The 113,027-nt window shown below is 57.8% G+C and carries 106 protein-coding genes, 2 tRNA genes, 6 other RNA genes and 1 other annotated feature (2 of these 115 running past the window's edge); of the genes, 68 read left to right on the forward strand and 46 right to left on the reverse strand.

Features of this window, described 5'->3' with window-relative positions:
* The 7 genes from nasR to KB890_RS24725 form a co-directional block, all read left to right on the forward strand.
* Positions 1–1,079 carry the 3' portion of a nitrate regulatory protein NasR gene (gene nasR / locus KB890_RS24695; RefSeq protein ID WP_004180386.1) on the forward strand. 103 nt of this gene lie to the left of the window's left edge, so the window shows 1,079 of its 1,182 coding nt (coding positions 104–1,182); the start codon falls outside the window, past its left edge; it ends in the stop codon at positions 1,077–1,079.
* A gap of 242 nt (positions 1,080–1,321) precedes the next feature.
* On the forward strand, positions 1,322–2,578 hold the full coding sequence (locus KB890_RS24700) for a CmpA/NrtA family ABC transporter substrate-binding protein (RefSeq protein WP_004175561.1): 1,257 nt from the start codon (positions 1,322–1,324) through the stop codon (positions 2,576–2,578).
* Between the two features lies 1 nt (position 2,579).
* On the forward strand, positions 2,580–3,464 hold the full coding sequence (gene ntrB / locus KB890_RS24705; RefSeq protein WP_004152255.1) for a nitrate ABC transporter permease: 885 nt from the start codon (positions 2,580–2,582) through the stop codon (positions 3,462–3,464).
* A gap of 9 nt (positions 3,465–3,473) precedes the next feature.
* Entirely contained in the window at positions 3,474–4,262 is a 789-nt protein-coding gene (locus KB890_RS24710) for an ABC transporter ATP-binding protein (RefSeq protein WP_004145418.1), read from the forward strand.
* A gap of 10 nt (positions 4,263–4,272) precedes the next feature.
* On the forward strand, positions 4,273–8,340 hold the full coding sequence (nirB, locus tag KB890_RS24715) for a nitrite reductase large subunit NirB (protein ID WP_094932896.1): 4,068 nt from the start codon (positions 4,273–4,275) through the stop codon (positions 8,338–8,340).
* Complete coding sequence (locus KB890_RS24720) at positions 8,340–10,940, forward strand: nitrate reductase (RefSeq protein WP_004180384.1); 2,601 nt, start codon at positions 8,340–8,342, stop codon at positions 10,938–10,940. Before nirB ends, KB890_RS24720 begins: the two co-directional genes overlap by 1 nt.
* A 151-nt stretch (positions 10,941–11,091) precedes the next feature.
* Complete coding sequence (locus KB890_RS24725) at positions 11,092–12,474, forward strand: YchO/YchP family invasin (RefSeq protein ID WP_004180383.1); 1,383 nt, start codon at positions 11,092–11,094, stop codon at positions 12,472–12,474.
* Here the strand turns inward: KB890_RS24725 and narL are convergent.
* Positions 12,471–13,121 carry a two-component system response regulator NarL gene (gene narL, locus KB890_RS24730; protein WP_002910198.1) on the reverse strand — a complete coding sequence of 217 codons (651 nt, stop codon included), beginning with the start codon at positions 13,119–13,121 and terminating at the stop codon, positions 12,471–12,473. The genes KB890_RS24725 and narL overlap by 4 nt on opposite strands.
* Before the next feature lie 10 nt (positions 13,122–13,131).
* Entirely contained in the window at positions 13,132–14,910 is a 1,779-nt protein-coding gene (gene narX, locus KB890_RS24735; protein WP_004175566.1) for a nitrate/nitrite two-component system sensor histidine kinase NarX, read from the reverse strand.
* A gap of 311 nt (positions 14,911–15,221) precedes the next feature.
* On the opposite strand from narX, the gene KB890_RS24740 reads away from it, so the two are divergent.
* The 6 genes from KB890_RS24740 to narI all read left to right on the forward strand — a co-directional run bounded on the left by KB890_RS24740 (position 15,222) and on the right by narI (position 23,675).
* Positions 15,222–16,610 (forward strand): NarK family nitrate/nitrite MFS transporter, encoded by a 1,389-nt coding sequence (locus KB890_RS24740; protein WP_004175568.1) that lies wholly within the window; start codon positions 15,222–15,224, stop codon positions 16,608–16,610.
* 125 nt (positions 16,611–16,735) lie between these two features.
* Positions 16,736–16,849, forward strand: coding sequence for a hypothetical protein (locus tag KB890_RS24745; protein WP_004148764.1), 114 nt, complete (start codon positions 16,736–16,738; stop codon positions 16,847–16,849).
* Between the two features lie 166 nt (positions 16,850–17,015).
* Positions 17,016–20,759, forward strand: coding sequence for a nitrate reductase subunit alpha (locus tag KB890_RS24750; protein ID WP_004180382.1), 3,744 nt, complete (start codon positions 17,016–17,018; stop codon positions 20,757–20,759).
* Positions 20,756–22,291 (forward strand): nitrate reductase subunit beta, encoded by a 1,536-nt coding sequence (gene narH, locus KB890_RS24755; protein WP_002910193.1) that lies wholly within the window; start codon positions 20,756–20,758, stop codon positions 22,289–22,291. The genes KB890_RS24750 and narH overlap by 4 nt, the downstream gene beginning before the upstream one ends.
* Positions 22,288–22,998 (forward strand): nitrate reductase molybdenum cofactor assembly chaperone, encoded by a 711-nt coding sequence (gene narJ, locus KB890_RS24760; RefSeq protein WP_002910191.1) that lies wholly within the window; start codon positions 22,288–22,290, stop codon positions 22,996–22,998. The genes narH and narJ overlap by 4 nt, the downstream gene beginning before the upstream one ends.
* Positions 22,998–23,675 (forward strand): respiratory nitrate reductase subunit gamma, encoded by a 678-nt coding sequence (gene narI / locus KB890_RS24765; protein WP_002910189.1) that lies wholly within the window; start codon positions 22,998–23,000, stop codon positions 23,673–23,675. The genes narJ and narI overlap by 1 nt, the downstream gene beginning before the upstream one ends.
* Here the strand turns inward: narI and KB890_RS24770 are convergent.
* Positions 23,672–24,568: a DMT family transporter gene (locus tag KB890_RS24770; RefSeq protein ID WP_004180381.1), complete on the reverse strand. Its 897-nt coding sequence runs from the start codon at positions 24,566–24,568 to the stop codon at positions 23,672–23,674. The two genes, narI and KB890_RS24770, sit on opposite strands and share 4 nt — an antisense overlap.
* Positions 24,569–24,675: 107 nt before the next feature.
* Between KB890_RS24770 and KB890_RS24775 the strand changes: the two genes are divergently transcribed.
* Positions 24,676–25,119 (forward strand): Lrp/AsnC family transcriptional regulator, encoded by a 444-nt coding sequence (locus tag KB890_RS24775; protein WP_004180380.1) that lies wholly within the window; start codon positions 24,676–24,678, stop codon positions 25,117–25,119.
* Positions 25,120–25,234: 115 nt separating this feature from the next.
* Here KB890_RS24775 and KB890_RS24780 read toward each other — a convergent pair.
* The 9 genes from KB890_RS24780 to KB890_RS24820 all read right to left on the reverse strand — a co-directional run bounded on the left by KB890_RS24780 (position 25,235) and on the right by KB890_RS24820 (position 27,823).
* Positions 25,235–25,365, reverse strand: a non-coding RNA gene (locus KB890_RS24780) — RtT sRNA.
* Positions 25,366–25,408: 43 nt separating this feature from the next.
* Positions 25,409–25,540: non-coding RNA, RtT sRNA (locus KB890_RS24785), on the reverse strand.
* Between the two features lie 43 nt (positions 25,541–25,583).
* A non-coding RNA gene (locus tag KB890_RS24790) (RtT sRNA) lies at positions 25,584–25,715 on the reverse strand.
* A 44-nt stretch (positions 25,716–25,759) separates the two neighbouring features.
* A non-coding RNA gene (locus KB890_RS24795) (RtT sRNA) lies at positions 25,760–25,891 on the reverse strand.
* A 44-nt stretch (positions 25,892–25,935) separates the two neighbouring features.
* Positions 25,936–26,020, reverse strand: a tRNA-Tyr gene (locus tag KB890_RS24800).
* A gap of 39 nt (positions 26,021–26,059) precedes the next feature.
* A non-coding RNA gene (locus tag KB890_RS24805) (RtT sRNA) lies at positions 26,060–26,192 on the reverse strand.
* Positions 26,193–26,235: 43 nt separating this feature from the next.
* Positions 26,236–26,320, reverse strand: a tRNA-Tyr gene (locus tag KB890_RS24810).
* A 159-nt stretch (positions 26,321–26,479) separates the two neighbouring features.
* Positions 26,480–27,322, reverse strand: coding sequence for a formyltetrahydrofolate deformylase (gene purU / locus KB890_RS24815; RefSeq protein ID WP_004151854.1), 843 nt, complete (start codon positions 27,320–27,322; stop codon positions 26,480–26,482).
* 42 nt (positions 27,323–27,364) lie between these two features.
* On the reverse strand, positions 27,365–27,823 hold the full coding sequence (locus KB890_RS24820) for a YchJ family protein (protein WP_002910109.1): 459 nt from the start codon (positions 27,821–27,823) through the stop codon (positions 27,365–27,367).
* Between the two features lie 112 nt (positions 27,824–27,935).
* Here KB890_RS24820 and rssA point away from each other — a divergent pair, with 112 nt between their 5' ends.
* The 3 genes from rssA (at position 27,936) to galU (ending at position 31,041) form a co-directional block, all read left to right on the forward strand.
* Positions 27,936–28,838 (forward strand): patatin-like phospholipase RssA, encoded by a 903-nt coding sequence (rssA, locus tag KB890_RS24825; protein WP_004180379.1) that lies wholly within the window; start codon positions 27,936–27,938, stop codon positions 28,836–28,838.
* A gap of 89 nt (positions 28,839–28,927) precedes the next feature.
* The gene (rssB, locus tag KB890_RS24830) at positions 28,928–29,941 is read left to right on the forward strand and encodes a two-component system response regulator RssB (protein WP_002910107.1); all 1,014 of its coding nucleotides are present in this window, start codon (positions 28,928–28,930) and stop codon (positions 29,939–29,941) included.
* Between the two features lie 197 nt (positions 29,942–30,138).
* Positions 30,139–31,041, forward strand: a complete 903-nt coding sequence (gene galU / locus KB890_RS24835; RefSeq protein WP_002910105.1) for a UTP--glucose-1-phosphate uridylyltransferase GalU — start codon at positions 30,139–30,141, stop codon at positions 31,039–31,041.
* 121 nt (positions 31,042–31,162) lie between these two features.
* On the opposite strand, the gene hns is transcribed toward galU, so the two are convergent.
* The gene (gene hns / locus KB890_RS24840) at positions 31,163–31,570 is read right to left on the reverse strand and encodes a histone-like nucleoid-structuring protein H-NS (protein WP_002910103.1); all 408 of its coding nucleotides are present in this window, start codon (positions 31,568–31,570) and stop codon (positions 31,163–31,165) included.
* A gap of 422 nt (positions 31,571–31,992) precedes the next feature.
* On the reverse strand, positions 31,993–32,124 hold the full coding sequence (locus KB890_RS24845) for a hypothetical protein (protein ID WP_004145401.1): 132 nt from the start codon (positions 32,122–32,124) through the stop codon (positions 31,993–31,995).
* Positions 32,125–32,131: 7 nt separating this feature from the next.
* Here KB890_RS24845 and tdk point away from each other — a divergent pair, with 7 nt between their 5' ends.
* The gene (tdk, locus tag KB890_RS24850) at positions 32,132–32,749 is read left to right on the forward strand and encodes a thymidine kinase (protein ID WP_002910100.1); all 618 of its coding nucleotides are present in this window, start codon (positions 32,132–32,134) and stop codon (positions 32,747–32,749) included.
* Positions 32,750–32,896: 147 nt separating this feature from the next.
* Here the strand turns inward: tdk and adhE are convergent, their stop codons facing one another.
* Positions 32,897–35,572 (reverse strand): bifunctional acetaldehyde-CoA/alcohol dehydrogenase, encoded by a 2,676-nt coding sequence (gene adhE / locus KB890_RS24855; RefSeq protein ID WP_004180377.1) that lies wholly within the window; start codon positions 35,570–35,572, stop codon positions 32,897–32,899.
* A 77-nt stretch (positions 35,573–35,649) separates the two neighbouring features.
* Here adhE and KB890_RS24860 point away from each other — a divergent pair, with 77 nt between their 5' ends.
* From KB890_RS24860 to KB890_RS24895, 8 genes are all read left to right on the forward strand, one after another.
* Positions 35,650–35,865, forward strand: a complete 216-nt coding sequence (locus KB890_RS24860) for a hypothetical protein (protein ID WP_004145398.1) — start codon at positions 35,650–35,652, stop codon at positions 35,863–35,865.
* 183 nt (positions 35,866–36,048) lie between these two features.
* Positions 36,049–36,696 carry a YchE family NAAT transporter gene (locus KB890_RS24865; RefSeq protein ID WP_002910095.1) on the forward strand — a complete coding sequence of 216 codons (648 nt, stop codon included), beginning with the start codon at positions 36,049–36,051 and terminating at the stop codon, positions 36,694–36,696.
* 737 nt (positions 36,697–37,433) lie between these two features.
* Positions 37,434–39,068: an oligopeptide ABC transporter substrate-binding protein OppA gene (gene oppA, locus KB890_RS24870; protein ID WP_004148754.1), complete on the forward strand. Its 1,635-nt coding sequence runs from the start codon at positions 37,434–37,436 to the stop codon at positions 39,066–39,068.
* A gap of 85 nt (positions 39,069–39,153) precedes the next feature.
* Positions 39,154–40,074: an oligopeptide ABC transporter permease OppB gene (gene oppB / locus KB890_RS24875; protein ID WP_002910089.1), complete on the forward strand. Its 921-nt coding sequence runs from the start codon at positions 39,154–39,156 to the stop codon at positions 40,072–40,074.
* 14 nt (positions 40,075–40,088) lie between these two features.
* Entirely contained in the window at positions 40,089–40,997 is a 909-nt protein-coding gene (gene oppC, locus KB890_RS24880; RefSeq protein ID WP_004145396.1) for an oligopeptide ABC transporter permease OppC, read from the forward strand.
* An 11-nt stretch (positions 40,998–41,008) separates the two neighbouring features.
* Positions 41,009–42,022 (forward strand): ABC transporter ATP-binding protein, encoded by a 1,014-nt coding sequence (locus KB890_RS24885; RefSeq protein ID WP_004151853.1) that lies wholly within the window; start codon positions 41,009–41,011, stop codon positions 42,020–42,022.
* On the forward strand, positions 42,019–43,023 hold the full coding sequence (gene oppF / locus KB890_RS24890; protein WP_002910083.1) for a murein tripeptide/oligopeptide ABC transporter ATP-binding protein OppF: 1,005 nt from the start codon (positions 42,019–42,021) through the stop codon (positions 43,021–43,023). Before KB890_RS24885 ends, oppF begins: the two co-directional genes overlap by 4 nt.
* 53 nt (positions 43,024–43,076) lie before the next feature.
* On the forward strand, positions 43,077–43,904 hold the full coding sequence (locus KB890_RS24895; RefSeq protein WP_002910080.1) for an ion transporter: 828 nt from the start codon (positions 43,077–43,079) through the stop codon (positions 43,902–43,904).
* A 63-nt stretch (positions 43,905–43,967) separates the two neighbouring features.
* Here KB890_RS24895 and KB890_RS24900 read toward each other — a convergent pair whose 3' ends face one another.
* Positions 43,968–44,297 (reverse strand): HI1450 family dsDNA-mimic protein, encoded by a 330-nt coding sequence (locus tag KB890_RS24900; protein WP_002910079.1) that lies wholly within the window; start codon positions 44,295–44,297, stop codon positions 43,968–43,970.
* Positions 44,298–44,331: 34 nt separating this feature from the next.
* Entirely contained in the window at positions 44,332–45,792 is a 1,461-nt protein-coding gene (gene cls, locus KB890_RS24905) for a cardiolipin synthase (protein WP_002910077.1), read from the reverse strand.
* 143 nt (positions 45,793–45,935) lie between these two features.
* On the opposite strand from cls, the gene KB890_RS24910 reads away from it, so the two are divergent.
* Entirely contained in the window at positions 45,936–46,109 is a 174-nt protein-coding gene (locus tag KB890_RS24910) for a YciY family protein (RefSeq protein ID WP_004194006.1), read from the forward strand.
* 485 nt (positions 46,110–46,594) lie between these two features.
* On the opposite strand, the gene KB890_RS24915 is transcribed toward KB890_RS24910, so the two are convergent.
* The 3 genes from KB890_RS24915 to KB890_RS24925 form a co-directional block, all read right to left on the reverse strand.
* The gene (locus tag KB890_RS24915) at positions 46,595–47,242 is read right to left on the reverse strand and encodes a YceI family protein (protein ID WP_004148751.1); all 648 of its coding nucleotides are present in this window, start codon (positions 47,240–47,242) and stop codon (positions 46,595–46,597) included.
* Between the two features lie 428 nt (positions 47,243–47,670).
* A complete protein-coding gene (locus KB890_RS24920; RefSeq protein WP_009485717.1) occupies positions 47,671–47,811 on the reverse strand; it encodes a hypothetical protein in 141 nt (46 codons plus the stop codon).
* Positions 47,812–47,923: 112 nt separating this feature from the next.
* Positions 47,924–48,220 (reverse strand): YciI family protein, encoded by a 297-nt coding sequence (locus KB890_RS24925; RefSeq protein ID WP_002910042.1) that lies wholly within the window; start codon positions 48,218–48,220, stop codon positions 47,924–47,926.
* 210 nt (positions 48,221–48,430) lie between these two features.
* Between KB890_RS24925 and tonB the strand changes: the two genes are divergently transcribed.
* The gene (gene tonB, locus KB890_RS24930; protein WP_016831240.1) at positions 48,431–49,177 is read left to right on the forward strand and encodes a TonB system transport protein TonB; all 747 of its coding nucleotides are present in this window, start codon (positions 48,431–48,433) and stop codon (positions 49,175–49,177) included.
* Between the two features lie 43 nt (positions 49,178–49,220).
* On the opposite strand, the gene KB890_RS24935 is transcribed toward tonB, so the two are convergent.
* The 3 genes from KB890_RS24935 to pfkB form a co-directional block, all read right to left on the reverse strand.
* Positions 49,221–50,093: a fructosamine kinase family protein gene (locus KB890_RS24935; RefSeq protein ID WP_002910036.1), complete on the reverse strand. Its 873-nt coding sequence runs from the start codon at positions 50,091–50,093 to the stop codon at positions 49,221–49,223.
* A 105-nt stretch (positions 50,094–50,198) separates the two neighbouring features.
* Positions 50,199–50,483: a type V toxin-antitoxin system endoribonuclease antitoxin GhoS gene (ghoS, locus tag KB890_RS24940; protein ID WP_004180375.1), complete on the reverse strand. Its 285-nt coding sequence runs from the start codon at positions 50,481–50,483 to the stop codon at positions 50,199–50,201.
* 94 nt (positions 50,484–50,577) lie between these two features.
* Complete coding sequence (gene pfkB, locus KB890_RS24945) at positions 50,578–51,510, reverse strand: 6-phosphofructokinase II (protein WP_004145382.1); 933 nt, start codon at positions 51,508–51,510, stop codon at positions 50,578–50,580.
* A 356-nt stretch (positions 51,511–51,866) separates the two neighbouring features.
* Between pfkB and KB890_RS24950 the strand changes: the two genes are divergently transcribed.
* The 10 genes from KB890_RS24950 (at position 51,867) to ihfA (ending at position 60,731) form a co-directional block, all read left to right on the forward strand.
* Positions 51,867–52,625, forward strand: a complete 759-nt coding sequence (locus tag KB890_RS24950; RefSeq protein ID WP_002910030.1) for a DUF481 domain-containing protein — start codon at positions 51,867–51,869, stop codon at positions 52,623–52,625.
* A gap of 271 nt (positions 52,626–52,896) precedes the next feature.
* On the forward strand, positions 52,897–53,130 hold the full coding sequence (locus KB890_RS24955; protein WP_002910028.1) for a YdgH/BhsA/McbA family protein: 234 nt from the start codon (positions 52,897–52,899) through the stop codon (positions 53,128–53,130).
* A 432-nt stretch (positions 53,131–53,562) separates the two neighbouring features.
* Positions 53,563–55,491, forward strand: coding sequence for a threonine--tRNA ligase (gene thrS, locus KB890_RS24960; protein ID WP_002910026.1), 1,929 nt, complete (start codon positions 53,563–53,565; stop codon positions 55,489–55,491).
* Positions 55,492–55,494: 3 nt separating this feature from the next.
* On the forward strand, positions 55,495–56,037 hold the full coding sequence (gene infC / locus KB890_RS24965) for a translation initiation factor IF-3 (protein ID WP_004189469.1): 543 nt from the start codon (positions 55,495–55,497) through the stop codon (positions 56,035–56,037).
* A gap of 92 nt (positions 56,038–56,129) precedes the next feature.
* Positions 56,130–56,327, forward strand: coding sequence for a 50S ribosomal protein L35 (rpmI, locus tag KB890_RS24970; protein WP_001124225.1), 198 nt, complete (start codon positions 56,130–56,132; stop codon positions 56,325–56,327).
* Positions 56,328–56,377: 50 nt separating this feature from the next.
* The gene (gene rplT / locus KB890_RS24975) at positions 56,378–56,734 is read left to right on the forward strand and encodes a 50S ribosomal protein L20 (RefSeq protein ID WP_000124850.1); all 357 of its coding nucleotides are present in this window, start codon (positions 56,378–56,380) and stop codon (positions 56,732–56,734) included.
* 118 nt (positions 56,735–56,852) lie between these two features.
* Positions 56,853–56,977, forward strand: a sequence feature (Phe leader region).
* Positions 56,858–56,902 (forward strand): pheST operon leader peptide PheM, encoded by a 45-nt coding sequence (gene pheM / locus KB890_RS24980; protein WP_001386830.1) that lies wholly within the window; start codon positions 56,858–56,860, stop codon positions 56,900–56,902. (Overlaps the previous feature by 45 nt.)
* Before the next feature lie 63 nt (positions 56,978–57,040).
* Entirely contained in the window at positions 57,041–58,024 is a 984-nt protein-coding gene (pheS, locus tag KB890_RS24985; protein ID WP_002909105.1) for a phenylalanine--tRNA ligase subunit alpha, read from the forward strand.
* A gap of 15 nt (positions 58,025–58,039) precedes the next feature.
* Positions 58,040–60,427 carry a phenylalanine--tRNA ligase subunit beta gene (gene pheT / locus KB890_RS24990; protein WP_004180374.1) on the forward strand — a complete coding sequence of 796 codons (2,388 nt, stop codon included), beginning with the start codon at positions 58,040–58,042 and terminating at the stop codon, positions 60,425–60,427.
* 4 nt (positions 60,428–60,431) lie between these two features.
* Positions 60,432–60,731, forward strand: coding sequence for an integration host factor subunit alpha (gene ihfA, locus KB890_RS24995; RefSeq protein WP_002909098.1), 300 nt, complete (start codon positions 60,432–60,434; stop codon positions 60,729–60,731).
* A gap of 52 nt (positions 60,732–60,783) precedes the next feature.
* On the opposite strand, the gene KB890_RS25000 is transcribed toward ihfA, so the two are convergent.
* Genes KB890_RS25000 through KB890_RS25010 form a run of 3 tightly spaced genes read right to left on the reverse strand, consistent with a single transcriptional unit; the run spans position 60,784 to position 63,351 of the window.
* Complete coding sequence (locus tag KB890_RS25000) at positions 60,784–61,137, reverse strand: RidA family protein (protein WP_002909094.1); 354 nt, start codon at positions 61,135–61,137, stop codon at positions 60,784–60,786.
* Positions 61,134–62,399 carry a D-amino acid dehydrogenase gene (locus KB890_RS25005; RefSeq protein WP_322887922.1) on the reverse strand — a complete coding sequence of 422 codons (1,266 nt, stop codon included), beginning with the start codon at positions 62,397–62,399 and terminating at the stop codon, positions 61,134–61,136. The genes KB890_RS25000 and KB890_RS25005 overlap by 4 nt, the downstream gene beginning before the upstream one ends.
* A gap of 37 nt (positions 62,400–62,436) precedes the next feature.
* Entirely contained in the window at positions 62,437–63,351 is a 915-nt protein-coding gene (locus KB890_RS25010; protein ID WP_002909089.1) for an HTH-type transcriptional regulator AdmX, read from the reverse strand.
* 280 nt (positions 63,352–63,631) lie between these two features.
* Between KB890_RS25010 and KB890_RS25015 the strand changes: the two genes are divergently transcribed.
* Complete coding sequence (locus tag KB890_RS25015) at positions 63,632–65,065, forward strand: gluconate:proton symporter (RefSeq protein ID WP_004180372.1); 1,434 nt, start codon at positions 63,632–63,634, stop codon at positions 65,063–65,065.
* A gap of 121 nt (positions 65,066–65,186) precedes the next feature.
* Positions 65,187–66,173 carry a vitamin B12 ABC transporter permease BtuC gene (gene btuC / locus KB890_RS25020; RefSeq protein ID WP_004151850.1) on the forward strand — a complete coding sequence of 329 codons (987 nt, stop codon included), beginning with the start codon at positions 65,187–65,189 and terminating at the stop codon, positions 66,171–66,173.
* Between the two features lie 36 nt (positions 66,174–66,209).
* Here btuC and KB890_RS25025 read toward each other — a convergent pair whose 3' ends face one another.
* Complete coding sequence (locus tag KB890_RS25025) at positions 66,210–67,010, reverse strand: MetQ/NlpA family ABC transporter substrate-binding protein (protein WP_002909085.1); 801 nt, start codon at positions 67,008–67,010, stop codon at positions 66,210–66,212.
* A gap of 236 nt (positions 67,011–67,246) precedes the next feature.
* On the opposite strand from KB890_RS25025, the gene KB890_RS25030 reads away from it, so the two are divergent.
* The 4 genes from KB890_RS25030 (at position 67,247) to selO (ending at position 70,649) form a co-directional block, all read left to right on the forward strand.
* Positions 67,247–67,798: a glutathione peroxidase gene (locus KB890_RS25030; protein ID WP_004180371.1), complete on the forward strand. Its 552-nt coding sequence runs from the start codon at positions 67,247–67,249 to the stop codon at positions 67,796–67,798.
* Positions 67,798–68,547 (forward strand): vitamin B12 ABC transporter ATP-binding protein BtuD, encoded by a 750-nt coding sequence (gene btuD / locus KB890_RS25035; protein ID WP_002909083.1) that lies wholly within the window; start codon positions 67,798–67,800, stop codon positions 68,545–68,547. Before KB890_RS25030 ends, btuD begins: the two co-directional genes overlap by 1 nt.
* Positions 68,548–68,628: 81 nt before the next feature.
* Positions 68,629–69,093, forward strand: a complete 465-nt coding sequence (locus KB890_RS25040) for an NlpC/P60 family protein (protein WP_002909082.1) — start codon at positions 68,629–68,631, stop codon at positions 69,091–69,093.
* Between the two features lie 113 nt (positions 69,094–69,206).
* On the forward strand, positions 69,207–70,649 hold the full coding sequence (gene selO / locus KB890_RS25045; protein WP_004180370.1) for a protein adenylyltransferase SelO: 1,443 nt from the start codon (positions 69,207–69,209) through the stop codon (positions 70,647–70,649).
* Between the two features lie 29 nt (positions 70,650–70,678).
* Here selO and hemP read toward each other — a convergent pair whose 3' ends face one another.
* The 4 genes from hemP to KB890_RS25065 all read right to left on the reverse strand — a co-directional run bounded on the left by hemP (position 70,679) and on the right by KB890_RS25065 (position 73,312).
* The gene (gene hemP / locus KB890_RS25050) at positions 70,679–70,858 is read right to left on the reverse strand and encodes a hemin uptake protein HemP (RefSeq protein ID WP_014343179.1); all 180 of its coding nucleotides are present in this window, start codon (positions 70,856–70,858) and stop codon (positions 70,679–70,681) included.
* Between the two features lie 155 nt (positions 70,859–71,013).
* A complete protein-coding gene (gene aroH, locus KB890_RS25055; protein ID WP_004180369.1) occupies positions 71,014–72,060 on the reverse strand; it encodes a 3-deoxy-7-phosphoheptulonate synthase AroH in 1,047 nt (348 codons plus the stop codon).
* Between the two features lie 154 nt (positions 72,061–72,214).
* Complete coding sequence (locus tag KB890_RS25060) at positions 72,215–73,048, reverse strand: posphoenolpyruvate synthetase regulatory kinase/phosphorylase PpsR (RefSeq protein WP_002909061.1); 834 nt, start codon at positions 73,046–73,048, stop codon at positions 72,215–72,217.
* Between the two features lie 144 nt (positions 73,049–73,192).
* Positions 73,193–73,312: a hypothetical protein gene (locus tag KB890_RS25065; protein ID WP_020324853.1), complete on the reverse strand. Its 120-nt coding sequence runs from the start codon at positions 73,310–73,312 to the stop codon at positions 73,193–73,195.
* A 75-nt stretch (positions 73,313–73,387) separates the two neighbouring features.
* Between KB890_RS25065 and ppsA the strand changes: the two genes are divergently transcribed.
* Positions 73,388–75,766 (forward strand): phosphoenolpyruvate synthase, encoded by a 2,379-nt coding sequence (gene ppsA, locus KB890_RS25070; protein WP_002909055.1) that lies wholly within the window; start codon positions 73,388–73,390, stop codon positions 75,764–75,766.
* 86 nt (positions 75,767–75,852) lie between these two features.
* Here the strand turns inward: ppsA and rprA are convergent.
* Positions 75,853–75,960: antisense sRNA RprA (rprA, locus tag KB890_RS25075), an RNA gene on the reverse strand.
* Between the two features lie 188 nt (positions 75,961–76,148).
* Complete coding sequence (ydiK, locus tag KB890_RS25080; protein WP_004148729.1) at positions 76,149–77,261, reverse strand: AI-2E family transporter YdiK; 1,113 nt, start codon at positions 77,259–77,261, stop codon at positions 76,149–76,151.
* Positions 77,262–77,479: 218 nt separating this feature from the next.
* Between ydiK and KB890_RS25085 the strand changes: the two genes are divergently transcribed.
* The 3 genes from KB890_RS25085 (at position 77,480) to KB890_RS25095 (ending at position 81,396) form a co-directional block, all read left to right on the forward strand.
* Positions 77,480–80,536: a D-2-hydroxyglutarate dehydrogenase YdiJ gene (locus KB890_RS25085; protein WP_022631360.1), complete on the forward strand. Its 3,057-nt coding sequence runs from the start codon at positions 77,480–77,482 to the stop codon at positions 80,534–80,536.
* Positions 80,533–80,943, forward strand: coding sequence for a 1,4-dihydroxy-2-naphthoyl-CoA hydrolase (gene menI, locus KB890_RS25090; RefSeq protein ID WP_002909015.1), 411 nt, complete (start codon positions 80,533–80,535; stop codon positions 80,941–80,943). The genes KB890_RS25085 and menI overlap by 4 nt, the downstream gene beginning before the upstream one ends.
* A 204-nt stretch (positions 80,944–81,147) precedes the next feature.
* Complete coding sequence (locus tag KB890_RS25095; RefSeq protein WP_002909014.1) at positions 81,148–81,396, forward strand: GlsB/YeaQ/YmgE family stress response membrane protein; 249 nt, start codon at positions 81,148–81,150, stop codon at positions 81,394–81,396.
* A gap of 97 nt (positions 81,397–81,493) precedes the next feature.
* Here KB890_RS25095 and KB890_RS25100 read toward each other — a convergent pair whose 3' ends face one another.
* Complete coding sequence (locus KB890_RS25100; RefSeq protein WP_004180367.1) at positions 81,494–81,814, reverse strand: hypothetical protein; 321 nt, start codon at positions 81,812–81,814, stop codon at positions 81,494–81,496.
* A gap of 569 nt (positions 81,815–82,383) precedes the next feature.
* Between KB890_RS25100 and KB890_RS25105 the strand changes: the two genes are divergently transcribed.
* Together KB890_RS25105 and KB890_RS25110 are read left to right on the forward strand one after the other, a co-directional pair.
* Positions 82,384–83,364, forward strand: a complete 981-nt coding sequence (locus KB890_RS25105; RefSeq protein ID WP_002909008.1) for a DUF1852 domain-containing protein — start codon at positions 82,384–82,386, stop codon at positions 83,362–83,364.
* 23 nt (positions 83,365–83,387) lie between these two features.
* Complete coding sequence (locus tag KB890_RS25110) at positions 83,388–84,419, forward strand: methionine synthase (protein WP_002909005.1); 1,032 nt, start codon at positions 83,388–83,390, stop codon at positions 84,417–84,419.
* An 82-nt stretch (positions 84,420–84,501) separates the two neighbouring features.
* Here KB890_RS25110 and KB890_RS25115 read toward each other — a convergent pair whose 3' ends face one another.
* From KB890_RS25115 to KB890_RS25135, 5 genes are all read right to left on the reverse strand, one after another.
* On the reverse strand, positions 84,502–85,689 hold the full coding sequence (locus KB890_RS25115; protein WP_004225487.1) for an MFS transporter EitD: 1,188 nt from the start codon (positions 85,687–85,689) through the stop codon (positions 84,502–84,504).
* A 56-nt stretch (positions 85,690–85,745) separates the two neighbouring features.
* A complete protein-coding gene (locus KB890_RS25120; RefSeq protein ID WP_002909000.1) occupies positions 85,746–86,507 on the reverse strand; it encodes a siderophore ABC transporter ATP-binding protein EitC in 762 nt (253 codons plus the stop codon).
* Complete coding sequence (locus KB890_RS25125; RefSeq protein ID WP_001545318.1) at positions 86,507–87,544, reverse strand: FecCD family ABC transporter permease; 1,038 nt, start codon at positions 87,542–87,544, stop codon at positions 86,507–86,509. The genes KB890_RS25120 and KB890_RS25125 overlap by 1 nt, the downstream gene beginning before the upstream one ends.
* On the reverse strand, positions 87,544–88,542 hold the full coding sequence (locus KB890_RS25130; RefSeq protein WP_004180366.1) for a siderophore ABC transporter substrate-binding protein EitA: 999 nt from the start codon (positions 88,540–88,542) through the stop codon (positions 87,544–87,546). Before KB890_RS25130 ends, KB890_RS25125 begins: the two co-directional genes overlap by 1 nt.
* Before the next feature lie 158 nt (positions 88,543–88,700).
* Positions 88,701–89,612: a LysR family transcriptional regulator gene (locus tag KB890_RS25135; protein WP_004180365.1), complete on the reverse strand. Its 912-nt coding sequence runs from the start codon at positions 89,610–89,612 to the stop codon at positions 88,701–88,703.
* A gap of 96 nt (positions 89,613–89,708) precedes the next feature.
* On the opposite strand from KB890_RS25135, the gene KB890_RS25140 reads away from it, so the two are divergent.
* The 4 genes from KB890_RS25140 (at position 89,709) to KB890_RS25155 (ending at position 95,687) form a co-directional block, all read left to right on the forward strand.
* Positions 89,709–90,704 carry an NAD-dependent epimerase/dehydratase family protein gene (locus tag KB890_RS25140; protein WP_004180364.1) on the forward strand — a complete coding sequence of 332 codons (996 nt, stop codon included), beginning with the start codon at positions 89,709–89,711 and terminating at the stop codon, positions 90,702–90,704.
* 95 nt (positions 90,705–90,799) lie between these two features.
* Positions 90,800–91,414: a TetR/AcrR family transcriptional regulator gene (locus KB890_RS25145; protein ID WP_002908963.1), complete on the forward strand. Its 615-nt coding sequence runs from the start codon at positions 90,800–90,802 to the stop codon at positions 91,412–91,414.
* A gap of 74 nt (positions 91,415–91,488) precedes the next feature.
* Positions 91,489–92,598, forward strand: a complete 1,110-nt coding sequence (locus KB890_RS25150; RefSeq protein WP_015958591.1) for an efflux RND transporter periplasmic adaptor subunit — start codon at positions 91,489–91,491, stop codon at positions 92,596–92,598.
* Entirely contained in the window at positions 92,595–95,687 is a 3,093-nt protein-coding gene (locus KB890_RS25155) for an efflux RND transporter permease subunit (protein WP_004180361.1), read from the forward strand. Before KB890_RS25150 ends, KB890_RS25155 begins: the two co-directional genes overlap by 4 nt.
* A 55-nt stretch (positions 95,688–95,742) precedes the next feature.
* Here KB890_RS25155 and lldD read toward each other — a convergent pair whose 3' ends face one another.
* The 4 genes from lldD to KB890_RS25175 form a co-directional block, all read right to left on the reverse strand.
* Positions 95,743–96,927 (reverse strand): FMN-dependent L-lactate dehydrogenase LldD, encoded by a 1,185-nt coding sequence (gene lldD, locus KB890_RS25160; protein WP_004180360.1) that lies wholly within the window; start codon positions 96,925–96,927, stop codon positions 95,743–95,745.
* Positions 96,928–97,181: 254 nt separating this feature from the next.
* On the reverse strand, positions 97,182–97,814 hold the full coding sequence (locus tag KB890_RS25165) for a TetR/AcrR family transcriptional regulator (protein WP_002908882.1): 633 nt from the start codon (positions 97,812–97,814) through the stop codon (positions 97,182–97,184).
* A complete protein-coding gene (locus KB890_RS25170; RefSeq protein WP_004143228.1) occupies positions 97,811–98,206 on the reverse strand; it encodes a DoxX family protein in 396 nt (131 codons plus the stop codon). Before KB890_RS25170 ends, KB890_RS25165 begins: the two co-directional genes overlap by 4 nt.
* A 100-nt stretch (positions 98,207–98,306) precedes the next feature.
* Complete coding sequence (locus KB890_RS25175; RefSeq protein ID WP_014343173.1) at positions 98,307–98,444, reverse strand: hypothetical protein; 138 nt, start codon at positions 98,442–98,444, stop codon at positions 98,307–98,309.
* Here KB890_RS25175 and KB890_RS25180 point away from each other — a divergent pair.
* The 8 genes from KB890_RS25180 (at position 98,443) to ldtE (ending at position 105,733) form a co-directional block, all read left to right on the forward strand.
* Positions 98,443–98,640: a hypothetical protein gene (locus KB890_RS25180; RefSeq protein WP_002908880.1), complete on the forward strand. Its 198-nt coding sequence runs from the start codon at positions 98,443–98,445 to the stop codon at positions 98,638–98,640. The two genes, KB890_RS25175 and KB890_RS25180, sit on opposite strands and share 2 nt — an antisense overlap.
* A gap of 482 nt (positions 98,641–99,122) precedes the next feature.
* Positions 99,123–99,500, forward strand: a complete 378-nt coding sequence (gene sufA / locus KB890_RS25185) for a Fe-S cluster assembly scaffold SufA (RefSeq protein WP_004143232.1) — start codon at positions 99,123–99,125, stop codon at positions 99,498–99,500.
* A gap of 2 nt (positions 99,501–99,502) precedes the next feature.
* Positions 99,503–100,990 carry a Fe-S cluster assembly protein SufB gene (gene sufB / locus KB890_RS25190; protein ID WP_002908877.1) on the forward strand — a complete coding sequence of 496 codons (1,488 nt, stop codon included), beginning with the start codon at positions 99,503–99,505 and terminating at the stop codon, positions 100,988–100,990.
* 16 nt (positions 100,991–101,006) lie between these two features.
* Positions 101,007–101,753: a Fe-S cluster assembly ATPase SufC gene (gene sufC, locus KB890_RS25195; protein WP_002908876.1), complete on the forward strand. Its 747-nt coding sequence runs from the start codon at positions 101,007–101,009 to the stop codon at positions 101,751–101,753.
* Positions 101,728–103,002 (forward strand): Fe-S cluster assembly protein SufD, encoded by a 1,275-nt coding sequence (gene sufD / locus KB890_RS25200; RefSeq protein ID WP_004180359.1) that lies wholly within the window; start codon positions 101,728–101,730, stop codon positions 103,000–103,002. The genes sufC and sufD overlap by 26 nt, the downstream gene beginning before the upstream one ends.
* The gene (sufS, locus tag KB890_RS25205; RefSeq protein ID WP_002908867.1) at positions 102,999–104,219 is read left to right on the forward strand and encodes a cysteine desulfurase SufS; all 1,221 of its coding nucleotides are present in this window, start codon (positions 102,999–103,001) and stop codon (positions 104,217–104,219) included. The genes sufD and sufS overlap by 4 nt, the downstream gene beginning before the upstream one ends.
* Before the next feature lie 11 nt (positions 104,220–104,230).
* The gene (sufE, locus tag KB890_RS25210) at positions 104,231–104,647 is read left to right on the forward strand and encodes a cysteine desulfuration protein SufE (protein ID WP_002908865.1); all 417 of its coding nucleotides are present in this window, start codon (positions 104,231–104,233) and stop codon (positions 104,645–104,647) included.
* Between the two features lie 99 nt (positions 104,648–104,746).
* Positions 104,747–105,733, forward strand: coding sequence for a L,D-transpeptidase LdtE (gene ldtE, locus KB890_RS25215; RefSeq protein WP_004180358.1), 987 nt, complete (start codon positions 104,747–104,749; stop codon positions 105,731–105,733).
* A 61-nt stretch (positions 105,734–105,794) separates the two neighbouring features.
* Here ldtE and KB890_RS25220 read toward each other — a convergent pair whose 3' ends face one another.
* Together KB890_RS25220 and pykF are read right to left on the reverse strand one after the other, a co-directional pair.
* Positions 105,795–106,031 carry a major outer membrane lipoprotein gene (locus tag KB890_RS25220; RefSeq protein WP_002908860.1) on the reverse strand — a complete coding sequence of 79 codons (237 nt, stop codon included), beginning with the start codon at positions 106,029–106,031 and terminating at the stop codon, positions 105,795–105,797.
* Positions 106,032–106,343: 312 nt separating this feature from the next.
* Positions 106,344–107,756 carry a pyruvate kinase PykF gene (gene pykF, locus KB890_RS25225; RefSeq protein WP_002908859.1) on the reverse strand — a complete coding sequence of 471 codons (1,413 nt, stop codon included), beginning with the start codon at positions 107,754–107,756 and terminating at the stop codon, positions 106,344–106,346.
* A 137-nt stretch (positions 107,757–107,893) separates the two neighbouring features.
* Between pykF and KB890_RS25230 the strand changes: the two genes are divergently transcribed.
* The 3 genes from KB890_RS25230 (at position 107,894) to fumD (ending at position 108,474) form a co-directional block, all read left to right on the forward strand.
* Positions 107,894–108,025: a hypothetical protein gene (locus tag KB890_RS25230; RefSeq protein WP_004217210.1), complete on the forward strand. Its 132-nt coding sequence runs from the start codon at positions 107,894–107,896 to the stop codon at positions 108,023–108,025.
* 88 nt (positions 108,026–108,113) lie between these two features.
* The gene (locus KB890_RS25235) at positions 108,114–108,272 is read left to right on the forward strand and encodes a hypothetical protein (protein WP_020324850.1); all 159 of its coding nucleotides are present in this window, start codon (positions 108,114–108,116) and stop codon (positions 108,270–108,272) included.
* On the forward strand, positions 108,262–108,474 hold the full coding sequence (gene fumD, locus KB890_RS25240; protein WP_004180357.1) for a fumarate hydratase FumD: 213 nt from the start codon (positions 108,262–108,264) through the stop codon (positions 108,472–108,474). Before KB890_RS25235 ends, fumD begins: the two co-directional genes overlap by 11 nt.
* A 17-nt stretch (positions 108,475–108,491) precedes the next feature.
* Here fumD and KB890_RS25245 read toward each other — a convergent pair whose 3' ends face one another.
* The gene (locus KB890_RS25245) at positions 108,492–109,130 is read right to left on the reverse strand and encodes a TetR/AcrR family transcriptional regulator (protein ID WP_002908844.1); all 639 of its coding nucleotides are present in this window, start codon (positions 109,128–109,130) and stop codon (positions 108,492–108,494) included.
* Between the two features lie 126 nt (positions 109,131–109,256).
* On the opposite strand from KB890_RS25245, the gene KB890_RS25250 reads away from it, so the two are divergent.
* From KB890_RS25250 to KB890_RS25260, 3 genes are all read left to right on the forward strand, one after another.
* Entirely contained in the window at positions 109,257–111,110 is a 1,854-nt protein-coding gene (locus KB890_RS25250; protein WP_004148702.1) for a bifunctional sugar phosphate isomerase/epimerase/4-hydroxyphenylpyruvate dioxygenase family protein, read from the forward strand.
* A gap of 71 nt (positions 111,111–111,181) precedes the next feature.
* Positions 111,182–112,504: an MFS transporter gene (locus tag KB890_RS25255; protein ID WP_004180355.1), complete on the forward strand. Its 1,323-nt coding sequence runs from the start codon at positions 111,182–111,184 to the stop codon at positions 112,502–112,504.
* A gap of 15 nt (positions 112,505–112,519) precedes the next feature.
* Positions 112,520–113,027, forward strand: the 5' portion of a protein-coding gene (locus KB890_RS25260) for a shikimate dehydrogenase family protein (protein WP_004175664.1). The gene runs 329 nt beyond the window's last position; only the first 508 of its 837 coding nucleotides appear in the window; it begins with the start codon at positions 112,520–112,522; the stop codon falls past the right edge of the window.

Here is a 113,027-nt window from a genome sequence, read left to right on the forward strand (position 1 = left end):
TGGCCAGCCAGCTCAGCGCGCTGGTGCATATGCTGCAGTGTGAGCGCGGGGCGTCGAATATCTATCTTTGCTCGGGCGGCTTGCTGTATACAGCGGAGTGTCGGGCGGGAGGGGCGCTGGTTGACGAGCGGCTAGCCCTGTTTTATGCCAGCCTCGAACGGGCGCGCGCGGTAGCCGGCAGCGCGCTGTGCTGGCGTATCGCCAGAGCGGTTGACGAGCTGGCGCAGCTCCCGGCGCTACGCGCGCAGATCGGCCGCCGGCAAATTGCCGCTGAAGCCGCGACGGAGCAGTTCAGCCGCGTCATCCGCCATCTGCTGAACATCGCCCCGCAGCTCAATGACAGCATTGACGATCCGCCGGTGGCTGGTCGGTTGGTCGCCCTGTACAGCTTTATGCAGGGAAAAGAGCTGGTGGGCCAGGAGCGCGCGCTGGGAGCATTGGGCTTTACCCGCGGCGAGTTCAGCGACAGCCTGCGCCAGCAGCTGGTGGACCGTATTGACGGTCAGCAGCCCTGCTTCGACAGCTTTCAGGCGCTGGGCAGCCCGGCGACCGTCCAGTTGTTCAGAACCCAGTGCCACGCCGGTCTGGATATTGAACAGCTGCGGCGGATCGCCTGTACCCGCCAGCCGGCTGCCGACGGCGGGGAAACGGCGCTGCGCTGGTTTGGCCTGCAAACCCAACGGCTTGAGCAACTGCGCGAAGTGGAAGAGCAACTGATCGACGATCTGCTGGATGCCACCGACGCGCTGTTAGCAGACGACGCGCCTGGCTGGCAGGCCGGAGAGGAAGACGATAGCGTGACGCCACGGCTCGATAAACAGCTACTGCCGCTGGTGCGCCAGCAGGCCTATGAGCTGCAGCAGCTCTCCAGCCAGCTGGCCTCGCTGAAAGACGTGCTCGAAGAGCGCAAGCTGATCGAAAAAGCGAAAAGTCTGCTGATGACGCACCAGGGAATGCAGGAGGAGCAGGCCTGGCAGACGCTGCGCAAGATGGCCATGGACAAAAACCAGCGTATGGTTGAGATAGCCCGCGCGCTGCTGATGGTGAAGGCGATTTGGCCGCTAACACCAAAGGAGTAGATGCACAATCGATGGGCATTCTTTGCCTGCCGGCGGTGCATTTTTAGGTGAAAAACCGGCCAGCGTTGGGAAAAAGCCCGCCAGCGCGCTATTGCCAAAGCTGGCATCCCGTTTGCATTACTTATTAAGTGAATAAAAGTCCGGGCAACGAACCAATGGCGGTTCGGGGGCCCGTGGATAAAGGCGTCCTGCAGTGCGTATGCACTGTCGGGCGCTTTTTTTTTGCGCATGGTGGAGCGGATATGGGCGACAAATTTTCAATTTCCCGGCGGCGCTTGCTGCAGGCAGGGGCCGCGCTGGGCGGCGCGATGCTGCTGCCGGGCGTGATGCAGGCCGCCTGGGCCGGCGGCTCGGACAAACCGGAGCAAACCCGCGTGCGGGTCGGATTTATTCCGCTGACCGATTGCGCGCCGCTGGCCATCGCCGCGGCGAAGGGGTTTGACCAAAAATATGGCATCACCCTGGTGGCGAGTAAGGAAGCCAGCTGGGCGGCGGTGCGCGACAAGCTGGTGGCCGGCGAGCTCGACGCGGCGCATATTCTCTATGGCCTGCTGTACGGCCTCGAACTGGGGATCGCCAGCAAGCCGCAGGCGATGGCCAATTTGATGACCCTCAACCGCAATGGGCAGGCGATTACCCTCTCCAGCGAGCTGCAGGAGAAAGGGGTGACCGACCTCGGCGGGCTGAAGCGGCTGATCGACCGCAGCGCGCCGGGCAGTTACACCTTCGCCCATACCTTTCCTACCGGCACCCATGCCATGTGGCTTTACTACTGGCTGGCGAGCGCCGGCATCGATCCCTTCAACGATGTGCGCACCGTCGTGGTGCCGCCGCCGCAGATGGTGATGAACATGCGCATCGGCAATATGAGCGGCTTTTGCGTCGGCGAGCCGTGGAACGCCCGCGCTATTAACGACCGTATCGGCTTCACCGCGGCCACTTCCCAGGATATCTGGCCCGAGCATCCGGAAAAGGTGCTGGGCACCCGTCGCGACTGGGTGGAACGCAACCCGAACACCGCCCGCGCGCTGGTGGCGGCCCTGATGGAGGCGCAGCGCTGGATCGCCGCCTCGCCGGAGAACACCCGGGAGACGGCCCGCCTGCTCGCCAGACGCGGCTGGCTCAATACCAAGGAGCAATACCTCACCGGCCGGATGCTTGGAGAGTATGACAACGGCCTTGGCCGCCGCTGGCAGGATGCCCATCCGATGCGCTTCTGGGCCGGGGGCGAGGTGAGTTTCCCGTGGCTGTCGGACGGGATGTGGTTCCTCACCCAGTTCCGCCGCTGGGGGTTGCTGAAGCAGGCTCCGGATTACCTCGCGGTGGCGTCGCGCATTAACCGCATCGATGTCTGGCAGGCTGCCGCCCAGGCGGTAGGAGGGATCAGCGCGCCGGCAGCCAGGATGCGCAGCAGCACACTAATGGACGGGACGGTCTGGAACGGGTCCGACCCGGAAGGCTACGCCCGCCATTTCTCTATTCAACGTAAGGGGGCATGAGATGAAGCAGGCACAACGTAAGCAACCGGTCGTCAGCGTGGACAACGCGCCTGGCGAAGTGATTATCCTGCCGCCGGTGCAGGTCCGGCGCACCACGCCGACCGTCACGCGCTGGCTGCGTGAGCTCACCCAGCGCCTGCTGCCCCCGCTGTTGGGGCTGGGTGTGCTGCTGCTGGCCTGGCAGCTGGCGGCGATGCATAGCAAAGGCTTTCCCACGCCGCTGAGCACGCTGGACTCGGCGCTGACCCTGTTTGCCGATCCGTTCTATCAGGACGGGCCCAATGACATGGGCATCGGCTGGAACGTGCTGGCCTCCCTGCAGCGCGTGGCGGTGGGCTTCGGCCTGGCGGCGCTGGCGGGCATTCCGCTGGGGTTTTTGATCGGCCGTTCGCTGTTCTTCGCCCGCATGTTTAATCCGCTGATTGCTCTGCTGCGCCCGGTCAGCCCGCTGGCCTGGCTGCCGATTGGCCTGCTGCTGTTCCAGAAGGCGGAGCCGGCTTCCAGCTGGACCATTTTTATCTGCTCCATCTGGCCGATGGTGATCAACACCGCGGAGGGTGTGCGGCGGATCCCGCAGGACTATCTCAACGTCGCCCGCGTCCTCCAGCTCTCGGAGTGGACGGTGATGCGCAAAATCCTCTTTCCAGCGGTGCTGCCGGCGGTGCTTACCGGCGTGCGCCTCTCCATCGGCATCGCCTGGCTGGTGATCGTGGCGGCGGAAATGCTTACCGGCGGGCTGGGGATCGGCTTCTGGATCTGGAACGAGTGGAACAACCTCAATGTGGAAAACATCATCATCGCCATCGTCATTATCGGCGTCGTCGGCCTGCTGCTGGAGCAGGGCCTGATGCTGCTCGCTCGCCGCTTTAGCTGGCAGGAAAAATAAGGAGCCAACATGAAACCATTAATTCAGGTGCAGGCCGTCAGCCAACGCTTCAACACCGCCAGCGGCGAGTTCCTGGCGCTGCAGAATGTCTCCTTCGATATCGTCGAAGGGGAGACCATTAGCCTGATCGGCCACTCGGGTTGCGGAAAATCGACCCTGCTGAACCTGATCGCCGGGATCACCACCCCTACCGAGGGCGGACTACTGTGTGATAACCGGGAAATCGCCGGTCCCGGGCCGGAGCGGGCGGTGGTTTTCCAGAACCACTCGCTGCTGCCGTGGCTGAGCTGTTTCGACAATGTGGCGCTGGCGGTGGATCAGGTGTTCCGTCGCACCATGAGCAAGAGTGAGCGCCGGGAGTGGATCGAACACAACCTGGCGCGCGTACAGATGGGTCATGCGCTGCACAAACGTCCCGGGGAGATCTCCGGCGGCATGAAGCAGCGGGTGGGTATCGCCCGGGCGCTGGCGATGAAGCCGAAAGTGCTGCTGCTTGATGAGCCCTTCGGCGCCCTGGATGCGCTGACCCGCGCCCACCTCCAGGACACGGTGATGCATATCCAGCAGGAGCTCAATACCACCATCGTCATGATCACCCACGACGTTGATGAAGCGGTGCTGCTCTCGGATCGGGTGCTGATGATGACCAACGGTCCGGCGGCGACGGTCGGCGAGATCCTCGCGGTCGATCTGCCGCGTCCGCGCCACCGCGTTCAGCTGGCGGACGACAGCCGGTATCACCATCTGCGCCAGCAGATCCTCCATTTCCTGTATGAAAAACAGCCGAAAGCGGCGTAAGGAGGCGGTCATGACGCGGCGACTGGTGGTGATCGGTAACGGCATGGCGGCCACCCGGCTGGTGCAGCGGCTGGTTGAGCGCGACCCCGCGCGGTTTGCCATTACCGTCGTCGGCGACGAGCCGCACCCGGCCTATAACCGCATTCAGCTCTCGCCGCTGCTGGCAGGTGAAAAAACGGCGGCGCAGATCCCGTTGCTGCCGGCGGAGTGGTACACCCGGCACGGGGTGTGCCTGCGGTCTGGCGAGGCGGTCGATGAAGTCGATATTCAGCAACGGCGGCTGCGCATCGCGGAAACCTGGCTGCCGTGGGATGAGCTGGTGTTCGCCACCGGTTCGCGGCCCTTTATCCCGCCGCTGCCGGGCATTGATCGTCCGCAGGTTATGCCCTTCCGCACCCTGGCGGACGTGGAACGTATTCTGGCGATACCCGGCCTGGCGGTGGTGATTGGCGGTGGCGTGCTGGGGGTGGAAGCGGCGGCGGCGCTGCGTCGTCACGGCGGAGAGGTCACTCTTCTGCATCGCGGCAGCGGATTAATGGCGCCGCTGACCGACGCTTTTGCCGCCGATGAGCTCAGGCAGCAGCTTGAAGCGCGCGGCATTCGCTGCGTGCTGGCGTGCCGCATCGCCGCCATCGACGCCGATGGCGTGCGGCTGGCGGACGGGCGCGTATTCCGCGCCGCCAGAGTGGTGCTGGCTACCGGCGTGCAGCCCGACAGCCGTCTGGCGGCGCAGTCCGGCGTGCTGTGCCAGCGGGGGATCGTGGTCGACCGTCAGATGGCCTCCTCGCTGCCGGGGATCAGCGCCATCGGCGAATGTTGCGAAATTGACGGCCAGACCTGGGGGCTGGTGGCTCCCTGCCTGCGTCAGGCCGAGGTGCTGGCGGATCGCCTGTGCGGCGCCCCCGGCGAGGGCTTTGTCTGGCAGGACGCCGGGACCCGCCTGAAGGTCACCGGCATTGAACTCTTTAGCGCTGGCGAGCAGCAGGCCGGCGAACAGGATGACATTTATACCAGCTGGGACCCCATCGACCGCCACTATCGCCGCCTGCTGCTGCGCGATGGCCGCCTGCGCGGCGTGCTGCTGATGGGCGACTGCACCGCCGCCGCCGCGCTCACCGCGCGCCTGGAAAGCGATGAGCCTGCCACCGTGGACTGGCTTTTTGACCCCTCTTCAACGCAGCCGCAGGCTGCAGGAATAATGACGATGACGAAACCTGTATTAGTGCTGGTGGGACATGGCATGGTCGGCCACCATTTTCTCGAACAATGCGTGAGCCGCAATCTGCATCAGCAATATCGAATCGTGGTGTTTGGCGAAGAGCGTTACCCCGCCTACGACCGGGTACACCTCTCCGAGTATTTTGCCGGACGCAGCGCCGAGTCGCTGTCGCTGGCGGCCGGGGATTTCTTTATTGAACACGGTATTGAACTCCGCCTCGGCGAGGCGGTGGCGACCATCGACCGCGACGCACGGCTGGTACGGGACGCCGAGGGGCATGAAATCCACTGGGATAAACTGGTGCTGGCGACCGGCTCGTATCCCTTTGTTCCGCCAATCCCCGGTAACGATCTCGCGGGGTGCTTTGTCTACCGCACTCTTGACGATCTCGACCGTATCGCCGCCCATGCCGCCGCGGCGAAGAGCGGGGTGGTTATCGGCGGCGGGCTGCTCGGGCTGGAGGCGGCCAACGCCCTGAAACAGCTGGGGCTGGAGACGCAGGTGGTGGAGTTTGCCCCGAACCTGATGGCCGTCCAGCTGGATAACGGCGGGGCGGCGATGCTCCGGGAGAAGATTGTCGCCCTCGGCGTGGGGGTGCATACCAGCAAAGCGACCACCGCCATCGTGCGCGAGGCTGACGGCCTGCGGCTGAACTTTGCCGACGGCGGCGCGTTGCGGACCGACATGGTGGTCTTCTCGGCGGGGATCCGCCCGCAGGACGCGCTGGCCCGCGGCTGCGCGCTGCAGGTGGGCGAACGCGGGGGAATTCACATCGACGGCCAGTGCCGCACCTCTGACCCGGACGTGCTGGCGATAGGCGAATGCGCCCTGTGGGACAATAAAATTTACGGTCTGGTGGCGCCGGGCTATCAGATGGCGCGCATCGCCGCGGCCACTCTCGCAGGAGAGGACGCCTGCTTTAGCGGCGCCGACATGAGCACCAAACTGAAGCTGCTGGGGGTCGACGTGGCCTCGTTTGGCGATGCGCAGGGGCGCACGCCGGGCTGTCAGAGCTATCAATGGACCGACGGTCCGCAGCAGATTTACAAAAAAATCGTCGTCAGTCAGGACGGCAAAGCCCTGCTTGGCGGCGTGCTGGTGGGGGATGCCAGCGACTATGCCACGCTGCTGCAGATGATGCTGAACGGCATGGCGCTGCCGCCGCGTCCGGAGAGTCTGATCCTGCCCGCGCTGGAGGGAGCCGCGCCGAAGGCGCTCGGCGTCGCGGCGCTGCCGGACAGCGCGCCGATCTGCTCCTGCCATAACGTCAGCAAAGGCGATATCTGCCAGGCGGTGAACAATGGGGCGGGGGATATGTCGGCGATAAAAAGTTGCACCAGAGCGGCTACCGGCTGCGGCGGCTGCAGCGCGCTGGTGAAACAGGTGATGGAGTATCAGCTGGCGGAGCAGGGCGTCGAAGTGAAAAAAGACGTCTGCGAACATTTCCCGTGGTCGCGCCAGGAGATCTACCACCTGGTGCGGGTTAACCATATCCATACCTTCGAGCAGTTGATTAGCCGCTACGGCCAGGGGCACGGCTGCGATGTCTGCAAACCGCTGGTGGCCTCGGTGCTGGCCTCCTGCTGGAACGAGTACCTGCTGAAGCCGGCGCACCTGCCGCTGCAGGATACCAACGACCGCTATTTCGCCAATATCCAGAAGGACGGGAGCTATTCGGTGGTGCCGCGGATGGCGGCAGGGGAAGTGACGCCGGACGGACTGATCGCCATCGGGCAGATCGCCAAACGTTACCAGCTCTACAGCAAAGTGACCGGCGGCCAGCGCATCGACCTGTTTGGCGCGCGGCTGGAACATCTGCCGGCTATCTGGCGCGAGCTGGCCGACGCCGGGTTTGAAACCGGCCACGCCTACGGCAAGTCGCTGCGCATGGTGAAATCCTGCGTCGGCTCAACCTGGTGTCGCTACGGCGTGCAAGACTCCACCGGGCTCGCGGTACGGCTCGAGCATCGCTATAAAGGGCTACGCGCCCCGCACAAAATCAAGATGGCGGTCTCCGGCTGCACCCGCGAATGCGCTGAAGCCCAGGGGAAAGATATCGGGGTGATTGCCACCGACAAAGGCTGGAATCTGTACGTCTGCGGCAACGGCGGGATGAAACCGCGTCACGCCGACCTGTTTGCCAGCGATCTCGACGAAGCGACGCTGATCCGCAGCATCGATCGTCTGCTGATGTTCTATATCCGTACCGCCGATCGCCTGCAGCGAACCAGCACCTGGATGGATAACCTGGAGGGCGGCGTCGCCTATCTGCGGCAGGTGGTGCTGGAGGATAGTCTTGGCATTGGCGAGGAGCTGGAGCAGGAGATGGCCCGGATCGTCGACAGCTACCAGTGCGAGTGGCAGACCACCCTCAACGATCCGCAGCGTCTGGCGCTGTTCCGCTCCTTCGTTAATAGCGACCAGCCCGACGAGGCTGTGCAGCGCCGCGATCTGCGCGGTCAGCCGCAGCCGCTGCTGACTGAGACGTTGCCCGAAGGCGAACTCCCATCCCGACCGTGGCAGGCGGTATGCGATCTTGACGCCATTCCGGCGCAGGCGGGGATCGGCGCCCGCTTAGGGGAGCGGCAGATTGCCCTGTTCCGCTTCGGCGAGCGGGTCTACGCCCTCGACAACCGCGAGCCGGGCAGCACGGCCAACGTGCTGTCGCGTGGGCTGTTAGGGGACGTCGGCGGCGAGCCGGTGGTGATCTCCCCGCTGTACAAACAGCGGATACGCCTGCGCGACGGCTGGCCGTGCGACGGCGACGAACAGGCGGTACGCGCCTGGCCGGTGAAAGTGGAAAACGGCAAAGTGTGGGTGGGCAACCAGCAGCTGCTGGCCCGCGCGGAGGCCTCCTGATGAAGACCATCCGAACGACCTGCCCCTACTGCGGCGTAGGCTGCGGGGTGCTGGCGAGCGTGGACGACGCGGGGCAGGTGAGCGTGCGCGGCGACGATCAGCACCCGGCGAACCTCGGCCGTCTGTGCGTCAAAGGGGCCGCCTTAGGGGAGACCACGGGCCTGGCGGGGCGGCTGCTGACGCCGGAGGTCGACGGCCAGCAGGTAGCCTGGCCTCAGGCGCTGGCGGAAACCGCTGCGCGCCTGAGACAGATCATCGACCAGCACGGACCGCAAGCGGTGGCCTTTTACGCCTCCGGCCAGCTGTTAACCGAGGATTACTATGCCGCCAATAAGCTGATGAAAGGGTTTATCGGCGCGGCGAACATCGATACCAATTCACGGCTGTGCATGTCGTCAGCGGTCACTGGCTACAAGCGGGCCTTTGGCGCCGACGTGGTGCCCTGCAGCTACGATGATGTGGAAAACAGCGATCTGGTGGTGCTGGTCGGCTCGAACGCCGCCTGGGCGCATCCGGTGCTGTTCCAGCGGCTGGCGCAGGCGAAGCGGGATAATCCCCGATTGCGGATCGTGGCGATCGACCCCCGACGCACCGCTACCTGCGAGATCGCCGACCGCCATCTCGCGCTGGCCCCGGGAAGCGACGGCGGGTTGTTTGCGGGGCTGCTTAACGCCCTGGCTGAGGCAGGAGCCTGCGTCGATGGCTTTCGCGACGGCCCGCAGGCGCTGGCCGCCGCCCGCGGCTGGGACGTGGCGAGGGTGGCGGCCTTTTGCGGTCTGCCTGCCGATGAGGTGGCGGGATTCTATCGCGAGTTCATCGCCGCCCCGCGGGCGATCACCCTCTACACCATGGGAATCAATCAATCCGCCAGCGGCAGCGACAAATGTAACGCCATCATCAACGTCCATCTGGCCAGCGGGAAGTATGGCCGCCGCGGCTGCGGCCCCTTTTCGCTGACCGGTCAACCCAACGCCATGGGCGGCCGCGAAGTCGGCGGGCTGGCGACGATGCTGGCGGCGCACATGGATTTTGTGCCAGACGATCTGCAGCGGCTGGCCCGCTTCTGGGGGACGGAACGGCTGGCGCAGACCCCCGGGCTGACTGCCGTGGAGCTGTTTGCCGCCATTGGCCGCGGCGAGGTCAAAGCGGTCTGGATCATGGGTACCAACCCGGTGGTGTCGCTCCCTGACAGCCACGCGGTGAGCCAGGCGCTGGCCGCCTGTCCGCTGGTGATCGTCTCGGATGTCGCCGCCCAGACCGATACCGGACGTTTCGCCCACATCCGCTTTCCGGCGCTGGCCTGGGGCGAGAAGAATGGCACGGTCACCAACTCGGAGAGGCGGATCTCCCGTCAGCGCAGCTTTCTGCCGCCGCCGGGGGAGGCGAAAGCGGACTGGTGGATCATCGCCAGAGTGGGCCAGGCGCTGGGGTATCGCGAGGCGTTTGCCTGGCAGCATCCGCATGACGTCTTCCGCGAGCATGCGGCGCTGTCCGGTTTCGAAAACGACGGCCAGCGGGCGTTTGATATCGGCGCGCTGGCGGATCTCAGCCGTGAGGCGTGGGACGCCATGCCGCCGGTGCGCTGGCCGGTCAGCCGCAGCGAGGTCGCCTGGGATATCACGCGCGGCTGGCATGGCGATGGCAGGCTGCGGATGGTGCCGGTGACGCCTCAACCGACCCGGGCGACAACCGATGCCTTTTATCCGCTGATCCTCAACAGCGGGCGGATCCGCGATCAGTGGCACACCATGACCCGTACCGGCGCAGTGCCGCGGCTGATGCAGCATATCGCGGAGCCAATGGTGGAGGTGGCGCCGCAGGATGCCGTTCGCTATCAGCTTCCCGCTGACGGGCTGGCGCGGATCTGGTCGCGGCATGGGGTGATGGTGGCGAAAGTGGCGATCAGCGAAGGGCAGCGCCCCGGCTCGCTGTTTGTTCCGATGCACTGGAACAACCAGTTTGCCCGTCAGGGGCGGGTGAATAACCTGCTGGCCGCCGTCACGGACCCGTATTCCGGCCAGCCGGAAAGTAAACAGGCGGCGGTGGCGATTGCCGCCTGGCAACCGGCCTGGCACAGCGAGCTTTTTTGCCGCGAACCGCTACCATTTCCTGCGGCCTGGCACTGGCGGCGGCGGGCGGCGCCAGGCGTGCTGCACTACTCGCTGGCCGGGGAGGCATCTGCCCGACAGTGGCTCAGCGCGTGGTGCGCCCGGCGCGGCTGGCAGTTACAGGTGGCTGACGGCGGCGCGGTGTGGAACCTGCTGGCCTGGCATCAGGGAAGGCTGATGCTCGGCTGGTGGAGCGATGCGCGCGAGCCGGCGGTGGATTGCGCATGGATAAGCGCTGCCTTTGCCGCGCCGCCGTCCGATGCTGTCCAACGACATGCCTTGCTTAGCGGCCGACCGGGCGCCGCCGTCGCACCGCGGGGGCGGATCGTCTGCAGCTGCTTTGGGGTGGGGGAATGGTCAATTAACGAGGCCATCGCCAGCGGCTGCGCCAGCGTCGGGGCGCTGGGTGGGAAGCTGAAATGCGGGACCAACTGCGGCTCTTGCGTGCCGGAGCTCAACGCGCTGCTGGCGGCGCAACGAACCCGGGCGTAACGGTGGCGCGCGGCGACGCCTCCGGTTGGGCGGCACCTTACCCAACCGGTTTCAGCTTATTCCTGGAATTGCCCACAGGGCTGCGGGAGCAGGGAAAAAACGATAAACTAACACTTCTATCCATTTTTGTGAGCTTGCGCAAACTCTGTTAATGGCTGTGTCGTTCCGTTTGTTGCCAACGTTGACCTTTCTCCTGCTGTTGCCGGGCGTTCCCGTCTGGGCGCTGACCGCCAGCGACACCACCCGCCCTGCGCAAGCGCAAGATCCGCTGCCCGATATGGGGATTGCTCCCCAGGTTGATGACGACGCCCGGCACTTTGCCGAAGTGGCGAAGAAGTTTGGCGAGGCCAGCATGAGCGACAATGGTCTGACGGCGGGTGAACAGGCGCAGCTGTTTGCCATCAGTAAAATCGGCAATGAAGTGAGTCATCAGCTGGAGAGTTGGCTCTCGCCGTGGGGCAACGCCAATGTCGACCTGCTGGTCGATAAAGAGGGGAAATTCACCGGCAGTAAAGGGAGCTGGTTCGTGCCGTTGCAGGATAACGACCGTTATCTGACGTGGAACCAGTACTCGGTGACCCGGCGCGAGCACGATCTGGTGGGCAACATCGGGCTTGGCCAGCGTTGGCGGGTCGGCGGTTGGCTGCTGGGCTATAACTCGTTTTACGATAAAGTGCTGAGCGAAAGCCTGGCGCGCGGCAGCGTTGGCGCCGAAGCGTGGGGAGAATATCTCCGCCTGTCGGCAAACTATTACCATCCGCTGGGCGACTGGCAGCTACGCGATAATCAGACTCAGGAGCAGCGGATGGCCGCAGGGTATGACGTCACCGCCCAGGCGCGGCTGCCGTTCTACCAGCACATCAACACCAGCGTCAGCGTCGAACAGTATTTCGGCGATAGCGTCGATCTGTTTCACTCCGGCACCGGCTACCATAATCCGGTGGCCGTCTCCGTTGGGCTCAATTACACCCCGGTCCCGCTGGTCACGGTGACCGCTAAGCATAAGCAGGGGGAAAATGGCGTCAGCCAGAACAATGTGGGCCTGAAGCTAAACTATCGCTTTGGCGTACCCCTTAAGCAGCAGCTTGCGGCAGACGAGGTGGCGATCAGCAACTCGCTGCGCGGGAGCCGCTTCGATAGTCCGGAGCGGGATAATCTGCCGGTGGTGGAGTATCGTCAGCGCAAAAATCTGACGGTCTATCTGGCCACGCCGCCCTGGGATCTGCAGTCCGGGGAGACGGTGCAGTTGAAGCTGCAGATCCATAGTCTGCATGGCATCAAGGCGCTGCACTGGCAGGGAGACACCCAGGCCCTCAGCCTGACGCCGCCGGTAGATGCCAGCAGCCCCGATGGCTGGAGCATCATTATGCCGGTGTGGAACAGTGAACCGGGCGCCGCGAACCGCTGGCGCCTGTCGGTGGTGGTGGAGGATAAACAGGGGCAGCGCGTCTCCTCCAATGAGATCGCCCTGGCGCTGACCGAGCCGCTGGTCAAGTTTACCACGCCAGGCGTCTCCTGGACGGACTCGCCTTAGAAGATTCGCTCCTGGTGGACCCATACCGCCGCTTCCACGCGGGATTTGAGCTTCATTTTCTTCAGCATGTGCTTTACGTGTACTTTGACGGTGCTTTCGGTGATATCCAGGCGACGGGCGATCATTTTGTTCGGCAGTCCCTGGGCTATCAGCTTGAGAATGTCGCGCTCGCGCGGGGTCAGCTGGCTGATGTCGCGATCGGAGGTGGCGCGGTTGGCGCGCAGGCTGGCGGCCAGCACCGGCGTTAATGCTTCGCTTAATACCATCTCTCCGGCGGCCGCCTGCTGCAGCGCTTTCAGCAGATCTTCCGGTTCCATGTCCTTCAACAAATAGCCATCGGCGCCGCGCTTCAGGGCGGTGACAACGTCCTCTTCATGGTTGGAGACGCTGAAGACCACTACCCGGCCAGAAAGGGATTTCTCACGCAGCTTATCCAGCGTCTCCAGACCGTTCATGCCCGGCATATTAAGGTCCAGCAGGATCAGGTCAGGATCCAGCGACTCGGCCAGCTCGATACCTTGCGCGCCATTGCTGGCCTCGCCAATCACCTGGATGTCCGGCGCCATGCTGATCAACTGTTTCACGCCGGTGCGCAGCATCGGATGGTCGTCAATGAGAAGGATAGTTGCCCGTTCCTGTTGACTCATGAGGGTCTCCTTATTGGATGGAAAACGTTTTTTCCGGGATAAACGTGACGATCACTTCGGTTCCACCGGTTTCCCGGCGTCGTACCTGACAGTCACCGCGCAAGCTCTGGGCGCGATCCCGCATAATAATTAAACCGTAATGGTTACTCCGTTCGGCGTGGTCCGGTACGCCGCGGCCGTTATCCGCTACCACCAGACGAACCTGATTATCGCGTTGTGACACTGTCACGGTCACTTCGGTCGCGCTGGCATGCTTCAGAGCGTTGCTCAACGCTTCGCGAGCGATCTGCAGCAGGTGGATCGCCTGATGCGAGGGCACAAAGCGCGGCGGGAGCTGGTAATCAAGCTGCACCGTAAAGCCGAAGTGGGCGCTGTACTCCTGACAGCTGGCCTCCAGCGCCGGGCGCAGCCCCGGCTCGGTCAACTGCAGGCGGAAGGTGGTTAACAGCTCCCGCAGCTGGGCCCACGAGGTATTCAGTTCGTTACGGATCTGCCCCAGCAGCTGGCGGCTCTCCGTCGGCAAGGCGTCGCCTTGCATCTGCAGACAGCTAACCTGCATCTTCATACAGGATAGCGACTGGGCGATGGAGTCGTGCAGCTCGCGGGCGATAGTGGCCCGTTCTTCCATGACGATCAGCTGCTGCTGCTTCTCCTGATGGCGGTCCAGCGCCAGGGTGCTGGTCAGCTGTTCCACCAGGGTATCCACCAGCTGCTGCTGATCGTGGCTGAGATGGCGGCCAACCGGCAGCGTCGCCAACAGGATGCCGTACTGACTATGCGCATCCGACAGCCGCCACTTCAGCGTTGTTCCGCCATCCGGCAGCGGCGGCAGATTGCGTGGACAGAGGTAGCAGCCTTTATCATCACAGTCATCATCCGAGTGGCAGGTAAACTCCTGGTGATTATCTTCGTCTTCCAGGTCGTAAACCCGTACCTCGATATCGCGCAGCAGCGTCAGCCCCTGCAGGCCATTCAGTACCGGCGAAATACGTTCGCAGAGCGGGGCGCTGGAGTGCAGCCGGCGGTTGGCCTGCCATAAGAAAGCGAGGATCTCGTTCTTCTGCTCCAGTCCGGCAGTCTTCTCCTGCACCCGCCGCTCGAGCACGGCGTAGCTTTCCGCCAGCTCTTCCGACATGTTATTCAGCGCCATGCCCAGGGTCGCCATTTCGTTGCGGCCGCTGATGTGCGCCCGCTGGGTGAAATCACGCTGGCTCACCGCGCGCGCCATGCTCAGCAGCTGTTTCCACGGCCGCAGCAGGCGGGCGCGTAGCCAGATGATAGTGAAGATCAGCAGCAGCGCCATACCAATGGCGAGGATGCGATGGATCCAGACCACCCGTTCGATACGCTGCTCGGTGGTGTGGTCGAATGCGGTGACCAACTGGTCGATACGATCGACAAAGTCGGCGACATCCTGGGCCACTTCCGCCTGATTGACTGCGCGCTGCATCCCGGGGGCCAGCGCCAGCTGCCAGTACTGCTGCAGGGCTTTAAGCTGGATTTCCTGGCCGTCGCGGCGGGCGGAATTTTGCAGCTCCGGGCTGAAGACGGTGGCGGTCATGTCCGCCACCAGTTTTTGATCGTTTTCATTCAGCGGGATCGCCGCCAGCAGCCGGTAGCTTTGCATACGCAATGAACCGGCCTTGTTAATGGCGTGCGCGCTGCCCTGCACGCCGTTCACCAGGCGCGCGGAGATCGCCATGCCGGCGACGCCAATAATCGTGGCGAGCAGCACGATTAACGCCAGTTGATTGACCAGCGTCAGCGGGGTAAAAAGACGTTTTAACATGGAATGCGTGGCTCCTGACCGGTCATGTCTCCGGGAGTGGCGCTTATTCTCGACTATCCCCTGGAGTATACCCATACCCCCAAAGAGTTACTCCTTAATTGTCGGTGGTAGGCGATGTTAGGGGGGGGATTATACGCAACCCGGCAGCAGCGTGAAAAACCACACTTTTTTCCCCGCCATTCTCTACTCACTTGGAGGCATGGTTTATTTTTGCACAAATTAGCTCGCGCTTTTCCTTTGATTTATATCAACTTACCGCCCCGGGTAACCCCTAAGGTAGCGGCAGGAAATATGAATAATCAGAGGTATCTATGAGTCAATCTTCCCTCCCGGAGAAGGCTAACCGCTCGGTCATAACCGACTGGCGGCCTGAAGATCCTGAATTCTGGCAACAGCGCGGCCATCGTGTGGCAAGCCGCAATTTATGGATCTCCGTTCCCTGTCTGTTACTGGCGTTTTGCGTTTGGATGTTGTTCAGCGCGGTTGCCGTTAACCTCAACAAAGTAGGCTTTCAGTTTACAACCGATCAGCTGTTTATGCTGACCGCGCTGCCGGCGCTGTCAGGCGCCTTATTACGCGTGCCTTACGCCTTTATGGTGCCGCTGTTCGGCGGCCGTCGCTGGACGGCGTTCAGCACCGGGATCATGATTGTGCCGTGCGTCTGGCTGGGCTTCGCGGTCCAGGATACCTCTACGCCGTTTAGCATCTTCGTGATTATCTCTCTGCTGTGCGGCTTCGCCGGAGCCAACTTTGCCTCCAGTATGGCCAACATCAGCTTCTTCTTCCCGAAAGCGAAGCAGGGCGGGGCGCTCGGTGTTAACGGCGGCCTCGGCAATATGGGCGTCAGCGTGATGCAGCTGGTCGCGCCGCTGGTGGTCTCGATCTCTATCTTTGCCGTTTTTGGCGGTAACGGTAGCGAGCAACCGGACGGCTCGATGCTGTATCTGGAAAACGCCGCGTGGATCTGGGTACCTTTCCTGATTATTTTCACTCTGGCGGCGTGGTTCTTTATGAACGACCTGTCGGCTTCGAAAGCGTCGCTGAGCGAGCAGTTGCCGGTACTTAAGCGCCTGCATCTGTGGATTATGGCGCTGCTCTATCTCGCGACCTTCGGCTCCTTTATCGGCTTTTCCGCCGGGTTCGCGATGCTGTCAAAAACTCAGTTCCCGGATGTGCAGATCCTGCATTACGCCTTCTTCGGCCCGTTCATTGGCGCGCTGGCGCGTTCGATGGGCGGGGCGATCTCCGACCGCCTCGGTGGGACCCGCGTAACGCTGGTCAACTTTGTGGTGATGGCTGTCTTCTGCGCGCTGCTGTTCCTGACCCTGCCGACCAACGGCCAGGGCGGTAACTTTATCGCCTTCTTCGCGGTGTTTATGGTGCTGTTCCTGACCGCCGGGCTGGGGAGCGCCTCCACCTTCCAGATGATCTCCGTGATCTTCCGTAAGCTGACTATGGACCGCGTGAAGGCCCAGGGCGGCAGCGAAGCGCAGGCGATGCGCGAGGCGGCGACCGATACCGCGGCGGCGCTGGGCTTTATCTCCGCCATTGGCGCTATCGGCGGCTTCTTTATTCCGAAAGCGTTCGGTATCTCGCTGGATCTGACCGGCTCGCCGGCCGGGGCGATGAAAGTGTTCCTCGTGTTCTATATTGCCTGCGTGGTGATCACCTGGGCGGTATACGGTCGTAAGCGTCAGTAATCGGCCGCGGTAATGTTGGCGTATAAAAAGGCGCGCTCCCCACGGAGGCGCCTTTTTTAACCGCTTAATTAGTTACAACATACTATGAGAAAATATTGTCCGCATCGACCGCTGAGCCAGAACAGGTGGGCTTGCCAGTGAAATGGCTCTACCCCTTAATACCTCCGTTGTTAACAAATCCCGGCGAGGCGCTGCTTTTTGAGGTGAAAATCATTAAAAAACAACAAGTTAAAAAATAACATCTTATACCACCTTGGTGGTAATCGAGGTTTTGCTGCGCAGTAACAAGCCAGTTCGGATTGATCGCTATCAATTCTCGCCCTCTTTCATAGCGTTACCTTCGCTGCAAATCCAGCAATGTCGATTTATCAGAGAGCCGTCAGGCTCCATATCAGGAGAAACCCGATGAGTAAATTCCTGGACCGGTTTCGCTACTTCAAACAGAAGGGTGAAACCTTTGCCGATGGGCACGGCCAGCTTCTAAACACCAACCGGGACTGGGAGGATGGATACCGTCAACGTTGGCAGCATGACAAAATTGTGCGTTCCACTCACGGTGTCAACTGCACCGGCTCATGCAGCTGGAAGATTTATGTCAAAAACGGTCTGGTGACCTGGGAAACGCAGCAGACTGACTACCCGCGCACCCGCCCGGACCTGCCGAACCACGAACCACGCGGTTGCCCGCGCGGCGCCAGCTACTCCTGGTACCTGTACAGCGCTAACCGCCTGAAATACCCGCTGATGCGTAAACGCCTGATGAAGATGTGGCGGGAAGCGAAAGTTCAGCATAGCGATCCGGTTGAGGCATGGGCGTCGATTATCGAAGACGCCGACAAAGCTAAAAGCTTCAAACAGGCCCGCGGTCGCGGCGGTTTTGTACGTTCCTCCTGGCAGGAAGTGAATGAGCTGATTGCCGCCTCCAACGTTTATACCGTCAAAACCTACGGTCCGGACCGCGTGGCTGGCTTCTCGCCGATCCCGGCGATGTCGATGGTCTCCTACGCGTCCGGCGCCCGTTATCTGTCGCTGATCGGCGGCACCTGCCTGAGCTTCTACGACTGGTACTGCGACCTGCCGCCGGCTTCGCCGATGACCTGGGGCGAGCAGACCGATGTGCCGGAATCCGCCGACTGGTATAACTCCAGCTATATCATCGCCTGGGGCTCCAACGTGCCGCAGACCCGCACCCCGGATGCGCACTTCTTTACCGAAGTCCGCTATAAAGGGACCAAAACCGTAGCCATCACTCCGGACTACGCCGAAATCGCCAAACTCTGCGATCTGTGGCTGGCGCCGAAGCAGGGTACCGATGCCGCGATGGCGCTGGCGATGGGCCATGTGATGCTGCGTGAATTCCACCTCGATAAGCCGAGCCAGTATTTCACCGACTATGTGCGCCGCTATACCGACATGCCGATGCTGGTGATGCTCGAGGAGCGCGACGGTTATTATGCCGCCGGCCGTACGCTGCGCGCATCCGACCTCGTGGATTCCCTTGGTCAGGAGAACAATCCGGAATGGAAAACCGTCGCCTTTGACGAGAAGGGCGACATGACCGTACCGAACGGCTCCCTCGGATTCCGCTGGGGCGACAAAGGCAAATGGAACCTCGAACAGCGCGACGGTAAAACTGGCGAAGAGATTGAGCTACGTCTGAGCCTGCTGGGCAGCCATGATGAAGTGGCGAACGTCGGCTTCCCGTACTTCGGCGGCGAAGGTTCTGAGCACTTCAACAAAGTCGATCTGGAAAACATTCTGCTGCACAAACTGCCGGCTAAACGCCTGCAGCTGGCCGACGGCTCTACCGCCCTGGTCACCACCGTGTATGACCTGACCATGGCTAACTACGGCCTGGAGCGCGGTCTGAACGATGACAACTGCGCCGCCGGCTACGATGAAGTGAAAGCCTACACCCCGGCGTGGGCGGAGAAGATCACTGGCGTCTCCCGCGCGCATATCATCCGTACCGCCCGTGAATTTGCCGATAACGCCGATAAAACTCACGGTCGTTCGATGATTATCGTCGGAGCGGGCCTCAACCACTGGTTCCACCTCGACATGAACTACCGCGGCCTGATCAATATGCTGATCTTCTGCGGCTGCGTCGGTCAGAGCGGCGGCGGTTGGGCGCACTATGTGGGCCAGGAAAAACTGCGTCCGCAGACCGGCTGGCAGCCGCTGGCGTTCGCCCTTGACTGGCAGCGTCCGGCACGTCACATGAATAGTACCTCGTACTTCTATAACCACTCCAGCCAGTGGCGCTATGAAACGGTGACCGCGCAGGAACTGCTGTCGCCGATGGCGGATAAATCCCGTTACAGCGGCCACCTGATCGACTTTAACGTGCGCGCAGAGCGGATGGGCTGGCTGCCGTCGGCGCCGCAGCTTGGCGTCAACCCGCTGCGTATCGCTGACGAAGCGAAAAAAGCCGGCATGACCCCGGTGGATTACACCGTGAAGTCGCTGAAAGAGGGCTCGATTCGCTTTGCGGCCGAGCAGCCGGAAAATGGCAAAAACCACCCGCGTAACCTGTTTATCTGGCGTTCCAACCTGCTGGGCTCCTCCGGTAAAGGCCATGAATACATGCTCAAGTACCTGCTGGGTACCGAGAACGGCATTCAGGGCAAAGACCTGGGCAAGCAGGGCGGCGTGAAGCCGGAAGAAGTCGAATGGCGGGATAACGGCCTCGACGGCAAACTGGATCTGGTGGTGACCCTCGATTTCCGTCTGTCGAGCACCTGTCTCTACTCCGACATCGTACTGCCGACCGCCACCTGGTACGAAAAAGACGACATGAATACCTCGGATATGCATCCGTTTATTCACCCGCTGTCGGCCGCCGTTGATCCAGCCTGGGAATCGAAGAGCGACTGGGAGATCTATAAAGGTATCGCGAAGAAATTCTCTGAAGTGTGCGTGGGCCACCTCGGTAAAGAAACCGACGTGGTGACCCTGCCGATCCAGCACGACTCCGCCGCGGAAATGGCGCAGCCGCTGGATGTCAAAGACTGGAAAAAAGGCGAATGCGATCTCATCCCCGGGAAAACCGCGCCGCATATTATTCCGGTTGAGCGTGATTACCCGGCGACCTACGAGCGTTTCACCTCGATCGGCCCGCTGCTGGAAACCATCGGCAACGGCGGGAAAGGCATCGCCTGGAACACCCAGAGCGAGATGGATCTGCTGCGTAAGCTCAACTACACCAAGGCGGAAGGCCCGGCGAAAGGCCAGCCGAAGCTGGAAACGGCCATCGACGCCGCGGAAATGATCCTCACCCTGGCCCCGGAAACCAACGGTCAGGTGGCGGTGAAAGCGTGGCAAGCGCTGAGCGAGATCACCGGTCGCGAGCATACGCACCTCGCGCTGAACAAAGAAGACGAGAAGATCCGCTTCCGCGATATTCAGGCGCAGCCGCGGAAGATTATCTCCAGCCCGACCTGGTCTGGCCTAGAAGATGAGCATGTCTCCTATAACGCCGGTTACACCAACGTTCACGAGCTGATCCCGTGGCGCACGCTGACCGGACGTCAGTCGCTGTATCAGGATCACCAGTGGATGCGCGACTTCGGCGAAAGCCTGCTGGTCTATCGGCCGCCGATCGACACCCGTTCGGTGAAAGCGGTGATGGGCGAGAAGTCCAACGGCAACCCGGAAAAGGCGCTGAACTTCCTGACCCCGCACCAGAAATGGGGTATCCACTCGACCTACAGCGATAACCTGCTGATGCTGACCCTGTCGCGCGGTGGGCCGATTGTCTGGATGAGCGAAGCGGATGCGAAAGATCTGGGTATCGAAGATAACGACTGGATCGAAGTCTTCAACGCCAACGGCGCCCTGACGGCGCGTGCGGTGGTGAGTCAGCGCGTTCCAGCCGGGATGACCATGATGTATCACGCGCAGGAACGTATCGTGAACCTGCCGGGCTCTGAAATCACCGGTCAGCGCGGGGGGATCCATAACTCCGTCACCCGTATTACGCCGAAACCGACCCACATGATCGGCGGCTACGGCCACCTGGCCTATGGCTTTAACTACTACGGCACCGTCGGTTCCAACCGCGATGAGTTTGTGGTGGTACGTAAGATGAAGAACATTAACTGGTTAGACGGCGAAGGCAACGACCAGGTACAGGAGAGCGTAAAATGAAAATTCGTTCACAAGTCGGCATGGTGCTGAATCTCGATAAGTGCATCGGCTGCCACACCTGCTCGGTGACCTGTAAAAACGTCTGGACCAGCCGGGAAGGGATGGAATACGCCTGGTTCAACAACGTGGAAAGTAAGCCGGGCGTCGGTTTCCCGAACGACTGGGAAAACCAGGAAAAATGGAAGGGCGGCTGGATCCGCAAAATCAACGGTAAACTGCAGCCGCGCATGGGCAATCGCGCGATGCTGTTGGGTAAAATCTTCGCCAACCCGCATCTGCCGGGCATCGATGATTACTACGAGCCGTTTGATTATGACTACCAGAATCTGCATAACGCGCCGGAGAGCAAACATCAGCCGATCGCCCGTCCGCGCTCGCTGATCACCGGCCAGCGGATGGACAAGATCACCAGCGGTCCGAACTGGGAAGAAATCCTCGGCGGCGAGTTTGAAAAACGCGCCAAAGATCAGAACTTCGACAACATGCAGAAGGCGATGTACGGCCAGTTCGAAAACACCTTCATGATGTATCTGCCGCGCCTGTGCGAGCACTGCCTGAACCCGGCCTGCGTTGCGACCTGCCCGAGCGGCGCCATCTATAAGCGTGAAGAAGACGGCATCGTACTGATCGACCAGGACAAGTGCCGCGGCTGGCGGATGTGTATCACCGGCTGTCCGTACAAGAAGATCTATTTCAACTGGAAGAGCGGGAAATCCGAGAAATGCATCTTCTGCTACCCGCGTATTGAATCCGGGATGCCGACGGTGTGCTCCGAAACCTGCGTGGGCCGTATCCGTTATCTCGGCGTCCTGCTATACGACGCGGACGCGATTGAAAACGCCGCCAGCACCGAGAACGAGAAAGATCTGTATCAGCGTCAGCTGGACGTGTTCCTCGATCCCAACGATCCGAAAGTGATCGAGCAGGCGCTGAAAGATGGCGTACCGCAGGGGGTCATTGAAGCTGCGCAGCAGTCGCCGGTTTACAAAATGGCGATGGACTGGAAGCTGGCCCTGCCGCTGCACCCGGAATATCGCACCTTGCCAATGGTCTGGTACGTGCCGCCGCTGTCGCCGATTCAGTCCGCCGCCGATGCGGGTGAACTGGGTAGCAACGGGATCCTGCCGGACGTGGAAAGCCTGCGTATTCCGGTGCAATATCTGGCGAACCTGCTGACCGCGGGCGATACCCAGCCGGTACTGCTGGCGCTGAAACGAATGCTGGCGATGCGCCACTATAAGCGTGCGGAAACCGTTGACGGCGTCGTTGATACCCGCGCGCTGGAAGAGGTGGGGCTGAGCGAAGCGCAGGCCCAGGAAATGTATCGCTATCTGGCGATCGCCAACTACGAAGATCGTTTCGTGGTGCCGAGCAGCCATCGTGAACAGGCGCGAGAAGCGTTCCCGGAGAAAAACGGCTGCGGCTTTAGCTTTGGCGATGGCTGCCACGGCTCTGACAGTCAGTTCAACCTGTTCAACAGCCGTCGCATCGACGCCATCGACGTGACCAGCAAAACGGAGCCGCACGCATGATTGAACTCGTGATTGTATCGCGTCTGCTCGAATATCCTGACGCTGCCTTATGGCAGCATCAGCAGGAGATGTTCGAGGCGCTCGCGTCATCAGAGAAACTCAGCAAAGAGGATGCCCACGCGCTGGGCGTTTTCCTGCGCGATTTAGTGGCTCAGGATCCGCTGGACGCCCAGGCGGCCTATAGCGAACTGTTTGACCGCGGCCGGGCCACCTCGCTGCTGCTGTTTGAACATGTCCACGGCGAATCCCGCGATCGCGGGCAGGCGATGGTGGATCTCATGGCGCAGTACGAGCGCCACGGCCTGCTGCTGGATAGCCATGAGCTGCCGGATCATCTGCCGCTATATCTGGAGTATCTGGCGCAGCTGCCGGAAGAGGAAGCGCTTGGCGGCCTGCGGGACGTCGCGCCGATCCTCGGTCTGCTCAGCGCGCGCCTGCAGCAGCGCGAAAGTCGCTATGCGGTGCTGTTCGAGCTATTGCTGAAGCTGGCCAATACGCAGGTCGACAGCCAGAAGGTGGCGGAGAAGATTGCCGACGAAGCGCGCGACGATACGCCGCAGGCGCTGGACGCCGTCTGGGAAGAAGAACAGGTCAAATTCTTTGCCGACCAGGGCTGCGGCGAGTCGGAAATTTCCGCTCACCAGCGTCGTTTTGCCGGAGCCGTGGCCCCGCAATATCTGAATATCTCTAACGGAGGACAGCAATAATGCACTTCCTGAATATGTTCTTCTTTGACATTTATCCGTACATTGCGGGTTCGGTGTTCCTGATTGGCAGCTGGTTGCGCTATGACTATGGCCAGTACACCTGGCGCGCCGCCTCCAGCCAGATGCTGGACCGTAAGGGGATGAACCTGGCGTCGAACCTGTTCCATATCGGCATCCTGGGTATTTTCGCCGGCCACTTCCTCGGCATGCTGACCCCGCACTGGATGTATGAGTCCTTCCTGCCGATCGATGTCAAGCAGAAGATGGCGATGATCGCCGGCGGCGCCTGCGGCGTGATGACCCTGGTGGGCGGGTTACTGCTGCTCAAGCGTCGTCTGCTGAGCCCGCGCGTTCGCGCCACCACCACCGGAGCGGATATTCTGATCCTCTCGTTGCTGATGGTGCAGTGTGCGCTCGGCCTGCTGACGATCCCGTTCTCCGCTCAGCATATGGACGGCAGTGAAATGATGAAACTGGTCGGCTGGGCGCAGTCGGTGGTGACGTTCCACGGCGGCGCGTCACAGCATCTGGATGGCGTGGCGTTTATTTTCCGCGTTCACCTGGTGCTGGGCATGACCCTGTTCCTGCTGTTCCCGTTCTCCCGTCTGGTTCATATCTGGAGCGCGCCGGTCGAATACCTGACGCGCAAATACCAGATTGTCCGCGCCCGTCGCTAACTGGCCCGCGACTGCTCACTGACCCCGCCGCGGCGGGGTTTTTTTTCGCCCCAGCCGAGATTATTCCCTGCGGCGGCAAACAGAATAAGCATCCCACCGAGCAATTGCACCGCGGATAACGCATGGTGGAAGACCAGATAGTCGACCACCATCGCCACCAGCGGATAAATAAAGGAGAGCGAACCGGTAACGGGCGTCGGCAGTTTCTGTATCGCGCTATATAAAAGCTGATACATGATCCCGGTATGGACGATGCCGAGGATCAGCAGATAGCGCCAGGGGAAGCTGGCCGTCAATTCTGGGGCATGCACCAGCGGCAGCAGCATCACGACGCCGACGAGAACCTGAATGAAGGCGATATGCTGCGCGGGGAGCGGATGCAGTTTGCGCGCGATGATGGCGGTCAGGGCATAGAAGAATGCCGCGCCCAGCGCCAGCAACACGCCGGTGGTAAGCCCCTCTTCGTGTGCAGGCGTCAGCTCGCTCGACAGCAGGATCACTACGCCGCCAAAGGCCAGCAGTAACCATCCCCATTTCACGGCGCTGACCCGTTCCCCCAGCACCATCCCCATCAGTACCAGCATAAACGGCTGGGTGTTATAGACCACGGTGGCCATACCGATTGAGATCCGCGAATAGGCGGCAAACAGCAGCAGCCAGTTGACGACCAGCGCCGCGCCGCCAATCACCGCCAGAGCGAGAGTGAAACGCGTTAGCCGGCTGAAGGGCTGGCGGCTTAACACGATAAACACCAGCAGGGTTAGCGCGCCAATCAGGCAGCGCCAGAACACCACATCAGTCACCGGCAAACCAGAGAGCAGCACGAACGCGCCGATCGAGCCGGAGATTATCATTGCCAGGCTCATCTGCCAGACGCCGCGGGTAAGTTGCATTTTTCACCTCCACCATTTTTTAGTTATTGTGCGAAAAACCCTGACAGGGTGATATGGCTGAATTAAGGTAGAAGGGGGGAAATGCCTTTTATAATTAGGTGAAATATATGAATGACGTACTTGATGAAATTGACAGGGCGATCCTCTCCTGCCTGACTCAGGATGCCAGAGTTTCGCTCAAGGTCCTGAGCGCGCGAGTGGGGCTGACCTCGCCGAGCACCGCCGAGCGGGTGAAGCGCCTGGAGGAGCGGGGTGTCATTCAGGGCTATGGGGCGCGGGTAAATCTCGCCGCGCTGGGCTATAGCCTGCAGGCGCTGGTGCGGGTCCGGCCGCTGCCTGGGCTGCTGCAGAAGGTGGATAAATATATCCAGGCGATGCCGGAATGTATTGAAAGTGACAAGGTGACCGGGGAAGATTGTTTTGTAATGCGTCTCGTGGTGCGCGATATTGCCCAGCTGGATACCCTGCTGGACGGTCTGGCGGAGTATGCGCAGTGTAACACCTCGGTGGTGAAAAGCTCGCCGGTAAAAAGGCGGTTGCCACCGCTGTGAGTTTTTCCGGAGGCGGTGCTGCGCACCTGTCCGGGCTACCAGACGGCACCACTTGTAGCCTCGCTAAGCGAAGCGCGAGCGATGAGACAGCAGAACAGGTGGCTGAGAGTGCAACAAGTGGTGGGGGAAGGATTACTCGGCGCTAAAGCGCCTCGCCTTCGGGCCATTGCCTGCGGCAACGTTCTCTCGCTTCGCTCGAGTCGAACCTTGGTCGAAGCTTCTCATCCTTCCCCGTGGGGCAGAATATAGAATACCGTAGGTAGATTATGCTGGGCATGACATGGGGAGATGGTGGTGGGGGAAGGATTACTCGGCGCTAAAGCGCCTCGCCCTTCGGGCCGTTGCCTGCGGCAACGTTCTCTCGCTTCGCTCGAGTCGAACCTTGGTCGAAGCTTCTCATCCTTCCCCGTGGGGCAGAATATAGAATACCGTAGGTAGATTATGCTGGGCATGACATGGGGAGATGGTGGTGGGGGAAGGATTACTCGGCGCTAAAGCGCCTCGCCCTTCGGGCCGTTGCCTGCGGCAACGTTCTCTCGCTTCGCTCGAGTCGAACCTTAGTCGAAGCTTCTCATCCTTCCCCATGGGGCAGAATATAGAATATCGTAGAGTAATTGGATTGAGGTGTTTTTTAAGAAGATGGTGGTGGGGGAAGGATTACTCGGCGCTAAAGCGCCTCGCCCTTCGGGCCGTTGCCTGCGGCAACGTTCTCTCGCTTCGCTCGAGTCGAACCTTAGTCGAAGCTTCTCATCCTTCCCCATGGGGCAGAATATAGAATATCGTAGAGTAATTGGATTGAGGTGTTTTTTAAGAAGATGGTGGTGGGGGAAGGATTCGAACCTTCGAAGTCGATGACGGCAGATTTACAGTCTGCTCCCTTTGGCCGCTCGGGAACCCCACCAGGGGTAAAATCACATTGTAGGCTATTCAGCAAAATGAATGGTGGTGGGGAAAGGATAACTCGTCGCTATCTCTCCTCGCCCTTCGGGCCGTTGCCTGCGGCAACGTTCTCTCGCTGGCGCTCGAGTCGAACCTTAGTCGAAGGTTCTTACCCTTCCCGCTAAGTGCAAACATCGTTTACGCTTGTCGGGGAAACCATATCACTGTAGTGAATAATGGTGGTGGGGGAAGGATTCGAACCTTCGAAGTCGATGACGGCAGATTTACAGTCTGCTCCCTTTGGCCGCTCGGGAACCCCACCACGGGGTAATGCTTGGTACTGGCCTGCTTCCTTCTCGGGAAGCGGGGCGCATCATACCAAATGATGCGCCCCTGTAAAGCATTCGTTTGACAAAAATAAACTGGTTGCCTGATTTTTACGCGTAACGCCGTAAAGCTAACCAATTCATTTCTCAGTCGATTAAAGAATAATCGTCCGGTTACCGTAAACGAAGACGCGCTGCGCCAGTACCTGATACAGCGCCCGGCTCAAGACGTTTTTTTCGACATCGCGCCCAGCGCGCATCATATCTTCTGCGGTATAAGTATGATCGACATGAATCACGTCCTGCATGATGATCGGGCCTTCATCCAGATTGTCATTCACGTAGTGGGCGGTAGCGCCAATGATTTTCACGCCGCGCTCATAGGCCTGATGATAGGGACGGGCGCCGATAAACGCCGGCAAAAACGAATGGTGGATATTGATGATTTTGTTCGGGAAGCGGGCAACAAATTCTGGCGTCAGGACGCGCATATACTTGGCCAGCACCACGTAATCCGGTTCGTGGGCGGCGATAGCATCGCCCATCCGCTGATCGTGTTCTTCGCGGCTCAGTCCTTCATGGCTGACCAGCTCAAACGGAATACCAAAGCGCTCCACCAACGAGCGCAGGGTGTCATGGTTGCCGATAACCGCGGCAATATCGACATCCAGCCCGCCGTAGTTGGCTTTCATCAGCAGATCGCCCAGACAGTGCGCCTCTTTCGTCACCAGAATCACCACCCGGCGACGGCCTGCCGGATTCAGTTCGCGGATGGAGCCTTCAGGCAGGGCGCTGTCGAGATCGGCTAGCAGAGTAGCGTCGTTAAAAATGCCTTCCAGTTCGGTGCGCATAAAGAAACGACCGGTACGGTGGTCAACAAACTCATTGTTCTGCACAATGTTGAGTTCATGCTTGTAGCAGATATTGGTGATACGCGCGATGAGGCCTTTCTGATCAGGGCAAATAGTGCGTAGTACTTTACGTTGTAATGAATGCATCGCGAGGAAAATCCTGTAATGTTTGCAAGCGCTGCGCCAGCGTTACTGGCCGCAGCATTTTTTAAATTTTTTACCTGAGCCGCAGGGGCAGGGGTCGTTACGGCCAATCAGCGGTCGTGTCCCGTCGATATAGTACCACTGTCCATTTTCTTTTAAGAATCTGGAACGTTCAATAATGGCGCCAGGGCGGTTATTGTCATTAAAGCGGGCGACAAAGCTGACAAAACCTTCATTTGGAGCTCGCCCCTCATCACTGGCGAACAGGGTTAAGCCCAGCCATTCGGTCTGGGAAAACCCTTTCTCCAGTTCGGCGCGAAATTGCTGCGCCTGACAGGACGGGTGCCAGGTTTTGATTAGATAGTCAGCGTCTTTCATGACGAACGCGCTATAACGGGAGCGCATAAGCTGTGACGGGCCCGGCGCAAGCTCAGCGCCGGACAGATATCGCTGGCAACATGAGCTATACTCCAGTGCGCTGCCACAGGGGCATAATTGCGACAAAACTGCCTCCATGGAAGAAAGAGTAACGGCGCTTCTACGCCAAAGGGCATTATGTTAACTGAGCCGTGACAATGTTGCCACGCTCAGAGTGGAAGGATAGTTATTAGTACTAATGAGAAAGCTTAAAATTGGTCTGGCGCTAGGTGCGGGAGCCGCTCGCGGATGGTCGCACATTGGCGTCATCAACGCCCTCCAGCGGGCCGGTATTGAGATTGATATCGTAGCCGGTTGTTCTATCGGTTCGCTGGTAGGGGCGGCGTATGCCTGTAACCGACTCCCGGCACTCGAATCATGGGTCTGCTCATTCAGCAACTGGGATGTCCTGAAGCTGATGGATCTCTCCTGGCGCAGGGGGGGACTGCTGCGAGGGGAAAAAGTATTCAATCATTACCGCCGCATTATGCCCGTCACCGAGATTGAACGCTGCGAGCGCCGGTTTGCCGCTGTTGCCACCAATTTAAGCACCGGTAGGGAGCTGTGGTTTACCGAAGGCGATCTACATTTAGCCATTCGCGCCTCCTGCAGTATGCCGGGGTTAATGTCGCCAGTAAGGCATAATGGTTACTGGCTGGTCGATGGCGCGGTGGTCAATCCGGTTCCTGTGTCGCTCACCCGGGCAATGGGAGCGGATATTGTGATTGCCGTCGACCTGCAACATGATGCCCATCTTATGCAGCAGGATTTGTTCTCCCTTGAAATGCCGCGGCAGGAAGCGGAAGAGAAGGAGGGGCCATGGCATACTCGTCTGCGCGCGCGCTTGACGCGAATGAGTTCCCGCCGTACGGCCGTGACGCCGACGGCGATGGAGATCATGACCACCTCTATCCAGGTACTGGAAAACCGTCTTAAACGCAATCGTATGGCGGGTGACCCGCCGGATATCCTGTTGCAGCCATACTGTCCGCAAGTTTCGACGCTCGATTTTCATCGCGCCGGAGAGGCGATCGCCGCGGGGCAACTGGCGGTAGAAAAGAAAATGGATGAATTATTACCATTAGTGCGTACAGCCGTTTGACGTACGAGTTACTGACTTAAGCAAATTCTGACAGGCGATAGTGAGAATAGCGTGCCACTATTGAATTATCGTCAGCCAGGGGAGATATCATGACGCAGCCATTGGCGGGAAAACAGATTCTGATAGTTGAAGACGAACCCGTTTTCCGCTCACTCTTGCATGGATGGCTGACCTCGCTGGGAGCAACAACCTTCCAGGCGGAAGATGGCAAGGATGCCCTGCATAAAATGACGGAGGTGCATCCGGACCTGATGATTTGCGACATTTCTATGCCGAGAATGAACGGTCTGGAGCTGGTGGAAACGCTGCGTAACCGCGGCGAACAGTTACCGATCCTGATGATCTCCGCCACCGAAAACATGGCGGATATAGCTAAAGCGTTGCGACTTGGCGTCCAGGACGTGCTGTTAAAGCCAGTAAAAGATTTCGATCGCCTGCGCGAGACCGTTTACGCCTGTCTCTATCCCGCGATGTTCAGTTCGCGCGTGGAAGAGGAAGAGCGTTTATTTGAGGACTGGGATGCGCTGGTCAGTAATCCCATCGCCGCTTCAAGACTATTGCAGGAATTACAGCCGCCGGTGCAACAGGAAATGTCGCACTGCCGTATTCATTATCGACAACTGGTGTCGGCAGACAAGCCCGGTCTGGTACTCGATATCGCACCGCTTTCGGAAAATGATTTGGCTTTCTATTGTCTGGATGTCACACGCGCAGGCGATAATGGCGTGTTGGCAGCATTATTGCTGCGCGCGTTGTTTAATGGTCTGCTGCAGGAGCAACTGGCGCACCAGGGACAACGGCTACCAGAAATGGGAAGTTTGTTAAAACAGGTGAATCAACTGCTGCGTCAGGCAAATCTTCCGGGCCAGTTCCCTCTGTTAGTAGGGTATTACCACAGCGGGCTGAAAAATTTAATTCTGGTGTCAGCGGGACTTAATGGCACGCTGAATACGGGGGAGCATCAAATTCAGATTAGTAATGGCGTTCCTTTGGGGACGCTGGGTGATGCTTATCTTAACCAAATTAGCCAACGCTGCACCTCGTGGCAGTGCCAAATTTGGGGGGCTGGCGGTCGTTTACGCTTAATGTTGTCTGCGGAATGAGCAATTGCGTTTATATCTAAGCAGACGGGATTACCTCTTGCCCTTTAGCGGTGGTAACATCGAGCAGTTTTATGCGTAAAAGTCCTAATTCGAGGCTATCGGCAGCTTTTCAGACCAGTGAATACGCGGTTGACTGATATACTCGACACGTTATTTGTAACGAGAAGTTTAAAAAACAAACAGTCCAGGAGATTTCAATGGCTGCCCTTAATTCTAAAGTCAGAAAAGCGGTTATCCCGGTTGCGGGATTAGGCACCAGGATGCTGCCGGCCACCAAAGCGATTCCAAAAGAAATGCTGCCGCTGGTAGATAAGCCGTTAATTCAGTACGTTGTTAATGAATGTATCGCTGCAGGAATTACTGAAATTGTTCTGGTAACGCACTCGTCGAAAAACTCTATCGAAAACCATTTCGATACCAGTTTTGAGCTGGAAGCGATGCTGGAAAAACGTGTAAAACGCCAGCTGCTGGAAGAAGTGCAGTCTATTTGCCCGCCGCACGTGACTATTATGCAAGTTCGTCAGGGCCTGGCGAAAGGTCTGGGTCACGCGGTGCTGTGCGCCCATCCGGTAGTGGGAGATGAGCCGGTCGCGGTTATTCTGCCAGACGTTATTCTGGATGAATATGAATCCGATCTGAGCCGCGATAACCTCGCTGAGATGATCTCTCGCTTCGATGAGACTGGCGCCAGCCAGATTATGGTTGAACCTGTCGAAGACGTAACCGCTTATGGCGTGGTTGACTGCAAAGGCGAATCCCTGAAGCCGGGCGAAAGCGTACCGATGGTGGGCGTGGTTGAGAAGCCAAAAGCTGACGTTGCGCCGTCCAACCTGGCGGTGGTGGGGCGTTATGTCCTCAGCGCCGATATCTGGCCGCTGCTGGCGAAAACCCCTCCGGGCGCTGGTGATGAAATTCAGCTGACTGACGCCATTGATATGCTGATCGAGAAAGAAACGGTTGAAGCTTATCATATGAAAGGCAAGAGCCATGACTGCGGTAATAAGCTTGGCTACATGCAGGCGTTTGTCGAATATGGTATTCGTCACAAAACGCTGGGCGACGATTTTAAAGCCTGGCTGGAAACGGCGGTAGCGAAGTAATCCGCCGCGCGGTTGAAAGTACAAACCGGGAGCGCATCTGCGACTCCCGGTTTTTTTATATCGGCCCTGAGGGCAAAAAAAATCCCGCCGCAGCGGGATTTTTTATAGCGATCAACGGAGATTAGATCAGGAAATCGTCCAGTGATTTACCTTGCTCATCCATTGCTTTTTTGATCACAGCCGGGGTACGGCCCTGACCGGTCCAGGTTTTGGTTTCACCATTTTCGTCAACATAGCTATATTTAGCCGGACGTGCAGCACGCTTGGTTTTGGTACCGGCTTTAACGGCAGCCATGGTGCTCAGCAGTTCATTCGGATCAATACCGTCAGCAATCAGCATTTCACGGTATTGCTGCAGCTTACGCGTACGCTCTTCAATTTCTGCCGCGGCAGCGTTTTCTTCTTCACGGCGCTCGTTAACGACGACTTCTAATTTTTCCAGCATTTCTTCGAGCGTTTCCAGGGTGCATTCTCTTGCCTGCGCACGAAGAGTACGGATGTTGTTCAAAATTTTAAGTGCTTCGCTCATTGTAGTAATCTCAAACTTATATTGTGGGGTGGTTTGTTGAACTAATAATAGAGCGATAAAATGCGTTGTGCAATAGGGGGGAATGTAAGGAATTCAAAATTACTGGTTATTTGTCGCGAGAATTAATTAATTTAAGTTAAAATTCCCGTGCCGCTTCACATCTTTCATCGCTTATAGCGATGAGGCGAAGGCAAGCTAAAACATTGAGACGGTATGCTTTTTGAGAGGTTCAGTGAGAGAAATGATCCTTTACATGGGTAAATAACCCTCGTCAGTATTAGCGCATTTTTGGTTACAAGGCTTAATATAAAACAACCGGCAGCCCTGCTTATAGCCCATGGGCAACCGGTCTATAAGCACGAAAAGACAATGGTTACCGCGCCAGTAGCGTAACGGGGCGTACAAATAGTGGCCCTGAAAATTCAATTCATCTTCTTAATCCTTTCGGTTTGCAGGCCCTTCAGCTTCGCGACAATACCCCTGCTGAAAGCGCGGCTGTGCGCATAAAATATGGTACAATCGTCGCCGCGATAAAACACTTTGATTGGGGTCACGCAGCCGATGGCACAACTTTATTTCTACTACTCTGCAATGAATGCAGGTAAGTCGACCGCTCTGTTGCAATCTTCGTACAATTACCAGGAGCGGGGGATGCGTACCGTCGTTTATACCGCTGAGATTGATGACCGCTTTGGCGCCGGAAAAGTCAGTTCACGTATCGGGCTCTCCTCGCCGGCCCGATTGTATAATCCACAGACCTCGTTATTTGACGATATTGCGGCGGAGCACCAGCTAAAGCCGATTCACTGCGTGCTGGTGGATGAAAGCCAGTTTCTGACGCGTGAACAGGTTCATGAGCTGTCCGAAGTTGTCGATACGCTGGATATTCCGGTGCTTTGCTATGGGTTGCGGACGGACTTTCGCGGTGAGCTCTTTACCGGCAGCCAGTATTTACTGGCCTGGTCAGATAAGCTGGTTGAGCTGAAAACGATCTGCTTCTGCGGCCGCAAGGCCAGCATGGTATTGCGCCTCGATCAGGAGGGGCGTCCTTATAATGAGGGTGAGCAGGTCGTCATCGGCGGTAATGAGCGGTACGTATCGGTCTGCCGTAAGCATTATAAAGAGGCGCTGAGCGTCGGTTCGTTAACCAAGGTACAAAACCAGCACCGTCCCTGCTGATACCCTCAGAAGCTCGTACAGGCGCCTGTGGGCGCCTTTTTTATGTCTGCTATAGGTTGGCGTAGCTGGCGATAAAGAATGGCTGATAGCGGGGATAAAAAAAGCCCCGTCAGGTGACGGGGCTTGTCGCGATGCTATCGCTGTTGGTTAAGCGGATTTTTTCGCTTTTTTCTCAGCCTTTACCGGAGCAACTTCGGCTTTCGCACCGGCTTCGCCTTCGACGAATTCGCGGCCGTAGTAGGTATCCAGCAGGATCTGTTTCAGTTCGGAGATCAGCGGGTAGCGCGGGTTAGCGCCGGTGCACTGGTCATCGAATGCATCTTCAGACAGTTTATCAACGTAGGCCAGGAAGTCAGCTTCCTGAACGCCAGCTTCGCGGATAGATTTCGGAATACCCAGCTCAGCTTTAATGCTTTCCAGCCATGCCAGCAGTTTCTCGATTTTCGCTGCGGTGCGGTCGCCTGGTGCGGAGAGGCCCAGGTGATCGGCGATTTCAGCGTAACGACGACGAGCCTGCGGACGGTCGTACTGGCTGAACGCGGTCTGCTTGGTCGGGTTGTCATTCGCGTTATAGCGGATAACGTTGCAGATCAGCAGGGCGTTGGCCAGACCGTGTGGAATATGGAACTGGGAGCCCAGTTTGTGCGCCATCGAGTGACACACGCCGAGGAAGGCGTTAGCGAACGCGATACCGGCGATAGTCGCGGCACTGTGTACGCGCTCACGGGCAACCGGGTTCTTGGAACCTTCGTGATAGGAAGCCGGCAGGTACTCTTTCAGCAGTTTCAGCGCCTGCAGCGCCTGGCCGTCAGAGAACTCAGAAGCCAGTACGGAAACGTAAGCTTCCAGGGCGTGAGTCACCGCATCCAGACCACCGAACGCACACAGCGATTTCGGCATATCCATCACCAGGTTGGCATCGACAATGGCCATATCCGGGGTCAGCGCGTAGTCTGCCAGCGGGTATTTCTGACCGGTCGCGTCATCGGTCACCACGGCGAACGGCGTAACTTCAGAACCGGTACCGGAAGTGGTAGTGATCGCCACCATCTTGGCTTTGACGCCCATTTTCGGGAACTTGTAGATACGTTTACGGATATCCATAAAGCGCAGCGCCAGTTCTTCGAAGTGGGTTTCCGGATGTTCGTACATGACCCACATGATTTTCGCCGCATCCATCGGGGAACCGCCGCCCAGGGCGATGATCACGTCTGGTTTAAAGGAGTTCGCCAGGTCGGCACCTTTACGTACGATGGTCAGCGTCGGGTCAGCTTCAACTTCGAAGAAGACTTCCGTCTCAACACCCGCAGCTTTCAGTACGGAAGTGATCTGATCGGCATAGCCGTTGTTGAACAGGAAGCGGTCAGTCACGATCAGCGCGCGTTTGTGACCATCGGTAATCACTTCATCCAGTGCGATTGGCAGGGAGCCACGACGGAAGTAGATAGATTTCGGAAGTTTGTGCCACAACATGTTTTCAGCTCGCTTAGCAACGGTTTTCTTGTTGATCAGGTGTTTCGGACCAACGTTTTCAGAGATGGAGTTACCACCCCAGGAACCACAACCCAGAGTCAGGGAAGGCGCGAGTTTGAAGTTGTACAGGTCACCGATACCACCCTGAGAAGCCGGGGTGTTGATCAGGATACGCGCGGTTTTCATCATTTGGCCGAAGTAAGCCACGCGAGCCGGCTGGTTGTCCTGGTCGGTGTACAGGCAAGAGGTGTGACCGATACCGCCCATGGCGACCAGTTTTTCTGCTTTGGCTACCGCGTCTTCGAAATCTTTTGCACGGTACATAGCCAGCGTCGGAGACAGTTTTTCGTGAGCAAACGGCTCGCTCTCGTCAACGTTGGTCACTTCACCAATCAGAATTTTGGTGGTGGCCGGCACGGTGAAGCCTGCCAGTTCAGCGATTTTGGCCGCTGGCTGACCAACGATAGCCGCGTTCAGCGCGCCATTTTTCAGGATAATGTCCTGAACGGCTTTCAGCTCTTTACCCTGCAGCAGGTAGCCGCCGTGGCTGGCGAAACGTTCGCGAACCGCGTCATAGACTGAATCAACCACCACAACGGACTGCTCAGAAGCACAGATCACGCCGTTATCGAAGGTTTTAGACATCAGTACGGACGCTACGGCACGTTTGATGTCGGCGGTTTCATCAATGACTACCGGGGTGTTACCGGCGCCGACGCCGATAGCAGGTTTACCGGAGCTGTATGCTGCTTTCACCATGCCTGGACCACCGGTCGCCAGGATCAGGTTGATGTCCGGGTGATGCATCAGCGCGTTAGACAGTTCTACAGACGGCTGATCGATCCAGCCAATCAGGTCCTTCGGCGCGCCGGCCGCGATGGCAGCCTGCAGCACGATATCAGCCGCTTTGTTGGTGGCTTCTTTTGCACGCGGGTGCGGAGAGAAAATGATGGCGTTACGCGTTTTCAGACTGATGAGCGATTTGAAAATGGCTGTTGAAGTCGGGTTAGTGGTCGGTACGATACCGCAGATGATGCCGATAGGCTCAGCAATAGTGATGGTGCCAAAGGTGTCGTCTTCTGACAGAACGCCACAGGTTTTTTCGTCTTTATAAGCGTTGTAAATGTATTCGGAAGCGAAGTGGTTTTTGATCACTTTGTCTTCAACGATGCCCATGCCGGATTCGGCTACGGCCATTTTGGCGAGAGGGATTCGAGCATCTGCAGCGGCCAGAGCGGCGGCGCGGAAGATTTTGTCGACTTGTTCTTGAGTGAAACTGGCATATTCACGCTGGGCTTTCTTGACACGCTCAACAAGCGCGTTCAGTTCAGCGATATTAGTAACAGCCATAATGCTCTCCTGATAATGTTAAACTTTTTTAGTAAATCAGTCGCTCGATTCGACATTATAGACAGGCCGTTAACAGCTTGCATGTAAATGTTTATGTAGAAAAATCAGGGCGCTGTTTCACCGATTTACTAAAAAAGCTTTATCTCTTTCGCTTTCAGGTACTGCTGCCTTCCACTCTGTTGGTGTCATCAAGATTACTCACTTCTGAGTACAAATTACGTGATTTAGATCAAGTATTGTCGCTGCTGATACCTTTCAGCTGGCTGCTTTTTGACCGGTTCGATCAAGTGTGATGGGAGGGTTTTGAAATTAAAAAAACGATTAGCATTAAATATACAAATGGCTAACATTCGATACATATCACCGGGTTATGCATATTTATAATGAATATTGCAGGTAAAAAGCGTATGTTTCGCGCAGTTATTTTATGCTGTTAACAGTCAACCGCCAATTTTGATGATGCTGCGGAGCCCAATGTGACTCAATCACTGTTCGATTTTTCTGCATATTTCAAGTTTTTCATCGGCTTATTTGCCCTGGTTAACCCGGTTGGCATTATTCCGGTATTCATCAGTATGACCAGCTATCAGCCGGCTGCGGTGCGTAATAAGACCAACCTCACCGCCAACCTGTCGGTGGCGATCATCCTCCTGACGTCGCTGTTCCTCGGCGATGGCATTCTGCAGATTTTCGGTATCTCCATTGACTCCTTCCGTATCGCCGGCGGCATCCTGGTGGTGACCATCGCGATGTCGATGATCAGCGGTAAGCTCGGCGAAGATAAGCAGAACAAGCAGGAAAAGTCGGAGACGGCAGTCCGGGAGAGCATCGGCGTCGTTCCTCTCGCGCTACCATTAATGGCCGGGCCAGGGGCAATCAGTTCAACTATCGTCTGGGGGACCCGGTACCACTCCTGGGTGCATCTGGTCGGGTTCTCACTGGCGATAGCGGTATTTGCCCTCTGCTGCTGGGGGATTTTCCGTATGGCGCCGTGGCTGGTCCGTTTGCTGGGGCAGACGGGAATCAACGTCATCACCCGTATTATGGGCCTGTTGCTGATGGCTCTCGGCATTGAGTTTATTGTGACCGGGATTAAAGCGCTTTTCCCAGGGCTGCTGAGTTAGTTCGTCGCCAGCAGGCGGGGAGTCTCGCTTCACGCCTGCGCGATTATTAGCAAAACCTATTAGCCAGCGCGGAACTGGCGGTAGGGATAATATTTTGCGATATCGCTATTAATTTCATATTTTTCATTAAGATATAAAATATTTCTCTTAACATTCTCCTCATGCCTCCCACTCCTGTGATGTTATTTTCTTCACATCATTCTCTGGTACTTGCTGTCGGATCATCGAAATGATATTAGTAATTTTAACAAGGCGGCAGATGAATGTGCTAAAAAGTAATCTATTGTTAAATTTTTGTACAAAAAACCATCTTGTGGTCGCTGCTCAGAATGTCGGCTGATGAAATTATCGTAATGCTCTGATAAATAATAATATTTTTACATCGACGTTTTATGGCAAACGCTTATCACGCTGGCAAAACCGGCAATAAAAGAGAATTCGGTAACATATTTGCAAATTGCATTGGCGGAGGTGTTTACCTTTTGGTACTTTCCGCCGTTATCGTCTGCTGAATTATGTACGCAAATGAGAATTATTTTTAATTAACTCATTTCGCCAGAACGACCCTCCAGCGAGGGCAACGAATCGACGTTAAGACTGCCGTTCGAGCGGTCGTAATAAATAAGTCGGTGATAGCAATCTGCCAATCGCAAACTCCTGCGTTGGACAGAACCCGAAAACGGGAAAAACAGGCTGGTTAAAAAACCAGTAATTATAATGACTGGAGTTACAACACAATGACCATCATCACTAAAAAGCGTTTAATCGCCGCGGGAGTGCTATCCGCACTGATCGCCGGCAATATGGCAATGGCAGCGGATGTCCCGGCTGGTGTGCAGCTGGCAGAGAAGCAAACCCTGGTACGTAATAGCGGCGCCGAGCCGCAATCGCTGGACCCAAATAAAATCGAAGGGGTGCCAGAGGCCAATATTAGCCGCGACCTGTTCGAAGGTTTGCTGAATACTTCGCCGAAAGATGGCCACCCGATCCCTGGCGTGGCGGAGAGCTGGGATAATAAAGATTTTAAAGTCTGGACCTTCCATCTGCGTAAAGATGCAAAATGGTCTAACGGCGAGCCGGTTACCGCCCAGGACTTCGTATACAGCTGGCAGCGTCTGGTGGATCCGAAAACAGCTTCTCCTTATGCCAGCTATCCGCAATATGGTCATATCGTTAACGTCGACGAAATCATTGACGGCAAGAAAGCGCCGAGCGAGCTGGGCGTAAAAGCCATTGACGACCACACGCTGGAAGTCACCCTCAGCGAACCGGTACCCTATTTTTATAAACTGCTGGTTAACCCGGCGATGTCTCCCGTCTACAAACCGGCCATCGAAAAATTTGGCGAAAAGTGGACGCAGCCTGGCAATATCGTTACCAACGGCGCGTATACTCTGAAAGACTGGGTGGTCAACGAGCGGATCGTGATGGAGCGTAACCCGCACTATTGGGATAATGCTAAAACCGTCATTAACACCGTTACCTGGCTGCCGACCTCTTCCGAAGTGACCTATGTTAACCGCTACCGCAGCGGTGAACTGGACATGACTTATAACCAGCTGCCGATCGAACTCTTCCAGAAGCTGAAAAAAGAGATCCCCAACGAGCTGCACGTTGACCCCTATCTGTGTACCTATTATTACGAAATCAACAACCAGAAGGCCCCGTTCACCGACGTGCGCGTGCGTACCGCGCTGAAGCTGGGTCTGGATCGCGATATTATTGCTAATAAGGTGAAAGGACAGGGCGATCTGCCGGCCTACGGCTACACCCCACCGTATACCGATGGCGCGAAGCTGAGCGAGCCGGAATGGTTTACCTGGTCGCAGGAAAAACGCAACGAAGAAGCGAAAAAACTGCTGGCCGAAGCCGGCTATAGCGCCGATAAACCGTTGACCTTCAACCTGCTGTATAACACCTCTGATTTGCACAAGAAGCTGGCGATTGCCGCCGCCTCGCTGTGGCGTAAAAACCTGGGCATTGACGTGAAGCTGGTCAACCAGGAGTGGAAAACGTTCCTCGATACCCGTCATCAGGGCACCTATGACGTGGCGCGTGCGGGCTGGTGCGCCGACTATAACGAGCCAACCTCTTTCCTGAACACCATGCTCTCTGACAGTTCAATGAACACCGCGCACTATAAGAGCCCGGCGTTCGACAAGATTATGGCTGAATCCGTAAAAGCATCCGATGAAGCGCAGCGCACGGCGGCCTATGCGAAAGCAGAGCAGCAGCTGGACAAAGACAGCGCGATCGTACCGGTCTATTACTACGTTAACGCCCGCCTGGTGAAACCGTGGGTCGGTGGCTATACCGGTAAAGACCCGATGGATAACGTCTATACCAAAGACCTCTACGTTATCAAACATTAATGGCAATACGTGGAGCGGGTCTCGGCTCGCTCCATCGTGTCTTATTTGAGAGCAGTGCAAAGGCACACGCCAGAAGGTACGGGCAATGTTAAAATTTATCTTACGTCGCTGTCTGGAAGCGATTCCGACGCTATTTATTCTTATCACCATCTCATTCTTCATGATGCGTCTAGCGCCGGGAAGTCCTTTTACCGGGGAACGCACGCTACCGCCGGAAGTCATGGCGAATATTGAAGCAAAATACCATTTAAACGACCCTATCATGACGCAGTACTTCAATTATCTGAAGCAGCTGGCGCATGGCGATTTTGGTCCCTCTTTTAAATACAAAGATTATTCCGTCAACGATCTGGTGGCCGCCAGCTTCCCGGTTTCAGCGAAACTTGGCTTCGCCGCCTTTTTACTGGCGGTGGTGATCGGCGTTGCCGCCGGGGTGATAGCCGCCCTGAAGCAAAATACCCGCTGGGACTACGCGGTGATGGGGGTAGCCATGACCGGCGTGGTTATTCCGAGCTTTGTGGTCGCGCCGCTGCTGGTGATGATCTTTGCCATTACCCTGCACTGGCTGCCGGGCGGCGGCTGGAACGGCGGGGCGCTGAAATTTATGATCCTGCCGATGGTGGCGCTTTCCCTGGCCTATATCGCCAGCATCGCGCGTATCACCCGCGGCTCAATGATTGAAGTGCTGCACTCTAACTTTATCCGCACCGCGCGGGCGAAGGGGCTGCCGATGCGTCGCATTATTCTGCGCCATGCGCTGAAGCCGGCGCTGCTGCCGGTGCTCTCCTATATGGGGCCAGCTTTCGTGGGCATCATCACCGGCTCAATGGTCATTGAAACCATTTACGGCCTGCCGGGGATCGGCCAGCTGTTCGTTAACGGGGCGCTTAACCGCGACTACTCGCTGGTGCTCAGCCTGACGATCCTCGTTGGCGCCCTGACTATCCTGTTCAACGCCATCGTTGACGTGCTGTACGCCGTTATCGATCCGAAGATTCGCTACTGAAGCCGGAGTTCGCCATGATGTTAAGTAAGAAAAATAGCGAGGCGCTGGAAAACTTCAGTGAGAAGCTGGAAGTGGAGGGGCGTAGCCTCTGGCAGGACGCGCGTCGCCGCTTTATGCATAACCGCGCCGCGGTGACCAGCCTGATTATGCTGGTGCTTATTGCGCTGTTCGTTACCTTCGCGCCGATGGTGTCGTCGTTCTCCTACTTCGATACCGACTGGGGCATGATGTCCAATGCCCCGGATATGGCCTCCGGCCACTACTTCGGAACCGACTCCTCCGGGCGCGACCTGCTGGTGCGCGTAGCGATCGGCGGGCGCATTTCGCTGATGGTCGGGGTGGCGGCGGCGCTGGTGGCGGTGATCCTCGGCACGCTGTACGGTTCTCTCTCCGGTTATCTCGGCGGCAAAGTGGATTCGGTCATGATGCGTCTGCTGGAGATCCTCAACTCCTTCCCGTTTATGTTCTTCGTCATCCTGCTGGTGACCTTTTTTGGTCAGAATATCCTGCTGATCTTTGTCGCCATCGGAATGGTGTCCTGGCTGGATATGGCGCGTATCGTGCGCGGGCAGACGCTAAGCCTGAAGCGCAAAGAGTTTATCGAAGCCGCGCAGGTCGGCGGGGTCTCGACGGCGAGCATCGTTCTGCGCCATATCGTCCCCAACGTGCTGGGGGTGGTGGTGGTGTATGCCTCGCTGCTGGTCCCCAGCATGATCCTCTTCGAATCCTTCCTCAGTTTCCTGGGACTGGGGACGCAGGAGCCGCTCAGCAGCTGGGGGGCATTGCTCAGCGATGGCGCCAACTCAATGGAAGTTTCGCCCTGGCTACTGTTGTTCCCGGCGGGTTTCCTGGTGGTGACCCTGTTCTGTTTCAACTTTATCGGCGATGGTCTGCGTGATGCCCTCGACCCGAAAGACCGCTAAGGAGCGCTGCCATGACCATGATTGAAACGGCAAAAGCGCCGCAAGCGCAGAGCCACAGCGGGCTACTGCTGGACGTGAAAGATCTTCGCGTCACCTTTAAAACGCCGGATGGCGACGTCACCGCCGTCAATGATCTGAACTTCACCCTGCAGGCGGGCGAGACGCTCGGCATTGTGGGCGAATCGGGCTCCGGTAAATCGCAAACCGCCTTCGCCCTGATGGGACTGCTGGCGGCCAACGGTCGCATCGGGGGTTCCGCCACCTTTAACGGTCGGCAAATCCTCAATTTGCCCGAGCGTGAGCTGAACAAACTGCGCGCTGAACAAATCTCAATGATTTTCCAGGATCCGATGACCTCTCTTAACCCCTATATGCGGGTGGGCGAGCAGTTAATGGAAGTCCTGATGCTGCATAAAGGGCTGAGTAAAGCCGAAGCGTTTGAAGAGTCGGTGAAGATGCTCGACGCGGTAAAAATGCCGGAAGCGCGTAAGCGCATGAAAATGTTCCCGCACGAGTTCTCCGGGGGCATGCGTCAGCGCGTGATGATTGCCATGGCGCTGCTGTGCCGGCCCCGGCTGCTGATTGCGGATGAACCGACCACTGCCCTGGACGTTACCGTGCAGGCGCAGATCATGACGCTGTTGAATGAGCTTAAACGCGAATTCAACACGGCCATTATCATGATCACCCACGACCTTGGGGTGGTGGCAGGGATCTGCGATAAAGTGCTGGTGATGTACGCCGGGCGCACCATGGAGTACGGTCAGGCGCGCGATGTCTTCTATCAACCGTCGCACCCATACTCTATTGGGCTGTTGAATGCGGTTCCACGTCTGGATGCGGAAGGCGATGCGTTGTTGACCATTCCCGGCAACCCACCGAACCTGCTGCGATTGCCAAAAGGCTGTCCATTCCAGCCGCGCTGCCCGCATGCCATGGAGCAGTGCAGCAGCGCGCCACCGCTGGAATCGTTCGCGCCAGGCCGCCTGCGCGCCTGCTTTAAACCGGTGGGAGATCTGCTATGAACGCCGTAACTGAACAACGAAAAGTCCTGCTCGAAATTGCCGACCTGAAGGTGCACTTCGATATCAAAGATGGCAAGCAGTGGTTCTGGCAGCCGTCGAAAACGCTGAAAGCGGTGGATGGCGTGACGCTGCGCCTATACGAGGGGGAAACCCTCGGTGTGGTAGGGGAGTCGGGCTGCGGCAAATCGACCTTCGCCCGCGCCATTATTGGTCTGGTGAAAGCGACCGATGGCAAAGTGGCCTGGTTGGGTAAAGATCTGCTGGGCATGAAGCAGGAAGAGTGGCGCGACGTGCGCAGCGATATCCAGATGATCTTCCAGGATCCGCTGGCCTCGCTGAACCCGCGCATGACCATCGGAGAAATTATCGCCGAACCGCTGCGTACCTATCATCCGAAGATGCCCCGTCAGGAAGTGCGCGATCGCGTCAAAGCGATGATGATGAAAGTTGGGTTGCTGCCCAACCTGATCAACCGCTATCCGCACGAGTTCTCCGGCGGTCAGTGTCAGCGTATCGGCATCGCGCGGGCGCTGATCCTTGAGCCAAAGCTGATTATCTGCGATGAGCCGGTCTCCGCGCTTGACGTGTCGATTCAGGCGCAGGTCGTCAACCTGCTGCAGCAACTGCAGCGTGAGATGGGGCTATCGCTGATATTTATCGCTCACGATCTGGCGGTGGTTAAGCATATCTCCGATCGGGTTCTGGTAATGTATCTGGGCCATGCGGTGGAGCTGGGGACCTACGACGAGGTGTACCATAATCCGCTGCATCCCTATACCAAAGCGCTGATGTCGGCGGTGCCGATCCCCGATCCTGATCTCGAGAAAACGAAAACTATCCAACTGCTGGAAGGCGAATTACCCTCGCCGATTAATCCGCCCTCAGGCTGCGTTTTCCGCACCCGCTGTCCGCTTGCCGGACCGGAGTGCGCCAAAACCCGCCCGGTGCTGGAAGGCAGTTTCCGCCATGCGGTTTCCTGCCTTAAGGTAGACCCGTTATAATCTCAGGGGCTGACGCAGGTCAGCCCTTTTTTTGCGAGGTTAACGAAGTGGGTATGCTTTCTGCCGCTCGTCTGCGGCTTTATCATTTACTTTTCGATCAGAACCGACGTTCCGGCCGCCGCTTTGAAGGGCTGTGCGGACTTTTCGCCCTGCTCAGCGTACTGGTGATATTTATCGAGTCGGGACTGGGCACGCAATATCACCTGACATTAGATGAATGGCATATTTTCGTCTGGCTGGAGCTGCTGGTGACCGCGGTCTTTACCTTGGAATACCTGCTGCGTATCGCTACCTGGCCCAATCCGCTCCACTATATTTTCAGCTTTTGGGGGCTGATTGACCTGGCGACGATTTTACCGCTGTATGTGATGTGGCTATGGCCGGAAATTAGCCTCAATTATGTATTCGCCTGGCGGGCAATGCGGGCGATCCGCGCGCTGCGTATTCTCAAACTACTGCGCTTTATGCCTTCGCTCAACGTGTTCTGGCGAGCGATTGTCAGCGCGCGCCATCAGCTGATCCTGTTTTATTCGTTTATCGCCATTGTGATGGTGATTTTCGGCTCGTTAATGTATCTGATTGAGGGGCCGGAATACGGCTTTACCACGCTTAACGCCTCGGTCTATTGGGCCATCGTGACCATCACCACCGTCGGCTACGGAGACATCACGCCGCACACGCCGTTGGGTCGCATCCTGGCCTCCATTCTTATCCTGATCGGCTACTCCATTATTGCCATACCGACCGGACTTATCACCACGCATATGACCAGCGCCTTGAATCGTCGACGACAGCAGCGCCTGTGTCCGCAGTGTCAGCAGGGCGACCATGACGATAACGCCCGTTTCTGCCATGCCTGCGGTCATGCCTTGCCGAAGTAAGCTGGCGACGTAAAAAAAGCCTGCCGGGAGTACCGCGGCAGGCTTTTTACTGGATGTTAAAGGTTATTCACGCCACAGAATATGGCACAGCTTATGATCTTTCTCGCGGCACAGCAGAACGCGGGCGAAGATATCATTGATTTCCCCGCCGTCGGTATCCGCCAGACCAATCACCACTTCGGCGAAGAAATCCGGGTTGAGATCGTAATCCACATGCTCTTCCCAGTCTGCCGAAGGGTCGAACAGTTCGGCGCCGCCGCGCTCCTCAAACTGCAGGTTAAACAGAATGATGTCCGCCGGGTCGAGATTGTCGGCCGCCAGTTCGAGGAAGATATCGTAAGCCTGCTCGAGCGTTTCGTCTTCGGTCAGGCGGTTGTTTAAATCCATATCCATGATTGCTACTCATTCGGTATCTGATGGGCACGTTTTACAGCAACGGGCTGAAGAAGTAAAACAGTCGCTCGGCGATCCGCTGCCACAGCGGACGTTTTAACCAGAGACGGGCATCCAGCAGGCGCGAGCGCGAGATATAATCATCCTGAACCGCCGCCAGATCGCTGCCGAAACCGGCGTCATCGATGACCAGGGTAATCTCGAAGTTGAGCCACAGGCTGCGCATATCCAGGTTGACGGTCCCCACCAGACTTAGCTCGCCATCGACCAGCACGCTCTTGGTATGCAACAGTCCGCCCTCAAACTGATAGATTTTGACCCCGGCCGCCAGCAGCTCGGTGAAGAAGGCCCGGCTGGCCCAGCCTACCAGCAGCGAATCGTTCTTGCGCGGTAAAATAATGCTCACGTCAACGCCGCGCTGGGCGGCGGTACAGATCGCATGCAGCAGGTCGTCGCTGGGTACGAAGTAGGGGGTGGTCATGATCAGATGCTCTTTCGCCGCATAGGCGGCGGTGAGGAGAGCCTGATGAATCAGATCTTCCGGAAAGCCCGGTCCGGAGGCGATCGTGTGAATAGTATGTCCGCTGGCCTCTTCGAACGGCATGATATTGACGTCCGGGGGCGGCGGCAGAATGCGCTTGCCGGTCTCTATTTCCCAGTCGCAGGAGTAGACGATGCCCATCGAGGTCGCCACCGGGCCTTCCATTCGCGCCATCAGATCAATCCACTGTCCGACTCCTGAGTCCTGTTTAAAGTAGCGCGGATCGACCATATTCATGCTGCCAGTGTAGGCGATATAGTTATCGATCATCACCATTTTACGATGCTGACGCAGGTCCATCCGGCGCAGGAATACGCGCATCAGGTTAACCTTAAGAGCTTCGACGACTTCAATACCGGCGTTACGCATCATTGCCGCCCATGGGCTGCGGAAAAAGGCCACGCTGCCCGCGGAGTCGAGCATTAGCCGACAGTGAACCCCGCGGCGAGCGGCGGCCATCAGGGATTCAGCGACGCTGTCGGCCATGCCGCCGGGCTGCCAGATATAAAAGACCATCTCTATGTTGTGACGGGCCAGCTGAATATCGCGGATCAGGGCCTGCATCACGTCGTCAGATTCCGTCAGCAGCTGGAGCTGGTTGCCTTTTACGCCGCCAATGCCCTGACGCCGTTCGCACAGCTTGAACAGGGATTCGGCCACCGGGCTGTTATCTTCCGCGAAGATATGTTTGCAGGCTTTGAGGTCGTTTAGCCATTTGGCCGTCGAGGGCCACATCGCCCTGGCGCGCTCGGCCCGACGCTTGCCGAGATGCAGCTCGCCAAAGGAGAGATAGGCGATGATCCCCACCAGCGGCAGGATATAAATGATCAGCAACCATGCCATGGCGGACGGGACAGCGCGGCGTTTCATTAGAATTCGTAATGTTACACCGGCGATCAACAGCCAGTACCCCAGAATGACCAGCCAGTTCACCACCGTGTAAAAGGTTGTCATAGATGTAAAATCCTTTTGAATGACGATATGTGATGAGTTTACGCATCAGTATTTTTCTGGCAAATAAAAACGCAGCGAAAGCGGTAGTCAGTTGCTGGCAGAGGTTTATAATGGGGGCTGTTTTCACTCGTAGAGTCGTTGCAATGAAGCGTAGTAGAACGGAAGTAGGGCGCTGGCGCATGCTGAGACAGGTGAATCGCCGTAAAGCGCGCTGGCTGGAAGCCCAATCGCGCCGCAATATGCGGATCCTCGCTATCAGGAAGGGACTGGTGAAACGGCAGCGTCATGCCCTGCTGTTTATCTTCCCTGACAGCTAAGCGAGCAGGCAAACGGCACCGTACGCGGTGCCGTTGTCGTTTTCTCTCTGCGCTAAATTCCCGTTGTACATCTCCATAGGGCAATGATGGTTTTTCTTGCTGCGATGCGACGACAAAACAGAGCTCCCGCCTCAGTGAAAAAGAGATGCTACGCCTGGCTTGTAATGACGGACGACAAGATCCAGAGCCAAGTCGTTTGCGGCGCGACAGGAATTAACCGTCAGATAGCATTTATTGCCGCTCAGGAAGGGCATGGCGTTGTTAAATGCTTAATGATATGACCGGCCAGCTGCGGTAACCAGGCGGGAACTGAGGGAATGAGAAAACAGACTCAGACAGGCAAGGGGGTTATTAAGCGGTCCAGCGCGTTGAAGCTCAATGAACCGACCGATCCTGACCATGAATAATCTGAGCCTGTTATATTATCCAGAGAGGCCATGCAATAAGCATCCTGAATAAAACGCAATCGTTGCGCCAGCTTTTACTTATTTTGCATAGGCTTCCGTGGATAACGTGATGGTGACGTTATCACTTACCGCCGGCACATATTTATCAAGCTTAAAGTCTGAACGTTTTATCACCCCGGTGGCATCAAATCCAATGGCCTCTTTTTTCACCATTGGGTGCATATCCTGCTTATTCAGGACGGCATGCAGGACCACCGGTTTGGTGATGCCTTTAATGGTCAAATTACCTTCCACATCATATTTATTGTCGCCTTTGCTTTCCACTTTGGTACTCTGGAAAGTGGCGTCGGGAAACGTTTTAACATCAAAATACTCTTTGCCTAAAAACTCATCCGTTAACGCCTTGACGTGAGCGTCAATGGTTTTCACTGGCAGCGTGACGTTCACCGAGGATTTCTCCGGATTCTCTTTATCAAAGGCCAGTTTCCCTGAAACATCAGAGATATAGGCGGTAGGGTTTGAGAAGCCGAAATGGTTCCAGGAGATCACAACCGAGGTATGCTGTGGATCAAGACTGTATTCCTTAGCCGCGGCTTGCGACACAGGAATATATAAGGCAAGTACAGAAAGCAATGCGGTTTTTTTCAGGGTATTCACACAATAATCCTCAAAATCGGCAGGTACATAAATGTTAGCCCAAAAAAATACAGGGCTTATTGAAAACATTTGTTATTCCCTTTCAAATTTTTTAATCAAGCAGTGATGCACCTACTATCACTCTGCGTGAAGTTTACGCAACGAAATTAATAGGCTTTAAAAATGATGCTCAGCAACTTAACGCTGGCAGCGTAGTTAATACCCCTTTATGCCTGCCAGGTAAACCTTTGTCTACAGGGGTGTTATTTCCACGTGCTTTCAAGCGGCTACGGTCCTGAATATAGCAAGATGGGCTACGTTCGGTTCCGCGGCATCCGCAGTGGATGCCCAATAATATTTTTTTTCAGGCTTTCATATCTGTCGTTAAGCAACTATCTTTCAGTAATTATTTTCTTTCTATTGCATTGTAGATTTATAGGGCTATATCAGGATGTGCTGACATTAAATGCAAGCGCTAAATAACAACGCGATCCTCCTTAACAGCCTTACACAAGGTATTAGTAATTCACTATCACGCGTGGCGTCGATGTTTTGTCAGCATTTTCCATTGTCGAAAAAAGCGAGGCGATGGTCGATGATGGGGTAGCAGGAGAAAGTGCGTGCTCATCTTCCAGGCTTCTCAGGCGGATAACAGTCAACGCTTTCGCGAGGTTAAAAAGGGCGACACTTCAATGTCGTGTACCAAAATGCGCCCTTCATTCTGATGACCTGGGTGTTTTTGTGGTTAGCCAGAAAAAGGAAAGGGTATTTTCAAAAAACCTTCTTATACGGCTTAACTGAGACCTGGCGGTAAACCCCGGCGGCGATATACGGATCGTCATTAGCCCAGGCCTGGGCCGCTTCCAGCGATTCAAACTCGGCAATCACCGTTGAGCCGCTGAATCCTGCTGCGCCCGGTTCGTTACTGTCAACGGCCGGCATTGGCCCGGCGGTAAGCAGTCGGCCTTCATCGTGTAAGAGTTGTAAACGCGCGAGATGCGCGGGGCGAACCGACAGCCGCTTTTCCAGAGAATCGGCGATATCTTCAGCGTAGATAACGTAAAGCACGGCAAAGCTCCTTATCAATAATCAGGCGAATTACGTTAAGTTAAACAGCGATGGACTGCAATGCAAAGATGCGCTCTGGAGTGGAAAGCACTGCCGACGCAGCTTTTTTCTGCAAATGGCGGCAAAAATTGACTCAGGTTAAGACGCCTTATTGAATATGATTGCTATTTGCATTTAAAATCGGAGCATCATTTTTCAACAGAAACGACTATGAGCGCAATGACCCTTGATTTACCTCGCCGCTTTCCGTGGCCAACGCTGCTGTCCGTGGCTATCCACGGTGCCGTTGTGGCGGGGCTGCTTTATACCTCGGTACATCAGGTTATTGAACAGCCTTCTCCGACGCAGCCGATAGAGATCACAATGGTGGCGCCGGCCGATCTTGAGCCGCCTCCGGCGGCGCAGCCTGTCGTGGAGCCCGTTGTTGAACCCGAACCTGAGCCGGAGCCAGAGGTAGTGCCTGAACCGCCGAAAGAGGCGCCGGTGGTGATCCATAAACCGGAACCTAAGCCGAAGCCCAAACCTAAACCCAAGCCTAAGCCGGAGAAAAAGGTTGAACAGCCGAAGCGGGAAGTGAAGCCGGCAGCAGAGCCGCGTCCGGCCTCGCCGTTTGAAAACAACAATACGGCGCCGGCGCGTACAGCGCCAAGCACCTCGACAGCAGCGGCTAAACCCACCGTTACTGCTCCAAGCGGCCCGCGGGCGATCAGCCGCGTTCAGCCGTCCTATCCAGCGCGCGCTCAGGCGCTGCGCATTGAAGGTACGGTACGGGTGAAGTTTGACGTTTCGCCTGATGGCCGTATTGATAATCTGCAGATCCTCTCTGCTCAGCCGGCGAATATGTTCGAACGCGAGGTGAAAAGCGCGATGCGCAGATGGCGTTATGAGCAGGGAAGACCGGGTACCGGCGTAACGATGACCATCAAATTCCGCCTGAACGGCGTCGAGATTAACTGATAAAACGCTGCGGCGGACCGGCAAGGTCCGCCGTGAAGCTTGTTTAACGCATTTTCTCCATCAATACATCATCCAGCGCCTGCTGGGCCGTTACCAGGTGCTGGCCGCCAAACAAAATCGCTCTGTTCAGCAGAGTATAAAGCTGATAAATCGGCTGACGATCGAGAAAACCCGACGGCAGAGGCGAAACGGACTGATAGCCGTCATAGATTTGCGGGGGCTGTTCCGGATGCATCGGCAGCATGGCTAAATCGCACTCGCGGTCGCCCCAGTAGCAGGCGGGATCGAATATATAGGGGCCATCCGGCCCTAAGGCGCAGTTGCCGGACCACAGATCCCCGTGCAGCAGCGAAGGCTGCGGCTGATGGTTGGCCAGTCGCTGCTGTACCATATCGACTAAGGTATCGATATCGCCAAAGTGCAATCCCTTCTCCGCCGCGAGCTCCAGCTGCCAGCCGATACGCTGCTCGGCAAAAAAAACCGACCAGCGACGCTGCCAGGCGTTGGGCTGCGGCGTGGTGGAAAGATCGTTATCAAAATCCAGACCGAACTGCGGCTGATCGCTCCACTGATGGAGGTGGGCTAGCTGCTGGCCAAGCAGAAACGCATTGTGCGCATCCAGCGGACGGGGAGGGAGGTACTCCATGACCACGAAGCTATAGTCGCGATCGCTGCCGACGGCAAAGACCTGCGGTACGCGAACGGTTTTGCTTCGCGACAGCAGCTCCAGCTGATCGGACTCGGCGGTGAAGATAGGCAGAAGTTCCCGTTCGTCGCATTTCACGAAGTAATCTTTCCCGCCGAAGCGTAAATGCCAGGCGGAATGGATCTCTCCACCGGGCAACTCGGTTTTCAGTTCGATTTCAGCGTCTTCGGTATGCCAATCGCGTAAAAGAGTACTGATTGCTTGCCACATGCTGTCTCTCCCCATGTTTTCCACCATATCATAAGGTTAGCGCATTACTACCGGGTAAACCTGGAACTGACGCACAACTGACGCTTTCCGTTGCGCTAAACGCACTTATTGAGCTTTTAACCACTCGGCGAATGTGGCCACAGCGATTTCCGCCGGGCGGCCAAGGGCCGCTTCCGCCAGGCCGGCGCTGAGGGCCTTAATTTCATCGGCCGTCTGGCCGCTCAGCAGGCCGAAGGTGTTGGTACCCAGCTCATGGGGCGTGCCCTCTTCATCATTGAGCGTCAGTACAAACCCGGCACGGGTAAAATGGTTGCTGACCTCATTGATCTCCGTCAGCGCCTGTTCATGGAAGGTCACGCTGACGACCCAGGCGGTAATCTCATTGCTCATCTCTACACCCCGTTGTTATGCATGGCCTTTCCAGCATAGACCATCCTGCTTATATTGTGATTCCCCTCCGCCTGCGCGGAGGGGGCCGGGAAGATCAACGCCCGCAGAGATAATCATAGATTTTTTGCGTATTGGCCCGCGAGCAGAGGCGGGTGCCCTGGTTGATGGTCGCGGCGCTACCGGCGGCGACGCCAAAGCGTACCATGTCTTCAAGGCTGGCGTTTTCCGCCAGACGCAAGGTCATGGCGCCCACCATGCTGTCGCCAGCGCCGACGGTGCTCTGGCTTTTCATCGGTGGCGGCACTACCTGAACGCTGCCGCTGGCGTCCACGCCTAATGCCCCCTGCGGACCCAGGGAGACCACCACCCGGCGCACTTTACCGGACTGGATCAACGACTGAGCGGCGAGGCGCACGTCATCGGGTTGGCTGAGATCGCGCTGCACGAGGGCGCTAAGCTCTTTCTGGTTCGGTTTCACCAGCTCAATATTGCCGACGTCCAGCGCGGCGGCCAGCGCATCGCCGGAACTGTCAATGATGCAGCGCAGTCCCTGCTGTTGCGCATTTTTCACCAGTTGCATCAGATTATCGACGCTAATACCTGGCGGCAGGCTGCCGCTGACCACCAGCAGAGAGCCGGGTTCGATAGTCAGAACCTTCTCTTCCAGACGGCGGAATTCATCGTCCGTCAGTGCCGCGCCGGGCATAACGAAGCGATACTGTTCGCCGCTGGCGGCCACGTGGACGTGCAGGTTTTGCCGCGTCCAGTCGCGGGTTTCGACGGTCTCGACCGGCACCTGCTCATCGGCCAGCAGGGCGGCAAGATGCTCGCCGGTAGCGCCACCGACCGGGAAAATGGCGGTGGCTTTGCCGCCGAGAAAGGTCACGGCGCGGGCCACGTTGATCCCGCCGCCGCCAGGTTCAAATACCGGCGCGCTGCAGCGAAGTTTGCCTTCCGGGTAGATCTGTGGGGTTTGCGTGGCGCTATCCAGCGAGGGGGCCAGCGTGAGCGTGTAAATTTTGGTCATTCCTTCTCCTCCTTAATACGGCGACTGTCGTTAATTTAAGCATGGCACGATGACTCGGGGAGGGAAAGTCCAGTTCCTGACAGTTTTGCAAAGATGCCTCTATTTTCATTATGAAATAAAGATTGTTTCCGGAGCTGTCTTATTCAAAAAACGAAAGAGTAAGTGATTGCTATGTTATTCGTGCTTTTTTATAATTTGCTACCTTTCTTAGGACCTGCACTCCGCGATCCTCGCGAAAGTTTCCGGGACCCTCAGGTCTCTTTTATGTTGTACGGACGCTAAATTCAATGAGCCGGCGAGATTATGCCTGTTCATCATTTGTACTGTCCTAAAAAAATGTATTTTAGAGAGTTATAATGAAGCTTTTAAAGACAGTACCCGCAGCGGTTATGCTGGCGGGGGGGCTTTTTGCGTCTGTTGGCGCAATGGCCGATGATTCTGTATTTACCGTCATGGATGACCCTTCCGCTGCCAAAAAACCGTTCGAAGGGGTGGTTAACGCAGGCTACCTGGCGCAGTCCGGCAACACCAAGAGCTCTTCGATGACGGCGGATTCCACCCTGACCTGGTATGGTAATACCACCGCCTGGTCGCTGTGGGGCAACGCCAGCAACACGTCGTCCAATGATGAGCGATCCTCAGAAAAATATGCTGTCGGCGGACGTAGCCGCTACAACCTGACCGATATGAACTATGTTTTTGGTCAGGGTAGCTGGCTAACTGACCGCTACAACGGCTATCAACAGCGCGATGTTGTGACGGCGGGCTATGGTCGTCAGATCCTCAACGGGCCGGTGCACAGTCTGCGGTTTGAATTCGGTCCTGGCGTTCGCTATGACGAATATACCGACGGGGATACTGATACCCAGCCGCTGGGTTATGCTTCGGGTACCTGGGCCTGGCAGATGACCGATAACGCCAAATTTTCGCAAGGGGTATCGGTGTTCGGCGCCGAGGACACCACGGTCAACTCAGAGAGCGCGTTAAACGTGGCGATTAACGCCCATTTCGCCCTGAAGGTCGCCTACAACGTGACCTGGAACTCTGAGCCGCCTGCGTCCGCGCCGGAGCATACCGATCGCCGGACCTCGCTCTCCCTCGGGTATAAGATGTAATATTTCAGGCCGGGTTTTCCCCGGCCTGTTCGTTTTGGTTTTAGCAATTAGTGATATTATTTTTTCTGGCCGTTCGTTTTACTTTTTGTAAAAAGGAAATAGCCCTCCATTTTTTCTCCATTATTCACGAGCGCCTGACAAATATTCATTCTATTTGACACAAATAGCTAAATATTCGACGGACAAATATGTGATCTGGATCTATACTAACAAGCACTGACCGGAGGGCGACATTGCCCGGTCTGATTTCCGTAATAAGAGAATTAACATCATGAAAAACAATCGTTATACCATCGCAGCCCTGGCGCTGTGCGTGCTTTCTTTTGGCGCATCAGCCGCCACGCCCGTTCCGCCATCGGGTCATCAGGATCATACCCAGGTAGGTATCGCCAAAGCCTCTGACGTTGAGGCTGGTTCGAATATTGCGCCCGGCGCCCCTACCACCGGAAAATCCATGAACGACGCCTTTAATGTGCATACGCTGGTGGCCGGCGAGTGGTCTTAATATTGCAGGCTATCGTTTCGCGAGCGGTCTAATAAGCCGGGTTAAGTGGTACCGGTTTAATGGCCCGCGGTATACATTCAGCAGGCAATATCTCCACGTCTCTTTTATCATGTCCGAATAATATCGTCCGGCGCCATTGGCCAATATTACCGCGCCACATCGCTTATATTCTGCTTTTTTATCCGTGGCCCTCTTGTTTTCTCCGCATTCCGCCATCATTTATGCTGTCGCGGCTTTAATCACGTACCAATGATGTGTAAACTACTCCCCGGTGTTATCAGCAGGCGGTTGCAGGGGGGAGCGATCGTTCCGGTCGTGCTCCTATTTTCGCAGAGTGAAGCGGGAACTGCGCCTTAACCTGATGATAATTATGATTATATAGTTTTGTATGTGCTCTTTCGTGCGGGGCACCACTGCAAATAAGGACATAAAATGCCTGTAATTACGCTTCCTGATGGCAGCCAACGCCATTTTGACCACGCAGTTAGTCCGATGGATGTCGCGCTGGATATCGGTCCAGGCCTGGCGAAAGCCACCATTGCCGGGCGGGTAAACGGTGAACTGGTAGACGCCTGTGACCCGATCGAATCCGATTCCACTCTCTCTATCATCACCGCGAAAGATGAAGAAGGGCTGGAGATCATTCGTCACTCCTGCGCGCACCTGTTAGGCCATGCCATCAAACAGCTGTGGCCCAACACCAAAATGGCTATCGGTCCGGTTGTCGATAATGGTTTCTACTATGACGTAGACCTCGACCACACCCTGACCCAGGAAGATATCGACGCGCTCGAAAAACGTATGCATGAGCTCGCCGAGAAAAACTACGACGTCATCAAGAAGAAAGTGAGCTGGCATGAAGCGCGTGAAACCTTCGTGAAACGCGGCGAAAGCTATAAAGTTTCTATTCTTGATGAAAACATTGCCCATGATGACAAGCCTGGCCTGTATCATCATGAAGAATATATCGATATGTGCCGCGGTCCGCACGTACCGAACATGCGCTTCTGCCATCACTTTAAGCTGATGAAAACCGCCGGAGCCTACTGGCGCGGCGACAGCAACAATAAAATGTTGCAGCGTATCTACGGCACCGCGTGGGCAGATAAAAAAGCGCTGAATGCCTACCTGCAGCGTCTGGAAGAAGCCGCCAAGCGTGACCACCGTAAAATCGGTAAGCAGCTCGACCTGTATCACATGCAGGAAGAGGCGCCGGGGATGGTGTTCTGGCACAATGACGGCTGGACCATCTTCCGTGAACTGGAAACGTTTGTTCGTTCTAAACTGAAAGAGTACCAGTATCAGGAAGTAAAAGGTCCGTTCATGATGGACCGTGTGCTGTGGGAAAAAACCGGCCACTGGGACAACTACAAAGATGCGATGTTCACCACCTCTTCTGAGAACCGTGAATACTGTATCAAGCCGATGAACTGCCCGGGTCACGTGCAGATCTTCAACCAGGGGCTGAAATCCTACCGCGACCTGCCGCTGCGTATGGCGGAATTCGGTAGCTGCCACCGTAACGAACCGTCTGGCGCGCTGCATGGTCTGATGCGCGTTCGCGGCTTTACCCAGGATGATGCGCATATCTTCTGTACTGAAGATCAGGTTCGCGATGAAGTGAACGCCTGTATTCGTATGGTCTACGATATGTATAGCACCTTTGGCTTCGAGAAGATCGTCGTCAAACTGTCGACTCGCCCGGAAAAACGTATCGGTAGCGACGAGACCTGGGATCGCGCGGAAGCGGATCTGGCGGTGGCGCTGGAAGAAAATAACATCCCATTTGAATATCAACTGGGTGAAGGGGCGTTCTACGGCCCGAAAATTGAATTTACCCTGTATGACTGCCTCGATCGTGCATGGCAGTGCGGTACCGTACAGCTGGACTTCTCTCTGCCGCAGCGTTTAAGCGCCTCCTATGTGGGCGAAAACAACGAGCGTCAGGTGCCGGTCATGATTCACCGTGCGATTCTCGGTTCTCTGGAGCGCTTCATTGGCATCCTGACCGAAGAGTTCGCAGGCTTCTTCCCAACCTGGATTGCACCAGTGCAGGTAGTGGTCATGAATATTACCGATTCTCAGGCTGAATACGTTAACGAATTGACGCGTAAACTACAAAATGCGGGCATTCGTGTAAAAGCAGACTTGAGAAATGAGAAGATTGGCTTTAAAATCCGCGAGCACACTTTACGTCGTGTCCCGTATATGTTGGTCTGTGGCGACAAAGAAGTCGAAGCCGGCAAAGTGGCCGTGCGCACCCGTCGCGGGAAAGACCTCGGCAGCATGGACGTAAATGAAGTGATCGAGAAGCTGCAACAAGAGATTCGCAGCCGCAGTCTTCAACAACTGGAGGAATAAGGTATTAAAGGCGGAAAACGAGTTCAAACGGCACGTCCGAATCGTATTAATGGCGAGATTCGCGCCCAGGAAGTTCGCTTAACAGGTCTGGAAGGTGAGCAGCTGGGAATTGTGAGTCTGAGAGAAGCTATCGAAAAGGCTGAAGAGGCTGGAGTAGATTTAGTTGAAATCAGCCCTAACGCCGAGCCGCCAGTTTGTCGTATCATGGACTACGGCAAGTTCCTTTATGAAAAGAGTAAGTCTTCTAAGGAACAGAAGAAGAAGCAGAAAGTTATCCAGGTTAAGGAAATTAAATTCCGCCCTGGTACTGATGAAGGTGACTATCAGGTAAAACTCCGCAGCCTGATTCGCTTTCTCGAAGATGGCGATAAGGCCAAGATCACGCTGCGTTTCCGCGGTCGTGAGATGGCCCACCAGCAGATCGGTATGGAAGTGCTTAACCGCGTGAAAGACGATCTGGTTGAACTGGCAGTAGTCGAATCCTTCCCAACGAAGATCGAAGGCCGCCAGATGATCATGGTGCTCGCTCCTAAGAAGAAACAGTAAGGCCATCAAGAAACATTTCCGGTGGGCTTCGGCTCACTGGTTTTGTTCGCCTTTGTTTCGTTTATTAACAATGCGAAGTGGAAGTTATTAAAATGCCAAAAATTAAGACCGTACGCGGTGCTGCTAAGCGCTTCAAAAAAACCGGTAAAGGTGGTTTTAAGCACAAGCACGCTAACCTGCGTCACATTCTGACTAAAAAAGCTACCAAGCGTAAACGTCACCTGCGTCCGAAAGCCATGGTTTCCAAAGGCGATCTGGGCCTGGTTATCGCGTGCCTGCCGTACGCATAAGTCGTTAACGTTTAACTTTTTTAACTTAGAATAGATACAGGAGAGCACACATGGCTCGCGTAAAACGTGGTGTAATTGCACGTGCACGTCACAAGAAAATTTTGAAACAAGCTAAAGGCTACTACGGTGCGCGTTCTCGCGTATACCGCGTTGCCTTCCAGGCTGTTATCAAAGCTGGTCAGTACGCTTACCGTGACCGTCGTCAACGTAAACGTCAGTTCCGTCAACTGTGGATTGCACGTATCAACGCAGCAGCACGTCAGAACGGTATTTCTTACAGCAAATTCATCAATGGCCTGAAAAAAGCCTCTGTTGAAATCGACCGTAAGATCCTGGCTGACATCGCTGTATTCGACAAAGTAGCGTTCACCGCTCTGGTCGAAAAAGCGAAAGCAGCTCTGGCATAAGCCAGTTGAAAGAGGGAGCTTGTCTCCCTCTTTTCGTTTCAACACCATCAATACATTGACTTTTATCGGCGCAGGCTTTTCAATACAGCTCTGACGTTTCTTACCAGACAAGGTAATGCAAGCATGAATGCTGCTATTTTCCGCTTCTTTTTTTACTTTAGCACCTGAACTCAGGGGGCTTGCGCGTGAAAGAAGAAACGGAAAACAGCGCCAGAAAGCCTCCCCTGTGGAGGCTTTTTTCGTATATGGATTCGGAATATTAATTTCACTATAACCGGTGTCTGCACCGACATAATGAGGAAAACCATGTCACATCTCGCAGAGCTGGTTGCCAGTGCCAAGGCAGCCATTAACGAGGCATCAGATGTTGCTGCGCTGGACAACGTCCGCGTGGAATACCTGGGTAAAAAAGGGCATCTGACCCTGCAAATGACCACCCTGCGTGAGCTGCCGCCGGAAGAGCGTCCGGCAGCCGGTGCGGTCATCAACGAGGCGAAAGAGCAGGTGCAGCAGGCGCTGAACGCGCGTAAAGCTGAACTGGAAGGCGCAGCGCTGAATGCGCGTCTGGCCGCAGAGACCATTGACGTCTCGCTGCCGGGTCGCCGCATTGAAAACGGCGGCCTGCATCCGGTTACTCGCACCATCGACCGTATTGAAAGTTTCTTCGGTGAGCTCGGCTTTACCGTGGCGACGGGCCCGGAAATCGAAGACGATTACCACAACTTCGATGCGCTGAATATTCCGGGTCACCATCCGGCGCGCGCTGACCACGACACTTTCTGGTTCGATGCCACTCGCCTGCTGCGTACGCAGACCTCCGGCGTGCAGATCCGCACCATGGAAAACCAGCAGCCGCCTATCCGTATTATCGCGCCGGGCCGCGTCTATCGTAACGACTACGATCAGACCCACACCCCGATGTTCCATCAGATGGAAGGTCTGATCGTTGATAAAAATATCAGCTTCACCAACCTGAAAGGGACGCTGCACGACTTCCTGAACAACTTCTTTGAAGAAGATCTGCAGGTCCGCTTCCGTCCGTCCTACTTCCCGTTCACCGAACCGTCTGCGGAAGTTGACGTGATGGGTAAAAACGGCAAATGGCTGGAAGTGCTGGGCTGCGGGATGGTGCACCCGAACGTGCTGCGTAACGTGGGTATCGATCCGGAAGTCTACTCCGGCTTCGCCTTCGGCATGGGCATGGAGCGTCTGACCATGCTGCGCTATGGCGTCACCGATCTGCGCGCGTTCTTCGAAAACGATCTGCGTTTCCTCAAACAGTTTAAATAAGGGCAGGACAGAACAATGAAATTCAGTGAACTGTGGTTACGCGAATGGGTTAACCCGGCGATCGACAGCGAAGCGCTTTCCGATCAGATCACCATGGCGGGCCTCGAAGTAGATGGCGTTGAGCCGGTCGCCGGCAGCTTCAACGGCGTCGTAGTCGGGGAAGTGGTGGAGTGCGGTCAGCACCCGAACGCCGACAAACTGCGCGTCACCAAAGTCAACGTCGGCGGCGAACGCCTGCTGGACATCGTCTGCGGCGCGCCAAACTGCCGTCAGGGGCTAAAGGTCGCGGTAGCCACCATCGGCGCCGTGCTGCCGGGCGATTTCAAAATCAAGGCCGCGAAGCTGCGCGGCGAGCCGTCTGAGGGGATGCTGTGCTCCTTCTCCGAGCTGGGTATTTCCGACGACCATAGCGGTATCATCGAGCTGCCGGCAGATGCGCCCATCGGCACCGATATTCGCGAATACCTCAAGCTTGACGATAACACCATCGAAATCAGCGTCACGCCAAACCGCGCCGACTGCCTGGGCATCATTGGCGTGGCGCGCGATGTCGCTGTCCTGAACAAAGCGCCGCTGAACGCGCCGGAAATCACGCCGGTTGCCGCGACGATTGACGACGTGCTGCCGATTCAGGTTGACGCGCCGCAGGCTTGCCCGCGCTATCTGGGGCGCGTGGTGAAAGGTATCAACGTCAAAGCGCCGACGCCGCTGTGGATGAAAGAGAAGCTGCGCCGCTGCGGGATCCGCTCCATCGACGCGGTGGTTGACGTGACCAACTATGTACTGCTTGAGCTGGGCCAGCCGATGCACGCCTTTGACCGCGACCGTATTGAAGGCGGGATCGTGGTGCGCATGGCGAAAGAAGGTGAAACCCTGGTCCTGCTCGATGGCTCTGAAGCAAAGCTCGACAGCGACACGCTGGTCATTGCAGACCATAACAAAGCGCTGGCGATGGGGGGGATCTTCGGCGGGGAACACTCCGGCGTTAACGACGAAACCCAAAACGTGCTGCTGGAATGCGCGTTCTTCAGCCCGCTGTCCATTACCGGCCGCGCGCGCCGTCATGGCCTGCACACCGATGCCTCTCACCGCTATGAGCGCGGCGTCGATCCGGCCCTGCAGTATAAAGCGCTGGAGCGTGCAACCCGTCTGCTGATCGACCTCTGCGGCGGTGAAGCCGGCCCGGTCATTGACGTTACCAGCAAAGAGAATCTACCAACACGCGCCACCATTACGCTGCGTCGCAGCAAGCTGGATCGCCTGATTGGCCACCATATCGACGACGCGCAGGTCACCGACATTCTGCAGCGCCTCGGCTGCGAAGTGACGGTTGGCGAGGGCGAATGGCAGGCGGTTGCGCCGAGCTGGCGTTTCGACATGGAGATCGAAGAAGATCTGGTTGAAGAAGTGGCTCGCGTTTACGGCTACAACAACATTCCTGACGAGCCGGTGCAGGCGGGTCTGATCATGGGAACCCACCGCGAAGCGGACCTGTCGCTGAAGCGCGTGAAAACGCTGCTGAACGACAAAGGCTATCAGGAAGTGATCACCTACAGCTTCGTCGACCCGAAAGTCCAGCAGCTGATCCACGCCGGGGAAGAGGCGCTGATCCTGCCAAGCCCGATCTCCAGCGAAATGTCGGCGATGCGCCTGTCGCTGTGGACCGGCCTGCTGGGCACCGTGGTCTACAACCAGAACCGTCAGCAGAGCCGGGTGCGCATCTTTGAGAGCGGCCTGCGCTTTGTGCCGGACACCAATGCGCCGCTGGGCATTCGTCAGGATGTGATGCTGGCTGGGGCGATCTGCGGCAACCGCTACGAAGAGCACTGGACACTGGCGAGAGAGACGGTCGATTTCTATGATCTGAAAGGCGATCTGGAAGCCGTTCTGGATTTAACCGGAAAATTAGCGGATATCGAATTCCGTGCTGAAGCGACCACCGCGCTGCATCCGGGACAATCCGCAGCGATTTATCTTAAAGGTGAACGCATTGGTTTCATTGGGGTTGTTCATCCTGAGCTGGAACGTAAACTGGATCTGAACGGTCGCACTCTGGTGTTCGAACTGGAGTGGAACAAGCTCGCAGACCGCGTGGTGCCTCAGGCGCGCGATATTTCCCGCTTCCCGGCGAACCGTCGCGACATCGCGGTGCTGGTCGCGGAAAACGTGGCTGCCGCCGATGTTTTAGCCGAATGTAAGAAAGTTGGCGTAAATCAGGTAGTTGGCGTAAACTTATTTGACGTGTACCGTGGTAAGGGTGTGGCGGAAGGGTATAAGAGCCTTGCGATTAGCCTGATCCTGCAGGATACCAGCCGTACACTCGAAGAAGAGGAGATTGCCGCTACCGTTGCCAGATGTGTAGAGGCATTAAAAGAGCGATTCCAGGCATCATTGAGGGATTGAACCTATGGCGCTTACAAAAGCTGAAATGTCAGAATATCTGTTTGATAAGCTTGGGCTTAGCAAGCGGGATGCCAAAGAACTGGTCGAGTTGTTTTTCGAAGAGATCCGTCGTGCTCTGGAAAACGGAGAACAGGTCAAACTCTCCGGGTTCGGCAACTTCGATTTGCGGGATAAAAACCAACGCCCGGGACGTAACCCGAAGACGGGGGAGGATATTCCCATTACAGCCCGGCGCGTGGTGACCTTCAGACCCGGTCAGAAGCTGAAAAGCCGTGTCGAAAACGCGTCGCCGAAAGACAAATAATCTGAACTAATTAAAAAGGCCGCATTGCGGCCTTTTTCTTTTCTGTCAATCTTTACGCTTTGACGGCGGTGAGCATGATCTCCACCAGGATTTCTGGTCGCGCCATCTCCGCCTGCACGGCCGCTCGCGCCGGGCTATAGCCTTCCGGCATCCATTGCACCCACACCTCATTGAATGCGGCAAAGTCACGCTCGATATTTTTCAACCAGATCTGCGCGGAGAGAATGTGCTGCTTATCGCTCCCGGCTGCGGCCAGCAGCGCGTCGATCTTCTCCAGTACTTCACGGGTTTGTAAAACGATATCGTCTTCATTGCTTTTTGGCGTCTGCCCGGAGAGGAACAGCAGATCGCCATACGCAACGCTGGCGGCAAGACGAGGTTGTGGATTATTGCGAATAATTGTCATGCGGTTTGTTTCCATGTGAGACCTTCTAAAGAAATGTCTGGCATCTGATTGTCGATTAACGCGCCCAGCACCACCGCGCTGCCGGCGGCGAGAGTAAAGCCGAGGCTACCCTGGCCGAGGTTCATCCACAGGTTGGGGTAGCCGGCGCGCCCCAGCATCGGCGGGCCGGCTGGCGTTGACGGGCGCATGCCGGTCCAGACTTCGGCCTCGTCCAGCCCCTCCAGTTCAGGAAAGCTGCGGGCGACGATGTTTTTCAGCGCCTGAATGCGGCTTTCGCGCAGTTCGTCGCCGTCGTAGCCGATGTCCACCATCGCCGCGATACGCAGCTGTTGGCCAAGGCGGGCATAAACGATTTTGTGCCCGTAGTCGGTGACGCTGATGTCAGGGGCAATACCTGCTTTTTCAGGATAGGGCAGGGTCAGGCTGTACCCCTTCAGGGCGCACAGCGGCACGCGAACTCCCAGATGCCCAAGCAGAGAACCACTGCCGTTACCGGCGGCGACGACATACTCATCGCCGGTGAGGGTCCCCTGACTGGTCTCCAGGCTGCTGATGCGTCCCCCGCGCTTATGGAGTCGCCGCACCTCACACTGGGTCAGCAGGCTAAAGTCGCTGCTGGCATTGAGCTTGTCGAGCAGGGCAAGGCAGAACTGATGACAATCTGCCGTTTCATCGCCTGGCGAATAGATTCCGCCCTGCAGAGAAGGACTAATATGTTTGAGCGCCGGCTCCAGCTGCAGGCAGGCTTCAGCATTCAGCGCCTGCTGATACTGAGGATCAATCCCTTTTGCTGCTTTATTAAAATCATATTCGCGACGATGGATAATTAATTTTCCGCTGCGCCGCCAGTGGAAATCGGCAAGATTATCCTCATCCCGCCACGCCTGCATGACCTGACGGCTGAGCAGCGACAGGCGTAAAATATGGTCGCCATTCATTTTATTGGTCTGGTTATTACAGGCGCGCAGAAACTGCAGCAGCCAGCGCCACTGCTGGAGAGACATCCTGAGACGCATATTCAGCGGCGAATCGGCTTTGCCCATCCATTTCATTCCCTGCAGAGGAACGCCGCTGTCGGCAAGGGGGGCGACGTAGCGGTAACTTAATTGTCCGCCGTTGGCAAAACTGGTGGCGCTGCCCGGTTCGGCATTGCGCTCCAGTAATTGCACCTGATGGCCGCGCTTGATCAGTTCCCAGGCCGTGGCCAGACCGACCACGCCGCCGCCGATAATGACAATGCGTTTGTTCATAACCCGATATATCCACCGCTGATAAATTTATCGGGTTATGTCAAAGCATTTACCCCAGCGGCGCAATTGACTTTTTATGGTCAGGGTATAACCGCAGGTTAATCTCCTTGAGCTGCTGGCGCAGACGCTGGCAGAGAAAATCGACGAACTTTTGCGCCATCGGGCTCAGGGAAACGTCGGCCCGGCGTAACAGACAGAGGTTAATCGCCATCGGCGGCGTAATGGGATGGATCATCTCCGGGGCCAGGTTGTGCTGGGCGGAAAAGATATCAGTGATGCTGCAGCCCATGCCGCGCTTCACGAACTCGGTGGCCATATAGTAGGTCTGGACGTTTAGCCGGGTGGTGGAAAAGTCGCGACGGGTGGCGATGGCGGCAGAGAGCGAGTGCGGTCCCGGCGAGATCCAGCGCTGCTGGTCGATCTGGTCGATCTCCACCGCCCCCTGACGATAATGACGGTCGATGTACACCAGCGGTACTTCGGCAATCAGGGTGGTCAGGATCTCCCCCTGCTGTACCGGCTGTAGCGTCAGCGCCAAATCTATCTCGCGCAAATCCAGTTTTTTGACCAGCGTCTCGGTGTGCTCGGTAGTGAGCGTCATCACCAGGTTGCTGTTTTGCTGATAAAAGTCGGTCACCAGCTCCGGCACCAGGCTTAACCCCAGGCTTGGCAGACAGCCTAAAGTGATCTTGGCGCGCGGATCGCGAGCCAGGTTGTCGGCCAGCAGGCGCAGGTTGTCCAGGTCCTGATAAATGCTCTGCGCTTTTTCGAAAAGTGTGATCGCCTCGCTGGTCGGCAGCAGCTTGCCGCGCACCCGCTGAAACAGGGTAAAACCCAGCTTCATTTCGGCGCTTTTTAACGCTTTGCTGGCCGCGGGCTGGGAGATATTGAGCGCTTCCGCCGCTCGCGATAAAGAGCCGCAGGTCATGACGGCATAGAAGATTTCCAGATGACGCAGTTTCATGAACAGTTAACTCAGGGTTATAGCCTACCGATAAAAAGTCATTTTCTACTAACACTAAGTTAACATAGATTTAATCACCAATCAGCGCATTGGTTACATCTTGTGCTGTAGACCCCGCCCAATGGCGGCATATTACGCTCTCAGAATCGTTTCCTTTGTACCCAAACAAACCCTCAGGCCGCGGCCAATCAATAATGAAAAAGAGGGAGGATATTTTCTGAGCAGGCCCCCATACACCACCTGACCATCATGGTCGGATTGATTGGCATTAAGGAGTGTTATGAGTGACTCAACGCTCACAGGCAATGCGCCTGTCAGACAAAATATCACGCGGAAAAACGTTATTATTGGTCTGTTATTGCTGCTGTTCGTGTTGATCGCGCTGTGGTGCCACGGTCGACCAGGCAGCGAGCTTGGTCTGCTGGGATTTACGCCGCTGGTGGCGCTAGCGATATTATCGCTGATCGGCGTTGATATTGTGCTGGCGGTCATCTCCTCGATTATTATCGCCATGATAATGACCTCGACCGGCCTGCCGGAAATGGGCACGATGCTGGCGAAATCCACCGGGTCATTTATTGCCACCGTTGGGCTTATCATTATGCTCGGCGCCGGCGTGGGGGAAGTGGCCACCCGCACCGGCGCAGCGGTTGAGCTGGTAAAATTTGTCGTCCATCGCATCGGGTTGTCGAGTCAGACGCGGGTGAAATTCGGCATTGTGGCGTCATCGATTTTAATTTGCGGTTCGCTGGGCACTATGGCCGGTGGCAATGCCATTATCGTGGCAGTAATCATTCCGGTGGCGGCAGCGGTACGCTTGACGCCGCCAACGGTCGCCGCGCTGATGATGACCGCCGGTTCCGTTGGGCTGTTTACCGGGCCTTTCACCCCCAGTACCGTGACGATCCTCAGCCTCGGTGGGTTGAGCTATCCGGACTATCTGCTGTACGTTGGTCTGCCGATGAGCGCGGTCACGCTGCTGGCCGGCTGGGTAATGGCGGGACGGATCCAGAAGATGACCGAAGGCAAACTGCGCTATGACGTCGATCTCGCGGAAAAGCCGCAAGAGGATCTCAGCGCCGCGCAGCAGCGTCGGCGTAAATTAAGCGCGCTGGCCTTCGCGGCGACCATCATCGTGATGGCGATCGTTGGCGTGGTGATTAAAGCCGGCTTCAGCTTCGCGATAATCGTGATGCTGCTGGTGGCCCTGATGACCGGCCTGGTAGGCGGCCTGCGACCGACGCAGATCCTTCAGGCACTGTATCACGGCTGCGGCCGTCTGGTGTGGATGTTTATTCTCTACTGGCTGTACAACCCGATCCTTGAGCTGATGGATGGCCTGCACGCCTATCAGGGGCTGCTGGAGTATACCCAACCGCTGCTGGAGGGGATCTCCCCGGCCTGGCTGTGCTTTAGCATCTTCGCGTTCAATATTATCGGCCATGTGCCCGGTGCGGCGGTGGCCCAGATGACCTTTACTCATAAAATCTTTGGCCCGATGCTGATGGCCGCCGGCGTGCCGCCCCAGGGGACCACCGCCGTGCTGCTGGCCTCATCCCAGGTGGACTGGTTCGGGCCGTTTCCCTCATCAGATATGTTCGGCCAGATGGGGCTGGCGCAGTCTACTCATCTGAAATATATGCTCTATAACGGCTGGGCAATCGTGGTGGCGAACATCATTCTCTTTGCGCTGCTGTTTCAGCTTCTGGTGTAAAGCGGGATGGTCGACGCGGGGGAGCCTCCTCCGCGTCGACGTTTGGTCGTGAGGTTTTCCTTTTCTCACCGCGACAGCCACCGTAAAATCAGCCTCTTGTTCCCACTGCGTAATGGAATCTATGCTGACTCTCGCCCATCTTCAACAGCGCCGTAGCCGGCGTTGGCTCTTCGGATTAACGCTGTTGCTGCTGGTCACCCTGCTGATCAGCCTGTGCGCGGGGGAGCAATGGATCCCGCCCGGCGAGTGGCTCAGCGCCAAAGGTCAGCTGTTTATCTGGCAGATCCGCCTGCCGCGAACCCTGGCGGTGCTGCTGGTGGGGGCGGCGCTGGCGCTCTCCGGGGCGATTATGCAGGCGTTGTTTGAAAATCCTCTGGCGGAGCCGGGGCTGCTGGGGGTCTCCAACGGCGCGGGCGTCGGGCTGATTGCCGCCGTCCTGCTGGGCAAAGGAGTCTTGCCCGGCTGGGCGCTCGGCCTGTGTGCCATCTTTGGCGCGCTGCTGATCACTTTTATTCTGCTGCGTTTCGCCCGCCGCCATCTGTCTACCAGCCGTCTGCTGCTGGCGGGGGTGGCGCTGGGGATCATCTGCAGCGCCCTGATGACCTGGGCAGTCTACTTCTCCACCTCTTTTGACCTGCGTCAGCTAATGTACTGGATGATGGGCGGGTTTGGCGGCGTCGACTGGCAACAGCTGTGGCTGATGATAGCCCTCCTGCCGGTGCTCTGCTGGGTCTGTCTGCAGTCGCAACCCCTGAATTTACTGGCGCTGGGCGAAGTCTCCGCTCGTCAGCTTGGGCTGCCGCTGTGGCTGTGGCGCAAATTACTGGTGGTGGCGACCGGCTGGATGGTCGGCGTTAGCGTGGCGCTGGCGGGGGCGATTGGCTTTATCGGTCTGGTGATCCCGCATATTCTGCGGCTATGCGGCTTGAGCGATCACCGGGTGTTGCTCCCGGCCTGTATGCTGGCCGGGGCAAGCGCCTTGCTGGGGGCGGATATCATTGCCCGGCTGGCGCTTTCCGCCGCAGAGCTGCCGATTGGCGTGGTGACGGCGACCCTGGGCGCGCCGGTCTTTATCTGGTTGCTGCTGCGTTCGCGGGGGCGGGGATAGCGCGGCGCCGTCGGCAGGGACGGCGCCGGTTCAGGCTTACCAGCCTTTGATCGCGTCGCCTTTGTAGACTTCCTTCGCTTTTTCCGCGACTTCGCTGGTCTGGAAGGCGGCTTTTAATTCCTGAATTTTCTTGCTGTCCTTATTATCCTCGCGGGCGACTATCGCATTCACGTATGGGGAATCCGGCCCCTCCATAAACAGACCGTCGCGGGCGGCCGACAGGCCCGCCTGGGCGGAGAAGTTGGTGTTAATGATTGACAGGCTGACGTTCGGATCGTCAAGGGTACGGGTCAGCTGCGGGGTATCCACTTCAACAATTTTCAGCTGTTTCGGATTGTCGATGATATCCAGCGTGGTGGGTAAATAGCCGACGCCCGGTTTCAGCTTGAGTAACCCCTGCGCCTGAAGCAGCAGCAGGCTGCGGCCCAGGGTGGTGGTTTCATTAGAGATGGTCACCGTCGCCCCTTCGGGCAGTTCGCTGATATTTTTGATCCGGTGAGAATAGGCGGCGATAGGGAAGACAAAGGTTTTACCGACCACCGCAAATTTATAGCCGCGTTCTTTCGACTGCGCCTCAAGGTACGGCAGGGTCTGGAAGGCGTTGGCATCGACATCTTTGTTGTTCAGCGCTTCGTTGGGCAGCACATAATCATTGAAGGAGACCACTTCGACGTCGAGGTGGTATTTATCCTTCGCCACCTGCTCCACCACTTTCCAGATGGCTTCGTCCGGCCCGGTATTGATAGCGACTTTTACTTTATTATCTTCATCCGGGGAGCAGGCGCTCAGCAGGGCGACAGAGGTGGCGATTAACGCCAGGCTAAACAACTTCTTCATCACTAAAACTCTCTTAAATTAACAAGTAACGAAACCATATTACATTCATGGAACACTGTACACGGAAATGGTCGACGGCCCAATTGAGAGGATTTCATGTTGCCGGCGGCCAGCGAAGCGCTGTTACATCATGCGACAACTCGGGGGGAATGGCAGTAGAATGGCGGGCGCTGAATCCGCTACAGTAGAAAGGGATCACCTTCACCGGAAACCGGTTTATCCATTGAGGACAGGCTATGCAACATGACATTCTGAATACCGAAGTGACGACCATTGATGGCGAGAAAACCACCCTGGCATCCTTTGCCGGCAAGGTGCTACTGATCGTCAATGTAGCCTCGAAATGCGGCCTGACGCCGCAGTATGAGCAACTCGAGGATCTGCAAAAGCAGTTTGCCGCCGAGGGCTTCAGCGTGCTGGGGTTCCCCTGCAACCAGTTCCTCGGCCAGGAGCCGGGCAGTGAAGAGGAGATTAAGACCTTCTGCAGCACTACCTACGGCGTCACCTTCCCGCTGTTTAGCAAAATTGACGTCAACGGTGAACATCGCGCGCCGCTCTATCAAAAACTGATTGCCGCCGCGCCGAAAGCGGTGGCCCCGGAAGGCAGCGGTTTTTATGAGCGGATGGCCAGCAAAGGCCGGGCGCCGCTGTATGTGGACGACATTCTGTGGAACTTCGAAAAATTCCTCATCGATCGCCAGGGCAACGTCATTCAGCGCTTCTCTCCGGATATGACGCCGGACGATCCGCAGCTGGTGGCGGCGATTAAAGGAGCGCTGGCGCAATAATGTCGTTTCTGATGCAGCTACAGGATGTAGAAGCGGCGGGGCGCCTGGCCCCGTTTTCTGCGGCCTTTCGCGCCGGGGAGATTGTCCATCTGGTGGGGCCGAACGGCGCAGGGAAGAGCACGCTGCTGACCCGCATGGCGGGGCTGTCCGACGGCCCCGGCACGGTTCATTTTAACGGCCGGCTGCTTGACGAGTGGCCGGCGAGGGAGCTGGCGCGCCGTCGCGGATATCTGAGTCAACACCAGACCCCGCCGTTCGCCATGCCGGTATGGCACTACCTGGCGCTGCATATGCAGCAGCAGGGTGATAGCGCCCGTCTGAGCGATATCGCGGCCAGGCTTGGTCTGGACAATAAGCTGGGCCGTCCGGTCAATCAGCTGTCGGGCGGCGAGTGGCAGCGCGTGCGGCTGGCGGCAGTGATCCTGCAGATCGATCCCTTGAGTAATTCCGCGGGTCAGCTGCTGCTGCTGGATGAGCCGATGAACAGTCTGGATGTGGCTCAGCAGGCGGCGCTGGATCGGCTGTTACACGAGCTGAGCGCGGCGGGGATTGCGGTGGTGATGAGCAGCCACGATCTCAACCATACCCTGCGCCACGCCGGTCAGAGCTGGCTGCTCTGCCAGGGGGAAGCCATCGCCTGCGGGGAGACCGCCGAGGTGCTGAATGAGGAAAATTTAACCGCCGCCTATGCGATCCCGTTCCAGCGCGTTGAGGTGGCCGGTCATATTATGCTCATCGCGTCACAGTAGCACGCAGTTATCTTGTCACTATATTGATAAACAAGCTAAATTATTGCGATAAAGAGACTAGGGACAGAGGGATCATCTGAAATGCGCTTCTGGTTCATGTTGGCGGCGGCGTTAATTTTAGCCGGCTGCAGCAGCCATCGGGCACCGCCGCCGAATCCTCGGCTGGCAGACTCCATTACGGTGGTGGCGAATCTGAACGAGCAGCTGCGCAGCTGGCGCGGCGCGCCGTATCGCTACGGCGGCATGACGCCGCGCGGCGTTGACTGCTCCGGCTTCGTGGTGCGCACGTTTCGCGATAAATTTGCCCTCCAGCTGCCGCGTGAAACCCGCGAGCAGGCGGAAATCGGCACCCGCATCGATAAGCGCGATCTGCTGCCCGGCGATCTGGTGTTCTTCAAAACCGGCTCAGGGGAGAGCGGTTTGCACGTTGGCATCTACGATACCGACAACCAGTTTATTCACGCCTCCACCAGCCAGGGCGTCACCCGTTCCTCGCTGGATAACGTCTACTGGAACAAAAAGTTCTGGCAGGCGCGGCGAATCTGACGTCATTCAGAAGCAAGAGGGAAGCGAACGCTTCCCTTTTTTATGCCGATAACCCTGCACTCCGCCCGTGTTAATCCGCTGTTCCAGGCACTACACTGGAGAGAGGAGGAACCATGACCCTTTCTTTTACCACCCACTGGCGGGATGAACTGCCGGACTTTTACACTTCCCTGTCACCAACGCCGTTGGATAACGCCCGACTCATCTGGCGCAACGCCCCGCTGGCGCAACAGCTGGGGGTGCCCGACGCCCTGTTTGCGCCTGAAAGCGGGGCCGGTGTCTGGGGCGGCGAAGCGCTGCTTCCGGGCATGTCGCCGCTGGCGCAGGTATACAGCGGCCATCAGTTTGGCGCCTGGGCCGGCCAGCTGGGCGACGGACGCGGGATCCTGCTCGGCGAGCAGCAGCTGGCGGATGGCCGCCGTTACGACTGGCATCTGAAAGGCGCCGGCCTGACTCCTTATTCGCGGATGGGGGACGGCCGCGCCGTGCTGCGCTCGACGATCCGGGAAAGTCTGGCGTCGGAGGCGATGCACGCTCTGGGGATCCCGACGACGCGCGCCCTGGCGATGGTGACCAGCGATACCCCGGTCTACCGCGAGCGCGTGGAGCCCGGCGCGATGCTGATGCGGGTGGCCGAGAGCCATGTGCGCTTCGGCCATTTCGAACATTTTTACTATCGCCGTGAGCCGCAGAAGGTCCAGCAACTGGCCGACTATGTTATTCGCCACCACTGGCCGCAGCTGCAGGATGAGGCGGACAAGTACCTGTTATGGTTCCGTGACATTGTCATGCGTACCGCGCAGACTATCGCCAGCTGGCAAACCGTGGGCTTTGCCCATGGGGTGATGAATACCGACAACATGTCGATTCTTGGTCTGACCATCGACTACGGCCCGTATGGCTTCCTTGACGATTTCCAACCGGACTTCATCTGCAACCACTCCGATTATCAGGGGCGCTACAGTTTTGAAAACCAGCCGGCGGTGGGGCTGTGGAATGTGCAGCGTCTCGCCCAATCGCTGTCGCCGTTTATCAGCGCTGAAGCGTTAAACGCGGCGCTGGATGAGTATCAGCACGCCTTGCTGACCGCTTATGGCCAGCGGATGCGCGATAAACTCGGCCTGTTCAGCCAGCAGAAAGGGGATAACGACCTGCTGGACGGGCTGTTTGCCCTGATGATCCGCGAGAAGAGCGACTATACCCGGACGTTCCGCCTGCTGAGCCACAGCGAACAGCTCAGCGCCGCTTCGCCGCTGCGCGATGAGTTTATCGACCGCGCGGCCTTTGACAGCTGGTTTGCCGGGTATCGTGCGCGGCTGCGTGATGAACAGGTGGACGACGCGCAGCGCCAGCAGAGGATGCAGGGCGTGAATCCGGCGCTGGTGTTACGTAACTGGCTGGCGCAGCGTGCGATCGAGCAGGCTGAGGCGGGCGATATGGGCGAGCTGGAGCGCTTGCATGCCGCGCTGGCAGACCCCTTTACCGATCGCGAGGACGACTACGTCCGCCGCCCGCCGGACTGGGGGAAACGTCTGGAAGTCAGCTGCTCGAGCTAACTTGCCTCGCCCCGCGTTCAGCGGGGCGCTTACTTGGTCAGAATTAACTTCCCGGCGTGGGTCTGGCGCAGCAGATAGCGCTGGCCGCCATGCTCAATCACTACTCGTCCTTCGCTGCCTAACAGAACACGACTGCTGATCTCTCTGTCCGTCGCCACGGGATAAGGGGCATTGTCTTTTGGTTTTTCAGCTGTGGCAGTGTTATCCATACGCGTCATAGCTCTCAAAATAAAAATCAAGGCAACAATGATAATCATTATCAATAATGTTGTTTTTGACGGCAAGCGTTATTTATCGTGTTACCGGATTTGGTAGGGGAGTCAGCGAAGAGAATTGCCCGCCGCAGGCGCGGCGGGCGGAGCGGTTACAGGCGGGTGGCGGTGGCCGCAGCCAGCTCGCTCAATAATCTTTCGCTGTCTTCCCAGCTCAGGCAGGGGTCGGTGATCGACTGGCCCCAGGTCAACGGCTGGCCGGGGACCACTTTCTGAGTGCCTTCCTGCAGGAAGCTTTCGGCCATAATCCCGGCGATGGCGGTGGAGCCCGCGCGAATTTGCTGACAGATATCGGCGCACACCTCCAGCTGACGGCGGTGCTGCTTCTGGCAGTTGCCATGGCTGAAATCAACGACCAGCTGTTCCGGCAGATCGAATTCACGCAGCGCCTCGCCGGCGGCGGCGATATCCTCGGCGTGATAGTTTGGCCGTTTGCCGCCGCGCATAATAATATGCCCATACGGATTGCCGCTGGTCTGGTAAATCGTCATCTGCCCCTGCTTGTCCGGAGAGAGGAACATATGGCTGGCGCGGGAGGCGCGGATGGCGTCCACCGCGATGCGCGTATTGCCGTCGGTGCCGTTTTTAAAACCGACCGGGCAGGAGAGCGCTGAGGCCATCTCACGGTGGATCTGGCTTTCTGTGGTGCGCGCCCCGATGGCCCCCCAGCTGATGAGATCGGCGATAAACTGACCGGTCACCATATCGAGAAACTCGGTGGCCGTCGGTACCCCCAGCTCATTAACCTGCAGCAGCAGGCGCCGCGCCAGCTCAATTCCGTGGTTGACCCGGTAGCTGCCGTTGAGGTCGGGATCGGAGATTAAGCCTTTCCAGCCCACCACGGTACGCGGTTTTTCAAAGTAGGTGCGCATCACGATCTCCAGCTGCGGCTGGTAGCGCTCGCGCATGCCCTGCAGGCGGCGGGCATACTCCAGCGCCGCGTCGGTGTCGTGAATGGAGCAGGGGCCGATAATCACCAGCAGTCGGCGGTCTTCGCCGTTGAGGATTTTTTCAATTCGGCGGCGGGAGGCCGAGACGTGGGCAGCCACGTCGGCCGTCACGGGATGGCGCTGGGCCAGCTCCGCGGGCGTTACCAGGCTCTCAATGCGCGCGGTACGCAATTCGTCTGTTTTATTCATTGGGGTCTCAAAAATCTGTTTCTTCCGCGGCGAAAATGCCGGGAAGTGATGCGCATCACGATAAACCAATCCCTGCTTATTGCAAGAGCAGGGCATGATCCTGTATAGGCCACGGGTGATAGCATAAACAAATTTTTAATAATGTACTAGTGTATTAGTACATCCTGCGATTCAGCCCCATGATGTCCATGATTTTTGTCGCAATTTCCTCAACAGAATAGTTGGTGCTGTTCAGGCAGGGGATTTTATTCTTGCGATACAGGGCCTCCACTTCGGTCACTTCCATCCGACACTGGCGCAGCGAGGCGTAGCGGCTGTTCTCCCGGCGCTCCTCGCGGATCGCCGCCAGACGCTCCGGATTGATGGTCAGGCCGAACATCTTATGCTGCAGGGGTTTCAGCGAGGCCGGCAGCACCAGATTGTCCATATCGTCGGCGATAAACGGATAGTTGGCGGCGCGAATACCGTACTGCATGGCGAGATACAGACTAGTGGGTGTTTTGCCGCAGCGCGAGACGCCGAGGAGGATCACCTGCGCCTGGTCAAGGTTGCGCAGCGAGATGCCATCGTCATGGGCGAGGGTATAATCGATGGCGGCGATACGCGCATCGTATTTAATCAGGTTGCCGGGGTTGAGGCCGTGGGTGCGGTGGGCCACCGGCGTCGGGTCGAGGTTGAGCTCCTGCTGCAGCGGGGCCACCAGCGCCTGTACGATATCCTGACAAAAGCCTTCACTTTGCAGAATAATGTCGCGTATTTCCGGGATGACGATGGAGTAGAACACCAGCGGGCGAATACCCGTTTGCTGATAAATGGCGTCGATCTGCTCCTTTACCGCCCGCGCGCGGCTGATATTTTCCACAAACGGCAGGGTTACGCTGCTGATGGCGACCGGGAATTGCGACATCACGGCATGCCCCAGCACCTCCGCCGTAATGGCGGTACCGTCAGAAATATAAAATACGTGGCGATCTACAGCACTTTCCATTTTGACCATCCGGTATAATGAGTTTAATTGCCTGAAAGCGGATATTAAATTTAAGCATATCCCTGTTTGATTTGTCTCTTGTTAAAATTGAAACGCTATTTTTGTTTTTTATGAAAAGGGTGGTTCATTTTCTTTTTGTCGCCGTTATTTCCAGCGTTTTCCACCAGAATTCCTAAAAATCATCAAGTTAGCAATATCGGGGGAACAGTCCGAAAAATGAAAAAATAATTTGCTTGAACGATTCACCGTTTTTTTCAGCTTCATAAATATGTCAGGATAATCCTGCAGTCGATCGTGAAATTTTTTTCACTGGTATTAAATCACAAAAGGATTGTCTCGATGTCCAACAATGGCTCGTCACCGCTGGTGCTTTGGTATAACCAACTCGGCATGAATGATGTAGACAGAGTTGGGGGCAAAAATGCCTCCCTTGGTGAAATGATTACGAATCTGTCCGGTATGGGTGTTTCCGTACCTAACGGGTTTGCCACCACCGCTGATGCTTTCAATCAGTTCCTGGACCAAAGCGGTGTTAACCAGCGCATCTATGCGCTGCTGGATGAAACCGACATTGACGACGTTTCCGCATTAGCGAAAGCGGGCGCGCAGATCCGACAGTGGATCATCGATACCCCCTTCCAGAGCGAACTGGAAAACGCGATTCGCGATGCTTATGACCTGCTGTCCGCCGATGACGCCGAGGCCTCATTCGCCGTGCGCTCTTCCGCCACCGCGGAAGATATGCCGGACGCCTCCTTCGCCGGACAGCAAGAGACATTCCTCAACGTGCAGGGCTTTGACGCCGTGCTCGTTGCCGTGAAGCACGTATTTGCTTCGCTGTTTAACGATCGCGCAATCTCCTATCGCGTGCATCAGGGTTACGATCACCGTGGCGTGGCGCTCTCCGCCGGGGTGCAGAGGATGGTCCGCTCCGATCTGGCCTCCTCCGGCGTCATGTTCTCCATCGATACCGAATCCGGCTTTGACCAGGTGGTGTTTATCACCTCGGCGTGGGGTTTGGGCGAGATGGTGGTGCAGGGCGCGGTGAACCCGGACGAATTCTACGTCCACAAACCGACGCTGGCCGCTGGCCGTCCGGCGATCGTGCGCCGCACCATGGGGTCGAAAAAGATCCGTATGGTTTACGCGCCGACCCAAGAGCACGGTAAACAGGTGCGTATCGAAGATGTGCCGCAGGCGCAGCGCGATATTTTCTCGTTAAGCAACGAGGAAGTGCAGGAGCTGGCGAAGCAGGCGGTGCAGATCGAGAAGCACTACGGCCGTCCGATGGATATCGAGTGGGCGAAAGATGGCCACACCGGTAAGCTGTTTATCGTCCAGGCGCGTCCTGAAACCGTGCGTTCCCGCGGCCAGGTGATGGAGCGTTATACCCTCCACGCTCAGGGGCAGATCATCGCCGAAGGGCGCGCCATCGGCCACCGCATTGGCGCCGGTCCGGTCAAGGTGATCCATGATATCAGCGAGATGAATCGCATTGAGCCAGGCGACGTACTGGTTACCGACATGACCGACCCGGACTGGGAACCGATCATGAAAAAAGCCTCGGCGATTGTCACCAACCGCGGCGGGCGTACCTGTCACGCGGCGATTATCGCCCGTGAGCTGGGGATCCCGGCGGTGGTCGGCTGCGGCGATGCTACCGATCGCATTCAGGAAAATCAGAATGTCACCGTCTCCTGCGCCGAAGGCGACACCGGCTATGTCTACGCCGAGCTGCTCGACTTCAGCGTCAAGAGCTCCAGCGTCGGCGACATGCCGGATCTGCCGCTGAAGGTGATGATGAACGTCGGCAACCCGGATCGCGCGTTCGACTTCGCCTGCCTGCCGAACGAAGGCGTCGGTCTGGCGCGGCTGGAATTTATCATCAACCGTATGATTGGCGTTCATCCGCGCGCGCTGCTGGAGTTTGACGACCAGGAGCCGGGCCTGCAGAACGAAATCCGCGAGCTGATGAAAGGCTACGATTCGCCGAGAGAGTTCTACGTTGGCCGCCTGACCGAAGGGATCGCCACCCTCGGCGCCGCTTTCTATCCGAAACGGGTGATCGTGCGTCTGTCGGACTTCAAATCGAACGAATACGCCAACCTGGTGGGCGGCGAGCGCTATGAGCCGGAAGAAGAGAACCCGATGCTCGGCTTCCGCGGCGCCGGACGCTACGTTTCCGAAAGCTTCCGCGACTGCTTCGCCCTTGAGTGCGAAGCGATGAAGCGCGTACGTAACGATATGGGACTGACCAACGTTGAAGTGATGGTCCCGTTCGTCCGTACCGTCGCCCAGGCGAAAGCGGTGGTCGAAGAGCTGGAGCGTCAGGGGCTGAAGCGCGGCGAGAACGGGCTGAAGATCATTATGATGTGCGAGATCCCATCGAACGCCTTGCTGGCGGAGCAGTTCCTCGAGTACTTCGACGGCTTCTCCATCGGTTCGAACGACATGACCCAGCTGGCGCTCGGTCTGGACCGCGATTCCGGTGTGGTTTCTGAGCTGTTTGATGAACGCAACGACGCGGTGAAAGCCCTGCTGTCGATGGCCATCCGCGCGGCGAAGAAACAGGGTAAATACGTCGGCATCTGCGGCCAGGGGCCGTCTGACCATGAGGATTTCGCCGCCTGGCTGATGGAAGAGGGGATTGATAGCTTGTCCCTGAACCCGGATACCGTGGTACAAACCTGGTTAGGTCTGGCGGAACTGAAAAAATAAGTTCGCCCTGACAGGACCGATCCCCGGCAGCGATGCCGGGGATTTTTTTTACCGGTGTCAGGCTATCTGGTGTCGTGATGCGCAGGGCAAAAAAAAGCCCATCGTGGGAGATGGGCAAAGACTACACACAGCAATTCGTTGTTTCACTCAGGGGATTTCCATGCTTATAAATCAAGGTGTTGATTTATAACCGTGAGCTAATAGTAGGCAGCGGGGCCTTTGCCGTCGATCAGATTCCTCTCAATAGTTAAATTGTTGTGAAGGACCGAGGGAGGAAAGCGAGGTGAAGGGCGCGCGGGGCCAGCGCATTGCCGGCGATCAATAAATTTTGCTTAACAATATGCGGGCAAAGAAACAGGCGGGTCTCCCCGCCTGCCAGGCATTACTTGCGACCGGCCTCCAGCTCACTGAGCTCTTCAAGGACGACGTCAGGGTCTTTCGGCGGCGGCGGCACCTCATGCACCCAGGCGTCATACAGTCGCCAGGAGACGGCGAGCAGCACCGGACCGATAAACAGGCCGATCATGCCGAAGGCGATCAGGCCGCCAATGACGCCGGTGAGGATAAGGATCATTGGCAGGTCGGCGCCCATGCGGATGAGCACCGGACGAATAACGTTGTCCATGGTGCCGACTACGCAGCTCCAGACCAGCAGCACGGTGCCCCAGGTGGTGTCCCCGCTCCAGTAAAGCCAGATAATCGACGGCACCAAAACCAGTAAAGGGCCGAGCTGAACCAGACAGGTAAAGATCATCACCACGGTCAGCAGAGCGGCGTAGGGCACGCCGGAGACGGCAAGGCCAATCCCGCCCAGTACCGCCTGAGTGAGGGCAGTGACCACCACGCCCAGCGCCACGGCGCGCACGGCCTGGCCGGCCAGCAGCACCGCGGCGTCGCCGCGTTTGGCCGCGAGGCGCGTGGCGAAGTAGCGGAAACCGTAGGCCACCTGCTCGCCGCGCCAGTAGAGCAGCGCGCTGAACAGCAGCATCAAACCGCAGTAGACCAGCAGCTTGCCGATGTGCGCCGCCTGACCGACAAACCAGCTGGTGGTGGTGCCAATATAGGGACGAACCTTGGCCATAATCGCCGAGCCGCCCATATCCAGCAGACCGTGCCAGGCGGAGTACAGTTTATCGCCGACCAGCGGTACGCTGTTGAGCCAGGCGAAATCCGGCAGCGTCACATTTCCGCTGCTGATGAGTTTGATCAGCGGAACGCTGTTATCCACCAGGCTGTTGACCAGCAGAGCGATAGGAATAACGAATAGCAGAAACAGCAACAGGGTCATCGCCAGCACCGCCAGCAGTCGTTTGCCGAACAGCACACGCTGCAGACGCAGCAGCACCGGCCAGGTGGCGATCACCACCGTACCGGCCCAGGCGAAGGACAGAATAAACGGCTGCACAACCCACAGGCAGGATATGATAATCAGGGCCAGGAACAGCACCGACAGCAGTATTTGCGGAATGTCCCGAGGCTGATGGGGATTAATCATAGAGAAATTTTACCTTTCCAGTCGCGCCAAACAGCTGGCGCCGCGTAAATCCATATACTGATAATAATATCAATAATTTTGCCGGGCTGATTTTGCACAGAAAACACGTGGGCGCATATGAAAAAAATGTGATAAAAAGTTGAATGCGCTACGCAAACGTTTAGTTAGCACCAACACAATATTTTCAAACACAACATAGTCAGGCAGGGTCAAGCGTGATGATCCCACAAATTTCTCAGGCGCCAGGGGTACTTCAACTGGTGCTGAATTTTTTGCAGGTACTGGAGCAACAGGGTTTTACCGGCGATACCGCCACCAGCTATGCCGACAGGCTAACGATGGCCACCGACAACAGCGTCTATCAGCTGCTGCCGGATGCGGTCATTTTTCCACGATCCACGGCGGACGTGGCGCTGCTGTCGCGCGTCGCCGCCGAACCGCGTTTTAAATCGCTGATTTTCACCCCGCGTGGCGGCGGCACCGGCACTAACGGCCAGGCGCTGAACGGCGGGATTATCGTTGATATGTCCCGCTATATGAATCGCATCATCGAGATTAACCCTGACGAGGGCTGGGTGCGCGTTGAAGCCGGGGTCATCAAAGATCAGCTGAACCAGTTTCTTAAACCCTATGGTTACTTTTTTGCGCCTGAGCTATCCACCAGCAACCGCGCCACGCTGGGGGGGATGATTAACACCGACGCGTCCGGCCAGGGATCGCTGGTGTACGGCAAAACGTCGGATCACGTGCTCGGCCTGCGGGCGGTGCTGATGGGCGGGGATATCCTCGATACCCAGGCGGTGCCGGTGGCGCTGGCGGAGACGCTGGGCAATACCCCCTCGACGGTTGGCCGGATCTACAACACGGTCTACCAGCGCTGCAAGGCGCAGCGTGACCTGATCATTGATAAGTTTCCCAAACTCAACCGCTTCCTCACCGGATACGATCTGCGTCACGTCTTTAACGATGAGATGAGCGAGTTCGACCTGACCCGTATTTTAACCGGTTCGGAAGGGACGCTGGCGTTTATTACCGAAGCGCGGCTGGATATCACCCGCCTGCCGAAGGTGCGCCGTCTGGTCAACGTCAAATATGACTCCTTCGACTCTGCGCTGCGCAATGCGCCCTTTATGGTCGAAGCGAAAGCCCTGTCGGTGGAGACCGTCGATTCTAAAGTTCTCAATCTGGCGCGCGAGGATATCGTCTGGCACTCGGTAAGCGAACTGATCACCGACGTACCGAATAAAGAGATGCTCGGGCTCAATATCGTCGAATTCGCCGGCGATGACGCGGCGCTGATTGACCAGCAGGTTACTACCCTGTGCCAGCGGCTGGACGAGCTGATGGCCGCCAGCGAGGCGGGCGTCATTGGCTGGCAGGTCTGTCACGATCTTGAAGGCGTGGAGCGCATCTATGCCATGCGCAAGAAGGCCGTCGGCCTGTTGGGTAATGCCAAAGGCGCCGCCAAGCCTATTCCTTTCGCCGAGGACACCTGCGTACCGCCCGAACATCTGGCGGATTACATCGTCGAGTTCCGCGCGCTGCTCGACAGCCACGGCCTAAGCTACGGCATGTTTGGCCACGTTGATGCCGGGGTGCTGCACGTGCGCCCGGCGCTGGACATGTGCGATCCGCAGCAGGAGGTGCTGATGAAGCAGATCTCCGACGATGTGGTGGCGCTGACGGCGAAGTATGGCGGCCTGCTGTGGGGCGAACATGGCAAAGGGTTCCGCGCGGAGTACAGCCCGGCCTTCTTTGGCGAGACGCTGTATGCCGAGCTGCGCAAGATCAAAGCGGTCTTCGATCCCGATAACCGCCTGAATCCGGGGAAAATCTGTCCTCCGGAAGGTATCGACGCGCCGATGATGAAAGTCGATGCGGCGAAGCGCGGCACCTGGGATCGGCAGATCCCCATCGCGGTGCGCAGCAGCTGGCGTGGGGCGATGGAGTGTAATGGCAACGGGCTGTGCTTCAACTTTGACGTCAAGAGTCCGATGTGTCCGTCGATGAAAGTCAGCAACCAGCGCATCCACTCGCCGAAAGGGCGGGCGACGCTGGTGCGGGAATGGCTGCGCCTGCTGGCCGACCGCGGCGTCGATCCCAACCAGCTGGAGAAGGCGCTGCCGGAGCAGGGCGTCAGCCTGCGCTCGCTGGTGGCGCGCACGCGCAACAGCTGGCATGCGCGCAAAGGCGAATATGACTTCTCGCATGAGGTCAAAGAGGCGATGTCCGGCTGTCTGGCCTGTAAAGCCTGTTCGACCCAGTGCCCGATCAAAATCGATGTTCCCGAGTTCCGCTCGCGCTTCCTGCAGCTGTACCACAGCCGCTATCTGCGGCCGGTGCGCGATCATCTGGTGGCCTCGGTCGAATCTTATGCGCCGCTGATGGCGCAGGCGCCGAAGACCTTTAACTTTTTTATTAACCAGCCTTGGCTGAAAAAGCTGTCGGAGAAGCATATCGGGATGGTCGATCTGCCGCTGCTCTCGGCGCCGTCGCTGAAGCAGCAGATGGCCGGCCACCGCTCCGCCAATATGACCCTTGAGCAGCTCGAAGCGCTGAGCGCCGAGCAGAAAGCGAAGATGGTGCTGGTGGTGCAGGATCCCTTCACCAGCTACTACGACGCCCAGGTGGTGGCCGACTTTATCCGTCTGGTCGAGGCCTTAGGCTATCAGCCGGTGCTCCTGCCGTTCTCGCCGAACGGCAAGGCGCAGCATATCAAAGGCTTCCTCACCCGCTTCGCGCGCACCGCGCAGAAGACGGCGGACTTCCTCAACCGCGTGGTGCAGCTGGGCATGCCGCTGGTGGGCGTCGATCCGGCGCTGGTGCTCTGCTACCGCGATGAGTACAAGCAGACGCTCGGCGACAAGCGCGGCGATTTCCAGGTGCTGTTAGTCCATGAGTGGTTGCCGAAGGCCCTAACCAGCGACGCCCGTCCCGATCTGGGCGGTGAGCCCTGGTACCTGTTCGGTCACTGTACTGAAGTGACCGCGCTACCGGCGGCGACAAAGCAGTGGGCAGATATTTTTGCCCACTTCGGCGCGAAGCTGGAAAACGTCAGCGTTGGGTGTTGCGGGATGGCTGGCACCTATGGTCATGAAGTGAAAAACCACGCCAACTCGTTGGCCATTTACGCGCTCTCCTGGCAGCAGGCGATGCAGCGGCTGCCGCGAAACCGCTGTCTGGTGACGGGCTACTCCTGCCGCAGTCAGGTGAAGCGTATTGAAGGCAGCGGCGTTCGCCACCCGCTGCAGGCGTTACTGGAGATAATCGGATGATTTGGAAACGTCAGGCCACGCTGGAGCAGCTCAACCGGCTCGGTGAGGGGAACATGGTAGGGCTGCTCGATATTCGCTTTGAGACCGTTACCGACGATACGCTGGAGGCCACTATGCCGGTCGATAGCCGCACACAGCAGCCGTTTGGCCTGCTGCACGGCGGAGCGTCGGTGGTGCTGGCGGAGACCCTGGGGTCGGTGGCAGGCTATCTGTGCAGCGAAGGCGAACAAAAGGTGGTGGGGCTGGAGGTTAACGCCAACCACATCCGTTCGGCGCGCGGGGGCCGGGTGCGCGGCGTCTGCAAAGCGCTGCACGTCGGGACGCGCCATCAGGTCTGGCAAATTGAAATCTTCGACGAACAGTCGCGGTTATGTTGTTCATCACGACTAACCACCGCGGTAATATAAGCCGCATGGCGGGAGGCGAATAGCCTCCCTTTTTTTAAGGTAATAAGCGAGAGCCGGCCTGCCAGAGCCAGAGAGGTTGTCACAAGATCAGCCGGGCGTCGGCAGGGAATTATCTAATATTTATATTATTACCGATCCACTCTCGTTATTTATGCTACTCTTTTCAATACTAAATGCTTAAAGGTAACAAGAGGACGGTTAACCATGGGTATTCTTTCCTGGATCATTTTTGGACTTATTGCCGGTATTTTAGCCAAGTGGATTATGCCGGGAAAAGATGGCGGCGGATTTATCGTGACCGTTATTTTGGGGATCATCGGCGCCGTGGTCGGCGGCTGGATCAGTACCCTGTTTGGTTTTGGTAAGGTCGATGGGTTTAATTTCGGCAGCTTCGTGGTAGCGGTTATCGGTGCGCTGGTGGTACTGTTTATTTACCGGAAAGTGCGTAGCTAATTTTCAGCTGCTCAGCTGTAAATAAGTACATAAAAGCTGCCGCGATATGCGGCAGCTTTTTTATTGCTGACAGATGACAGCGTAGATCTCCTTTGGGCTATTGTCTGTCGGTTCCCTCGCCAACCTGCACCACCTCAACGTGCACTTCGTAGTGTTTCGCCTGGCCGGCGGGGATCAGCGCGGTCAGTTTGTTAATGGTTTCCGCTGGCGTATCGGTTGCTACCGTGGCTGAAAACAGCACCGGTCTGTGCGGCGGAAGCTGCGGCGGGAACGGCGGCAGGGGGCCACGATCCCTCTCCATCGGCGGGCGGACTCCGTTATCGACGACAGGCGCCGGGACGTCGGTTTTATCAGCCGCAAAGGCGCTGGCGGCGGTAACGGTGGCTATAGCGAACAGGGCAAGCAGAGCTTTTTTCATCCGGGATTCCTCAATAAGCAAGTCCCAAAAGAGTAGAGGGTGCCGGCAGGAGGAACAATCCCAGGCGGCGCGAATCCTCTGAATCTTCTTTTTTCCTCGCGAATGTGGAGGTCAGATGAGAGCGAGTGTCATTGCGTTCGGGAGCCTCTTAATTCAGCAGTACGCTCATAATCAGCAGTACGGCCATGCACATCGACATAATACTGATATCAACAATCATTCTGTACGACAAAAGCTCCAGCTAAACGGGTACGGCGGGCAGGTAAAAGCCCATCTTATAGTGGTTAAAGAGTGTACCCTGCCTACTTCCATTGAACAAACGTTTATTGACTAATATTGTCGGCCTGCGTCGGCCATCGGCCACCGCCTGGAGCAACATGAGGATGGCTCATGTTGCATTGAATTTAAGTCGCTTTCCCTCCAGTGCTGACTCTGGCAAAAATAGGTTCATTAACGAATCAACAACATTTACCGGTTAAAGCGCGCCCGGCCTGACTCCGCGTCGCCAGGCTGGTGGAGAGTATTCCGCCGGGTTCGCTTTATGCCCGCCATCAGGATGGACAATCGCCATGAATAATAAATTTACCTATACGATTAAGCGCACCCGGTTTGATGAAAATTATAACCCTGCGGAAAATACGCGTATTACCACCAACTTCGCTAATTTAGCCAGAGGGGTGAACCGTGAGGAAAATCTGCGCAATACGTTAATCATGATGAATAACCGTTTTAATAGCCTGGCCCACTGGGATAATCCCCATAACGATCGCTATGCGGTGGAACTGGATATTATTTCTGTCGAGATGAATATTGCTCAGGATAGCGCCAGCTTCCCGGTGATTGAGATCCTGCAAACGCATATTGTCGATAAAAAGAGCGGGGAGCGTCATGCCGGTATCGTCGGCAATAACTTCTCCTCCTATGTGCGGGATTACGATTTTAGCGTACTGCTTCTGGAACATAATAAGGACCAGAGTCGCTTCAGCGTACCGGAAAACTTTGGCGAGCTGCACGGCAATATCTTTAAGGATTTTGTGCAATCCAGCGCCTGGCGCGCCAACTTCAGCAAGGCGCCGGTGATTTGCCTGAGCGTCTCCAGTAAAGATGTTTACCATCGCACCGGTAACGAACATCCGGTCCTCGGCATTGAATATGCTCAGGAAGGCGTCTCGCTGACCGAGCGCTATTTCAGCAAAATGGGGCTGCAGGTACGCTATTTTATGCCAAAAAACAGCGTCGCGCCGTTGGCCTTTTATTTTACCGGCGATCTGCTCAGCGATTACACCAGCCTGGAACTGATCGCCACCATCAGCACGATGGAGACGTTTCAGAAAATATATCGCCCGGAGATCTACAATGCCAACTCCCCGGCGGGGCAATACTATCAGCCCAATCTCAGCCACCTGGATCATTCATTAACAAAAATCGTCTATGACCGGGAAGAGCGCAGCCTGTTGGCGATTGAGCAGGGGAAATTTACACAACAACATTTTATCAACCCGCACAAGACGTTGCTTGAGCAATGGTCTGCTAATTTCGCGCTTTGCTAAACCCATATAAAAGGCTAATGACTATGAAAACATGGCTTCCGACATCGACCGCCGGCAGTTTACCGAAACCTTCCTGGCTGGCGCAGCCAGAGACCCTGTGGTCGCCCTGGAAACTGTCCAGCGAAGAATTACTGGCCGGCAAGCGCGACGCCTTGCGGTTATCCCTCGACGACCAGCTGCGGGCCGGGATCGATATTGTCAGCGACGGCGAGCAAACGCGGCAGCACTTTGTCACCACCTTCATCGAGCACCTCAGCGGGGTTGATTTTGCCAAACGCGAGATCGTGAAAATTCGTAACCGCTATGAGGCCAGTGTTCCAACGGTGGTGGGCGCCGTGGAGCGCCAGAAACCGGTCTTCGTGGAGGACGCTCGCTATCTGCGGCAGCTCACCAGTCAGCCGATCAAATGGGCGCTTCCGGGCCCGATGACCATGATCGACACGCTGTATGACAACCACTATAAAAGCCGGGAAAAGCTGGCTTGGGAATTTGCTAAAATCCTCAATCAGGAAGCGAAAGAGTTAGAGGCTGCGGGGGTTGATATTATTCAGTTCGATGAGCCGGCCTTTAACGTCTTCTTCGATGAGGTCAACGACTGGGGGATCGCCGCCTTAGAACGAGCCACCGAAGGGCTGAAGTGTGAGACAGCGGTGCATATCTGCTACGGCTATGGCATCAAGGCCAATACCGACTGGAAAAAGACGCTGGGCTCCGAGTGGCGACAGTATGAAGAGGCTTTCCCGCAGCTGCAGAAATCGTCCCTTGATATTATCTCTCTCGAGTGCCACAACTCGCGCGTGCCGATGGATCTGCTGGAGTTGATCCGCGGTAAAAAGGTGATGGTCGGGGCGATCGATGTCGCCAGCCATGCTATCGAAACCCCGGAAGAGGTGGCTGGAACCCTGCGCAAGGCGCTGGCGTTCGTCGATGCCGACAAACTCTACCCGTCCACCAACTGCGGTATGGCGCCGCTGCCGCGCCATGTCGCGACCGGCAAACTGCACGCCCTGAGCGCCGGCGCCGAGATTATTCGTCGCGAGCTGGCGGCAAAGTAAGGCGGGGCGCGCCCGTTATCTTCCCCAGGCGGTGTACTTTATCGTCGGTTCACTTCCAGAGCGGGCTGTCGCCCGTTCTGCGTCATGTTGCCGCCAGCGGGCGACAGATTGCCCGCAGGGCGACGGCGCTGCACAGCGGAAACAGCGCCAGCAGAAGCCAGGGATAAACCGCCTGCGGCGAGGGAATGAGCGCCTGGTCAAGCAAATGACCGAGCAGTAAATTCCCGGCTAACACCGCGCACCCTCCTGCGGTGGCGAGCGCTCCGTAGTGGGCGCCCAGCGTCGACTCCTCGGCGAACAGCGGGATCAGATCCTTGGCTGCGGGCACTAACAGCATCTGGCCGAGGGTGAGCAGCGTGACAAAACCAGCCGCCGGCATTAACCGCAGCCAACCTTCGGCGGGTGGGGCGGCGGCGAATAACGCCACGCTGGCAAAGGAAGCCGACAGCAGCAGAAAGCCCACCGGCAGGATGCGCACGGCGCCCATTCGCCGGGCGAAGCGGGCGAGAGGGAGCTGGAGGGTGATAATCAACAGCGAGGCCAGCATAAAGAGCGGCGCCAGATCCTGCTCGCGGCCGCCGGAACGTTGGATCTCCACCGGCAGGGCGAGGTACAGTTGGTTGTAGCTCAACAGCCATGAGCTGTAGGCGAGAATAAACGCGACAAAGCGCGGCTGGCGCAAAGGCGTCCACCATGGGACTCGTCTGCGCGTTGTTGTCGTGTGCCCGTCGGCGGGCAGACAGAAAAAGAGCACCGCCAGCGCCAGAAGGAATATTCCCGCGCCGGCGAGGGCGATATGCCGAAAGCCGATCCCGCTCAGCACGCCTCCGGCCACCGGGCCGATCACCGCTCCCAGCTCACCGCATACCGCAAACAGCGCAAACCACTCGGCGCGACTGCGTTTCCCGTTGGCCTGGCTGTGGGTACCGGCCCGCGCCAGCAGGGCCTCTATCGACGGGGAGAACAGGGCGCCGCCGACGCCGGTCAGGCAGGCGCCGAGGATAATGGGCCACAGCGACGCCCCGCACGCCAGCAGGAGAAAACCGGCGACGCGAACGACGCAGCCGGCGAGTATGATCGCCTTAGCGCCATAGCGGTCGGCCAGCGTCCCGCCGAGGATAAACATGCCCTGCTGAGAGAAGGTACGCAGCCCGAGGATCAGGCCGATAAGTCCGCCTGAGAGCAGCATGTCGTCGCGCAGGAAGAGGGCGAGGAAAGGAACGACCGCGTAAAAGCCAATATTAAAAACGAACTGGCTTCCCAGTAACACCGGAGGCCAGAGGGTTGCCGCAGGGCGCAGGGAGAAAAGAGGCATATCCGCCCAACCTAAACGATGAAATGAATGTGCTTTTTGCCGTGGTAAGGGGAGATCTCGATTTTGGTTTTCACCCGGAAAACGTCCCACAGCAGCCCTTCGGACAAAATCTCCTCCGGCGTCCCGCTGGCGAGGATCTGCCCCTGCTGCATCACGATCAGCGAATCGCAGAACATCGCGGCATGGTTAAGATCGTGAATGGCCACAATGCTGGTTACCGGCAGCTCGCTGATCAACTGCATTAACTGCATCTGATGGTGTATATCCAGATGGTTGGTCGGCTCATCCAGCAGGATTTCGCTCGGGCTCTGCGCCAGCGCGCGGGCGATATGCACCCGCTGCCGCTCGCCGCCGGAGAGGCTTAACCATCCCTGTTCGCTTTTCTCCAGCATCGCTACCCGCTGCAGCGCGGCGGCAATCGCCTCGTCATCCTGAGCGCTCCAGTTTGAGAACGGAGAGTGGTGGGGAATGCGTCCCAGGCGCACGACGTCGCGCACCCGCATATTGGCCTCGGTCATGCCGTGTTGCTCGACGAAAGCCACGCGGCGGGCGAGTTGCTTTTTCGCCATCCGGGCGATATCCTGGCCGTCGAGGGTGACGCGACCTGCATCCGGGCGGCGCAGGCCCGCCAGAACGCGCAGCAGCGAGGATTTGCCGCAGCCGTTGGGCCCCAGCAGTCCGACCGTTTCGCCTCGCGGCACCCGCAGCGAGACATTATTGACGATGACCTTTTTGCCTGCCTTCCAGGTGATATTTTCAGCGCAAATACTCATCACTTATTCCTTGAGCGGTAGATAATCACGGCAAAGAAAGGCACCCCAACCAGGGCGGTTACTACCCCAACGGGCAGACTTTGCGGGGCAATCAGCAGGCGCGACGCAATGTCCGCCAGTACCATCAATATCGCCCCTGCCAGCGCGCTGGCGATCAGCAACGTTCGGTGCAGCGGGCCAAAGAAGAAACGCATCACGTGCGGCACCACCAGGCCAACAAAGCCGATTGAGCCGGCCATGCTGACGATGGTGGCGGTGATCAGCGCCGCAGTGGTGAAGAGGATCAGGCGCACGCGCGGCACAGCAATCCCCAGCGAGGCGGCGGCATCGTCGCCGAAGGTGAACGCGTCCAGCGCCCGGGCATACCACAGGCAGACCGCCAGACCCGCGAGCACCACCACAATGACCAGCTGGAATTCGGGCCAGCGAACGCCGCTGAAGCTGCCCAGCAGCCAGAACATCACATCGCGCGCCTGCTGCGCGCTGGCGGAGGTGCTGATGGTGTAAGCCGTGATGGCGTTAAATAACTGCGAGGCGGCAACGCCCGCCAGAATCGTACGCTCATTGCCGCCGCGCGCGCCGTTAGTCAGCAAGGCGACAAAGGCGAAGGCAGCGAAGGCCCCGGCAAAGGCGCCTGCCGAGAGGGAAATTGCGCCAGCGCCAAGGCCCAGCACCACGATCGACACCGCGCCGGTGGAGGCCCCGGCGGAGACGCCGAGGACGTAGGGTTCCGCGAGGGCATTCTTCAGCAGGCTTTGCAGCACGACGCCGCAGATAGCGAGGCCTGCGCCGCAGCAGGCGGCGACCAGCGCGCGGCTGAGGCGGAAATCCCAGATTACGCTCTCATAGATACGGTTGAGCGGCTCAGCGGTTAAGCCGGTTCTGTTGCTGATAGCGTAAAAGACATTCTGCAGCGGGATGGCCAGCTCGCCAACGCTGACGCCCACAGCGATCACCAGCGCCAGCACGATCGCTGCCAGTACACACCAGCCGGTGAGCAGTATGCTGCGGCGCGTCTCAATCGCGGCGACGCTCATCAGTTCAGCCCCATTTTTCTCAGCTGCTCGCCCACCTGTTCCGCGCCGTAAAGCGTGCGAATGGTCGGATTCATCGCCTGACCGTCCATGACCACGATATGGCCTTTTTTCACCGCCTCCAGCTGGCTGACGGCGGGATCGCTTTTGAGGAATTTGATCTTCTCCTCGGCCTTATCCAGCGCCCAGCGGTTACGGTCCAGACTGGCGACCACGATCACATCCGGGTTGGCGGCAATGATGCTCTCCCAGCTCACCGTGGGCCACTCGGTTTCGGAGGTAATCGCATTATGTCCGCCCAGCACGCTGGCGATAAAGCCGGAGGCGCTGTTTTTACCGCCGACATAGGCATCGGCCGAAGGCGAGGCGCTGGAGAACCAGAAGACGAAGGAGAGATCTTTTTTGTTTTTACCAAATTCGTGGCGCAGATCGGCTTCACGTTTTTTGAAATCGGCAATCAGCGCCTGACCACGATCTTCGACGTTGAAAATGCGGGAAAAATCGCTAATTTCCTGATACAGCCAGGTCATATCCCACAGCTTTTGCCGGCTGCCGTACATATCGCCGGTGGCCTTTTTGGTGGCGCACATCCCCGGTGAGACGTAGCTGTTTACGCCGACGGTAGCGAGATCTTCACGCCTGGCGACTTTGCTTTCCGGCCCCAGCAGCAGCGGCAACTGGGCGGGAACGAAATCGGGATTTTGCGCCAGCACCGATTCCAGGCTCGGAATTTCCACCGTCAAGGTTTTAATCTTCGCGTTTTGCTCAGCCAGCTGCGGTAAAACGCTGGTCGGCCAAAAGGCGCTGGCGACCACCTGCTTTTGCAGCCCGAGCAGCAGCAGAATTTCGACCGTATTTTGCCCCAGCGCGACCACGCGCTCCGGCGGCCGGGTGAAGGTCTCCTGATAGCCGCAGTTTTCAATCGTCAGGGGGTAGGTTGTTGCCAGCGCGGAACTGACGGCGGTGAACATCAAGCCTAACGCGCAAAGGACCTTCTTCATTAAACGCTATCCTTGTAAACAGGCGAGTGGATGACCAGCAAATGGGAGTAATGCAAATGAAACTCATTATTGGGGCGGGGTTTTATACAATGCCATATTTACAGTGTCAATGAGTGACTATTTCCGCAGGCAATGAAATGACCGCGCGATGGGGTGGGTCAGCTCGCCAGTGGGCCACGAATATACGCCTGCAACCCCTGGGCGAGAAAATCAAATACCCGCTTACAGGCAGGGCTGTGGCGCAGATCCTCATGCATTACCAGCCAGGTATCAAGATACAGAGAAAAGTCGGCCGCCAGCACTCGCTGCAGGGGAATAATGCCATCCGCAAGAGGCGCCTGGCAGATGCCGATCCCCGCTCCGGCGCGGATCAGGCTCAACTGGGCGAGGTCGCTATCGGTCCGCATCGCGAACGCCTCGCGCTGAAAACGGGGGTAAGCCTGCAGCGCCCGGCGCACGAGAGGGGTGGCGCTATCGAAACCAATTAGCGCGTGGCTGGCCAGATCGTCGAGGGTCGCGGGCAGGCCCTGCCGCGTCAGGTAGGCGGCGGTGGCATGTAACCCAAGCTCGATCCTGCCGAGACGGCGGGCGATAAGCTGCTCCTGCTGCGGGGCGACCATCCGCACCGCAATATCCGCCTCCCGGTGAAGCAGATCCTGAAACCGATTGGAGAGCATCAGTTCGATGACGATATTCGGGCACGCCTGCCTGAGCCGGGCAACCAGCGGCGGCAGCACCTCGGCGCCGACCACCTCGCTGGCGGCCACCCGCACCACGCCACGCAGCTCGGCTCTGTCGCGACTGAAGTTAGCCGCCGTGCGTTCCAGCGCCCGGGCGGTGTTGTCCATCGCCTCGGCGTGCACCCGCAGCGCCAGCGCCGCGTCGGTCGCCAGCAGGCCGGTTTGCGAGCGGGTAAATAAGGCCTGGCCGAGGGCGTTTTCCAGCCCGGCAATATGGCGCCCCGCCGTCGGCTGAGTGATGTTCAGGGTACGCGATGCGCCCGATAAAGAGCCTTCCTGCAGGACGGCGAGAAAGGTTCGGTACCACTCCCAGGGAATAGAGGTATTCATACAAATATGTATAGCCGCTCGACGATGGTATGCAATTTCATTTGATATGAGCCGCAGGTAGGCTGTCAAGCATCCATTAGCGAACGGGGAAAGAGGATGAACAGCAGCGGCAAGGTACTTATTCTGGGAGCAAGCGGGGGCATCGGCGGGGAAGTGGCGCGCCGGCTGGTGGCAGACAACTGGCAGGTTCGGGCGCTGAAGCGCGGCGCCCAGATGCGTGATCCCGAAGATGGCATACAGTGGATAGCCGGCGACGCGCTGGATGGCGGCCAGGTCGCGGCGGCGGCTGCCGGTTGCGACGTCATCGTCCATGCGGTGAATCCGCCGGGCTACCGGCACTGGCGGCAACAGGTACTGCCCATGCTGCGCAACACCCTGCAGGCTGCCGAACGGCAGCGGGCGCTTGTAGTCCTGCCCGGCACGGTCTACAACTATGGACCGGATGCCTTTCCGCTGATTGCTGAAGAGGCCGCACAACAGCCGGTGACCCGCAAAGGCGCCATCCGGGTGGCGATGGAGCTGGCGCTGAAGGATTACGTGCAGCGCGGCGGCCGGGCGTTGATTGTTCGGGCGGGCGATTTTTTTGGTCCACGCGCCGGAAATAACTGGTTTTCGCAGGGGCTGGTCAAGCCTGGTCAGCTTCCCCGAGTCATTAGCTACCCGGGGGCGATCGGCGTGGGGCATCAGTGGGCCTGGCTGCCCGACGTCGCCGCCACCATCGCCGCGCTGCTCGCCCGCAGGCGCGAGCTTGAGCCGTTCGCCCGCTTTCATATGCAGGGCCACTGGGACCCGGACGGCAGCGAAATGAGTCAGGCGATCCAGCGGGTGGTCGCCCGCTATGGCGGCCGAGCGGCAGTGAAGTCTTTTCCCTGGTGGCTGGTAAAGCTGGCGGCGCCCTTCAACGCCACCCTGCGCGAAATGGTCGAGATGCACTATCTCTGGCGTCTGCCGGTACGCCTGCGCAACGATAAACTGGTTGATTTTTTAGGCGCGGAACCGCATACCCCGCTCGACAGCGCGGTTTATCAGACGCTGCAAGGCCTGGGTTGTCTGCCCGCCGGCGCGATAAACCAAGAGGCGGGTGAGGCGTAACGCGGCAAGAGGATCACAGAGCGGGGCGTTATTGTGACTAAATCATAATAACGTCACTCGTTGTCAAACGATAGCGATCGCATTAAGCTAAACGGATGACGAAAAATACCCCCACCCCTGCAAGCCGTGGTCCCCATGACCACAGCGTTCGGGACCAGATTCTTGACGCGGCCATGGCGCACTTTAGTCGCTATGGCTATGAGAAAACGACGGTCACCGATCTCGCCAAAGCGATAGGCTTTTCCAAAGCCTATATCTATAAATTCTTTGACTCCAAGCAGGCGATTGGCGAGGCGATTTGCGCCAGCCGGCTGGAGAAGATCATGGTGGCCGTTAGCGAGGCCATCGCCGATGCGCCGTCCGCCAGCGAGAAACTGCGCCGCCTGTTCCGGGCGCTGACCGAGGCCGGCAGTGAACTGTTTTTCGAGGATCGCAAACTGTACGACATCGCCGCCGTCGCGGCGCGCGATAAATGGCCTTCAACGGAACAGTATGCCGGTCATCTGCAGCAGCTGATTGGTCAAATCCTTGTCGAAGGCCGCCAGGCGGGTGAGTTCGAGCGCAAAACCCCGCTGGATGAAGCGACCCTGGCGGTGTATATGGTGATGTGTCCTTTCATCAATCCGGTGCAGTTGCAATACAATCTCGACACCGCGCCCACCGCGGCGGTGCTGCTTGCCTCCCTGATCCTGAGAAGTCTCTCCCCCTGATTAGTGACTATTGACTTTATTAGTCACTAGTCTGAGAATGCGGTCACCATCCGGTCTTTTCATTAAGGTGACCCATGCTCAGGCTCAATGCCGTCCATCTTGCCGTCTGCCTCCTGCCGCTGGCCCTCGCGGGCTGCGGCGAACCTGCCGATCATGACGACCCCCGCATCCGGCCGCCGCTGGTCCGGGTGGCGACCGTCGAGCGCGCGGAGGTCGGCTCGCGGGCCTTTACCGGCGTGGTAGTGGCCCGAACCCAAAGCGACCTCGGCTTCAGGGTGGCGGGAAAAGTGCTTGAACGGCGGGTGGAAACCGGGCAGAGCGTCAAGCGCGGTCAGCTGCTGCTGCGCCTGGATCCGGCTGATCTAGCCTTGCAGGCGCAGTCCCAACAGCGGGCCGTAGATGCCGCGCGGGCGCGAGCCAAAAAGGCGGCCAACGATCTGGCCCGCTATCGCGGCCTGGTGGCGAGCGGCGCCATCTCTGCCGCGGAATTCGACCAGATTAACGCGGCAGCAGAGGCGGCGAGAGCCGACCTCAGCGCGGCCCAGGCGCAGGCCAATGTGGCGCAAAACGCCACCGGCTATGCCGGACTGCTGGCGGATGCTGACGGCGTGGTGGTGGAAACCCTCGCTGAGCCGGGGCAGGTGGTCAGCGCCGGGCAGGTGGTGATCCGCCTGGCGCGGGCGGGGCAGCGCGAAGCGCGGGTGCAACTGCCGGAGACGCTGCGCCCGGCGGTCGGCAGCGAGGCGCTGGCGACACGCTATGGCAGCGAATCTCAGCCGGTCACGGCGACCCTGCGCCTGCTTTCGGACGCGGCTGACGCCACCACCCGCACCTTTGAAGCGCGCTATGTACTGAACGGCGCGCTGGCGAATGCCCCGCTGGGGTCTACCGTGACCCTGCGCATCGGCAACGACCAGGCGCCAGGCCAGGTGCTGGCGGTGCCCCTGGCGTCGGTATACGATCCGGGTAACGGCCCTGGCGTCTGGCGCATTGCCTCTCGTCCGGCCACCGTCTCCTGGCAACCGGTAACTGTGCTCGGCCTGGATGATGAAACCGCGCGGGTGACCGGCCCGCTGAAGCCCGGCGAGCCGATCGTCGCCCTGGGCGCCCATCTTCTGCACCAGGGCGAGGCGGTGCGTCTGGCGGAACGACGCGAGCATAATGCCGCCGGGAGCCAGCCATGAGCGCCGGGCGTTTTAATCTCTCCGCGCTGGCCGTCCGCGAGCGGTCGGTGACCCTGTTTTTGATTATCCTTATCTCCGTCGCCGGGCTGGTGGCGTTCTTCGGACTCGGGCGAGCGGAAGATCCGCCCTTTACGGTCAAGCAAATGACGGTCATTACCGTCTGGCCCGGCGCCACCGCGCAGGAGATGCAGGATCAGGTCGCCGAGCCGCTGGAAAAACGGCTCCAGGAGCTAAAGTGGTACGATCGCACGGAGACCTATACCCGGCCTGGCATGGCGTTGATCACCCTGTCGCTGCAGGATCAGACCCCGCCTTCCGAGGTGCCGGAGCAGTTTTATCAGGCGCGCAAAAAGCTCGGGGATGAGGCGAAAAACCTGTCTGCCGGCGTCTCCGGCCCGATGATGAATGACGAATTCGCCGATGTCACCTTTGCCCTCTTTGCTCTGAAGGCGCGGGGAGAGCCGCCGCGGCAGCTGGTGCGTGACGCTGAAGCCCTGCGCCAGCAGCTGCTGCATGTATCCGGGGTGAAAAAAGTGAATATCCTCGGCGAACAGGCGGAGCGCATTTATCTCTCGTTTTCTCATGACCGTCTCGCCACTCTGGGTCTCTCGCCGGAGGCGATTTTTGCCGCGCTGAACAGCCAGAATGTGCTGACCGCCGCCGGGGCTATCGAGACCCGGGGCGGGCAGATCTTTATCCGCCTCGACGGGGCGTTCGACCGCCTGCAGCAGATCCGCGACACGCCGATTATTGCCGGGGGCAGAACGCTGAAACTGGCCGATGTCGCCACGGTTGAGCGGGGGTACGAAGATCCCGCCACCTTCCTGATCCGCCATCAGGGCGAACCGGCGCTGCTGCTGGGCGTGGTGATGCGTGAGGGCTGGAATGGTCTGGCGCTGGGAAAAGCGCTGGATGCCGAAACGGCCAGCATCAATCAGAACCTGCCGCTCGGCATGTCGTTGACCAAGGTGACCGATCAGTCGGTGAATATCAGCGCCGCGGTCGATGAGTTCATGATCAAATTCTTTGTCGCCCTGCTGGTGGTGATGGCGGTGTGCTTTGTCAGCATGGGGTGGCGCGTGGGCATGGTGGTCGCGGCGGCGGTGCCTTTAACCCTCGCCGTGGTGTTTGTGGTGATGGCGGCGACCGGCAAAAACTTCGACCGTATCACTCTCGGCTCGCTGATCCTCGCCCTGGGGCTGCTGGTGGATGATGCCATCATTGCCATCGAAATGATGGTGGTAAAAATGGAGGAGGGGTACGACCGCCTCAAAGCCTCGGCCTATGCCTGGAGCCATACCGCCGCGCCCATGCTGGCCGGTACCCTGGTGACGGCTGTGGGCTTTATGCCCAATGGATTTGCGCAGTCCACCGCCGGGGAGTACGCCAGCAATGTGTTCTGGATCGTCGGTATCGCGCTGATTGCCTCCTGGATTGTGGCGGTGATTTTTACCCCCTGGCTGGGGGTGCACCTGTTGCCGGACAGAAAGCCCGCGGCGGCCGGCCACGCCGCGCTGTATGACACCCCGCGCTATCAGCGCTTCCGTCGGCTGCTGACCCGGGTTATTGCTCACAAATGGCGCGTGGCCGCCGGGGTGGTGGCGCTGTTTATCGTGGCGATTCTGGGCATGAGCGTGGTGAAAAAGCAGTTTTTCCCCACCTCCGATCGTCCGGAAGTGCTGGTTGAAGTGCAGCTGCCTTACGGGTCGTCGATTAGCCAGACCAGCGCCGCGGCGGCGAAAATTGAGCACTGGCTGCAGCGGCAGCCGGAGGCGAAGATTGTCACCAGCTATATCGGCCAGGGCGCGCCGCGCTTTTACCTGGCGATGGCTCCGGAATTGCCCGATCCCTCCTTCGCCAAACTGGTGGTGTTGACCGACGGGCAGGGTGCCCGCGAGGCGCTCAAGCGGCGGCTGCGGGAGGCGGTGGCCAATGGCCTGGCGCCGGAGGCGCGGGTGCGCGTCACTCAGCTGGTGTTTGGCCCTTATTCGCCTTATCCGGTCGCCTGGCGGGTGATGGGGCCCGATCCGCACGCTCTGCTCGACATCGCCGAGCGGGTTAAATCGGTGCTGCAGGCCAGTCCGCTGATGCGCACCGTCAATACCGACTGGGGTTCGCGGGTACCGGTGATGCATTTCAGCCTCAATCAGGATCGGCTGCAGGCGAGCGGACTCAGCTCCCAGTCCGTCGCCCAGCAGCTGCAGTTCCTGCTGTCAGGGATCCCGATCACCACCGTCCGGGAAGATATTCGCGCCGTGCAGGTGATCGGCCGCGCGGCGGGCGACATCCGTCTGGATCCGGCGAAAATCGCCGACTTCACCCTGGTGGGCAGCGGCGGGCAGCGGGTTCCCTTGTCACAGATTGGCGACGTGTCGATCAGGATGGAGGACCCGCTGCTTCGCCGTCGCGACCGCACGCCGACCATCACCGTCCGCGGAGATGTTGCGGAGAACCTGCAGCCGCCGGATGTCTCCACCGCGCTGATGAAGCCGCTGCAGCCCATTATCGACTCGCTGCCGCCTGGCTATCGCATCGAGACGGCGGGGTCGATTGAGGAATCCGGCAAGGCCACCCGGGCGATGGTGCCGTTATTTCCGATAATGATCGCCCTCACGCTGCTGATCATTATCCTGCAGGTGCGTTCGCTGTCGGCGATGGTCATGGTTTTCCTGACCGCGCCGCTGGGGCTGATTGGCGTGGTCCCGACGCTGCTGCTGTTCAATCAGCCGTTTGGCATCAATGCCCTGGTGGGCCTGATCGCCCTGTCGGGGATCCTGATGCGCAATACGCTGATCCTGATTGGCCAAATCCATCATAACCAACAGGCGGGGCTCGATCCGTTCCACGCGGTGGTGGAGGCGACGGTGCAGCGCGCCCGCCCGGTTCTGCTGACCGCGCTGGCGGCGATCCTGGCGTTCATTCCGCTCACTCATTCGGTCTTCTGGGGAACGCTCGCCTATACGCTGATTGGCGGGACGCTGGGGGGAACCATCATGACCCTTATCTTCCTGCCGGCCATGTACGCGATCTGGTTCCGCATCCGTCCGGAGAACACGGTACAACAGACAGAGTTGCACCTTCAGAGGTAATTCCACTTTGCCGGACCTGGGCGAGGCACATGGCCAGGCCAGGTCCCGGGCAGCGTCAGGCGGGTAAGGATACCGGCACCGCATGAATGCGGTGTTGATCCTGTTCGAGGCGATCAAGGCAATCGAGGCTGATGGCCGATGGCGAGGTCGCGCCGGTGAGGGTCATGGTAACCTTCATATCCTCGGCAAATAAGCGCAGCAGATGCGCCACGCCCGCTTCGCCCGCCGCGGCCAGGGCATAAATATAGGCCCGACCGAGCAGCACGCCTTTCGCGCCGAGGGCCAGCAGACGTATAACGTCCACGCCGGAGCGCACCCCGGAATCGGCAAGCACTGTCAGATCGTCGCCGACCGCATCCACCACCCTGGGCAGCGCCCGGGCGGTGGGGATGGCGCCATCGAGCTGTCTGCCGCCATGATTTGACACCACAATACCATCGGCGCCAAGCCGCACGGCATTGCGCGCATCGTCGGCATCGAGGATCCCTTTGATGATTAATTTTCCTTGCCAGCTGTCGCGGATCCACTCCAGATCGTGCCAGGCGATGGACGGGTCGAAGTTGTTGCTGATGAACCCCATATAGTCGTCCATGGTCATTTTGTGGCCGGTGTAGGCTTCGATATTACCAAACGACAGGGGTCTGCCCGCCAGCCCGACGTTCATCGCCCAGCGCGGATGGGTGCAAGCCTGGAGATATTGTCGCAGGGTGGCGTGCGGCCCGGACATCCCTGAGCGGTTATCGCGATACCGCGAGCCGGGGATTGGCATATCGACGGTAAATACCAGGGTTTTCATGCCAGCGGCCCAGGCGCGCTCCAGCGCGTTACGCATATAGCCGCGATCTTTCAGTACGTACAGCTGGGACCAGAGCGCGCCGCTGGCGTGGCTCGCCACCTCTTCAATCGAGCAGACCGACACGGTGGATAAGGTGTACGGGATCCCGGCGCGGGAGGCGGCGCGGGCCGCCTGGACTTCGCCGCGGCGGGCGTACATCCCGGTGGCGCCGACGGGCCCCAGCGCCACGGGCATCGCCCATGGGGCATCAAGGATCGTGGTCGCCAGCGTCGGTTCGCCGGCCCCGCACAGTACGCGCTGGCGAAGAGCTACCGAGGCAAGCTCGGCGGCGTTGGCGTTCATGGTGTTTTCCGCCACCGCGCCACCGTCAATATAATCGAAAAGGAAGCGGGGCAGACGACGACGAGCGGCTTCGCGATAATCGCTGGGGGCTGAAACAATCATTATTATGTCCTTATGTTTTTTAACCTTAGTGGATGTTCTGCAGGTAAAAAAACTATAGGCCTCTAAAAACCGGCGAGGAAATGAAATATTAGCATTCCCACTATTCCCTCATGGAATAATCTGCGTTGCACTCTGTGGTTGTTATTTTCTTTTAATGCTAATCGGCAAGGACATTATTTTTTGCGCCGGGCGCGGATTGGGCACAATAAATCAGCCTTGCGCCAGGCCACAGCACTGCAAAGGGGAAGGAGAGATCAGCCCGGCGCCAGGGAATACGCGCGCAGAAAGACGTCCAGGGCGCGCTCAACCCGCTGTTTGATTTCGTCGTCGGACAGCGGAGGTCTTGCGCCAAGTTTTATCGCCAGGCTGGTCATTCCCAACCATAAACCGGCCAGTTCGTCGGCAGCCTCCTGCGGATCGCAGGCTCGTAAAGTACCGGCTTCGATCGCCTCGGCGATGATCGCTTCCAGCATCTGCTGCGCGCGCCCCGGCCCGGCGGCGTAAAAGCGGCCGGGGAGATCGGGGTGACGCACGGCAGCCGAGGCGATCAGTCGGTCCCAGCCGGTCAGTTCCCGCTGGTTGATAAAGCGGACAAAGCGATAGCCAAACGCCGTCAGTACCTCGATCAGTGGCAGATGATGGCGCTGGGCGAAATCATGGTCGCTGATGGTGAGATCCGATTCCTGGCGTAAGACCGCCTCTATCAGATGTTCTTTATCGCTGAAATTGGCATACAGGGTGGCTTTCGCCACCCCGGCTACGCGGGCGATTTCGGCCGTTGTCACCTCCAGGCCCTGTTCCAGAAACAGCTTACGGGCGGCCTGAAGTATCGCCTGCGTTTTCAATGGATCTTTTGGCCGACCTTTCTGACGAGGGGTTTCGCTCATCGCCGATAGCCTGCAAACAGCGCGCTCATAATTAATCCTCCGACCACGGTAATGTGTTCAAGCGCAATATGGAATTCCTCAGTGCGCCGGGGTTCACTGAAGGCCCAGAAGGCGTGTCCCAGCGGAATAGTGAGTAATGTAAACACAATCAGCATCCCCGATCCAATCCAGCCGTAGCCGGCAGGATTAAAAACGATCAGCGCCGAACCCGCCAGCTGGCAAAAAATCGTGCCCGCCGCGAACAAGACCGGCCACGGCAGGCCGACGGTCACCATCTCCTGAACGATCTCCGCGAAATGAAAGACGCCGTAGATGCCTGCCATCCAGAAGAAGAAGGTCACCAGGACGCGAGAGAGACAAAGGGTGATGAAAAACAAGGTCGAATTAGGCATAAGATTTTACGCAATTGATAATAAACAGACTACGGAGTCTAAAAAATAATTTCAAGACTCACAAGTCTGTTAATTGTCCATTAGTGTTATGCCATTGTAATCAGCCGCTTAGTTTGTTTTTCTCCTGCCAGGTGCCCTGCCGCAGGCTTTGCGTCAGACGTAAAGAAGGTGAATTTGAAATTGAGCAGATGGTATCTTTTGCTAGCCTTTCTGAGGAGGACAGACGGAGCGACACCATGAAAGATAAAGATGAACAAACGGCATTGATTGGCATGGCCATCGGCGCGGCGGTCATTAGCTTAGTGGCGACCCAAAAGCAGATTAATCAGGGGAGTATCGTGGATGAACTGGTGAGGCTGGGCAGACAGAAGGGGGACGGGGTAGAGGATGAGGTCTTTGTCCAGGCCGCCCGGCTGGTGAGTAAAGGCACCTAGCCAGCCGGTATCCCGCCTGGCAGCCCCGTGTGCCCGTTTTATTTTGGTTTTTATTTCCCGAACGCGGCCAGGCGAGCGGCGCTTATTCCTTTCCTGAAGCGTTACCGGCGGGCGCTTTCACTACCCGCTTTTTGCTAGCGCATGGCCGGGCCGCGCCCTGCGCTGGCATAGTCTTTCTGTTACGTTGTCACTTTATGCTCGCCTGCAAAGGATAACCAGCAAGGTGGTCTGCCGCTATTGCATAAATCGGTATTTTCGATACATCTTTGCCATTGCGTGCGGAGATAGAATGATTTCAAAATAACATATTATAAATCAATCGATTAACTTCTATTTGCACGCCCTGATAATCCCCGGTCGAGGGTCTATGCTTATAAAAAGCACTAAATGAGGCAATACCCCTGCTGCAGAAGGGGTGAAGTGATAATCATTATCACTAACATGGCGGTATGCCTTGATGGCGCCAACCTGGAGGTCTATCGATGGAAGTACAAGCAGGAACTTTTAATCCCGCCGATTTCAGCTGGCAGGGACTGACCATGACGCCGGCCGCTGCCGCGCATATCCGCGATCTGATGCGCAAGCAGCCGGATAAGAAAGGGCTGCGGCTGGGCATTAAAACCAGCGGCTGCGCCGGTTTTGGCTATGTGCTCGAAATGATTGCCGAGCCGGCGCCCGACGATCTGCTCTTTGAATCTGACGGGGCGAAGCTGTTTGCGCCGCTGCAGGCGATGCCGTTCATCGACGGCACCGAGTTGGATTATGTCCGGGAAGGTTTAAATGAAATCTTTAAATTTCATAACCCGAAAGCGCAGCATGAGTGCGGCTGCGGCGAAAGTTTTGGGGTGCAGGCGGAGTAACTATGTCGCGTAATACTGAAGCAACTGACGATGTCAAAACCTGGACCGGCGGCCCGCTCAACTACAAAGAGGGCTTTTTTACTCGCCTGCAAACCGATGAGCTGGCCAAAGGCATTAATGAAGAAGTCGTTCGGGCTATCTCGGCTCGCCGCAATGAGCCGCAGTGGATGTTGGAGTTTCGTCTGAATGCCTACCGGGCGTGGCTGGAAATGGAGGAGCCGCACTGGCTGAAAGCGCATTACGATAAGCTGAATTATCAGGATTACAGCTACTATTCCGCGCCCTCCTGCGGCAACTGCGATGAGACCTGCGCCTCCGAGCCTGGCGCGGTGCAGCAGACCGGGGCCAATACCTTTCTGACCAGCGAGGTGGAAGAAGCCTTTAACCAGCTGGGCGTGCCGGTACGCGAAGGGCGCGAGGTGGCGGTGGACGCGATATTTGACTCGGTGTCGGTGGCGACCACATACCGAGAAAAGCTGGCCGAGCAGGGGATCATCTTCTGTTCTTTCGGCGAGGCGATCCACGACCATCCGGAACTGGTGAAAAAGTATCTGGGCACCGTAGTGCCGGGGAATGACAACTTCTTTGCCGCGCTGAACGCCGCGGTGGCTTCGGACGGCACCTTTATCTATGTGCCGAAGGGCGTCCGCTGCCCGATGGAGCTGTCGACCTATTTCCGCATCAACGCCGAAAAGACCGGGCAGTTTGAACGCACCATTCTGGTGGCCGATGAAGGCAGCTACGTCAGCTATATTGAAGGCTGCTCGGCGCCGGTGCGCGACAGCTATCAGCTGCATGCCGCGGTCGTTGAAGTCATCATCCATAAAGACGCGGAAGTGAAATACTCCACGGTGCAGAACTGGTTCCCCGGCGATAACAACACCGGCGGGATCCTCAACTTCGTCACCAAGCGCGCCCTGTGCGAAGGGGAGAACAGCAAAATGTCATGGACCCAGTCGGAAACCGGCTCGGCCATCACCTGGAAATACCCCAGCTGCATCCTGCGCGGCGATAACTCGATCGGCGAATTCTTTTCGGTGGCGCTGACCAGCGGCCATCAGCAGGCGGACACCGGCACCAAAATGATCCATATCGGCAAGAACACCCGCTCGACCATTATCTCGAAAGGGATCTCCGCTGGACACAGCCAGAACAGCTATCGCGGGCTGGTCAAAATCATGCCGACCGCCACCAACGCCCGCAACTATACCCAGTGCGATTCGATGCTGATCGGCCCGGACTGCGGGGCGCATACCTTCCCGTATGTTGAATGCCGCAACAACAGCGCCCAGCTGGAGCACGAGGCGACCACCTCGCGGATTGGCGAAGATCAATTGTTCTACTGCCTGCAGCGCGGGATCAGTGAAGACGATGCCATCTCGATGATCGTCAACGGTTTCTGTAAAGACGTCTTCTCCGAGCTGCCGCTGGAGTTCGCTGTAGAGGCGCAAAAATTGCTGGCCATTAGCCTTGAACATAGCGTCGGCTGATAATTAAGGAAAAAAGATGTTAAGTATTCAAGATTTACACGTCGCCGTCGAAGATAAAGCGATCCTGCGCGGGCTGAACCTTGAGGTGCGCCCGGGAGAGGTCCATGCCATTATGGGGCCGAACGGCTCAGGCAAAAGTACGCTTTCGGCCACCCTGGCCGGGCGTGAAGATTATGAGGTGACTGGCGGTCGCGTTGAATTTAAGGGCAAAAACCTGCTCGAACTCGCTGCGGAAGATCGCGCCGGGGAAGGTATCTTTATGGCCTTCCAGTATCCGGTAGAGATCCCCGGCGTCAGCAACCAGTTTTTCCTGCAGACTGCGCTGAATGCCGTGCGCAACTATCGTGGCCAGGAGGCGCTGGATCGTTTCGATTTCCAGGACTTAATGGAGGAAAAGATCAAGCTGCTGCAGATGCCGGAAGATCTCCTGACCCGCTCGGTGAACGTTGGCTTCTCCGGCGGTGAGAAAAAGCGCAACGATATTCTGCAAATGGCGGTGCTTGAGCCAGAGCTGTGCATTCTCGATGAATCGGATTCGGGGTTGGATATCGATGCCCTGAAAATCGTCTCGCAGGGAGTGAATGCCCTGCGCGACGGCAAACGCGCCTTTATCATTGTCACCCACTATCAGCGCATCCTTGACTATATCAAGCCGGACTATGTCCATGTGCTGTATCAGGGACGGATTGTGAAGTCGGGCGATTTCTCTCTGGTCAAACAGCTGGAGGAGCAGGGCTATGGCTGGCTTACCGAACAGCAGTAACGCGCTGCAGCAGTGGCACCATCTGTTTGAAGCGCAGGGCGGCCCGCGTACCCCGGAGGCCAGTCAGCATCTGCAGCAGCTGCTGCGCCTTGGGCTGCCGACGCGCAAGCACGAGGACTGGAAATACACTCCGCTGGATGCCCTACTTAACGGTCGCTTTGTCGCCGATGAGGGAGCCTCTCTCAGTGCTGAACAGCGTGATGCGCTGGCGCTGCCGCTGGACGCCTGGCGGCTGGTGTTTATCGATGGCCGCTATCATCCTCAGCTGAGCGACGATCTTGCCGCCAGCGGCGTGGAGGTCAGTGTCGATAATCAGCGCCAGCATCTGCCGCATGCCCTGCAGCCGGAGGTGTTTCTCCATCTGACCGAAAGCCTGGCCCAGACGGTGACCCGCATTCGCGTGCCGCGCAACCGCCGCCTGGATAAACCTCTGCTGCTGATGCATATCACCAGTGGCCTGACCGGCGATGCGCTGAATACCGCCCACTATCGCCATCACCTGGCGCTGGAGAGCGGGGCGGAGGCGACGATTGTCGAGCATTACCTGAGCCTCAATGAGCAGCCGCATTTCACCGGCGGGCGATTGACCATGACGGTGGCCGATAACGCGCACCTCCAGCATATCAAGCTGGCATTTGAGAATGCCCGCAGCTATCACTTCGCCCATAACGACCTGCTGCTGGGCCGCGACGCCTCGGCCTTCAGCAGCAGTTTCCTGCTTGGCGGCCAGGTGCTGCGTCACCAGACCAGCACCCGCCTGGGCGGCGAAAACAGCAACCTGCGCCTCAATTCGCTGGCGATGCCGGTGAAAAATGAGGTCTGCGATAGCCGCACCTGGCTCGACCATCAGGTCGGCTACTGCACCAGCCGCCAGCTGCACAAAACCATCGTCAGCGATAAGGGGCGGGCGGTGTTTAACGGGCTGATCAACGTCGCGCCGCTCGCGCTGAAAACCGACGGTCAGATGACCAACAATAATCTGCTGCTCGGGCGGCTGGCGGAGGTCGACACCAAACCGCAGTTGGAAATTTACGCCGATGACGTGAAATGCAGCCACGGGGCGACGGTGGGGCGCATTGACGAAGAGCAGCTGTTCTATCTGCGCTCGCGCGGTATCGAACAGCAGGCGGCGCAGCAGATGATCCTCTACGCCTTCGCCGCCGAGCTCACCGAGGCTATCCGCAGCGACGCGCTCAGAGAGCAGGTGCTGGCGCGTATTGGACAGCGTTTGCCGGGAGGCACAGTATGACATTTTCAGTAGAACAGGTTCGCGCCGATTTTCCGGTACTGAACCGGGAGGTCAACGGTCAGCCGCTGGTCTATCTCGACAGCGCCGCCAGCGCCCAGAAGCCGGAGGCAGTGATCGGCGCAGAAGCGGAATTCTATCGCCACGGCTACGCGGCGGTGCACCGCGGCATCCATACCCTCAGCGCGGAAGCCACCGCGCGGATGGAAGCCGTGCGTCAGCAGGCGGCCACCTTCCTTAACGCCGGATCGGCGGAGGAAGTGGTGTTCGTCCGCGGCACCACCGAGGGTATCAACCTGGTGGCCAACAGCTGGGGAAACGCCAACGTCGGCGCCGGGGATAACATCATCATCAGCGAAATGGAGCACCACGCCAATATTGTGCCGTGGCAGATGCTCTGCGCCCGCGTCGGGGCTGAGCTGCGGGTGATCCCCCTGAACCCGGACGGTACGCTGCAACTGGATGTTGTCCCGGGACTGTTTGACCCGCGCACCCGCCTGCTGGCGATAACCGAGGTCTCCAACGTGCTGGGGACGGAAAACCCGCTGGCGGCGCTGATTGCTCTTGCGCATCAGCATGGCGCGAAAGTGCTGGTGGATGGCGCCCAGGCGGTGATGCACCACCCGGTGGACGTCCAGGCGCTGGGCTGCGATTTTTATGTTTTCTCCGCCCACAAGCTGTATGGGCCGACCGGGATCGGCGTGCTCTACGCCCGGTCCGAGCTGCTGCAGACGATGGCGCCTTGGGAAGGGGGCGGGTCGATGATCGCCACCGTCAGCCTGACGGAGGGCACCACCTGGAATCAGGCGCCGTGGCGCTTTGAGGCCGGCACGCCGAATACCGGGGGGATCATTGGCCTCGGCGCGGCGCTGACCTACGTCAGCCAGCTGGGACTGACGCAGATTGCCGAGTATGAGCAGACGCTGATGCGCTACGCGCTCGATGCCCTGCGCGCGGTACCGGATCTGATCCTTTACGGCCCGGCGCAGCGTAAAGGGGTAATTGCTTTCAACCTCGGTCAGCATCACGCCTATGACGTCGGCAGCTTCCTCGATAACTACGGGATCGCCGTGCGCACCGGACACCACTGCGCGATGCCGTTGATGGCCCGGTATCAGGTACCGGCTATGTGTCGGGCATCGCTGGCGATGTACAATACCACGGAAGAGGTGGACCGCCTGGTGGCCGGCCTCCAGCGGATCCGCAAACTGTTAGGGTAAAGGATGGGACAATGGCGGCACTACCGGACAAAGACAAACTGTTGCGTAACTTTAGCCGTTGCGCCAACTGGGAAGAGAAGTATCTCTATATCATCGAGCTTGGCCAGCGTCTGGCGCCGCTAAGCCCGGAAGAACATAGCGTGCAGAACATTATTCAGGGCTGTCAAAGCCAGGTCTGGATCGTGATGGACCAGGATCCCACAGGCGTGATCACCCTGCGCGGCGATAGCGATGCGGCGATCGTCAAGGGTCTGATAGCGGTGGTGTTTATCCTCTATGACCGGATGACCGCTCAGGACATCACCGAGTTCGACGTGCGCCCGTGGTTTGAAAAAATGGCGCTCACCCAGCATCTCACCCCCTCCCGCTCGCAAGGCCTCGAAGCCATGATCCGCGCGATACGCGCGAAAGCGGCAAATATTAGCTAGAATAAACAGGTAGATTTCATTCTGTTACGTCCGGCAGGGCGCTGACCCTGCCGCCGTTCAGTCTCCTGGCGTTTTATCAGCGAAAGAAGGAATCTCAGTATGAAACGCAAAACGATGATCACCTTAGCCCTTCTCAGCGCCCTTGGCGCTTCCTCGGCCGCCTGGGCCGTTGATTACCCGCTTCCTCCCGCCAACAGTCGGCTGATTGGGCAGAATCAGTACTGGACGGTCCAGGAGGGAGATCGCAACCTGCAGGCGATTGCGCGCCATTTCGATACCGCGGCGATGCTGATCCTCGAAGCCAACGATACGATTGCGCCGGTGCAGCCGAAGCCCGGCACTCAGGTCCTTATCCCTTCTCAGATGCTGCTGCCCGACGTGCCGAGGGAGGGCATTGTCGTCAACCTCGCCGAACTGCGGCTGTATTACTTCCCGCCGGGAGAGAATCAGGTGCAGGTCTATCCGCTGGGCATTGGCCAGTTAGGTCTGGAAACGCCGGAGATGACCACCCGCGTGGGGCAGAAGATCCCTAACCCTACCTGGACGCCTACCGCCGGCATCCGCGCGCGCTCGCTGGAGAAAGGGGTGACGCTGCCAGCGGTGGTCCCGGCCGGACCGAACAATCCCCTGGGGCGCTATGCGCTGCGTCTGGCCTACGGTAACGGTGAATATCTCATCCACGGAACTAACGCCCCAGACAGCGTTGGTCTGCGCGTCAGCTCGGGCTGTATGCGGATGAACGCTGATGACATCAAAGCGCTGTTCAGCCAGGTGAAAACCGGGACGCCGGTACGGATTATCAATCAGCCGGTGAAGTTTGCCGTCGAGCCGGATGGTAAACGCTATGTCGAAGTCCACAGGCCGCTTTCGCAGACCGAAGGGGAAAACACCCGGACCATCGCTTACACGCTGCCAGCGGCGTTTCACGCCTTCGCAGAGGATAAAGCAGTGGATGACCTGCAGTTGAAAAAAGCGATGTCGAGAAGGGCGGGGTATCCGGTGGTGGTGTCGGCGGGGGCAGGTAGCACGGCGACGTCGCTGTCGGCGCAGAATAGTTCGTCTGACAACGGTCTGCTTACCCAATAGCCCTCATGCTGAGGGCAAAAAAAATGGCGCACAAAGTGCGCCATTTTTATTACCAGAACTCTTACTTACGGTAAGAGTGAGCCTGGTTGTCCAGACGCTGGTTAGCGCGAGCTGCGTCGTCTTTAGCAGCCTGAACGTCGGAACGCATTGCGTTCACGTCGTTGCTCAGCTGGTCAACTTTAGCGTTCAGAGTCTGAACGTCAGAAGACAGCTGATCGATTTTAGCATTGCTGGAGCAACCAGCCAGCAGAGTAGAACCCAGGATTACCGCGCCCAGTACCAGTTTAGTACGATTCATTATTAATACCCTCTAGATTGAGTTAATCTCCATGTAGCGTTACAAGTATTACACAAAGTTTTTTGGGATGAGAATATTTTTTTTACCTGAACGCACTTATTTTTGATCGTTCGCTCAAAGAAGCATCGAATTGCTCAGAATCGCTGAAAAAGGCGAGTGAAAACAGCGCGCTTCCATCGGATTCATCTTAGATAATCCCTTATTAAATAGTAAATTCCGATTTGCATTTTTAATAGGAAGAGCTAATCAATGAATAAAAAAAAGCGCCCCGCGAGGCGCTTTATTAAAAAAAACCAATTAACCTGTAAATTATTACAGCACGTGTACGGAAGCGGTATTAGTCGTGCCGCTCGGCACTAATGCGCCGGAAACCATCACCACTACGTCGCCTTTACGCGCGAGGCCGCTCTTCAGCGCCAGGTCTTTGCCCAGATGATAGAAATCATCGGTAGAGGCAATCTCTTCCACCAGCTGCGGTACCACGCCTTTGCTCAGCACCAGCTGACGAGCGGTGGTTTCGTTGGTGGTCAGCGCCAGGATGGTGGCATCCGGGAAGTATTTGCGCACAGCGCGTGCGGATTTACCGCCCTGGGTGGCGACCACGATCAGCGGCGCTTCCAGTTTCTCAGCGGTTTCTACCGCGCCGCGGCACACCGCTTCGGTGATGCGCAGTTTACGGTTGTCGTTGTTGAAGTCCAGACGGCTGGTCATCACGCGGTCGGTACGTTCGCAAATGGTCGCCATGATGGTGACCGCTTCCAGCGGGTATTTACCTTTCGCGGATTCGCCGGACAGCATCACCGCATCGGTGCCGTCGAGGATGGCGTTAGCCACGTCGCCGGCTTCAGCGCGGGTCGGACGCGGATTCTTGATCATGGAGTCCAGCATCTGGGTGGCGGTGATAACCACTTTACGCGCGCGGATACATTTTTCGATGATCATTTTCTGGGCGAAGATAACTTCTTCAACCGGGATCTCCACGCCCATGTCGCCACGCGCAACCATGATGCCGTCAGACGCTTCGAGGATTTCGTCGAAGTTGTTCAGGCCTTCCTGGTTTTCGATTTTGGAGATGATCTGGATGTTTTCGCCGCCGTGGGCTTTCAGGTGCTCACGGATCTCGACGACGTCGGAACGTTTACGGATGAAGGAGGCCGCGACGAAGTCCACGCCCTGTTCGCAACCGAAGATCAGATCCTGTTTGTCTTTCTCAGCCAGCGCCGGCAGGGCGATGGAGACGCCCGGCAGGTTAACGCCTTTGTTCTCGCCGAGGTCGCCATTGTTCAGCACTTTACAGATAACTTTGTTGCCTTCGATAGCCGTAACTTCCATGCCGATCAGGCCATCGTCCACCAGGACGGTGTTGCCGACGGCGAGGTCGGAGGTGAAGCCTTCATAGGTTACCGCAACGATTTCGTTGTTGCCGATGACGGATTTATCGGTAGTGAAGGTGAAGGTCTGGCCTGCTTTCAGGGAGACGTCGTTGCCGCCTTCCAGCTTGATGGTACGGATTTCCGGCCCTTTGGTGTCCAGCAGAATAGCGGCTTTCTTACCGGTTTTGCTCATCACATTGCGCAGGTTCTGGATGCGCTGACCGTGTTCCGCATAGTCACCGTGGGAGAAGTTCAGACGCATCACATTCATGCCGGCTTCCAGCATTTTGGTCAGCATCTCTTCAGATTCGGTTTTCGGACCGATGGTGCAAACAATTTTGGTCTTTTTCATGACAGTTTTAGTCTTTAAGTTGTGAAGGATATGGAATTCTCGCTCCGCGGGCGCACTGCCGGGGAGCCAAACCTGTATTACGAAAGTTGCTAAGCCACGCCCTAAGGATAGGTGACAACCCTGAAGCGTGCAGAAGAATGTGTGCTGGCGGTTCAGCCCATGAAATGTGGCAAGGTGTTATGCGTTTTATCATGCAGTCCAATGCGCTGAAACCATTCAAGAAAGAATCGAAGCGCATTATACGCTGCCGAAATCAAAAAGGAAAATAAAAACCTCGTTTCAAATTATGGACAAAACGCGTAACAAAACCGGCACGTTATGCAAAAATCTACGCAACACACTTTTTCGTCACCGGCTATGAAAAAGGGTAAAAGAAATGGATTATTTCGCCATCGTGAGCCGGTAAAATGCGTCATTGAACCTTTAAAGTGGCGATGGTTTGCGTTGTGCGGGAAATCTATCAATAATGATTTGATTGATAATGATAAAATACGAGCCAAATTCTATGGGAAATAAAGCAAAAGACGACGACCTGTACCAGGAAATGTGCCGCGTGGTGGGTAAAGTCGTGCTGGAAATGCGTGACCTGGGTCAGGAGCCGAAACACATTGTCATTGCCGGTGTGCTGCGCACCTCGTTGGCGAACCGCAAAATCCAGCGTTCGCCGCTCACCGTGGAGGCTATGGAGAAAGTCATTCATGCGCTTTCCGGGCACTGAACCCTTACGCCAGCGGGTCAGGAAATCACGAAGCGGATCACCGCCCTGACGGCAATGTCACAATGGTGAGCCACCATCGCTTCATCGTCGATGGCGGGTAGCGGATCGTCAAGATACAGGCTGCTGAAGGTGTAGAAGTTCGACACCTGATAAAAGCTGAAGCTGCTGATTAACCGGTGGACATCGCGCGCGTCGAGCCCCGCCTGAAAGACGCCCTGCTGCTGGCCGCGCAGTAAAATGTCTTCCAGTATCGACAGGGCGGTACGATTCAGCGGCTTCAGTTCACCCGAGCTTTTTAACCACTTGCCGCGCTGCATATTCTCCATGCAAATGACGCGCATATAGTCCGCATGGGTGGCGTGATAGCGCACGCTCCAGCGCACCAGCCGCACCAGCGCCTCCACCGGCGGCACATTCTCCAGCCCCAGCTGCTGCTCGGTTTCGCGGATCCGCGCATACACATGCTGCAGCACCTCCTGATAGAGCTGTTCTTTGCTTTTGAAGTAGTAAACCACCATGCGTTTGGTGGTCTGCGCCTCGGTGGCGATCTGCTCCATGCGGGCGCCTGACAGCCCGTGTTCAGCAAAGACAGCGATAGCGGCGCTGAAGATCCGCGCCTTCAGGGATTGTGCTTCATCATGGGCAACGACGGTCATGGCAACTCCTTTTTCTTGGGTGACAAAAAATACACATAATGATCACAATTTAGCAACCTAGTATGGCGCAAATGAACCAAATGATACATATTCAAGGCTTACGTCAGCTGTTGACCCGAGGACCTTATGCTGCGCTCTATCGCCACCGTTTCGATTTCCGGCACCCTGCCTGAGAAGCTGCACGCTATTGCGGCGGCGGGGTATCAGGGGGTGGAAATTTTCGAGAACGATCTGCTCTATTATACGGGGACGCCGGCGGAAATCCGCCAGCTTGCCGCCGATTTAGGGTTAAAAATCACGCTTTTTCAACCCTTTCGCGATTTTGAAGGCGCCAGTCGGGCGCAGTTTGCGGCGAATATGGCCCGCGCTCGGCGCAAGTTTGCTCTGATGCGCGAGCTGGGCTGCGAGACGCTGCTGCTGTGCAGCAATGTGCAGCCGGACTGCTCGGCGGATAGCGAATTGCAGGTCGCGGACCTGCGGGCGCTGGCCACGCTGGCGGAAGAGGAGGGGATCGCTATCGGCTATGAGGCCCTGGCCTGGGGAACCCATGTGAACCGCTGGCAGCAGGCCTGGGAGCGGGTGCGGCGGGTGGACAGCCCGGCGTTGGGCCTGGTGCTCGACAGCTTCCATATTCTGGCCCGCGGCGACACGCTGGACGCGCTACCGTCGGTGCCGGTGGAGAAAATCACCTTTGTACAGCTCGCCGATGCGCCGTATATGAAAATGGATTTGCTGGAGTGGAGCCGCCACTTCCGCTGCTTTCCCGGACAGGGGGAGCTGCCGCTGGAGGCGTTTGCCGAGCAGATCACCCGCTGTGGCTACCGCGGCCCCTGGTCGCTGGAGATCTTCAATGACGGTTTTCGCGCCTCGCCGAACGGCGCGACGGCCAAAGATGGTTATCGTTCGCTGCTGTGGCTGGAGGAGCAAACCCGCCGTCGGCTCCCGACGTGCGATGCCGATCTGTTTTCACCGCCGCCGCTGCCGGTCTATCACGGGCTGGAGTTTATCGAGTTTGCCGCCAGCGCCGCCGAGGCGCAGCGCCTGGGGCAACATCTGCAGGCGCTGGGTTTTCAGCACGAGGGAAGCCACCGCTCCAGACAGGTGACGCTGTGGCGCAACGGCGGGGCGCGGATCGTCATCAACCATCAGCCGCACAGCTGGGCCGACCATTTTTATCAACGCCACGGGGTATCGCTCTGCGCGATGGCGCTGCGGGTCGAGCACAGCGCGTCGCTTGTCGCCCGCGCCCGCGCGCTGGGGTATGCCACCTGGCAGGGCGACGCCGGGCCGAACGAAACGCCGATCCCGGCGATCTGCGCCCCCGACGGCAGCCTTATCTATCTCATCGACGCCGGGGAGGCTATCTACGAGCGCGATTTTCATCTGCGTGATGGCGTGACGGTGCGCGAGGATTATCTCGGTATCGATCATCTGGCGCTGGGAATGGAGGCCGACAGCCGCGATAACTGGGTGATGTTCTTCCGTACGGTGTTTGGTTTTTCCCTTGAGCATGAGCAGACGCTGCCGGACCCGTATGGACTGGTGCGCAGCCTGGCGGTGCGCAGCCCGCAGGGCGATATCCGTCTGGCGCTGAATATTTCGCAGAGCCGGGCGACGCAGATCGCCCGCTCCGTTGCCTGCTACCAGGGGGCGGGGCTGCAGCATGCCGCCTTTGCCTGCCGCGATCTGCCGGCCGCCTGCGACCAGCTTGCCGAGGTTGCCCGCCATACGCTGCCGATCCCGGCCAATTATTATGACGATTTGCTGGCGCGCTTTGGCGGAGAGCTGGACGTCGGGCAGCTTCAGCGCCAGCAGCTCCTCTATGACCGCGATCCGCAGGGGGGAGATTTCCTGCATCTTTACACCCGGCCCTTTACCGCCGGCCGCTTTTTCTTTGAGTTAACCGAGCGCCGGGCTGGCTATGCGCTCTATGGCGCAGCGAATGCGGCCGTCCGTCTGGCGGCGATGCAGTATTGTTAGCCTGAATCAAATGGTTCATTATGCGTTAAACACAATAACAACACCCTCTGTACCCGAGACAGGAACCGACTATGAGCTCATATAGCCCTAACCCGACGGCTGCCACCCAGCCAGCCGTTACCGTGCGCCGTTCCCGGCGGCGCATCGGCATTCTTGCGCTGTTGGCCATTGGCACCATGATCAACTATCTCGATCGCACCGTACTGGGGATCGCCGCCCCAAAGCTCACCGCTGAGCTGGGGATCGACCCGGCGATCATGGGAATCCTCTTCTCCGCCTTCGCCTGGACCTATGCTCTGGCGCAGATCCCCGGCGGACTGTTTCTCGACCGCTTTGGCAACAAAGTGACCTACTTTTTGTCACTGACCCTGTGGTCGCTGTTTACCCTGTTCCACGGCATGGCGGTGGGGCTGAAGACGCTGCTGCTGTGCCGCTTCGGGCTGGGCATTAGCGAAGCGCCGTGCTTTCCGGTCAACAGCCGGGTGGTCAGCGCCTGGTTCCCACAGCAGGAGCGGGCGAAGGCCACGGCGGTGTACACCGTGGGGGAGTATCTCGGGCTGGCCTGCTTTGCGCCGCTGCTGTTCTGGATCATGGACGGTTTCGGCTGGCGGGTGCTGTTCGTCAGCGTTGGCGCCGTCGGCATTCTGTTTGCCCTGGTGTGGTGGCGCTGCTACCGCGAACCGCATGAAGATCCGCGCCTTAGCCAGCAGGAGCGCGAGCATATCGAAAACGGCGGCGGCCTCAGCGCCCCGACCGACCAGCAGGTGGCGTTCAGCTGGCCGCTGGTCCGCCAGCTGCTGAGCAAACGGCAGATCATCGGCGCCAGTATCGGCCAGTTTGCCGGCAATACCGTGCTGGTGTTCTTTCTCACCTGGTTCCCCACCTGGCTGGCCACCGAGCGGCATATGCCCTGGCTGAAGGTTGGCTTCTTCTCCATCCTGCCGTTTGTCGCCGCCGCCGGCGGGGTGATGTTTGGCGGCTGGCTCTCCGACAAACTGCTCAAGGCCACCGGGTCGGCCAACCTCGGTCGTAAGCTGCCGATCGTTACCGGCCTGCTGATGGCCAGCTGCATCATCACCGCCAACTGGCTGCAGAGCGACCTGGCGGTGATCCTGGTGATGTCGTTTGCCTTTTTTGGCCAGGGGATGGTGGGCCTCGGCTGGACGCTGATCTCCGATATCGCCCCGAAGGGGCTGGGCGGTCTGACCGGCGGCCTGTTTAACTTCTGCGCCAACCTCGCGGGGATCCTCACCCCGCTGGTGATCGGCTTTATCGTTGCCGGGTTCGGCAATTTCTTCTACGCCTTGATCTACATCGGCGGCGCCGCGCTGTTGGGCGTGGTGGCCTATCTGTTTATCCTCGGCGACGTCAAACGTATCGAGTTATCGCAGTAAGCAAAGGAGCAAGGCATGGTGATTAGTGGGAATACGCGGCTGATAGCGCACCTTGGCTATCCGACCGCCAGTTTTAAGGCGCCGATGATCTACAACCCGTGGTTCGTTGACCAGCAGGTGGACGTGAAGGTGGTGCCGATGGGGGTCAGGCCGGAGGACTACGCCGCGTTTATTCCGCCGCTGTTTACGATGACCAACATCATCGGCGCGCTGGTGACGATGCCGCATAAAATCGCCACCTGCGATCTGGTGCAGCGCCTGAGCCCGACGGCGGCCATCGCTGGCGCCTGCAATGCCATCCGCCGCGAGGCTGACGGTAGCCTGAGCGGAGACATGTTCGATGGCGAGGGATTTGTGCTGGGCCTGCGTCGTAAAGGGTTTAACCCGCAGGGGACGCGGGCGCTGGTGGTTGGCAGCGGCGGGGTGGGATCGGCTATCGCCGCCTCCCTCGCGGCGGCGGGGGTCAGCGCCCTGACCCTGTACGATACCCGGCCCGAGGTGGCGCACGCCCTCGCCGGGCGGC

Source organism: Klebsiella sp. P1954 (assembly GCF_018199955.1).
GTDB classification, from domain to species: Bacteria; Pseudomonadota; Gammaproteobacteria; order Enterobacterales; family Enterobacteriaceae; genus Klebsiella; species Klebsiella pneumoniae.

Excerpts from the sequence above, each read along its gene's own strand:
- KB890_RS24700 (WP_004175561.1), top strand. The coding sequence starts at position 1,322 with ATGGGCGACAAATTTTCAATTTCCCGGCGGCGCTTGCTGCAGGCAGGG.
- ntrB (WP_004152255.1), top strand. The coding sequence starts at position 2,580 with ATGAAGCAGGCACAACGTAAGCAACCGGTCGTCAGCGTGGACAACGCG.
- KB890_RS24710 (WP_004145418.1), top strand. The coding sequence starts at position 3,474 with ATGAAACCATTAATTCAGGTGCAGGCCGTCAGCCAACGCTTCAACACC.
- nirB (WP_094932896.1), top strand. The coding sequence starts at position 4,273 with ATGACGCGGCGACTGGTGGTGATCGGTAACGGCATGGCGGCCACCCGG.
- KB890_RS24720 (WP_004180384.1), top strand. The coding sequence starts at position 8,340 with ATGAAGACCATCCGAACGACCTGCCCCTACTGCGGCGTAGGCTGCGGG.
- KB890_RS24725 (WP_004180383.1), top strand. The coding sequence starts at position 11,092 with ATGGCTGTGTCGTTCCGTTTGTTGCCAACGTTGACCTTTCTCCTGCTG.
- narL (WP_002910198.1), bottom strand. The coding sequence starts at position 13,121 with ATGAGTCAACAGGAACGGGCAACTATCCTTCTCATTGACGACCATCCG.
- narX (WP_004175566.1), bottom strand. The coding sequence starts at position 14,910 with ATGTTAAAACGTCTTTTTACCCCGCTGACGCTGGTCAATCAACTGGCG.
- KB890_RS24740 (WP_004175568.1), top strand. The coding sequence starts at position 15,222 with ATGAGTCAATCTTCCCTCCCGGAGAAGGCTAACCGCTCGGTCATAACC.
- KB890_RS24750 (WP_004180382.1), top strand. The coding sequence starts at position 17,016 with ATGAGTAAATTCCTGGACCGGTTTCGCTACTTCAAACAGAAGGGTGAA.
- narH (WP_002910193.1), top strand. The coding sequence starts at position 20,756 with ATGAAAATTCGTTCACAAGTCGGCATGGTGCTGAATCTCGATAAGTGC.
- narJ (WP_002910191.1), top strand. The coding sequence starts at position 22,288 with ATGATTGAACTCGTGATTGTATCGCGTCTGCTCGAATATCCTGACGCT.
- narI (WP_002910189.1), top strand. The coding sequence starts at position 22,998 with ATGCACTTCCTGAATATGTTCTTCTTTGACATTTATCCGTACATTGCG.
- KB890_RS24770 (WP_004180381.1), bottom strand. The coding sequence starts at position 24,568 with ATGCAACTTACCCGCGGCGTCTGGCAGATGAGCCTGGCAATGATAATC.
- KB890_RS24775 (WP_004180380.1), top strand. The coding sequence starts at position 24,676 with ATGAATGACGTACTTGATGAAATTGACAGGGCGATCCTCTCCTGCCTG.
- purU (WP_004151854.1), bottom strand. The coding sequence starts at position 27,322 with ATGCATTCATTACAACGTAAAGTACTACGCACTATTTGCCCTGATCAG.
- rssA (WP_004180379.1), top strand. The coding sequence starts at position 27,936 with ATGAGAAAGCTTAAAATTGGTCTGGCGCTAGGTGCGGGAGCCGCTCGC.
- rssB (WP_002910107.1), top strand. The coding sequence starts at position 28,928 with ATGACGCAGCCATTGGCGGGAAAACAGATTCTGATAGTTGAAGACGAA.
- galU (WP_002910105.1), top strand. The coding sequence starts at position 30,139 with ATGGCTGCCCTTAATTCTAAAGTCAGAAAAGCGGTTATCCCGGTTGCG.
- hns (WP_002910103.1), bottom strand. The coding sequence starts at position 31,570 with ATGAGCGAAGCACTTAAAATTTTGAACAACATCCGTACTCTTCGTGCG.
- tdk (WP_002910100.1), top strand. The coding sequence starts at position 32,132 with ATGGCACAACTTTATTTCTACTACTCTGCAATGAATGCAGGTAAGTCG.
- adhE (WP_004180377.1), bottom strand. The coding sequence starts at position 35,572 with ATGGCTGTTACTAATATCGCTGAACTGAACGCGCTTGTTGAGCGTGTC.
- oppA (WP_004148754.1), top strand. The coding sequence starts at position 37,434 with ATGACCATCATCACTAAAAAGCGTTTAATCGCCGCGGGAGTGCTATCC.
- oppB (WP_002910089.1), top strand. The coding sequence starts at position 39,154 with ATGTTAAAATTTATCTTACGTCGCTGTCTGGAAGCGATTCCGACGCTA.
- oppC (WP_004145396.1), top strand. The coding sequence starts at position 40,089 with ATGATGTTAAGTAAGAAAAATAGCGAGGCGCTGGAAAACTTCAGTGAG.
- KB890_RS24885 (WP_004151853.1), top strand. The coding sequence starts at position 41,009 with ATGACCATGATTGAAACGGCAAAAGCGCCGCAAGCGCAGAGCCACAGC.
- oppF (WP_002910083.1), top strand. The coding sequence starts at position 42,019 with ATGAACGCCGTAACTGAACAACGAAAAGTCCTGCTCGAAATTGCCGAC.
- KB890_RS24895 (WP_002910080.1), top strand. The coding sequence starts at position 43,077 with ATGCTTTCTGCCGCTCGTCTGCGGCTTTATCATTTACTTTTCGATCAG.
- KB890_RS24900 (WP_002910079.1), bottom strand. The coding sequence starts at position 44,297 with ATGGATATGGATTTAAACAACCGCCTGACCGAAGACGAAACGCTCGAG.
- cls (WP_002910077.1), bottom strand. The coding sequence starts at position 45,792 with ATGACAACCTTTTACACGGTGGTGAACTGGCTGGTCATTCTGGGGTAC.
- KB890_RS24910 (WP_004194006.1), top strand. The coding sequence starts at position 45,936 with ATGAAGCGTAGTAGAACGGAAGTAGGGCGCTGGCGCATGCTGAGACAG.
- KB890_RS24915 (WP_004148751.1), bottom strand. The coding sequence starts at position 47,242 with ATGTTTTCAATAAGCCCTGTATTTTTTTGGGCTAACATTTATGTACCT.
- tonB (WP_016831240.1), top strand. The coding sequence starts at position 48,431 with ATGAGCGCAATGACCCTTGATTTACCTCGCCGCTTTCCGTGGCCAACG.
- KB890_RS24935 (WP_002910036.1), bottom strand. The coding sequence starts at position 50,093 with ATGTGGCAAGCAATCAGTACTCTTTTACGCGATTGGCATACCGAAGAC.
- ghoS (WP_004180375.1), bottom strand. The coding sequence starts at position 50,483 with ATGAGCAATGAGATTACCGCCTGGGTCGTCAGCGTGACCTTCCATGAA.
- pfkB (WP_004145382.1), bottom strand. The coding sequence starts at position 51,510 with ATGACCAAAATTTACACGCTCACGCTGGCCCCCTCGCTGGATAGCGCC.
- KB890_RS24950 (WP_002910030.1), top strand. The coding sequence starts at position 51,867 with ATGAAGCTTTTAAAGACAGTACCCGCAGCGGTTATGCTGGCGGGGGGG.
- KB890_RS24955 (WP_002910028.1), top strand. The coding sequence starts at position 52,897 with ATGAAAAACAATCGTTATACCATCGCAGCCCTGGCGCTGTGCGTGCTT.
- thrS (WP_002910026.1), top strand. The coding sequence starts at position 53,563 with ATGCCTGTAATTACGCTTCCTGATGGCAGCCAACGCCATTTTGACCAC.
- rpmI (WP_001124225.1), top strand. The coding sequence starts at position 56,130 with ATGCCAAAAATTAAGACCGTACGCGGTGCTGCTAAGCGCTTCAAAAAA.
- rplT (WP_000124850.1), top strand. The coding sequence starts at position 56,378 with ATGGCTCGCGTAAAACGTGGTGTAATTGCACGTGCACGTCACAAGAAA.
- pheS (WP_002909105.1), top strand. The coding sequence starts at position 57,041 with ATGTCACATCTCGCAGAGCTGGTTGCCAGTGCCAAGGCAGCCATTAAC.
- pheT (WP_004180374.1), top strand. The coding sequence starts at position 58,040 with ATGAAATTCAGTGAACTGTGGTTACGCGAATGGGTTAACCCGGCGATC.
- ihfA (WP_002909098.1), top strand. The coding sequence starts at position 60,432 with ATGGCGCTTACAAAAGCTGAAATGTCAGAATATCTGTTTGATAAGCTT.
- KB890_RS25000 (WP_002909094.1), bottom strand. The coding sequence starts at position 61,137 with ATGACAATTATTCGCAATAATCCACAACCTCGTCTTGCCGCCAGCGTT.
- KB890_RS25010 (WP_002909089.1), bottom strand. The coding sequence starts at position 63,351 with ATGAAACTGCGTCATCTGGAAATCTTCTATGCCGTCATGACCTGCGGC.
- KB890_RS25015 (WP_004180372.1), top strand. The coding sequence starts at position 63,632 with ATGAGTGACTCAACGCTCACAGGCAATGCGCCTGTCAGACAAAATATC.
- btuC (WP_004151850.1), top strand. The coding sequence starts at position 65,187 with ATGCTGACTCTCGCCCATCTTCAACAGCGCCGTAGCCGGCGTTGGCTC.
- KB890_RS25025 (WP_002909085.1), bottom strand. The coding sequence starts at position 67,010 with ATGAAGAAGTTGTTTAGCCTGGCGTTAATCGCCACCTCTGTCGCCCTG.
- KB890_RS25030 (WP_004180371.1), top strand. The coding sequence starts at position 67,247 with ATGCAACATGACATTCTGAATACCGAAGTGACGACCATTGATGGCGAG.
- btuD (WP_002909083.1), top strand. The coding sequence starts at position 67,798 with ATGTCGTTTCTGATGCAGCTACAGGATGTAGAAGCGGCGGGGCGCCTG.
- KB890_RS25040 (WP_002909082.1), top strand. The coding sequence starts at position 68,629 with ATGCGCTTCTGGTTCATGTTGGCGGCGGCGTTAATTTTAGCCGGCTGC.
- selO (WP_004180370.1), top strand. The coding sequence starts at position 69,207 with ATGACCCTTTCTTTTACCACCCACTGGCGGGATGAACTGCCGGACTTT.
- hemP (WP_014343179.1), bottom strand. The coding sequence starts at position 70,858 with ATGGATAACACTGCCACAGCTGAAAAACCAAAAGACAATGCCCCTTAT.
- aroH (WP_004180369.1), bottom strand. The coding sequence starts at position 72,060 with ATGAATAAAACAGACGAATTGCGTACCGCGCGCATTGAGAGCCTGGTA.
- KB890_RS25060 (WP_002909061.1), bottom strand. The coding sequence starts at position 73,048 with ATGGAAAGTGCTGTAGATCGCCACGTATTTTATATTTCTGACGGTACC.
- KB890_RS25065 (WP_020324853.1), bottom strand. The coding sequence starts at position 73,312 with ATGAAGCTGAAAAAAACGGTGAATCGTTCAAGCAAATTATTTTTTCAT.
- ppsA (WP_002909055.1), top strand. The coding sequence starts at position 73,388 with ATGTCCAACAATGGCTCGTCACCGCTGGTGCTTTGGTATAACCAACTC.
- ydiK (WP_004148729.1), bottom strand. The coding sequence starts at position 77,261 with ATGATTAATCCCCATCAGCCTCGGGACATTCCGCAAATACTGCTGTCG.
- KB890_RS25085 (WP_022631360.1), top strand. The coding sequence starts at position 77,480 with ATGATCCCACAAATTTCTCAGGCGCCAGGGGTACTTCAACTGGTGCTG.
- menI (WP_002909015.1), top strand. The coding sequence starts at position 80,533 with ATGATTTGGAAACGTCAGGCCACGCTGGAGCAGCTCAACCGGCTCGGT.
- KB890_RS25095 (WP_002909014.1), top strand. The coding sequence starts at position 81,148 with ATGGGTATTCTTTCCTGGATCATTTTTGGACTTATTGCCGGTATTTTA.
- KB890_RS25100 (WP_004180367.1), bottom strand. The coding sequence starts at position 81,814 with ATGAAAAAAGCTCTGCTTGCCCTGTTCGCTATAGCCACCGTTACCGCC.
- KB890_RS25105 (WP_002909008.1), top strand. The coding sequence starts at position 82,384 with ATGAATAATAAATTTACCTATACGATTAAGCGCACCCGGTTTGATGAA.
- KB890_RS25110 (WP_002909005.1), top strand. The coding sequence starts at position 83,388 with ATGAAAACATGGCTTCCGACATCGACCGCCGGCAGTTTACCGAAACCT.
- KB890_RS25120 (WP_002909000.1), bottom strand. The coding sequence starts at position 86,507 with ATGAGTATTTGCGCTGAAAATATCACCTGGAAGGCAGGCAAAAAGGTC.
- KB890_RS25125 (WP_001545318.1), bottom strand. The coding sequence starts at position 87,544 with ATGAGCGTCGCCGCGATTGAGACGCGCCGCAGCATACTGCTCACCGGC.
- KB890_RS25130 (WP_004180366.1), bottom strand. The coding sequence starts at position 88,542 with ATGAAGAAGGTCCTTTGCGCGTTAGGCTTGATGTTCACCGCCGTCAGT.
- KB890_RS25135 (WP_004180365.1), bottom strand. The coding sequence starts at position 89,612 with ATGAATACCTCTATTCCCTGGGAGTGGTACCGAACCTTTCTCGCCGTC.
- KB890_RS25140 (WP_004180364.1), top strand. The coding sequence starts at position 89,709 with ATGAACAGCAGCGGCAAGGTACTTATTCTGGGAGCAAGCGGGGGCATC.
- KB890_RS25145 (WP_002908963.1), top strand. The coding sequence starts at position 90,800 with ATGACGAAAAATACCCCCACCCCTGCAAGCCGTGGTCCCCATGACCAC.
- KB890_RS25150 (WP_015958591.1), top strand. The coding sequence starts at position 91,489 with ATGCTCAGGCTCAATGCCGTCCATCTTGCCGTCTGCCTCCTGCCGCTG.
- KB890_RS25155 (WP_004180361.1), top strand. The coding sequence starts at position 92,595 with ATGAGCGCCGGGCGTTTTAATCTCTCCGCGCTGGCCGTCCGCGAGCGG.
- lldD (WP_004180360.1), bottom strand. The coding sequence starts at position 96,927 with ATGATTGTTTCAGCCCCCAGCGATTATCGCGAAGCCGCTCGTCGTCGT.
- KB890_RS25165 (WP_002908882.1), bottom strand. The coding sequence starts at position 97,814 with ATGAGCGAAACCCCTCGTCAGAAAGGTCGGCCAAAAGATCCATTGAAA.
- KB890_RS25170 (WP_004143228.1), bottom strand. The coding sequence starts at position 98,206 with ATGCCTAATTCGACCTTGTTTTTCATCACCCTTTGTCTCTCTCGCGTC.
- KB890_RS25180 (WP_002908880.1), top strand. The coding sequence starts at position 98,443 with ATGAAAGATAAAGATGAACAAACGGCATTGATTGGCATGGCCATCGGC.
- KB890_RS25175 (WP_014343173.1), bottom strand. The coding sequence starts at position 98,444 with ATGGTGTCGCTCCGTCTGTCCTCCTCAGAAAGGCTAGCAAAAGATACC.
- sufA (WP_004143232.1), top strand. The coding sequence starts at position 99,123 with ATGGAAGTACAAGCAGGAACTTTTAATCCCGCCGATTTCAGCTGGCAG.
- sufB (WP_002908877.1), top strand. The coding sequence starts at position 99,503 with ATGTCGCGTAATACTGAAGCAACTGACGATGTCAAAACCTGGACCGGC.
- sufC (WP_002908876.1), top strand. The coding sequence starts at position 101,007 with ATGTTAAGTATTCAAGATTTACACGTCGCCGTCGAAGATAAAGCGATC.
- sufD (WP_004180359.1), top strand. The coding sequence starts at position 101,728 with ATGGCTGGCTTACCGAACAGCAGTAACGCGCTGCAGCAGTGGCACCAT.
- sufS (WP_002908867.1), top strand. The coding sequence starts at position 102,999 with ATGACATTTTCAGTAGAACAGGTTCGCGCCGATTTTCCGGTACTGAAC.
- sufE (WP_002908865.1), top strand. The coding sequence starts at position 104,231 with ATGGCGGCACTACCGGACAAAGACAAACTGTTGCGTAACTTTAGCCGT.
- ldtE (WP_004180358.1), top strand. The coding sequence starts at position 104,747 with ATGAAACGCAAAACGATGATCACCTTAGCCCTTCTCAGCGCCCTTGGC.
- KB890_RS25220 (WP_002908860.1), bottom strand. The coding sequence starts at position 106,031 with ATGAATCGTACTAAACTGGTACTGGGCGCGGTAATCCTGGGTTCTACT.
- pykF (WP_002908859.1), bottom strand. The coding sequence starts at position 107,756 with ATGAAAAAGACCAAAATTGTTTGCACCATCGGTCCGAAAACCGAATCT.
- KB890_RS25230 (WP_004217210.1), top strand. The coding sequence starts at position 107,894 with ATGTGTGCTGGCGGTTCAGCCCATGAAATGTGGCAAGGTGTTATGCGT.
- KB890_RS25235 (WP_020324850.1), top strand. The coding sequence starts at position 108,114 with ATGAAAAAGGGTAAAAGAAATGGATTATTTCGCCATCGTGAGCCGGTA.
- fumD (WP_004180357.1), top strand. The coding sequence starts at position 108,262 with ATGGGAAATAAAGCAAAAGACGACGACCTGTACCAGGAAATGTGCCGC.
- KB890_RS25245 (WP_002908844.1), bottom strand. The coding sequence starts at position 109,130 with ATGACCGTCGTTGCCCATGATGAAGCACAATCCCTGAAGGCGCGGATC.
- KB890_RS25250 (WP_004148702.1), top strand. The coding sequence starts at position 109,257 with ATGCTGCGCTCTATCGCCACCGTTTCGATTTCCGGCACCCTGCCTGAG.
- KB890_RS25255 (WP_004180355.1), top strand. The coding sequence starts at position 111,182 with ATGAGCTCATATAGCCCTAACCCGACGGCTGCCACCCAGCCAGCCGTT.